Source organism: Clostridioides sp. ZZV14-6153 (assembly GCF_020657855.1).
Taxonomy (GTDB): domain Bacteria; phylum Bacillota; class Clostridia; order Peptostreptococcales; family Peptostreptococcaceae; genus Clostridioides.
In genome coordinates this window covers 115,343-206,449 of record NZ_JAGWCZ010000007.1, presented here as the reverse complement: position 1 = coordinate 206,449, position 91,107 = coordinate 115,343, and the positions used below count along the sequence as shown (strand labels likewise).

Genomic DNA, 91,107 nt, shown 5'->3' with positions numbered 1-91,107 from the left:
TGGAACAAAGAAGATTATCAAAGATGAAGAAGTTCAGTAATAATTGGAATAAGCAAAGAATTAAAGTAGCTAAGATACATGAAAGAATAACTAATCAAAGAAGAGATTACCTACATCAAATATCAACTAAGCTAATTAGAGAAAACCAAATAATTTGTTTAGAAGATTTGAAAGTGAGTAATATGATTAAGAATCATAAATTAGCAGGTGCAATAAGTGAAGTTAGTTGGTATGAATTTAGAAGGTTACTTGAGTATAAAGCTACTTGGTATGGGAGATTAATTTCTGTAATAGGAAATACATATCCATCAAGTCAGTTATGTAGTGTATGTGCTCATAGAAATAAAGATGTAAAAAACTTATCACTTAGAAAGTGGGTTTGTTCAGAGTGCCATACACAGCATGACAGAGATATAAATGCCAGCATAAATATACTAAAAGAAGGATTAAGATTAGTGGGGATGGAACAGCCCTTAGAGCCTATGAATGCTTAGTGCAAAAGTGCTATCGAATAGGAATATCCACCTTCAAACATTACCGAAGGTAATTAAGGTGGAGTAGTTCAAGCTGAAGATTCTGATAGAAAACTAATATATGATATGGCATTTGAGGAAGATGAGATATGGAAGTCAATGTTTGATAATAAAGAGGATTTTGACTGGTCTGACATTCATGATGAAGAATCTTACTTTTTTAGTAGTACTCCTGGTCTTAATAAATACTTGCTTATAGAATATGATAATCAAATTGTGGGGACCATTTCTCATGCATACAATGATGGGAAGATACCTAATATGGAGCTAGATATGTGGTTGCGTTCAATGAAATATACTGGTAAGGGGATTGGTTCAAAAGCTATGAAGTTGTTAATTGACAGCTTGACTAGAGACTATGAGATAGGCACATTTATTATTCGACCATGGATTAAAAATCCTCGTGCTATAAAGGCCTATGAAAAATGTGGTTTTGTGGTAAGTGATTGTTTTAATCCTAAAGATTATTATGGGAAACATTTCGGTAAATGGGGTCAAGGTAATTATCCAGAAGGTGAGAATGTGAATATGGTACTTTCAATAGAGTAGTTAACAATGCTATGAAAAAATACACTTTTGCTATTAGTAGTTCGATGTTTGGAAAATAAGATATTAGAATAAAAATAAATATTATTCGCTAGTTTGTAAGTTTAACAAAGGATATTTATACTCAGTGAAGAAATAAAATGTGAGGTCTAACAAGTTCCTATTAGTTAGGAAGCTTGTCAGACATTCTAGCAAAGTTTGAAAAAACGAAAGAATCTAAAGCCGATTGTAATTGATGGTTATAGCAATTTCTTAGTCATTAATTGGGATGTTTATTCAAAAGTAGTACTTAAAGTATGAATCTATGTTTAAAAGACTTATAAAGAAGTACAACAAGAGCTAGAATACAAATATTACATAAATAAAACATCATTGAAACTTATTTTTTTCTAACTGGAAAGCATACTTCTGTTACCCAATTATCAGAATTACTGTCTTGACCAGGTCCTATATGATAAATATTAAACATAGGGCCATCTACATCATAGTTATTGTCAGATATCCAATTACCAATAGCCTCACAAGCATCTGTAAGTTGATTGAAGTTTCCTTTTACAATAGCAGTTGCAGCAGTTACACTTGGAACAGTTCTAAACTTAACATTTTCAGTATCTTTATAATTTCCAGATACAGCAAGTTGTATCTCAACATCAACATAATTTTCTTTATACCCAACATCATAAAAGACTGCTTTAGAATAGTTAGGAACATCAACTTGTACATTATGCCCTTTTGTTTCTGAGCATAATTGATGCCATAGCATTCCTTCATCTTGATAAGTAGGTATAGTTCTTCTTAAAGTCATCATATATTTTGGAGCAAAGTCTTTTATAGTTACATCATAATTTTTCATAATATCAATCCTTTCAATTCTCTCAATAGTAGTTTCTATTTTTAATAGTTTTTTTTGCGTGTCTTCTAGATGTTCTCTTACTTGAGAATGGTGGATATTTAAATACCTTATCAAGCTTTCTCTATCATTGTATTCCGTCAAAATTTCTTTGATAGAAGATAAGCTAAATCCCATATCTTTTAAGGCATGGATTCTATTTGTAGTGGAAAGTTGATTTGCACTGTAGTATCTATAACCATTAATTTTATTTATATGAGTTGGTATTAAAAGTCCAATTTCATCATAGTGACGTAGCATGCGAATACTAATTTTACTAAGTTTTGAAAAATCGCCTATCTTAAACATATTTATATCTCCTTTATAAAGGTATTATTTTTGAGCTCAATCTCAATATAAACCATATCATAGTGGTAGAGTCAACTAAAAATTATATATTGACATATAATAAAAAAACCATTATACTGAACGTGTTCAGAACAAAAAATGTAAATGTTTTGGAGGTATGTTATGATAAATAAAGAAAAAGATAAAGATGCGAGAGAGCGTATAATTGAAATTACATTAAGGATTTTAGAAGAAGTAGAGGATGTTGATAAGATTACAGTTCGTCAAATTGCTGAACGTGCAGGGGTTGGAGTTGGATTAATAAATTATCATTTTAAGACTAAAGATAATTTATTGAGTATAGCAATAGGAGATACAATGTCAAATATAATAACAGAGTTATCGTATGATAGTGTATATACTCTAGATTCTGTTGAGAACTTAAAGGATTTATTGAAGAGACTGTGTGATATTGGTATACATTATGATAAGGTACTACCTTTTATATTGAATCAATGTATAATCAATGGAAATATGCAGGCACAACTTGCTATCATTCCTATACTTCGTAATATATTTGGGGACGAAAAAGACGAAATGAGTTTAAGAACTATTGCCTTACAAATTATTTTACCTATACAAATGGTGGCTTTATCACCAGAATCATTTCAATTATATAGTGGTACAAATATAAAAGTTAAACATCAGAGAGATAATTTTATTGATATTTTAATAGAAAATATTATCAAAGGGGATGATGTAAAATGAAACTTATAACTATTGGTGCAAGTATTATTACTGCTTTATTTTTTATTTCAACTATGATTTGTGGTTTTTGGATTAGAAATAACAAGGTAACAGATACAAGTTCTATTAAATTTCACATGAATAGTGCTATTTTTACAGGTGTGTTTTTATTGATTACTATAATTCTTTTAATTATGTACATAAAAAAATATTAATCTAACGGGGCAAATATACAAAACGTCAGAAGTAATAAAAGCAAAGGCTTATAAAATTTCTGACGTTTTTATTATTAAATGTTAAGAAGCATTTTCTAATTCAAGAGGGTTCTCTAGACCAAAATAATCGTATAAAGCTGAGCTTATTTCCTCCAAGTTTCCGCTTTCAAAAGGAGATTGTAGATTAACTTTTTCTACTACATCTTTAAATCCTGCATCTGTATTTTGATTTAAAAAATCCATGTATACATCAACAGCTTTTCTATAGTCATCCTGTGATAACTCCCATATTTGAAGAGATACATCAGATGCAAGGCCATAACTTAAATAGTAAAAAGGAACTTGGAAGTTATGAGATACAAGTATCCAAAATGGAGCATTTTTGTCTTTAAGTATCTTATTAGATACTCCATATTCTTCTTCTAAGTCAAAAAATAGTTTATTGATATCATTTAAGCTCATATATGGGTTTTTATATATAATTTCTTGAAACTCATCGTAAAGACAAGCATCAATAATAGTATTTAAAACAATCGATAAGTGTTCCTTTTTTATGGCTTCAGATTGTTTCCCAAAGAATTCATCAAAATACTTGTAAAATAAAATTTCTAAAGATGTAGAATGAACTTCGCATATATCAATACTTGGCTGTATCGTATTATTTAAGTTAATACTGTTGTAGTAATTATAAAAATGACCAAACTCATGGGCAAAGCTAGTAACACCTAAAAAAGAATTGTCCCATGTATTAAATAAAAAGGGTGCTTTGTACTTGTTTATATAAGTAGTATAACCTCCAGGTGATTTGTTCTTTCCAGAAGAATAATCGTATAAGTCATATTTTTTCATGTAATTAAAACACTCTTTTAATTTTGGAGATATATCTTCAAGTACTTTATCAAATTTTCTAAATGAACGATTCTTATATGCCTTAATATAAATAGAAGAGTCAGAAGGTTGTGATGTAACTTTCATATATAATGGAACTATATACTCTTTTACCTCACTTCTAAATTTTCTTGCATCCTCTTGGGAGTAATCTTTATTTAAATTTAAATAAGCATAATCGGTATAATTCTTAAAACCTAGTTTAGTTGCTATCTCAGTTCTCGTCTGCACAAGCTCTAAAAAAATATTACCAAATATAGGGTTGTATTTTTTTAAGTAATCTGAATAAATTTTTACATATTCTTCATAACTAAGATTGGGTTTTGACATAGCTTCTTCAAAATCTATTTCCATTCCATCTACTGATACAGTAGACTTAGATAATAAGTCTTCATATCTAACAACTAAGTCTTGCTCTTTTTTAAGTAGGTTTTCGACTTCTTCTGAATTAAGCTTTCCAATGTTTTTTAAATAATTAAATCCATCTTTTCCAATTTCTTTTTTTAGTTCTTTAGAAAACTTAGAATTTACAAATGTATCCTGAAAATCTTTGTATGCCATGTCAACATCCACAGATTTACTCATAAGGTACTTGTATTCCTTAGAGTAAAATTCATCTGATGAATCTATATTGTTTCTAAGTTTTGCTATAGTAAGTGTACTATAGAAGTCTTGGTAAATCTTATCGACATTATTAAATACGTTCAATTGCTCTTTGGCATTTTTACATGTTAAAAGTTTGTCGTTATATGTGTTAATATTTTCGCATACTGACTTTATATCAGGACGCTTATATTCCATTTTTTCAAAAGGAATAGTTCCTCTAACTGAATCTTTTTTTGAATCATTAGTATAATTTTTTATGTATAATGCAAATATAATAAAAATTACAATTAAAATTAGAGAAATAAATAATCTTTTCTTGGATTTAATCATAGAAATCCTCCAATCATGGATATAGTTATTAGTTATTTTACTATATTAAATATAAAAAATGCATATTAAGAAAATTTAATACAAAAATATGGACAAGATTATAAATAATATAAAAACTTAACTTCAAAAAAGTATATGAAAATTGTATTGGTAAAATGATAAATAAATTTTAAGTACAAAATGCGAAAAACTATTCTAATATTATACTTATTATATGCAAAAAATATAGGAATTTTTGATGTAATTGAAATTAAAAGACATATATAAAAATTTGCAATATTCCAAACAAAAATTATAAAAATTCATATCATTGTCTTTATACAATATTTATACTATAATAGAATAATAATTTAGAGGAAAGCTCTAAAAATAAACAAATTAAAGGTCTTAACAGTAATGATTTTATGTTAAGGAGGTATAAAGAAAGTTGAAAACAATAGTTAGAAGACTTATTCTCTACGCAGATGGAATGCGACCTACTCAAATAATGGTATCTGGGTTTGCAGCAATTATTTTAATTGGAGCCATATTGTTAACACTCCCGATATCGTCACAGAGTAGAGAGAGTATAGGCTTATTAAATGCTCTATTTACAGCTACTTCAGCGGTTTGTGTTACTGGTCTCGTTATGGTAGATACAGCAACTTATTGGAGTTTATTTGGACAGATAGTAATAATAACATTGATACAAATTGGTGGTCTTGGATTTATGACCGTAGCTACAATGTTTTCACTTATGGCACGAAAAAAAATACAACTAAGAGAAAGATTATTGATACAAGAATCATTAAACCAAGCAGATTTATCAGGGCTAGTAAGACTTACAAGATTTGTATTAATAATAACTATAACAATAGAGGGAATAGGTGCACTAGTTTTATCAACTGTCTTTATTCCACAATTTGGTTTATCTAGAGGAATATGGTATAGCATATTTCATGCAATATCAGCGTTTTGTAATGCCGGATTTGACTTAATGGGTAGTGTAAGTGGGCCATTTACATCGCTAAATTCTTATGTAAACAATGTTACAGTATCAATGACTATTTGCGCACTTATAGTGTTAGGTGGATTAGGATTTCCAGTTGTCCTTGATATTGTAAGAAAAAAAAGATTTTCAAAATTAAATGTGCATTCTAAAGTTGTTTTATTTTCAACTGTAATACTTATTTTAGTAGGTGCAATATTTATTTTTCTTATAGAGTTTAACCAAAAGGCCACTATGGCAGAATTACCTGTAAAAGGGAAAATATTATCAGCGATATTTCAATCAGTAACAGCAAGAACGGCTGGTTTTAATACACTTGATTTAGCTACTTTACGAGAAAGTAGTATATTTATAATGATAATTTTGATGTTTATTGGAGCATCACCTGCATCTACTGGTGGAGGTATCAAAACAACAACATTAGCAGTATTAATAATTACAGTTAGAAGTTTTTTATCAGGAAAATCTGATATAGAAGCTTTTGAGAGAAGACTAGCTCCAGCAACTATAAAAAAATCTCTAGGGATATTTGTAATTAGTATATCCGCAGTTATTTTTGGAACTTTGATTATTTCAATAACTCAACCTAAGTTTACGCTAGTTCAATCAGCATTTGAGGTTACTTCAGCACTAGCTACAGTTGGTTCAAGTTTAGCTGGAAGTTCAAACCTAAATGCTTTAGGTAAGGTTATAATAATAATCTTTATGTTTATGGGGAGAGTTGGTTCTCTTACTTTATTTATGGCTATACTTTCTGGAGGGAAAAGAAAGAGTCAGCCAGTTAGATACGCAGAAGGGAAGATTATGGTTGGATAGAGTACCATTTATGAGATAAATTGATTAATAATGATATATAATATAGGAAAATAAACTTAGATGTGATTAATTAAATAAATTAACTAATGATAGTAATAATCTAGGAAATAAATTTAGATATGATTAATCAAATAAAACAAAAATATTAAATATAAAAATTAAATTAATTTATCTATATAAAAGTTAATTTAATAGATATTATACAAATTGTGTGTTAGGGAGGAAGTTTCGAGATGAAGCAATATATAGTCATTGGGTGTGGGAGATTTGGAAGTTCAGTTGCATCTACTATGCATCTTTTAGGACATCAAGTAATGGCAATAGATAAAAATGAAGATTCAGTTCAAAGTATATCTGATAAAGTAACGCATTCACTTATAGTGGATGTTACTGAGGAACAAGCATTAAGATCATTGGGTCTAGGTAACTTTGATGTAGCAGTAGTTGCAATAGGTTCTGATATAAGAGCATCTATAATGGCGACTCTTATAGCCAAAGAAATGGGCGTAGAGTTGATAATATGTAAGGCAAAAGATGAATTACAAGCCAAAGTTCTTTATAAGATTGGTGCAGATAGAGTTGTATTCCCAGAAAGAGATATGGGAGTAAGAGTTGCACATAATTTAGTTTCTGACAATATATTAGACCATATTGAACTTGACCCAGAATATTCAATTGTTGAAATCGTAACTCCAAATGATTGGGTTGGTAAAACACTTGTAGAACTTGAGCTTAGAGCTAGATATGAGATAACTGTGCTTGCCATCAAGACTGGTAAAAATATAAATGTGACACCTTCTCCTGATGAGGAACTTACAGCTGGAAGTATATTGGTTATAATTGGTCAAAATACTAGTATAACAGCTATTACATCTGGAAATAAGGGTATAATTAGAAGAAGATAGTTTATTATTTAAGATATATTTGATTGCAATGAAAGTAGATAGTATCATATAATTATGAATAGTTATATGATACTATTTTTATTTTAATTGAGAATAGAGTTTCAATCGAGAATAGAGTTTTAATCGAAATCAAGATTTTAAAAGTAGGATAAAGAATGATAAGGAGGTTGTGCTAATATTAAGTTAGCATTTAGATAAAATGATTACAACTATAAGCAGTAAGGATAATGAAAAATTAAAATATACTAAAGCACTGTTAAAGTCAAAAAATAGAATAAAAGAGTCAAAGTTCATGATAGAAGGGTACAGAATAGTAGTGCTTGCACTTGAATGTAATGCAAATCTTGATTATGTATTTATCAATGAGGATTTTGAAAATAAAAAGGAACACGTGGAACTATTAGAAAACTTAGATAAAAAAAACACAAATGTATATAAGACTACTAATAAAAATTTTAAAGAACTTGTAGACACAGAAAATACTCAAGGTATAATAGGTGTAGTTTCATTTAAGGAAAAAAATTTAAATGAAAGTATAAATGAAAAAGATAAGTTTGTATTGATTTTAGACAGAATACAAGACCCAGGAAATATGGGGACCATAATAAGGACTGCTGACTCTGCTGGAGTAGATGCAATAATAGCACTAAAGGGATGTGTCGATATATACAATCCAAAGGTAATTAGGTCAACTATGGGTTCTATTTTTGATATGAATATAATTAATGCCCTACAAGATGAGACTGCAGATGTACTTAAATCACAAGGGTTTAATATAGTTTCAAGTTATTTAAATACAGATAATTTTTATGACAAAATAGACTATGGCTCAAAAGTAGCTTTGGTGATAGGAAACGAAGCAAATGGAATAAATGAAGAGCTTGTATCAAAATCTGATATTTTGGTTAAAATACCTATATATGGCAAAGCTGAGTCGTTAAATGCCGCAATAAGCTCTGCTATACTGATGTATGAAATAAAAAAATACTTAATTTAATGTATTGTAATAAATATAATGTCGTGTTATAATTTTGAATTAAATAGTAGAGTGTCAAAAATAGTCAATATATTTTAAAAATGATTGATAAAAATATTATGTGATTGTACTTTAAAATAGTCACAATAAGATAATCACAAAATGTAGATATAAATGATATAATACTAAAATAAACAATATAATATTGTAAATGCAATGAAAGAGGAAAGTATTTTGATTAAACTTAGTAAAGAGATAAACACCGAGGCTGGGAGTGTTTTCTAAGAGGTCAGGAGAAGTTCCCTCTGGAGTAACAAAGCTGAAATTTGATAGTAGGCTTTGACGTGAAAAACGCGTTAAGTTTGTTAGAGGTGGTTTGATGATTTTTAGATTGTTAAACTACTAGGGTGGTACCGCGAAACTATAGCCTTTCGTCCCTAGACAGGGATTGAGGGGCTTTTTTTTATACAAAAAAACGAAAGGGTGATATGTGTGCAAGAAAAATTACTTGCTTTACGTGAAGCAGCTTTAGCTGAAATAAAAGAGGCACAAAGCATAGAAAGTGTAGAAAGTTTAAGAGTTAAGTATTTAGGAAAAAAAGGTGAGATAACTGCCATACTTAAAGAGATGGGTAAATTATCTGCTGAAGAAAGACCAGTAGTTGGAAAAGTTGCCAATGATGTAAGAGAGAATATTGAACTTAGCATAAATTCTAAAAAAGAAGAAATAAATGCTATTGAAAAAGAAAGAAAATTAAGAGAAGAAGTAATAGATGTTACTCAACCTGGAAAAGTATTGAAAGTTGGAAAGAAACATCCAATAACTCAAATTATAGATGAAGTAACAGATATATTTATCGGAATGGGATTCTCTATAGCAGAAGGTCCAGAAGTTGAAACAGTAGAAAATAACTTTGATGCATTAAACGCTCCTAAAGACCATCCATCAAGAGATATGAGTGATACATTCTATATCAATGATGGTGTATTACTTAGAACTCAAACGTCTCCAGTTCAAGTAAGATCTATGAGAAGTCAAGAGTTACCAATTAAAGTAATAGCACCAGGTAGATGCTTTAGATTTGATTCACCAGATGCGACACATTCACCAATGTTCCATCAAATAGAAGGGCTTGTTGTTGGAAAAGATGTTACTATGGCAGAATTTAAAGGAACTATGGATATCTTCGTTGAAAAATTGTTTGGTTCTGATATCAAAACTAAGTTTAGACCTCATAACTTCCCATTTACAGAACCAAGTGCAGAGGTTGATGTTACTTGTTTCAAATGTGGTGGTAAAGGTTGTCCAATGTGTAAGTACGAAGGTTGGATAGAAATATTAGGTTCAGGTATGGTTCATCCAAATGTACTTAGAAATTGTGGAATAGACCCAGAAGTTTACAGTGGATTTGCATTTGGAGTTGGGGTTGAAAGACTTGCAATGCTTAAATATGAAATAGATGATATTAGATTATTATTCGAAAATGATATGAGATTCTTAAATCAATTTTAATTAGGAGGGTGTGTAGATGTTAGTATCTTTAAAATGGCTTAGAGACTATGTTGATATAGACATGGATGTAAAAGAGTTCGCTGATAAAATGACAATGACAGGAACTAAAGTTGAAACAATAGATTATTATGGTGAAGAAGTAGAAAATATATTAGTTGGAAAGATTTTAGAAATAAAACAACATCCAAATGCTGATAAGTTAGTTGTAACTAAAGTAGATGTTGGAGATAAAGTTGTTCAAATAGTTACAGGAGCTACAAATATATCAGAAGGAGATTATATTCCAGTAGCTGTAAATGGTTCTAAATTACCTGGAGGAGTTGAAATTACACAAACTGACTTCAGAGGGGAATTATCAGATGGTATGATGTGTTCAGCAGCTGAATTAGGTATAGATGAACATTATATTGAAGAATACAAAAGAGGTGGTATATATATTTTAGACCACGAAGACTCTTATGAATTAGGAAAAGATGTAAAAGATGTTTTAGGATTAAATGATGCTTTAATAGATTTTGAATTAACTTCAAACAGACCTGACTGCAAATGTATGATGGGTATAGCTAGAGAAGCAGCTGCAACTATAGGAACAAAAGTAAAATATCCTGAAATAGAAGTAAAAGAAAGTGATGAAGAAATAGACTTCAAAGTTGAGATAGATAATCCAGATTTATGTAGAAGATATGTTGCCAGAATGGTGACTGATGTAAAAATAGAACCTTCTCCATACTGGATGCAAAGAAGACTTACAGAAGCAGGTGTAAGACCTATAAGCAACATAGTTGATATAACGAACTTTGTAATGTTAGAGCTTGGTCAACCACTTCATGCTTTTGATATAAACCAAGTAGAAACAGGAAGAATAGTAGTAAGAACTGCTAAAGACGGAGAAAAGCTTGTAACACTAGATGATGTTGAAAGAACATTAGACAAAGATATGTTAGTTATAACAAATGGAGAAAAGTCACTTGGTCTAGCTGGTGTAATGGGTGGTGCAAACTCAGAAATAACTGATAAGACAAAGACTGTACTTTTCGAAAGTGCCAATTTCAAACCAGAAAACATAAGAATGACAGCTAAAAAAGTGGGAATTAGGTCAGAAGCATCTTCAAGAAATGAAAAAGCCTTAGACCCTAATCTTGCAGAAATAGCAGCAAATAGAGCTGTACAACTTGTTGAGATGTTAGGAGCAGGAAAAGTATTAAAAGGAACTGTTGATGTATATCCAAATAAACCAGAACCTAAAAAATTGGTGGTAAATCCTCAAAGAATCAACCATCTTTTAGGTGTAGATGTTTCAATGGAACAGTTTGTAGGAATTTTAGAATCATTAGAATTTAAATGTAATTTAATTGCTGATGATAAGCTAGAAGTAGATGTACCAAGTTTTAGAACAGATATGGAACAAGAAGCTGATGTATGGGAAGAAGTAGCTAGAATTTATGGATTTGAAAATATACCTTCTGTACAATTAGAAGGAAATACAACAGCAGGAGTTAAAACTTCAAAACAAAAATTCATGGAAGCACTAAAAAATAATTCAACTGCTGTAGGATTAAACGAAATATTAACATATTCATTTGTAAGCCCTAAGGGAGTTGACAAGATAAGAGTACCAGAAGGTAATATAAAGAGAAATTTTGTTAAGTTGATGAACCCATTAGGAGAAGAAACTTCTGTAATGAGAACTACTTTAATACCAAATATGTTAGATGTTTTATCAACTAATGTATCTCATAAAATAGAAGAAGTATCAGCATTTGAGTGTGGACATATATTCATACCACAAGATTCAGAACTTCCTATGGAAGCAAATAGAATGTGTGTAGGTATGTATGGTAAAGACGTAGATTTCTTTGCATTAAAAGGAACTATAGAAACTGTACTTATTAATGTAGGATTCAAAGATTATGAAATTGAACCTCAAGATAATAATACTACCTTCCACCCTGGTAGATGTGCTAAAATAGTGTATAATAATAAATATGTAGGTACATTAGGTGAATTGCATCCAGATGTTATAGAAAACTACAATCTAGGTCAAAGAGTTTATGTTGCTGAAATAGATATTGATTTTGTATTTGATAATTCTGATAGAACAAAGAATTATGTGCCATTACCAAAATATCCATCTACATCAAGAGATATAGCTCTTATTGTTAAGGATGATGTATTTGTAAAGCAAATAGAAGATATAATAAAGGAAAATGGTCAAGGATTAGTAGAAAGCTACAAATTATTTGATGTTTACAAAGGTTCTCAAATAGAAGCTGGATATAAATCAATTGCATATTCAATAACTTATAGAAGCAAAGATAAGACTCTAACAGATGAAGAAGTAGCTAAGGTGCATGATAAGATATTAAGTGAATTAAGCGAAAAATTGAATGCTAACTTAAGATCAAATTAACAACTAATGTCGTGGGAGGTTAGGATGAACAAAGTAATGGTGAAAATCCATGGCGTTGAGTATCCAATGGTTGGAGACAAGTCAGAGAAGTTTATGATTAGTATTGCTGATTTTGTTGATAAAGAAATGGATAAGATAACACGTCAAAACCCGAAACTAAGCTTATCAGTTGCTGCAATATTAACTGCATTAAATATATCAGACCTTTTATTTGAATGTTCAGATGAAAATGAGAGGTTGATTAAAGCTAATGAAGAATTGAGCAAGAAGGTTGGTTCATCTAACGAAGAGCTTCAATTAGAAATCAAATCTTTAAAACTTACAATAGCAGAGAAAGAAGCAGAAAATCGTGAAACTGAAGCTAAAATGAAAGAGTTAATTGAGATTATAGAGAATAAAAAGCAAGAAATATTTGAACTTAGTAATACAACAGAAGGCTCTAAAGCCGAGTTAGATGCTTATAAAAACAAGATAGAAGAGTTAACTGCTCAGCTTGAAGAATCAAATGAAAGAGCTACTATAGCTGAAAATTTAGCTTCTGAGTTTCAAAACAAGGCTTATGATTTACAGCTAAAATGTACAGGGTTAAATAATGATGTAAAAAACGTGGAATAAATTAAAAGATTTGCTGTCTCTTGTTTTTTGAGACAGCTTCTTTTAATTTATAAATAATAAATATAAATAACATATAATGTATATATAACTAGTGTATACATTGTATGCAAATATAAAATTTTATTTTAATATTAAAATAAAAAATGATATCTAAAAGAATTTTGATTTGGTATCTATCAGTAGAAAGTGAGATGTTTATATATGACAAAACAGAGCCAGATGTCTGAATCATTCTTCTTATGTGCCTTATTGGCGATAATAGGAGGATTTTTAGATATTTATACTTATGTAGTAAGAGGAAAAGTATTTGCTAATGCACAGACTGGAAACATAGTCTTACTAGGACTTAATATAGCAGAAGGTAATATAAAAAAATCTTTTTATTACTTGATTCCTATTTTGGCATTTATGTTAGGTGTATTTATAGCAGAGAAAATAAGAAAGTACTTTAAAAAGAATTCTAAGATTCATTGGCGTCAAGTTATCGTTATAATTGAAATGATTACAATACTTGTGGTTTCTTTTGTACCTAGAGGGCAATTTAATATGTTTGTAAATATTGCTATTTCTTTTATTTCTTCAATGCAAGTAGAGAGTTTTAGAAAGGTAAATGGAAATAGTTTTGCAACTACAATGTGTACTGGAAATTTAAGAAGTGCGACAGAAACATTATTTCATTATATACAGACTAAGAATATTTTTATGATAAAAAAGAGTTTGCAGTATTATTCTATTATTATATTCTTTATATTTGGAGCTATTTTAGGTACTTTTTTTACAAGAATTTTTGTAGAAAAATCAATCCTAATATGTTTCTTTATTTTGGCAGTAGTCTTTGGAATTATGTTTATCAATAAAGATGATTCATTTAATGAAAATTAACTTAATGTAAATTGATAAAAAAATGGAGTCATTATTTGATATACTTTATATAGTAAATAGTGTATAAATTTAATGTAAATATTTATGTTATAGATATAATTATATTAACCTAATAAGTATAAATAGAGGAGAAAAATATGAAAAAAATAGAATTACTTGCACCAGTTGGCTCTTTTGATTCACTGAAAGCAGCAGTACAAAATGGAGCAAATGCTGTGTACTTAGGTGGAAAAGACTTTAGTGCTAGAGCATCTGCAAATAACTTTGATAGAAATGAACTGATTGAAGCTGTTAAATATTGTCATATAAGAGGAGTACAAGTATTTGTCACTGTAAATACATTGATAAAACAGTATGAGATAGATGATTTTGTCGAGTATGTAAAATTTTTATATGATATAGATATTGATGCATTAATAGTTCAAGATATAGGTATGGCAAGGCTTATAAAAAAATTACTACCTGATTTTGAATTACATGCAAGTACTCAGATGGTAGCTCATTCATTAGAGGATGTAAAATACCTTCAAAGTGTAGGATTTGATAGAGTGGTCTTGGCAAGAGAATTAAATGTTGATGAGATAAAATGGATTTGTGAAAATACAACTGTAGATATAGAAGTATTTGTGCATGGGGCTTTATGTGTATGTTATTCAGGTCAATGTCTTATGAGTAGTATGATAGGAAACAGGTCTGGAAACAGAGGTAGATGTGCACAACCATGTAGACAAAAATATGAGTTAATAGATATAAATACAGGTGAAGTAGTAAATAGTAATGGAGAGTATTTATTAAGTCCTAGAGATTTAAGTACTATAGAAGATTTAGATAAAATAATCGAAGCAGGAGTATTATCTCTAAAAATTGAAGGAAGAATGAAAAAGCCAGAATATGTAGCTACTGTAGTTTCAGGGTATAGAGAAGCGATTAATGAGTTTATAAGTAAGAATAAAATAAATGTTTCTGAGGAAATAATAAATAATTTGTATACTATCTTCAATAGAAAGTTTACTAAAGGATATATATTAGGTGAAGTTGGTAAGGATATAATGAATTCTGATAGACCTAACAATCAAGGTCTATATGTTGGAAAAGTTTTAGACCATAATAGAAAAACAAAGAGACTTAGAGTGATACTAGAGAATACCCTTAAAAAAGGCGATGGAATCAACTTAGGTGGAGGGACTATTGGAAGAGTTATAAAAGATGGAGAGATAACTACAATAGCACACAAAGGAGATTTAATCGAATTAGATTTTATTGGGGAAGCAAAGAGAAATCAACTTATATTCAAGACTTCAGACAGTGAATTAATGGACAAAGTACAGTCTACATTCCAGCAAGATAAAGAACTTATAAAAACTAACATAAGTGCAAAAGTAAGTATTAAATTGGGTGAAAAACCAGTACTTTCTATAAGTGATTTTTGTGGTAATAAAGCAGTTGTAGAGGGTGAAAAGGTAGCTGAAAAAGCTATAAAGGTTGCTTTAAGTGAAGAAAAAATCGAAACACAGATTCAAAAACTTGGAAATACGCCTTATAAATTAAAAAATATAGAAATTGATTTAGATGAAGGTGTAAGTATGCCTATAAGTATATTAAATCAAATGAGAAGAGATTGTATTGAGCTTTTGGATGAAGAAAGAATAAAGATAAAAGATAGAAAATTTAAGGAAAGCAAATTAAAATACAGACCAATTAAAATAAATCGACATAAAGAATTTAATACAACTCCTAAACTTAGAGTTAAAGTTAAGAATTTAGAGCAATTAGAAGCAGTACTAAAATATAATGTAGATTTAATTTATTATGAAGATATAAACACGTTATCTGAAGCTTTGGAAATGGCTTCAAGTGAAGAAACACCTAGTCTTGAAGATAGATTAATCTATTCAGCACCAAGAATTATTAGAAATAGAGAATACAAACAGTTTGAAGTATTAGATAACATAAAAGGGCTTAATAAAATTCAAGTTGGCAATTGGGGTTCTATGGATTATTTTAAAGATAAAAATCTAAATATAGATTGCTATTTGAATACTTTTAATAGTGAAAGTATAAATCACTTTAGGGATGTAGGAGCAAGTACGGTTTGTTTATCACAAGAGTTAAATTTAAGTGAGATTGAACAAACGTTAAAATATACAGATGCAGAAATTGAAGCAGTGATATATGGATATACGCCTATGATGGTCACAGAATACTGTCCTATGGGGGTTGTTGTTAGAGATTGTAAAAAAGATAAGAGAGTAGCTAAATGTAAGGAGAGCAGTTATGCTCTAAGAGATTTTACAGATGCAAGTTATAGGATAACACAAGATATATTCTGTAGAAGCACTATTTACAATTCAAAGGTCACTTGTATGTTGGACAATCTTTATGAATTAGATGAAATTGGAGTAGATATATTTAGAATAGATTTTACAGTGGAAAATAGTGAAATGGTAAAAAAAGTTATTGAAGCCCATATTGAGGTTTTAAACAATAATTATAAACTTGGAGAAAAAGCTACTAATTTATATAAGCAATTGGACGAAATTGGAACAGTTGCAGGACACTACTATAAAGGTGTAGAATAGATATAACATGAAAAATATACATAAATATATAAAAAAACTTGAATTTATGTATATTAATATAAAAAAATATCATATATATGAAAAAACAGGGGGATTTCTGAAAATGAGAGAAGAAGCTTTAGAGATTTTATTTAAGTATTTAGAAACTGATAGAATGAGAAAACATTGCTATGCAGTTGAAGCAGTTATGAAAGATTTAGCCAAAAGACTAGAGCCAGAAAAAGAAGAAAAATGGGCAGTTGCAGGTCTTTTACATGATTTGGATTCAGATATAGTTGGAAGAAAGCCAGGAGAAATCTGTGAAGGTCATGCAACAACGACTGTAGAACTTCTTAAAAAAGAAAATTTTGGTGATGAAGAAATGTATAGAGCAATACTTGGTCATCATGATGGTATGGGAGTTACAAGAACTAGCCTAATGGAAAAAGCTATATATGCAGCAGACCCTATAACTGGATTTATAACTGCAATAGCTTTAGTTTATCCAGATAAAAAACTTACAAGTGTAAAGACAAAATCTGTAATTAAAAGAATGAAAGAAACAAGATTTGCTTCAAATGTAAATAGAGATGCAATGAGAAGTATAGAAGATATAGGTATCCCATTTGATGAATTTGCTGAGCTTTCTCTTAATGCAATGAAGAATATTAGTGATGTACTTGAAAACAATGAAAATGAGTAAATAAAAAATAGAAAAGAGAAAGTAAGGCGAATTATATGAAACTTACGACTATTTGTTATATAGAAAAAGATGGTAAGACTTTAATGTTGTATAGAAATAAGAAGAAAGATGATGTACATGAAGGTAAATATGTAGGTGTTGGTGGAAAGTTTGAGCAGGGAGAAACACCTGAAGAATGTATAATCAGAGAAGTTAAAGAAGAAACAGGTCTTACTATTAAGTCATTAACATATAAAGGATTGATAACTTTTCCAAAATTTAAAGATGAAGAAGATTGGTATATGTTTTTGTATTTTTCAGATGAATTTGAAGGAACTTTATCTAGCAAAGATTTAGATGATTGTAAAGAAGGTAAATTACTTTGGGTTGATAATGATAAAATATTTGACTTAAATATGTGGGAAGGTGACAGGTTATTTTTAGATTGGGCTAAAACAGGCAAAATTTTTAGTGCAAAGATAACATATGATAATGGCAAATTGAAAGATTACAGTGTAAATTTCTTAGATTAATTAAAAAATTAAAGCTTGTATATTGTTAAAAAAATAAAAATTGACTTAGACAACTATTTGATTTATACTAGAGTGAAAATTTTAAAATGGAGGAATAAGCTGGAATGATAGACATAAATTTAGACAAATGTGTAGGATGTGGCATGTGTGAGTCAGACTGCCTTGTAAATGCAATAAGAGTTAAAGAAGATAAAGCAAAGGTGAAAAATATTCTCTGTATTAACTGTGGTCACTGTATGGCGATATGTCCAACAGATGCAATAGAAATGCAGGGATTTGATAAAAATGAAGTATTAGAATTCAATCATGAAAAATTTGATTTAGAGCCTGAAAAATTACTAAACTTCATCAAATTTAGAAGAAGTATAAGAAGCTATAAAGACATAGAGGTAGAAGAAGAAAAAATAAAAAATATAGTAGAAGCAGGAAGATACACACCAACAGGTGGAAATAGACAACCTATAAGATACATATTAGTAAAAGAAAAACTAAAAGAAGTAAAAGAATTAGCAATAGAAGGGCTTTATAACTTGGCATTAAACACTGATGATGAAGACCCTGTACGTTCTATGTATAAAAATACATTTAAGAGAATGTACAAAAGATATAAAGAAGAAGGATATGATTCTCTATTTTATGATGCACCATTACTTATGGTAGTTGTTGGTGACACTTCTTTAGGAGGAAGTGTATATGTAGATGGTGGATTAGCTGCATCTAATATGGAGCTTATGGCTTATTCTCAAGGATTAGGAATGTGTTACAATGGATTTTTCGTTATGGCATCAAATGTAGAGCCAAAGTTAAAGGAATTATTGGGAATGAATGATAATGAAGCAGTTATAACTTCATTTATATTGGGATACCCAAGTGTAAAATATAAGAGAACTGTAAATAGAAATAGTGCTAAATTTGAAATAAGATAGAACTTAAAATGTATTATATACTAGCGATTAATACGAGAGAATGTATATATTTAATATAGCAAATTTATTGTAATAATCAAATAAATCAGTTATAATTTAGATATATTGTATATAAAAGGATATTTAAATTTTTAAGTAAATTTTTATATCCTTTTATATGCTAATCTATTTTTTCATATCTAAAAATTTATATAGTAATTTGCACTGTAAATCTTAATTATATGGAGGAGTGTATAGTGAATTCAAAAAAATTACTTTTATTAATTATTGTAATTGCGTCTATATTCACTTCTGGCATATTTCCTTTTAATGTTAATGCTTTAGGTAGTGATAGTCGTACTATTCGGGTTGCTTATCCTATTCAAAAAGGTCTAACTGAACTAGATAAGCAAGGTAAATACTCTGGATATACATATGAATATTTGTTGGAAATTGCGCAATATACTGGATGGAATTATGAATTTGTTCAAGTATCTGGAGATGAAAATGAAATTCTTACAAAACTAATGAAAATGCTAGAAAAAGGTGAGATTGATATAATGGGAGGCATGTTATACAATGAGCAGATGGAAAAATTGTATAATTATGCAGGTAATAGTTATGGAGTAGTAAATACAGTATTGCAAGTATTATATGAAAATACAGCTATTGATAGTATAAGTTTAGAATCTATGAAAGAAATTCGTATTGCTGTAATAGAGAATTCTAATACTAGGCTTAAAGAATTAAATGAATATTGCAAGATGAATTTAATATCACCTAAATTAGTATATTGTAAGTCACAAGAAGAACAGTTACAAGCACTAAAGAATGGTAAGGCAGATGCACTGCTTAATGTGAGTATGAGTCCAATAGAAGGTGTGCGTACTATAGCTAAATTCTCACCAAAACCATTCTATTTTATTACACCTAAAGGTAATACAGACCTAACTCAAAGGCTCAACTCAGCAATTAACAATATTGAACAGACAGACCCATATTTTTCAACTACTCTATATGAAAAATATTTTACACCAGAAAATAATAAGATGCTTTTGTCTGATGATGAAACTACATATATTAAAGATATAGATACATTAAAAGTTGGGGTACTTTTAAATAAGCCACCATTTCAAAACATAGATGAAAAAACAGGCGAATTAAAAGGGATATCAATAGATTTATTGAATCATATATCTGACAAAACTGGACTGAAATTTGAACTGGTACCTGCAAAGTCCCAAAAAGATTTGGACAAAATGACTGAAAATCATGAAATTGATATTGTAGCAGGAATGATTTATGATTATGAAAATTCTCGTAAACACAATGTAACTATGTCTCGGTCATTCGTTTCTACTCAATACATTATGATGATTAACAATAAATTAAATGAGAATAGTTTGGATGGAAAGCGTCTAGCTCTACCTAAAGGTATCATTTATGATAATTATTTTAAGGGAGATGTTGTATGGTATGATACTTTGGAAGAGTGTATAGAAGCCGTCAACAAGGGAGATGTAGATTATACTTATGGAGAAGGCTATTCTATACAGTACTATATGAATCAACCTAAGTACAAAAATGTACGTTTAGTTCCACAGACTTATGAGCCACAGAGTATTTGCTTTGGTATAGTTAAACCAAGTAAGCAGGAATTATTGGGTATATTTAATAAAGCTATTATAAGTATTCCATCAGAAAAGATGCAATCAATTATTTATCAAAATACTACATATAGACAAGATTTTTCACTGCTTTATATTATGCAACAAAATCCAATTGAAACTGTTTTAATAGTTGCTAGTTTATTACTTTGTATTATTGGAGGTATGGCATGGAGCTTGCATACACGTAAAAGTATGAATCAGAAAATCTCTTTGGAACTTAAAAAGCACTCTGAAGTGTATGAAATGGCAAGTGAATACTTTTTTGAATATGATTATAGACAAGATAAATTGATAGTTTCTATGAAAGGGAAAGGAATTAGTACTTATTATGGTATAAGTAAGAGTGATAATAGTACTATGAGTGAAATTGAAATAGAATATAATAAAAAGTTTTCTGATGTAATCAAATCACAGGAAAATGGGACTACTGAAATGTATTCTCTCTGCTCTGATGGTAATTGTCACTGGATTAGGATTACTTCAAAAATAATTTATAATGAAAAAAATGTACCAGTGTATGTAATTGGAAAAATATCTAATATTGATTCTGAAAAAGAGGAAAAGGATAGGTTACTGGATAAGGCTCAAAAAGATGGTTTAACAAATATTTTTAATGCAGCATATATTAGAAAGTTAACAGCAGAAAGTTTATCGACTTTATCTCCTAACAAAAACGGAGCTTTGCTAATTTTAGATATCGATTATTTTAAGTCTATTAATGACAATTATGGACATTTAGTTGGAGATGAAGTATTAATTGATGTTGCAAAAATGCTTGAAAGAAGTTTTGAAAAAGATGATATTGTAGGTCGCTTGGGTGGAGACGAATTTAGTATCTACATTAGAGATATAATAAATAAGGAAGAACTTGTCGCTAAATGTAATTATGTATATGAACAGATTCACCTTATAAAGTTACCAAATGGAAAAAGTGTATCTATAAGTATGGGTGTAGCGATAACAAAATATGGACAGAAATATGATGAATTATACAAAATGGCAGACGATGCTCTTTATGATTCTAAGAAGCAAGGAAGAAATAAATTTAAAATAGTAGAAGTATAATTTTTAGAAAGATTTACTATAGAAATTAGAAATAAGATATAATTGAACGAGTTTTGTATAATTGTAAATAAAATAGAAATGTTAATTTATATAAGATGAAGTATAAAAATATAATAAATTTCTAAATAGAAAGTATATAATAAATCTTTTTAAAGTGAAAATAATAAAGCCTAATGATGTATGTTATTATCATCATTAGGCTTTATTTCTATAAATTAATGCTAAAATTAAACTTGATGCTAACATTAGTCTTAATTTACAGGGTTAATTTTATATAGATTTACTTAGAATTAAAATCTCTTAAAACTTAGTCTTAATATTGGTTCATAGATTTTAATATTTCAATAACATAATCCCAAACATTAGCAATAGAAGGTATACTAACGTGTTCTTTTGGAGTATGAACATCAAACATATCTGGTCCTATAGAGATAGCTTCAGCATGAGGAAGTTTATCAAGTAATAATCCACACTCAAGACCAGCATGTAGAGCCATAACAGTAGGAACTTTACCAGTTAATTTCTCGTAAGTTTCACTACATATTTTTTCTAATTTAGAACCTTTTTTAAATTCCCAAGCTGGATATTGAGATGTAAGACCATAGTTAGCACCTAAAGCTTGAGCTAAAAGTCTTATTCTATCAGCTATCTCATCTCTAATAGACATAACAGAACTTCTAACAGAAGTTAAGAATTCAATAGTAGATTCTTTAGTTTCAATTATAGCGAAGTTAGTAGAACTTTCAACTAGCCCTTCTATATCAAGACTTACAGATTGAACACCGTGAGGAGTTAAGCTTGACATTTGAATAACTTTTTCTTTGCAGTCTTTAGTAAGAGCTTTAGTTGCAGAAGTTTCAACTACTGAATAAGCCATATCAGGGTCAGAAGTAGTAAACTCATGTTTAAATGCAGTTAAAATATCATTTATTTGTTTTTTAGCAGATTCAACATCAGCTTTATCAACGGCTATTACACACTTAGCTTCACGAGGTATAGCATTATGCTTAGTACCACCATCAACTGAAACCAATTCGTAATCAACATCTAGTACGCTTAATACTCTAGCTATTGCTTTGTTAGCATTTGCTCTTTGTAAAACAATTTCCATACCAGAATGTCCACCTAATAATCCAGTAACTTCAACTAATAAAGCTTGTTTGTCAGCTCCAACTTCTTTGTACTCAACAGGTAGACTAACAACACAAGTTTTACCACCAGCACAACTAACTAACAGGTATCCTTCTTCCTCGGAGTCCATGTTTAAGATATATTGACCTTTGATTAAGCTTGGGTCTAATGCATCAGCACCGTTCATACCATCTTCTTCATTAACAGTAACTAAAACTTCTAATGCTGGATGCTCTAAAGTATTATCTTCTAATATAGCCATACCCATAGCAACAGCGATACCATTGTCAGCTCCAAGAGTAGTTCCAGTAGCGTATATCATATCACCATTAATTCTTAATTTTATAGGGTCTTTAAGAAAATCATGTTCAACATTCTTTTCTTTTTCACAAACCATATCCATATGTCCTTGAAGAACTACTCCTGGACAATTTTCATATCCTTTTGTAGCAGGCTTTCTTATTATTATGTTTAAACTTTCATCTTGGATAGTTTCAAGCCCTAAATTTTTACCAAAGCTAAGTAAATAATCACTTATGCCTTTCTCGTTTCCAGAACCTCTAGGAATTTGAGATATTTTCTCAAAGTTTTTAAAAACATTTTCTGGCTTTAATCCTTCTAATACGTTTCCCATGACTTGTGTTCCTCCTTAATTTATCTATATAAGTAGCTATTTTTATAAAATAAGCTAAAATAAACTCCTTTAAAAAATATTAAAGAAGATTTTTTAACAGATTATATTACAAATAAAGCATGTTTATGTATAATATATAGATAGCTACATACATAGTATAATACAAAATATGTTTAAAATATATCTAAAAGAGAAAAAATATAATAAATTTAGAAATAAAAAAGAAATAAAACTTGCAGTTTTTATTGAAAATGCTTGGAAAGCATACATTTTAGATATTAAAGAAAAAAGTTAAAATATTGAGGATGGTGAATATAGAAAAATGAATGAGAAATCGTTAAGAGTTCTAGAATACAATAAAATAATAGATTTATTAAAGAAGAAAGCCTCATCTTCTTTAGGTCTAAAATATATAGAAAGTTTAGTTCCAAATACTGATTTTGTAGAAGTAAAGTCCATGCTAGAAGAAACTAGTGAAGCTCAATCAATTATTATAAAGAGAGGTTCAGTAGGTTTGGATGGTATTCATGATATAGAAGATAAGGTTAAAAGAGCCTATATAGGTGCATCTCTTGACCCAGGAAGTTTAATTATGATAGCGGATACTTTAAGAGTAGCTAGAAGATTAAAAAATAGTCTGTCTAGCAGTGATGAAGAAGATTTTAATTATCCAATAATACAATCTCTATCAAATTCTCTATATGTATATAAAGATATAGAAGACCAGATATACAATGCGATAATAAGTGAAGTAGAAATATCTGACAATGCTTCAAGTACACTTAGAGATATCAGAAGAAGAATAGCTCAAAAAAATCAATCCATTAGGTCTAAATTAAATTCAATAATAAGTTCAACTACTTATCAAAAATACTTACAAGATGCCATAATTTCTCTAAGAGGTGATAGATTTGTAGTACCTGTAAAATCTGAATATAGGTCGCAAGTAGCTGGTATAGTACATGACCAGTCATCTTCTGGTGCGACACTTTTTATAGAGCCAATGACTATAGTAGAGATGAACAATGAGTTAAGACAGCTAAAATTAGGAGAGCAAGAAGAGATAGAGAGAATTTTATCAGAACTTTCTGCAATGGTTGGAGAAGTAAGTGAAGATTTGATTTCCAATCAAGAGATACTCGGAAGATTAGACTTTGCATTTTCAAAAGGAAAACTTTCTATACAAATGAGAGGTATAGAACCTACATTAAATGAGGATAAATATTTAAATATAAAAAATGGAAGACATCCACTATTAGATAAGAAAAAAGTAGTGGCAAATACTATTTATTTAGGAAGAGACTTCCACACATTGGTAATAACAGGTCCAAATACAGGTGGTAAAACAGTTACAATAAAAACTGTAGGCTTATTTGCGCTTATGACACAAAGTGGACTTCACATACCTGCTGATTATGGAAGTAGTATGTGTGTGTATGATAATGTATTTGCAGATATAGGAGATGAACAAAGTATTGAGCAAAGTTTATCTACATTTTCATCTCACATGACAAATATAGTATCAATACTAAAAAACGTAACAGCAGACTCTTTAGTTATATTTGACGAATTAGGAGCAGGAACAGACCCTGTTGAGGGAGCTGCACTTGCAATAGCAGTATTAGAAGATATAAACTCTGTAGGAGCGAAATGTATAGCAACTACTCACTATAGTGAGCTTAAAAATTATGCTCTTACTAAATCTGGTGTAGAAAACGCAGCAGTTGAATTTGATATAGAAACTTTAAGTCCAACATATAAGTTACTTATAGGTGTTCCTGGAAAATCAAATGCGTTTGAGATTTCCAGAAAGCTTGGACTTAGTGACTATGTAATTTCACGTGCCAAAGAATATATAAATACAGATAACATAGCTTTAGAAGATGTATTACAAAATGTTGAAAAGAATAGAATCAAAGCTATTGAAGATAGAGAAGAAGCTGAAAGACTGAAGGAAGAGATAGAAAGACTAAAAGTAGAATACGACGAAAAACTTGAAAAATTAGTTACTCAAAGAGATAAGATGATTGAAAAGGCTAAATCAGAAGCATTTTCAATAACAAGACAAGCTAAGGAAGAAGTAGACCTTATAATAAAGGAACTTAGAAGTTTAGAACAAGAAAGAGCTTCTAAAGAAAAAAATCGTAAAATAGAAGAACTTAGAAAAGAATTGACTAGTTCTATGGGAAGTCTTCAACCAACAGTAAAAAGTATGATAGTTCCAAAGGTTTCAAGTAAAGAAATAAAAGACCTAAAACCAGGAGAAGAAGTTAAAGTAATAACTTTAAATCAAAAGGGTAGTGTGGTTTCTGTAGACAAAAAGAGAAAAGAAGCAGTAGTGCAAATTGGTATAATGAAGATGACTCTACCTTTTAAATCGTTACAAAAATCTCACAAGGATGTTTCAAAAAATGTTACTAAATCAACAAGAAATATCATAAGGGCAAAATCTGGAAATATAAAAAGTGAAGTTGACCTTAGAGGTTTAAATTTAGAAGAAGCTATAATGGAAGTTGAAAAATATCTAGATGATGCATATGTAGCAGGGCTAGAATCTGTAACAGTAATACATGGAATTGGTACAGGAGTGCTAAAAGCAGGACTACAAGATATTTTAAGAAAAAATAGACATGTAAAATCACAAAGAGGTGGCCAGTATGGAGAAGGTGGAGCAGGAGTAACAATTGTTAAACTAAAATAATTTGTATAGGAGCACATTTTTATGATATTAGTATCTGCATGTTTAATAGGAATAAATTGTAAATATAGTGGCGATAATAATGAAAATAAAGAAGTAAAAGAATACCTAAAAGGTAAAGACTTTATCCTTGTATGTCCAGAACAGTTAGGTGGTCTATCTACACCAAGACCACCTGCTGAGATAGTTGATGGGAAAGTAATCACAAAAGAAGATTATAAAGATGTAACAGAAAACTTTGTAAGAGGTGCTGAAGAAACTCTAAAAATAGCAAAGTTATATGTATGTAGCGAAGCAATACTAAAAGAGGGTAGCCCCTCTTGTGGATGTAATCTAGTGTATGATGGTAGTTTTTCAGGTAAAAAAATACCAGGGAAAGGTATTACAGCAAAGTTACTAGAAGAAGAAGGAATAAAAGTTAAGAGTGAAAAAGACTTATAGAAAGTCAATAATGGTATGGATAAAAACTGTAATTATAGTATTTTTAATAGATACAGAAAACATAATTATTAAAGTGTTTTGCCATGTAATGAAATACTTGAAAAAACACGGAATTTGATTTAACATAAAGAGATAAGCACAATATAAACCAGGAACAATGTAGAGAGGAGCAACAAGATGCAAGATTTCAAGGTAGCAATATCAAATTGCCTTAAAGAGAAAATAGAAGAATTGTCGATAGAAGAGATAGAGGCACTTATAGAAGTTCCACCAAACAAGGACATGGGTGACTATGCTTTTCCATGCTTTAAACTAGCTAAAGTATTTAGAAAAGCTCCAAACATGATAGCAAGTGAATTAGCAGAAAGTATAGAAGCTAGTGGAGAGATAACAAAAGTAATACAACTAGGCGGATATGTGAATTTTTTTGTAAACAAATCTCAATTAGCAGAAACTGTAATCAAAAAAGTATTAGATGAAAAAGAAAATTATGGTTGTAGCGATTTTGGAAAAGATAAAACTGTAATAGTTGAATACTCTTCTCCAAATATAGCAAAACCTTTCCATATAGGGCATATAAGAACTACAGTAATAGGTAATGCTCTATATAAGATATATGAATCACAAGGATACAAAACTATAAGAATAAATCATTTAGGTGACTATGGAACTCAATTTGGTAAGTTAATAGTGGCCTTTAAAAAGTGGGGAGAAAAGGAAGTAGTAGAATCTAATCCAATCCCAGAATTATTGAAATTATATGTAAGATTCCACGAGGAAGCTGAACAACATCCAGAAATGGAAGATGAAGCAAGAGCATGGTTTACTAAATTAGAAAATGGTGATGAAGAAGCAAAAGAATTATGGCAGTGGTTTAGAGATGAAAGTCTAAAAGAATTTAGTAGAGTATATAAACTTTTAGATATAGAATTTGATTCTCTAGCAGGTGAAAGTTTCTATTCTGATAAGATGGACAGAGTGATAGAATTATTAGAAGAAAAAAATCTTTTACAAGAGTCTAAAGGTGCAAGAATCGTTGATTTAGAAGAATATAAGATGCCACCAGCACTTATTACTAAGAATGATGGTTCAACATTATATATGACAAGAGATTTAGCTGCTGCAATATATAGAAAAGAAACTTATGATTTTGATAAGTGTATATATGTAGTTGGTTCTCAACAAAACCTACACTTCCAACAATGGTTTAAAGTAATTGAGCTTATGGGATATGAATGGGCAAAAGACTTGGTGCATGTTGGATTTGGTATGGTAGCTCTTGAAGAAGGGACTATGTCAACTAGAAAAGGAAGAGTTGTATTTTTAGAAGATGCATTAAATCAAGCTATAGATAAAACTAAGGATATTATACTAGCTAAAAATCCAAATGCTAAAAATGTAGATGAAATATCTAAACAAGTAGGTGTTGGGGCTGTAGTATTCCAAGAACTATCTAATAGTAGAATAAAAGACTATACTTTCTCATGGGAAAGAACATTGAGCTTTGATGGAGAGACTGGACCATATGTTCAATATACACATGCTAGATGCTGTGCAGTTTTAAGAAAAGCAGAAGAAAAAATCACTTCTGATATAGATTATAGTCTATTGGCTGACGAAGATAGTGCAGAAGTTCTTAGAGTTATAGAATCATTTAATAAAAATATTTTACTTGCTCTAAAGAAGAATGAGCCACACATAGTTACAAGATTTATGCTAGATTTAGCTCAAGCGTTCAATAAATTTTATCATGACAATCCAATTTTAGTGGAAAATTTAGAGATTAGAAAATCGAGACTTGCCTTGGTGCTAGCTACAAAGCAAACTTTAGAAAATTCTCTGAAACTGTTGGGAATGCACGCTCCAGAAAGAATGTAACACAATAAAATGTTGAAATAAAAAGAATAAAATTGAACTTAGTACGCAATTTGTATAACTGTAGAATATAGGGATGTCGAAAACTGATGCTTTACATATAAAAAAGTAGTATCGTATAATAATATATAGATAGTAGATTACAATGATTTTTGTACACTACTATCCCCCTATATATGACAGCTTCTTAACGGGCTGTCTCTTTTTTTTTAATAGCAGGATATTTAAATTAAGTTTTTGAGAAAGGATATATTTATGAATGACGTATTAATAAAAAAAGTCTACACATCTTCTTTTAATAATGGAAGTAAGGCTCTTAAAGATTTAATTATAATAAATACAAAATCCTTAATAGATGATAAAACTCAAAGATGTGTATATATAGACGAAAAGAGATTGAAAGATGAACTTATTTACTTTAGATTTTATGGAGAAAAAATAGGTAATGTCAATTTTTTAAATATTTTATTACCATTAATTTTATCAAATACTAATATTCAAAAAAGTGAAGATGAGGTTGTTAAACTAATAAAAAAATATGTGAGTTACTTTAAAAAAGAAGAATCTTTATTTGATTATTTATTAAGTTCTGTAGCGTATAATTCTATCATGCACAATCTTATAAATAACAGTAAAATTGAATATGTCGAATTACTACAAAATATTAAAGACAAGATAATAGGTTTTTCTATACAATTAGACAAGTCTGATATTGTAAAGTTTCAGATGGCAAGGATAAGCACAATACAATTAATTGATAAATATATTGATTTAAAATATGAAGATTATGATGAAGAAAGTATTCTACCAAGTGTTTTAAATATTTTATATGATATTTATATAGAAGACAGAAATGTAGAAAATCAAGGAATTAAAAGCATGAAAAAATCTATATTATCTATTTTAGGTGAAGAGACTGAATTAAACGAAGATAATATAGATTTTATTTTTTCTATGTCAGAATATGTTGTTAAGTTGAGAAAATATAAAATTGGGGTTAAAATGTATAATAAAAAAATAGACCCAAGTGGTCTTATAAGCCTTGAAGAAGGCGATACTACAATAGACCCCATATTTAATCAAATAACAGTTATGTCGAAAACCTTTAGTGATAATATATTAAGCATAAAGATAAATTCTAAATCAGGTATTTATATATTAAAGTTTAAAAAGGTTTAGGTTACTAGAGATTACTGTTTTTTTCTAAGTAATCCAAAAAATCTTTTTCTTTAGTGTCAGTTAAGAAACATAATTCTTTTACTATATTATTTCTAAGGTCGATAAAATCACTAATTTGGGTATTTTCATTAGTGTATTCAAGAGACTTTATAATAAGCAGTAAATCTCTTTTTGATAAAGAGTTGATAGATACTTTTTCAATTAATTCCATAAAAAACTTCCTTTCCTCATATTACTTGAAATTAATAATCTAATTATATAAATGTTATATAGACTTTACATATACTATTTTAACCTATAAGGGGTACAAAAAGCAGTATAATATTAAAAAGAGGTGAGAAATATTTGAAAATTTTATTAACAACGTTGAATTCTAAGTTTATTCATACAAATTTAGCTATAAGATACCTAAAAGAATTTGTAAGGGATTTAATAGAAGTTGACATGAAAGAATATACGATAAACAATGACTTAGATTATATTTTAAAAGATATATACAAAAATGAATATGATATAATTTTATTCTCAACATATATCTGGAATATAGGAGATATAGTTAAACTTTGTGACAATCTAAAAAAAATTAGACCAAATACTAAAATAGCTTTGGGCGGTCCAGAAGTGAGTTATGATAGCTATGAGGCAATGAAAAAATACGATTTTGTAGATTATATACTTTATGGAGAAGGAGAATTAATTTTTAGAGATTTAGTGCTTCATCTTAAAGGAAAGAAAGAAATAAAAAATGTAGACGGATTGGTATATAGACAAGGAAGCGAGATAATAGCAAATAAACCTATGGAACTTCTTCAAAATTTGGACGAGATTCCTAGTCCTTATGAAAATTTAAATCCAAAGGAATATGAAAATAGAATAGTATATTATGAGTCGTCAAGAGGTTGTCCGTTTAATTGTCAATACTGCTTATCTTCTACCATTCCTGGTCTGAGATATTTCAGCTTAGATAGAATAAAAAGGGATTTAAAAGCTTTAATAGATGCAAGAGTCTCACAAATTAAATTTATTGATAGAACTTTTAATGCAAATAAAAAAGTGGCTATGGAAATTATGGATTTTCTTATGAAAAATGATAATGGATATACAACCTATCATTTTGAAGTTACAGCATATTTGATAGATGACAAGATGATTGAGTTTTTGGCTGACTGTAAAGAAGGGCTTTTCCAGTTTGAAATAGGAGTACAGTCAACAAATGAAAAAACACTTGATGCAGTAGGAAGAAGAGATGATTTTAAAAAGTTATCTCATGTTGTGCAGACAGTAGCATCTTATAGAAATATACATCAGCACTTAGACTTAATTGCAGGACTTCCTTATGAGGATTATGAAAGCTTTGAGAACTCATTTAATGATGTATTTAATCTAGGGATAGAACACTTACAATTAGGCTTCTTAAAGATGATTAAGGGTACAGGTATGAGAAAGGTAGCAGATGAGCATGGATTTAAATATAAGGATTATGCTCCATATGAGTTTTTATACAATAATTATATAAGCTATGAAGAAACATTGAAATTAAAGGATATAGAAGATATACTTGAGAGATACTACAATTCTAAAAACTTTGTGTTGTCCATGAGATATATTATAGGCAGATTTTACAAACAAAGTCCTTTTAAATTTTTTGAAACTTTTGCTAAGTACTTTGATGAAAATGGGTATTTTGACTTGGCACAGGGGAAAAATCAATTATACAAAATATTACTGGATTTCTATAATGAAAAAATAAATATAGACAATGATGTATTTAATGATATATTAAAATATGACTATATTTCGCTAGGTAAGACATCAAATATACCACAGTTTTTTAATAAGTTAGATGTGGATGACTTTAAGAATAGATGTCATGTATTTTTACAAGATAATGATAACTTATCAACATATCTACCTAATTTTGTTGATAAACCAGCAAAACATATAATAAAATATGTTCATTTTGAACCGTTTAAATTTAATATTGTGGATTTAAAAAATAATATAAATACAGAAATAAGAGAAGAAGAAAACATAGTCTTATTTGAATACGATGATAAAAAAATATTTGAGAAATCTAAAACTCATAAAGTAGAAATTTAAGTATTTAGGAGGAAAAAATGGATTTTAAAATAGAAAAATATTTGCTAAAGAAGGCAGAAGAACTAGCTTTTATAACTATAAAGCATGGTGGAGAATTTAAATTAAAGAGTTATGATGTGCCAAAAGGTGGACTAGATGTACCTATAAAAAATGAGGTGCTAGTAAAAGGAATAAAAGAAAAAACTGCTCAAGATAAGTTAAACTCAATGTCTATAGCAGATGCAATGATATATATAATTGGTATAGATAGTAAATTTAAAAACAATGGAGAATATGAAAAGTTTTTAGATGCTTTGGCTAAGGATATTAACTTAGATTTAAAAGCATATATGGGATACATGTCTAGAAAGTACTTTGAGATTGGTGAACATACAGATTCTTTAATATATATAAAAGCATTTATAACTATGTATCCAGATGATTTAGATGCAATGTATAATTATGCAATTGTGTGCCAAGAGATAGCAAAACAATATCAAAAAGACCTAGATGATAAGGCTATGAATGCATTTTTACTTGAAGCGATGGCCAAACTTGAAAAGATAATAGATATTGATAGTGATTTTGCAGTAGGTTATTATCATTTAGGTTATCATTATTATAATCAAGGTCAATATTTAAAGACTAAACTGACATGGGAAGATGCATTAAGATTAGGTCTAGATGCTGACTTAGTGGCTGAAATACAAGAAAATTTAGGAAAGATGGATTTTAAAGTACAGTATGAAGAAGGATATACACTTATATTCCATGGTAAGTTCAAAGAAGGATTAGAAAAACTACTGCCATTAGAAGAAGAACATATGGATTGGTGGAATTTACTGTTTATGATAGGACTAGGATATAAGGGTATGGGCGAAATAGAGCAGGCTAAAATGTATTTTGAGAAGATATTAGTAATAAAACCTAAGCAAGTAGATGCTATAGTTGAATTAGGGCTTTGTGAAGCTTCTAAAAATAATTTAGATAAAGCCATAGAGTATTTTGAGCAAGCTGCCAAGATAAAAGAAGACCCAGAAATTCTTTGTAATTTAGGTATGGCTTACTTAAACAATGGTGATATTGATGATGCAACTTACTATATAGAAAGAGCTTATGAATTAAATCCACAGGATGAGATTACGATTGCTTGTTTAAGAGAGCTTGGTATAAACAAGTAAGAATGTTGTTAAACTGTATTAGATTCTATTAGGTTTTATTTTATTAGGTTGGATTTGATGTTAGTGAGTTTTATTTGATGTTATTAAATTTTATTAATTAAGAGTGGTAGAACATTTATTATGTTGTACCACTTTTTTATTTACTTCGTTTGGGAGCTTTTTACCTTTATTTACTCTTTGTAATATTATATTTCATAAATATCTTGAACTTGTAATAATTAAATATTAAAGCAGATTTTAGTTATACAAATTTTTTAGAACATAAAAAATAAATTGAGAAAAGATATATCAAATATGGTATTATTTAGTTAAATATATATAAGGGAGGGGTTACTTTTGATAAAGAAATTAGATGATATTTTAGAGCAGCTTAAAGGAGGAGAAAAAATAGTACTTTCTGTAGCAGCAGCTCACGACAAAGAAGTTTTAATGGCGATAAAGGATGCTGTAGAAAGAAATATAATTACTCCTATATTAGTTGGAAATGAAGGAAAGATAAGAGAAATATCAAAAGAAATAGAATTTGATTTGGGTGGAATTAAAATTATTGACAAGGATGATATTAAAGACTGTGCTGAAATAGCAGTTAAATTAGTATCAAGTAAAGAAGCTGATTTTGTAATGAAAGGCTTATTAGATACATCTGTTATATTAAAAGAAGTGTTAAATAAAGATTATGGTCTTAGAACTGATAGTTTATTAAGCCATGTTATGGTATATGAGTTAGAAAAATACCATAAGCTGTTGATAACTACAGATGGAGGAATGAATATAGCTCCTGACTATGAACAAAAGGCAAAAATATTAAAAAATTCTATAAAAGCAGCAAAATCTTTAGGTATGGAAACTGTAAAAGTTGCATGCTTAGCAGCTAAGGAAAAAGTAAATCCTAAAATGCAAGCTACTGTAGATGCAGATATGTTAGCAAAAGCTTGTCAAGCAGGAGAATTTGGAGATAATGTAATTGTAGAAGGTCCTTTAGCTTTTGACTTAGCAGTTTCAAAAGAAGCTAGCGAGATAAAAGGATTTAAGAGTGAAGTATCTGGAGATGTAGATATTATATTGGTTCCAACAATAGAAGTTGGTAATGGAATAGGAAAAGCCTTTACATATATGGCAGATTCTAAATCAGCAGGTATAATTATGGGTGCAAAAGCTCCTATAGTTTTAGTATCAAGAGCTGATTCACATGAATCTAAATTATACTCTATTGCATATGGAGCTATTGTAGCGAAAAGTATGAAATAAAAACATTAAGTGTGTAAAATAGATGCATTAAAAGATAAAAAGTAGTCATAATATCTGAATTAATGCAATATTAAAAAAATTTTATATAAAAAATAATTATAGCTTCAAATGAATATATACAAATGTTCAATTTGAAGCTATAATTAATATTAAAGTAGGAAAAATAAAAAAATTCAAAAAATTAGTCCAAAAAATGCTATTCTAAGAAGTTTTTACTAATTATGGTATAGGGAGTAAAAATCTGTAACAAGTCCAAAAAAGTAGTGAGAAATAACAAACACACAAATAAGATGTAATATCAAAAAATTGACTAGAAATAATTCAAAATTGATTTTAAAAAATCAAAACATAATTTAATTAAACTAAAGTATCAAAAAAGTAGGCTTAAGTATTAAAAAATAGCCAAAAATAAGCAGTTAAATTAACTTAAATTAGGCATTAAAAATAAAATTTTTATGTATTATCTAATTTTGTTAAAAAAATATTTAAATCTAAAGCAAAGTGCTGAAAATTAGTATATAATCAACTTAGAAAGCATTTATTTTATTATTTTATGACATGAAGTCAGTCACCTGGGGGATTTTAAAAATCAAAAAAAGGGGATAGGAATATGGATGAAAAAATGTTAACAATTGATTTAAACAGCCAGAAGATGATAGCAAAAGCTAGAGAAGAAGGCGTAGAAACAATGTATGATAGAAAAGCAGGCTTTAAAGCACAATGTGGTTTTGGTCTTCAAGGGGTTTGCTGTAGAATATGTGGAATGGGACCATGTAGAATAAGTCCTAAAACTCCAAGAGGGTTATGTGGAGCAGATGAGCATACTATAGTAGGTAGAAACTTTGCAAGAATGGTTGCTGGTGGGACAGCTGCCCATTCAGACCATGCTAGAGATATAGCACATACATTAGCATTAGCTGATCCAAATGGAAACTATAAAATAAGAGACGAAGCTAAGTTAATTAATTTAGCTAAAGAATGGGATGTAGAAACAGAAGGTAGAGATATCTATGATGTAGCACATGAAGTGGCAGAAATTGCATTAATGGAATTTGGTAAACCTTTTGGGACATTAAGATTTATAAAAAATGCACCAGAACCAAGACAAAAAATATGGAAAGAATATGCTATAGAACCAAGAGCTATAGATAGAGAAATTGCAACAATAATGCACTCTACTCATATAGGATGTACTGGTGATATAGATAGTTTAATACACATGAGTCTAAGAACTTCTATGGCTGATGGTTGGGGTGGTTCTATGATAGGTACTCGTCTAAGCGATATCTTATTTGGAACTCCAGTACCAAGAAGAACAGAAGCTAACTTAGCAGTATTAGAAGAAAATAAAGTTAATATAATATTACATGGACATGAGCCAGCATTATCAGAAATGATAGTTTTAGCTTCAGAAGAACCAGACTTAGTAGCTTTAGCTAAAGAAGTTGGAGCAGATGGAATAAACTTAGCTGGTATGTGTTGTACAGGTAATGAAATTACAATGAGACATGGTGTAAGAATAGCAGGAGACTTCCATCAACAAGAACTTGCAATAGTAACTGGAGCAGTTGAAGCTGTAATAGTTGACGTTCAATGTATATTCCCTGCACTAGCTAGAGTAGCAGATTGTTACCATACTAAGTTTGTAACAACTTCTCCAAAAGCTAAAATAACAGGTTCAACTTATATTGAATTTAGAGAAGAACAAGCTCTTGATGATGCTAAATCAATAGTTAAAGAAGCTATCTTAAACTTTAAAAATAGAGATAAATCAAAAGTACTTATACCTGAATTAAAATCAGGGGCAACAGTTGGGTATAGTGTAGAAGCAGTAGTAAATCAATTAGACAGAGTTGTAAACTCTCATATAGACCCAGCAGGAACAGTTAAGCCATTAACAGACTGTTTAAAATCTGGAGTATTAAGAGGAGCAGCTGGTGTAGTTGGATGTAACAACGCTAAAGGAGTTTCAAATGAAGCTCATGTAACAATAATGAAAGAGTTAATTAAAAACGACATAATAGTAGTTACTACAGGATGTGGTGCTTCAGCAGCAGCAAAATTTGGTTTAATGGAAACTGATGCAGCAGAAAAATATGCAGGTAAAGGTCTTGCAACTGTCTGTAAATTAGTAGGAATCCCACCAGTACTACATATGGGTTCTTGCGTTGATATAAGCCGTATATTAGATTTAGTTGGAGCAGCAGCTAAATACTTAGATATGGATATGTGTGACCTTCCAGTTGTAGGTATAGCTCCAGAGTGGATGTCAGAAAAAGCAGTTGCTATAGGATGTTATGTTGTAGCTTCTGGTATAGACACTTATCTAGGAATAATGCCTCCAATAGCTGGTTCTTCAAGAGCAGTAGATATATTAACTAGCGAATTAAAAGATAAAGTTGGTGCAACATTTACTGTAAATACAAATCCAAAAGAGTTAGCAGCTACAATAATAGAAGATATAGAAAAGAAACGTGTTCACTTCGAAGCATTAGTTGAAGAAAAAATGGGCGTTGAAGCAGAAGCTTAGAAAATGCCTAAAGTCTTAGAAAAAACGATTTTATATCTAAATAAAGATTTTATGGTTGAATAAAGTCAAATATTAAAGAAAAAAATATCGAAATACAATGAATATACTGAATAAATAAAATATAAACAATATAATGAAGAATACTAAAACTATACATGCTGCTTTGAAAAGCTAGTAGGGTAAATGTAATTGGTTCCTGTAAGGACTAGCTGTAGTTTATTTTTAGTGTTTAAAAAATAGATAACTACACTAAAAAATAAATAAATAAAATAAAAAGCAAATAGTAATAAAGGTGGTAGGGATTATGAAGATAGCAATAACAGGTAAAGGTGGAGTAGGTAAAACGACTTTTTCTTCAATGCTCTCTAGAATGTTTGCTGAAGACGGATACAGAGTTGTTGCTGTTGATGCCGACCCTGATGCTAATTTAGCTTTAGCACTAGGTTTTCCAAAAGAAGTATATGAATCAATAGTACCTATATCAGAAATGAAAAAATTAGTTTCAGATAGAACAGCAGCTTCTGTAGGTTCATTTGGAAAAATGTTTAAGATGAATCCTAAAGTAGACGATATACCTGAAAATTTCTGTAAAGAATACAATGGAGTGAGATTACTTACATTAGGGACAGTAGATTCTGGTGGTACTGGATGTGTATGTCCAGAGCATGTTCTTTTAAAAAGACTCTGTTCTCATTTAATACTACAAAATAAAGATGTAGTTGTTATGGATATGGAAGCTGGAATTGAACACTTAGGAAGAGGAACAGCTCAAGGTGTAGATGCTTTTATAGTAGTTGTAGAGCCAGGTGAAAGAAGTCTACAAACCTATAGAAAAGTTAAAAAACTTGGTCATGATATAGGCGTAAATAAGGTATTTGTTGTAGGTAACAAAATCAGAAATAAAGAAGATGAAGAATTTATAATACAAAACTTAGAAGATGGCGAATCTTTAGGATTTATCTATTACAATCAAGATGTTATAGATTCTGATAGAGCTAATCAATCTCCATATGATTCTAGTGAAACAACAAAAGCACAAATTAAAGAAATAAAAGAGAAATTAATGTCACTTAAAGATAAATAGAAATTTTGATTTATAATTGGTTTGTTGGTTAAAGGTAATAAATAGGTATTAGATAGGTAATGAATGATTAATTAGATAAATGACTAGCTATTAAGTAAAGATATTTTAATAGCTTAGTAGCTAGTTTTTAAGCAATTTTACATGTATAATTATCTTATAAAATATAATTTTTACATATTAATACAATTTATACAAAAATTATATTTTAAATCTATTTAGGTTGTGGGAGGAGATTCAGTTATGGGATTTAAATCTGACATTGAAATAGCTCAAGAAGCTAAGCCTCAAGATATTAGAGAGGTTGCAAAAAAATTAGGACTAGGTGAAGAAGATGTAGAACTATATGGTAAATACAAAGCTAAAGTTGACTACAATCTTCTAAAAAGAGAAACTGGGAAAAAAGCTAAGTTAATATTAACTACAGCTATAAACCCAACTCCAGCAGGTGAAGGAAAAACTACTACTACTATCGGTGTTGCTGATGCATTTGCAAAATTAGATAAAAATGTATTAGTTGCTTTAAGAGAACCATCTCTAGGACCAGTATTTGGTGTTAAAGGTGGGGCAGCTGGTGGAGGATATGCACAAGTTGTTCCTATGGAAGATATAAACTTACACTTCACTGGAGATTTTCATGCTATAGGAGCTGCTAATAACCTTTTAGCTGCTATGCTTGACAATCATATTCACCAAGGAAATGAACTTAGAATAGACCCTAAGAAAATAACTTGGAGAAGATGTGTAGACATGAACGATAGACAACTTAGAAATATCGTTGATGGTATGGGTAAAAAAGGTGATGGAGCAGTTAGACAAGATGGATTTGATATAACTGTTGCTTCTGAAATAATGGCAGCTTTCTGTTTGGCAAGTGATATAGCTGACTTAAAAGAAAGATTAGGAAACATAATAGTTGGATATAGCTACGAAGGTGCACCTGTAACAGCTAGACAATTAAAAGCTAACGGTGCTATGGCTGCATTATTAAAAGATGCTTTAAAACCAAACCTAGTTCAAACTCTTGAAGGAACACCATCATTTGTACATGGTGGACCATTTGCAAATATAGCTCATGGATGTAACTCTGTTATAGCTACAAGAATGGCTATGCACTTTGCAGATTATGTAATAACTGAGGCTGGTTTCGGTGCTGACCTTGGAGCAGAAAAATTCTTAGATATAAAATGTAGAATGGCAAACTTAAAACCAGATGCTGTTATAATAGTTGCTACTGTAAGAGCATTAAAATACAATGGCGGAGTTGCTAAAACAGATTTAAATGAAGAAAATCTAGAAGCTCTTGAAAAAGGACTTCCAAACTTATTAAAACATGTTGAAAACATAACTCAAGTATATGGATTACCAGCAGTTGTTGCAATAAACAGATTCCCACTTGATACTGAAGCTGAACTTAAACTTGTTGAAGACAAGTGTAAAGAATTAGGCGTTAATGTTGCTCTTTCTGAAGTATGGGCAAAAGGTGGAGAAGGTGGAATCGCAGTAGCTAAAGAAGTTTTAAGATTATTAGACGAAGAAGAAAATAATTTTAGATTCTGCTATGAAGATGATTTATCTATAAAAGATAAGATAAATGCTATAGCTACTAAGATTTATGGAGCAGATGGTGTAGATTATACTCCAGAAGCTGATAAAGAAATAGCTAACTTAGAAAAACTTGGATTTACTAAAGTTCCAGTATGTATGGCTAAAACTCAATATTCTTTAACTGATGACCAAACTAAATTAGGTAGACCAACAGGATTTAGAATAACTGTAAGACAAGCATCAATTTCAGCAGGGGCTGGATTTATAGTTGCACTTACTGGAGAAATAATGAAAATGCCAGGATTACCAAAAGTTCCAGCAGCAGAAAAAATAGATGTTGATGAAAATGGAGTAATAGCTGGATTATTCTAAGTGTATTAATTTATAAATAAAGAGTAGGAAATATCTCTAAGATAATTTGAGATATTTTCCTACATCCTTTTAAGGAGGATTATCATGAAAATAGCAGATAAAACTTGTGTTGATTTTGTAGAAGTACTATCTTCTAAAGAAGCAGTACCAGGTGGCGGGGGGGCTGCCGCACTAGTTGGTGCAATTGGTATGGCTTTAGGGAGTATGGTATGTAATCTTACAATAGGAAAGAAAAAGTATGCTGAGTATGAAGAAAGTGTAAAAGATATATTAAGTAAAGCAGGAAAATTAGAAAAAGATTTATTAAAAATGATAGATGATGATGCAGAATGTTTCTTACCATTATCAAAAGCTTATGGGCTTCCTAAAGAAACAGAAGAAGAAAAAAGAATAAAAGCAGAAACAATGGAAAAAGCATTAAAAGTTGCTTGTGAAGTGCCATTAAATATAGTAAGAGTTTGTTATGAAGCTATTAAGTTACATGAAGATTTAGTTGATAAAGGTTCAAGACTTGCTATAAGCGATGTTGGTGTAGGGGTTCAATGTTTAAGAGCTGCTATACTTGGAGGACAATTAAATGTAGTTATAAATATAAATTCTATACAAGATCAAGAATATGTTAGTAAAGTAAAAACAGAAGTAGATAAATTGGTTAAAGATGGCGTTAAAACTTGTGATGAAGTTTATGCTAAAGTTGAAAAAGCTCTTGGAAAATAATTTTTAAATGACGAAAGTAAATACTATGTTATTAATATGTGGTATATAGAATAAATTAATTTAAGTTTGCTTGTAGGGGAGTTGTGAATATATGGAAGTAATGTCAACTAAAGGACAGATTATAAAAGGAAAACCTGTAGCTGATAAGATTAGTGAAGACTTAATAAAAGAAGTCGAGTTACTAGTTAAAGAAGGTATAAATCCTAAGCTAACAATAGTTAGAGTTGGAGCAAGAAGCGATGATTTATCATATGAAAGAGGAGCACTAAAAAGATGTCAAAACATTGGTATAACAACTGAAGTGTTGGAATTAGATGAAAATATAACTCAAGAAGAATATATTGATGTTTTAAAGAAAGCTAATGATGACAAGGATGTTAATGGTATATTATGTTTTAGACCACTTCCAAAACACTTAAATGAAGAAGTTATAAAATATGTCATTGCACCAGAAAAAGATGTAGATTGTTTTAGTCCAATAAACTCTGCTAAAGTCATGGAAGGTGATAAGAGTGGATTCCCACCATGTACTCCTACAGCAGTAGTAGAAATATTAAAACATTATAATGTTGATTTAAAAGGAAGTAAGGTAACAGTTCTTGGAAGATCAATGGTAGTTGGGAAGCCAGTATCAATGCTTTTATTAAGTGAACATGCAACTGTTACAATATGCCATTCAAAGACTAAAAACTTATCAGATGTAGCTGCGGAAGCGGACGTATTGATAGCAGCTATTGGTAGAGCTAAGATGGTAGATGAAAGTTTTGTGAAAGATGGAGCAGTAGTTATAGACGTTGGTATAAATGTTGATGAAGAAGGAAATTTATGTGGAGATGTTGATACAAATGCAGTTTTAAATAAAGTATCGATGATAACTCCAGTTCCAGCGGGGGTTGGTTCAGTTACAACATCTATACTTGCAAAACACGTAGTTAAAGCTTGTAAATTGCAAAATAATAAATAGATAGATATTGTGGAAGGTTTAGGGGGGAAGTAGATATGATAATTTCTGAAAATAAACCATTGGAAGAAGTGCTAGGGTACTTAAAGAATTTTGACAAGCTAGTTTTAGTTGGTTGTAATCAATGTGCAGCGACTTGTAAGAGTGGTGGAGAAGAAGAAGTTCTAAAAATGAAGGAAACTCTTGAAGGTGAGGGCAAAAAAATCTTAGGATATGTAATGCTTGATCCTGCTTGTAACCTTTTAAAGTCTAAAAAGGACTTAAAGGTTCTAAAAGAAGAAACTAAAGAAGCTGATGCAGTTTTATCTTTAGCATGTGGAGATGGGACACAAACAATAGTTAAAAACCTAAAAAATAAACCAGTTTATCCAGCTAACAACACTTTGTTTATAGGGGAAGTACAAAGGGTTGGAGAATATGAAGAAGCTTGTAAAGCTTGTGGAGACTGTGAACTTGGTTGGACAGGTGGAATATGTCCAGTAACTATGTGTGCTAAAGGTCTTATGAATGGGGCTTGTGGTGGAGCTAAAAATGGTAAATGTGAAGTAAATCCAGAAAATGATTGTGCTTGGATAAAAATATATGAAAGATTGGAATCTATAGGGCAATTAGAGAATTTAGCAGAAATAAGACCACCAAAAGACTATTCTAAGCAAAATAATCCAAGAAGCTTAAGTGCAAAGAAAAAGAAAGAAGCAACAGCGAATTCATAAAAGTTTTTTTTAGAAGGTTAAAAGGGGGATTAGAGATGAGCTTATTAAGAGAAACACTAGAGAGTGGAAAATTTGCAGTTACTACTGAGATGGCTCCTCCAAAAGGGACTGACCTTTCACATTTAATTGAATGTGCGAAGCCGTTAGTTGGAAGAGTTCACGCAGCAAATGTAACAGACTTTCAATCAGCAGTTATGAGAGCAACTTCTCTTGCTACATGTAAATTACTAAAAGATGCTGGATTAGAACCAGTGATTCAAATAACGGGGAGAGATAGAAATAGGATAGCTATACAAGGAGAAATGTTGTCAGCAGGTGTATTTGGAATAAACAGCTTGTTGGCATTAACAGGAGACCATACTAGCGTAGGAGACCATCCACAGGCTAAAGGAGTATTTGATTTAGACTCTGTAGGGATACTTCAAACTGCTGAAACTCTAATGGCAGGTACGGATATGGCTGGTAATAAATTAAAAGGTTCTCCAGATTTTTATCTAGGAGCATCAGTAACTCCAGAATATTCTCCAATAGAAGTTCAATTATTAAAAATGCAAAAGAAAATAAAAGCTGGAGCTAAATTTTTCCAAACTCAAGCACTTTATGACATAAATACAATGAGAAAGTTTAGAGAACTAACAAGGGATATGGATTGTAAGGTATTAGCAGGAATAGTACCTTTAAAATCTCCAGGAATGGCTAAATTTATGACTGCAAATGTACCAGGAATATTTGTGCCAGATGAACAAATCGAAAGATTAAGAGCAGCTGGAAAAGAAAACTGGGTAAGTGAAGGAATAAAAATGGCAGGAGAACTTATCAAACAATTAAAAGAAGAAGATTTATGTGATGGTGTTCATATAATGGCAATTGGGGCAGAAGAAAATATACCTGCTATACTAGATGCCGCAGGTTTATAGTATTACAAGATTGTAGATTATAAGGTTTGGGGGAATTAAGGATGAAAATAGTAGTAGTAGGTGGTGGACCAGGAGGATATGTAGCAGCTATAAAAGCTTCTATGCTTGGTGCAGAGGTAACAGTTATTGAAAAAAGAAGAGTTGGAGGAACTTGCTTAAATGCAGGATGTATACCAACTAAAGCACTTCTTGCTTCTTCAGGGGTATTAAATACTGTGAGGGAAGCAAAGGATTTTGGTATAGAGATAGATGGTACAGTTACACCAAATTTCACTGCCATAATGGAAAGAAAAAATAAAGTTGTAAATCAATTAATAAGTGGTATAGAATTCCTATTTGAAAAAAGAGGCGTAAAACTAGTTAATGGTTTTGGAAAATTGATTGATAAAAATACTATAGAAGTAACAAAAGATGATGGAACAGTAGAATCTATAAAAGCGGATAAGATAATACTAGCTAATGGTTCTGTTCCAGTTGTACCAAGAATGTTCCCATATGATGGAAAAATTGTAATAACTAGTGATGAAGTTCTTGGACTTGAAGATATACCTGAGTCTATGTTAATAGTAGGTGGTGGAGTTATAGGATGTGAAATAGGGCAATTCTTTAGAGCCTTAGGAACAGAAGTAACTATAGTTGAAATGGTTGACCAGATACTATTAAATGAAGATAAAGATGTAGCTAAACAACTACTTAGACAATTTAAGAAAGATAAGATTAAAGTTATTACAGGTATTGGAGTACAAACTTGTGAAGTAGTTGATGGTAAAGCTGTTGCAACTCTTTCTAATGGAAAGGTTATAGAAGCACAATATGCATTAGTATGTGTTGGTAGAAGACCTAACCTTGATAATTCTGGAGTAGAAGATATAGGAATTGAAATGGAAAGAGGAAAAGTAGTAGTTAATGAGCATCTTGAAACTAATGTAGAAGGTATATATGCAATAGGTGATATAATAGATACTCCTTTCTTAGCACATGTTGCTTCTAAAGAAGGTATTGTTGCAGTTGAAAATGCTTTAGGAAAAACTAAAGTAGTAGATTATAGAGCAATTCCAAGATGTGTTTATACTGAACCTGAAGTTGCTGGTGTTGGTAAAACTGAAAAACAACTTGAAGCTGAAGGTGTAGAATACAATGTAGGTCAATTTGATTTTAGAGGACTTGGAAAAGCACAGGCTATAGGACATTTCCAAGGATTTGTAAAAATAATAGCTGATAAAGAAACAGATAAAATAATAGGTGCAGCAGTAGTAGGTCCTCATGCTACAGATTTATTAACAGAGTTATCACTTGCTGTTCATCTAGGATTAACTGTAGAACAAGTAGGGGATGCAATACATCCACATCCAAGTTTATCTGAAGGACTAATGGAAGCACTTCATGATGTACATGGAGAATGTGTTCATTCTGTACCTAAATTATAATAAGTAAACAGAGTACATAAGGCTCTGTGGCTAGATTTAAGGGGGAAGTCTTAAAATGGGATACAATATAGCTGTTGCAGGAAAAGGTGGAACTGGTAAAACAAGTCTCACAGGGCTTTTGATTGATTATTTGGTTAAGGACAATAAGGGACCAGTATTGGTTGTAGATGCTGATGCTAATGCTAACATAAATGAAGTATTAGGTATTGAAGTTGAAGCAACAATAGGAGAAATAAGAGAAGAAGTAAATCAAAGAGAAAAGTTAGGCAATGCATTCCCAGGTGGTATGACAAAAGCACAATATCTACAATTTAGATTAAATTCTATAATTGAAGAAGGCGAAGGATATGACTTATTAGTAATGGGGAGATCAGAAGGGGAAGGATGTTACTGTTTTGTAAATGGGATACTTAGAGAACAAGTAAACAAAATATCTGGTCACTACAAATACTTAGTCATGGATAACGAAGCTGGTATGGAACATCTAAGCAGAAAAGTTACTAGACATGTTGATACGCTTTTATTGGTTAGTGATTGCTCAAGACGTAGCATACAAGCTGTTGCTAGAATAAGAGATTTAGCTGAGGAACTAAAATTAAATGTTGGAAGAATACTTCTAATTGTAAATAAGGTTCCAAATGGGGTTATGAATGATGGTGTTAAAGAGGAAATAGAAAAACATAACCTAGAGCTAATCGGTGTTGTACCTATGGATGAATTGATATATGAATATGATTCTACAGGTATTCCTTTAGTTGATTTACCTGAAGATTCAAAATCTAAAGTAGCTATGAAAGAAATTTTTGCTAAATTAGAATTAAAATAGGCTTAAGGGGGAAAAAAATATGGCATTTAAAATGTCTACTCAAAAATATTCTGGAAAAATATCAGAAGTTGAAGTAGGAATAGGGGAAAAAGCAATTAAATTAGGTGGGGAAAATGTATTACCTTTTTATAGTTTTGATGGAGAAGTAGGGAATACTCCAAAAATAGGTATACAAATATCAGATGTTTATCCTGAAAGCTGGACTGATTCATATAAAGAGTTATACAAAGATGTAGCTAATTGTCCAGTAGAATGGGCTAAATATGTTGAAGCTAATACACAAGCAGATTTTATTTGTTTAAAATTTGATGGTTCTGACCCAAATGGATTAGATAAATCAGTTGATGACTGTGCTGAAGTGGCTAAAGCAGTAGTTGAAGCAATAACATTGCCTTTAGTAGTAGCTGGTTCAGGAAATCATGAAAAAGATGGTAAACTGTTTGAAAAATTAGCTCAAACATTGGATGGTCATAACTGTCTATTTATGTCAGCAGTAGAAGATAACTACAAAGGAGTAGGAGCATCAGCTGGAATGGCTTATTCACACAAAGTTGGAGCAGAATCTTCTGTTGATATAAACCTAGCAAAACAATTAAACGTACTGTTAACTCAATTAGGCGTTAAAGGTGAAAATATAGTTATGAATGTTGGATGTTCAGCAGTTGGTTATGGATATGAATATGTTGCATCTACTATGGATAGAATTAGACTTGCAGCATTTGGTCAAAATGATAAGACATTACAAATGCCTATCATAACACCAGTAGCTTTCGAAGTAGGTCATGTTAAAGAAGCTATAGCTCCAGTGGAAGATGAGCCAGATTGGGGTTGTCCAGAAGAAAGAACTATAGCAATGGAAGTTTCAACTGCAGCAAGTGTTTTAGTAGGTGGTTCAAACGCAGTTATACTTCGTCATCCAAAATCAATAGAAACTATAAAAGAATTGGTTAACGCATTAGCTTAATTAAATTGTTAAGGTTAGGGGGAGAAAATAATGGCATTAAAAGCTTTAGATATATTTAAATTAACACCAAAGAAAAACTGTAAGGATTGTGGATTCCCAACTTGTATGGCTTTCTCTATGAAGGTTGCTTCAGGAGCTGTAGAAGTAGGTAAATGCCCACATATGTCTGATGACGCTATAGCGAAACTATCAGAAGCTACTGCACCTTTAATGAAAGCATTAAAAGTTGGTGCTGGAGCATCTGAATATGAACTAGGTGGGGAAACAGTATTATTTAGACATGAAAAAACATTAGTAAGTAGAAATAGATATGCAGTTTCATTCTGTACTTGTATGAGTGATGAAGCAGTAGACGCTAAAATAGCTAACATGAAAAAAGTTGACTATATAAGAATTGGTGAACAAATGAAAGTTGAAATGGTTGTTTTAGAATACTGTGGAGACAAAGATGCATATTTAAAACTAATAGACAAAATAAAAGGTAGTGGATTAGAAGTAGCTTATATTTTAGCTTGTGATGATGCACAAGCAGTAAAAGAAGCTGTTGAAGTATTAAAAGATGCTAGACCAATGGTATATGGAGCAACTAAAGATAACTACAAAGATATGATAGAAGTAGTTAAAGGAGCAAACTTACCATTAGGAGTAAAAGCCGCTAGCTTAGAAGAATTATATGAAACAGTTGAATTAGTTCAATCTGCTGGATATAAAGAATTAGTATTAGATGTAACTGGAGAAAATATAAAAGATACTTACACTAATGCTGTGCAAGTTAGAAGAATAGCTTTAAAAGAACAAGATAGAACATTTGGATATCCTTCAATAGTATTTGCAAATAGATTATCTAACTCAAATCCTATGATGGAAATTGCTTTATCATCAATATTTACTATAAAATATGGTTCTATAATAGTAATAGATGATATTAGTTATGCTAAAGCATTACCATTATTTGCATTAAGACAAAATATATACACTGACCCACAAAGACCAATGAGAGTTGAACCAAAGATTTACCCAATTAATAACCCAGATGAAAATTCTCCAGTATTAGTTACTGTTGACTTTGCATTAACTTATTTCATAGTTGCTGGAGATATAGAAAGATCAAAAGTTCCAGTATGGTTAGTAATACCAGATGCAGGTGGATATTCAGTTCTTACATCTTGGGCTGCTGGTAAATTTGGTGGAAATTCAATATCTGCTTTCATTAAAGAAAGTAAAGTAGATGAAGTAACTAATTGTAAAGACATTATTATTCCAGGAAAAGTTGCAGTACTTAAAGGTGATATAGAAGATAACTTACCAGGATGGAATGTAGTTATAGGACCAGAAGAATCTATGGAATTACCTAAGTTCTTAAAAGGATACCAAGAAAAAGCATGCCAAACAAACTAATAAAATATTAACTAACTATTAATATTAAATTTAAAGGGGGACATTATAAATGGAAAAATTTATGATTATAGGTGAAAGAATACACTGTATCTCACCTTCAATAAGAAAGGCATTAGCAGAAAGAGATCCAGCTCCAATATTAAAAAGAGCAAAAGAACAATTAGAAGCAGGAGCACACTATATAGATTTCAATATAGGACCTGCTGAAAGAGATGGCGAAGAGATAATGACATGGGGAGTTAAGCTACTTCAATCTGAATTTAACAATGTTCCTATAGCATTAGATACAGCTAATAAAAAGGCTATCGAAGCTGGACTTAAAGTTTATGATAGAACTAATGCAAAACCAATAATAAACTCTGCTGATGCTGGTTCAAGATTTGATTTAATAGATATAGCAGCTGAATATGAATCAATGGTTATAGGTTTATGTGCAAAAGAAGGTATCCCAAGAGATAACGATGAACGTATGGCTTACTGCCAAGAAATACTAGAAAAAGGCTTAATGCTAGGAATGGAGCCAACTGATATATTATTTGACCCATTATGCTTAGTTATAAAGGGTATGCAAGAAAAACAAGTAGAAGTTTTAGAAGCTATAAAAATGATGACTGAAATGGGACTTTTAACTACAGGAGGATTATCTAATGTATCTAATGGATGTCCTAAACATGTTAGACCTGTTTTAGATAGCGCATTCTTAGCAATGGCAATGGCTAATGGATTTAGTTCAGCTATAATGAATCCATGTGACCCAGAATTAATGAAAACTGTAAAATCTTGTGACATAATCAACGGGGCATCTTTATATGCAGACTCTTTCTTAGAGTTAAATGAAGGTGGATTTGCTTTCTAGGGTTTTTAGGGTATAGTTAATAAAAAATAGGTGTAAATATTAAAGGGGGAAATAGAATGAATCTATATAATATAATCTTTACAGGGTCAGAACAAGCTTTGGGTGCAGCTCAAGCTATGCTAGCTGAAGCTATAGAAAAAAACGGAAAAGAACATAAAGTAGCTTTCCCTGATACAGCATATTCATTACCTTGTATATATGCTGCAACAGGACAAAAAATGAACACTTTAGGGGACTTAGAAGGTGCTTTAGAAGTAGTAAAATCTTTAATCAATAGAACGCATTTATTAGAACATGCTTTTAATGCTGGTTTAGCTACTGCTTTAGCGGCAGAAGTAATTGAAGCATTAAAATACTCAACTATAGATGCTCCATATAGTGAGCCATGTGCAGGTCATATAACTGACCCTATAATCAGATCACTTGGTGTACCACTAGTTACAGGAGATATACCTGGTGTTGCAGTTGTTCTTGGTGAATGTCCTGATGCTGAATCAGCAGCAAAAGTTATAAAAGATTACCAATCTAAAGGTTTATTAACTTTCTTAGTTGGTAAGGTTATAGACCAAGCTATAGAAGCTGGAGTAAAAATGGGTCTTGAGCTAAGAGTTATACCTCTAGGATATGATGTAACTTCTGTTATCCACGTTGTATCTGTTGCAGTAAGAGCAGCATTAATATTCGGTGGATTAACTCCTGGTGATTTAAACGGATTATTAGAATACACAGCTAATAGAGTTCCTGCATTTGTAAATGCATTTGGACCATTAAGTGAATTAGTTGTATCTGCAGGTGCTGGAGCAATAGCTTTAGGATTCCCAGTTATAACTGACCAAACTGTTCTTGAAGTTCCAATGAACTTATTAACTCAAAAAGATTATGATAAGATAGTAGCTACTTCATTAGAAGCTAGAGGAATAAAAATAAAAGTTACTGAAATACCTATACCAGTTTCATTTGCAGCAGCATTTGAAGGTGAAAGAATTAGAAAGAGCGACATGTTTGCTGAATTTGGTGGAAATAAAACTGAAGCTTGGGAGCTTGTTGTTAAGAAAGAAGCAACTGAAGTTGAAGACCATAAGATAGAAATAATAGGACCAAACATAGATGAAGTTGAAGCTGATGGTGTATTAAGATTACCACTTGCTGTAATAGTTAAGATAGCTGGTAAAAACATGCAAGAAGATTTCGAACCAGTTCTTGAAAGACGTTTCCACTACTTCTTAAACTATATAGAAGGTGTAATGCACGTTGGACAAAGAGATATGGCCTGGGTAAGAATCTCTAAAGATGCATTTGATAAAGGATTTAGACTTGAGCATATAGGAGAAGTTTTATATGCTAAGATGTTAGATGAATTTGAATCAGTTGTTGATAAGTGTGAAATAACTATAATTACAGATGCTGAAAAAGTTTCTGAATTAAAAGGTGAAGCAATAGCTAAGTACAATGCGAGAGATGAGAGATTAGCTTCATTGGTTGATGAAAGTGTAGAGACTTTCTATTCTTGTAACTTATGTCAATCATTTGCACCAGCTCACGTTTGTGTTGTTACTCCTGAAAGACTTGGTCTTTGTGGAGCAGTTAGCTGGTTAGATGCTAAAGCTACTAAAGAATTAGACCCTACAGGTCCTTGTCAACCAATAGAAAAAGGTGAATGTTTAGACGATAGAACAGGTGTATGGAACTCTGTAAATGAAACTGTAAACCAAATATCTCAAGGTGCAGTTGAAGCTGTTACATTATACTCTATATTAGAAGACCCTATGACTTCTTGTGGATGCTTCGAGTGTATCTGTGGTATAATGCCAGAAGCAAATGGATTTGTTGTAGTTAACAGAGAATTCCCAAGCGTTACTCCAGTTGGTATGACTTTCGGAGAACTTGCTTCTATGACAGGTGGAGGAGTTCAAACTCCAGGATTCATGGGACACGGAAGACACTTCATATCTTCTAAAAAATTCGCTTATGCAGAAGGTGGACCAGAAAGAATAGTTTGGATGCCAAAAGAATTAAAAGAGTATGTAGCTGATAAATTAAATGCTACAGTTAAAGAAATGACTGGAATAGAAAACTTCTGTGATATGATTTGTGACGAAACTATAGCTGACGATTCTGAAGGTGTATTAGCTTTCTTAGAAGAAAAAGGTCATCCAGCATTAGCTATGGAAAGTGTAATGTAATTGATGGAAAATTTAAAATAATGTGATATAATATTAATATGATTTAAATAAATTAATCAATAATATAATATTGGGGGTCTATCGAAATGAAATTATTACCAGAATTAAAATACTCTAAAGATCATGAATGGGTAAAAGTAATTGATGGAGATGTTGTATATATAGGTATAACAGATTATGCTCAAGATCAATTAGGAGAAATATTATTTGTTGAAACACCAGAAGTAGAAGATACTGTAACTAAGGGAGTAGATTTTGGAGTAGTTGAATCTTCTAAAGTAGCTTCTGATTTAATATCTCCTGTTAATGGTGAAGTATTAGAAGTTAATGAAAAATTAGAAGATGAGCCAGAATGTATAAATGAAGACCCATACGAAAACTGGATATTAAAAGTAAAACTAGCTGATGTTGCTGAGCTTGATACATTATTAAGTGATAAAGAATATGAGGCTGGATTAGAATAATTAAAGACTAGGGATGTTATTATAATTGGGGAAAGTATAGTAAAATTTGAGTGCACGCAAATTTAGCTATACTTTCCTTTTATAATATATAGAACAAATTGGGAGGGATATCATGATAAAGGTAAATTTTATGCCAAACAATAAAGAAGTTTATTGTAACGAGGGGGATATATTACTAGAAGTAGCAAGAAATGCAGATATATTCATAGATGCTCCTTGTAATGGAAATGTATCTTGTGGTAAATGTAAGGTGAAGTTGTTAAAAGGTAAGGTTGATACAGAAAAAACAAGACATATAACAGATAACGAATGGGAGCAAGGTTATATATTAGCTTGTTGTACAAAAGTAATCTCAGATATAGAAATTGAAGTTCCTTCTAAAGTATCATCTTCTATGCATGGTATGAAGATAGAAGGTAGTAATAAACAAAAAGATAGAGGACTTTTTGAGAGAGCTAAAAAAATAATAGAAAAGCATAACTTACAATTTAAGACAAATATAAAGAAGAAATACATAGAAATGGAAGAACCAAACTTAGATGATAATATAAGTGATGTAGATAGATTAGAAAGACATGTTAGAAATCATCTGGGGTACAATGAAATAGATTTTAGATTAGATATACTTAGAAAGATGCCAACGATATTTAGAAAGAGCGATTTCAAAGTTACAATAACATATGTTCAAAAACAAAAGAAACTTACAATCATAAATATAGAAGAAGGAAATAAGGAAAATTCTCTGTATGGAGTTGCAATAGATATTGGTACAACTTCGGTAGTTGTATGTTTAGTAGACTTATATTCAAAAGAAGTAGTAGATAAAGCATCATCTGGAAATGCTCAGATAAAATATGGAGCAGATGTTATAAATAGAATTATATATTCGGCTAAGAAAAACGGATTAGAAACTTTACACAAAGCTATAGTTGATGAAACTATAAATCCTCTATTAAAAACATTATATGAAAGAAATGGCATAAATAAGGAGGATGTAGTCACTTTAGTAGCTGCTGGAAACACAACTATGACAAGTTTATTTTTAGGAGTGTATACAGACTTTTTAAGACAAGAACCTTATATACCTCCATTTTTAAAATCTCCAAAACTTATGGGTGAAAATGTAGGCCTTTTTGTAAATGACAGTGCATATGTGTACTTAGCTCCATCTGTAGCAAGTTATGTAGGAGGAGACATAACAGCAGGGGTATTATCAGCAGGGATATGGTCAAGTGAAGAAAATGTTTTATTTATAGATTTAGGTACCAATGGAGAGATAGTATTTGGAAATCAAGACTATATGATGAGCTGTGCATGTTCAGCAGGTCCTGCATTTGAAGGTGGAGGCATAAGCTGTGGAATGAGAGCATCAGCAGGAGCAATAGAAAAGGTGGCTATTGATAAAGAAACTTTAGAGCCTACATTAAAAATAATAGATGAATGTGCGCCAGTTGGTATATGTGGTTCTGGTATAATTGATTTAATTTGCCAAATGATTACTAAGGGTGTAATAGATAGAAGAGGTAAGATATACAGAGATTTAAACAATAAGAGAGTTAGATTTAATGAACATGAAATAGGAGAGTATGTATTAGCATTTAAAGAAGAATTTGATTTGGAGAATGATATAGTAGTAAATGAAGTGGACATAGATAATTTCATTAGAGCTAAAGGAGCTATATATTCAGGAGCATATACTCTTGTAGATAGCTTGGGTATGGATTTTAGTATATTAGATAGAGTTTATATAGCAGGTGGTATAGGAAATAACTTAGATATAGAAAATTCAATAATTATAGGATTACTTCCTGATATCGATAGAGAGAAATTTACTTATATAGGAAATAGTTCACTTGTTGGTTCTTACTTGGCTCTTATAAGTAAAGATGCCAAAAATAAACTTGAAGAAATAGGTAGACAAATAACTTATGTTGAACTTAGTGTTTATCCAAGTTACATGGACGAATTTATTTCTGCATGCTTCTTACCACATACAAATATAGAGCAGTTCCCAACTGCAAAACAGCTACTAGAAGAGTAAAATATCAAAATATAAATGCATAGATAGAGGAGTAAAACATAAAAACATTACTGTAGAGGATTAAATTATGTATAAGGATTTGTCTGAAAAAATAAGAACTGCGTTTGACATTAAATTAAGTAATTTCGGAAATGAGATAGAGTTTGCTTATCCTAATCAGACGCTAGCTCTTAGTACGACAAGTAATAAGTGTAGTCTTAAATGTGCTCATTGTAATGGTCACTATTTAGAAAATATGATACCAATTGAGGATTATGAAGAAAAAGTTAAATCAAGAAATATAACTAGTTTTTTATTAAGTGGTGGTTGTAGTTATGAAGGTGATGTCCCAATAAATACTCATATACAGACCATTAAAGAATTAAAGGAACAAGGCTACAGATTAAATGCTCATTTAGGGCTTATGGATAAAGAGAGTATTATAGAATTATGTAAGTATTTAGATATGGTTTCTTTCGACTTGGTGTTTGATAAAGAAACTATAAAAGAAGTTTATAAAATGGATAAAAGCAAAGACGATTATATTAAAACTTACAATACAATAAGAGAAAATACAGAAGTAGCACCACATATATGTATTGGTTTAAAAGGAGGAAAAGTAAAAGGTGAGTATGAGATTATAGAATACTTACAAAAAAATCCTCCTAATAAACTGACATTTATAGTTCTTATTCCCACGAGAGGTACTGAATATGAAAATGTAGAACCTCCTAAGTTGGAAGAAGTAGCAGATGTTTTATGTGAAGCGAGAATTAATTTACCAAATACAGAGATTAACCTAGGTTGTATGAGACCTAGAGGCGTATATAGAAAAGAGTTAGACCAATTAGCTATAATGTGTGGAGTTAATAAAATAGTTCTGCCATCAAAATCTGCTAAGAACAAGGCTATAGATATGAATATGACAATAACTGAATGTAAGGAGTGTTGCGTTTTATGATTAGACTATCATCAGGGACAGCAATAGAACTTGGAATATTAAATAAAAAAAGCGATATACCTCCTACTACAGCATATATAATGATTGGGGAAAAATGTATAAACAAATGTAGTTTTTGTTCTCAATCAATAGAAAGCAGTACTAGAAAAGATAAATTATCAAGAGTAGTTTGGCCAGAGTATTCTAAAGAGGAAATACTGGATGCTTTGAGAGCATATAAGGGAAAAAATATAAAGAGAATATGTATACAATCAATGGCAAGTGAAGAGGCACATAAATCTGTCTTAGATTTTATAAATTATATAAATGGTAAAATAGATATGCCTATTTCATTGTCTGCAAAGTTAGAAAGTGATGAAGAAATAAATAAGTTTTTTTCTGCTGGAGTAGATAAAATAGGAATAGCGATAGATGTAGCAAATAAGGAATTATATGAAAAAATAAAAGGATATAATTATGATGAAAAATTGAATTTTATAACAAAAATGTCAAAGTTATATCCTAATAAAATCAGCACACATATAATTGTTGGTATGGGAGAAAGTCATGAAGATATATACAACTTATATACTTATTTAAAGAAGAACAATATAACTGTTAGTTTATTTGCATTTACTCCAGTTAGAGGAACTAAAATGGAAAAAATAAGTCAACCAAATATAGAAAGTTACAGAAGAGTACAGCTAATGTCCTATATGGTAAATAAAGATTATTCACAAGAATACTTTGAATTTAAAAATGGATACTTAGAGAATATAAAACTCGATGATGAGATTGTATCAGATATAAACAGGGGTTACCCTTTTGAAATAAGAGGCTGTAAGGATTGTAATAGACCGTATTATAATGAAAGACCAGGAAGTACTATATATAATTATTCAAGACCTTTAAATCAAGATGAGATAGATTTGTCTATAAGAGAACTAAATCTGTAAATGATTTCTTGAATATATTTATACTAAAGATTGGGGCGTAATAATCATGAATCAGTGGAGAGTTATACATAATAAATCATATGATGGTGCAATGAATATGGCAATTGATGAAGCTATATTCACTGCATATAAAAAAGGCTGTGTGAAGCCAACACTTAGATTTTACACTTGGAAGCCAGCTTGCTTGAGTGTAGGATATTTTCAAAAACTTGAAGATGAGGTAGATTTGGATAAGTGTAAGTGCATGAATATAGACTGTGTCAGAAGAATCACAGGAGGAAGAGCTGTATTACATGATAATGAGCTAACTTATAGTATAATTATAGGAGAAGATAATCCTTTAATTGATAAAAGTATAAATCTATCTTATAGATATATAAGTGAAGGTTTAGTTAGAGGATTGAATTTAAGTGGTATAGAAACAGATAACTTAAATAGTGGAGAGAGAATAGGTAGAGAAAATTTATCAGCTGCATGCTTTAATGCACATGCATCATATGAAGTTACTATTAATAATAAAAAGGTTATTGGAAGTGCTCAAAGTAGAAAAGATGGTGTTTTGTTACAGCATGGTTCAATAATAATGGATTTTGATGTAGAAAAATTGTTTAAATTAATAAAGACTAAAACACCAGAACTAAAGGAAAGAGCAATGAAATTTACAGCTAAAAAGGCCAGTGGAATAGAGAATGAAATTGGTAAAAAAATAGACATAGATACTCTACAAGCTAATCTAATAAAAGGACTGGCTAGTCAATTTAATGTTGAGTTTGTAGAAGAAGAATTGACTGATTATGAAAAGCAATTAGCTGAAGAATTATATAAAAAATACAAGGATGAAGAGTATAATAAAAAGCGTTAACTTTAATTGACTTTAGGCAAATTAAAGTGATATACTTAAGGTATAATAATATACAAAAATTGAAATCATGAAGGTTTCTTTGGTGTATTGAAATACCTGAGGAAGTCTTTTTTTGATTTTTAATAAAAATCATATTAGGAGGAGATTTATATGTGTGAATCATCAGCTTTCATTTGTAAGAATAACAATGAATTAGAAAAGGTTATGGAAAATGTGGTTAATATAGACCCTTGTGATGGAAAGATTTATTTAACTGATTTATTAGGAGAACAAAAAATAATAGATGGAATAATTAAAGAAATAAGATTGATGGACCATAAGATAATAATACAAGAAAATTAATTAATAGGGGAATTTCATATGATAATAGCAGTGATAGATGGAATGGGTGGAGGTATAGGAGCCCAGATAGTTTCTTCTTTGAGAGAAGAATTACCTACATATGTAGAAATTTATGCACTAGGAACTAATTCTATAGCAACTAGTTCTATGATGAAGGCTCATGCTAATAAAGGAGCTACAGGGGAAAATGCTATAGTAGTATCAGCTAGAAAAGCCAATATAATAGTTGCACCTATTTCTGTAATAATACCTAATTCTATGATGGGGGAAGTCACTTGTAATATAAGTGAAGCTATTGCAGATAGTGAGGCACTTAAGATACTTTTACCTATTATGCCAGAAAATATAGAGTTAGTTGGATTAGAAGGTAAACCATTAGCACTACTTGTAAAAGATTCTGTTAATGTTATAAAAAAAGAATTTAATATAAAATAACAGGGGGAATAACTAATGATGTTTGATAAAGAGATTGTAAGATACCACCATGGGCACCATGACCATGACGACCATTGCCATGAACATACTCATGGAGATATATGTCACGAACATCCACACGACCATACTCATGACCACGACCACGAACATAATCATGAAGAATCATCAGAGTCTAAAGATGAGAAAACTTTAAAAATACTTTTAGTGCATTGGATAAATCACAATGAGACTCATGAAGAAGGATTTAGAGAGTGGGTAGAAAAGGCCAGAGCTATTGGAAAAGAAGAAACTGCAAAGAGTATTGAAAAAGCTATAGAGTGTATGGAAGAAGCAAATAAAATGTTATTAGAGGCTAAAAAACATATGTAAATATGATTGTTAAAATCGCTTATATATTTTGATATAGGCGATTTTTTATGTTTTATTGATATTTAATTATTGAAATTTCTAATGAGCATGTACTATACTTTAATGAGGAAATTTATTATAGACTGAGTTATTTAATATATCTCCGCCTTTAAAAGTTACTGAAGGCAGTTAAGTATACGTAGTTCAATTTAATAAAAGGAGAGCATTAGTTATGAAAGATGGTCATATACATTCACCTTATTGTCCTCATGGAAGTAAGGATGATTTTGAAAAATATATACAAAGGGCAATTGATGTTGGTCTAACAGAAATGACATTTACAGAGCATTTTCCATATCCAGAGGGATTTAAAGACCCTGCACCCGAAAATGATAGTTGCATGAATCTTGAAAATTTATCAAATTACCTTAATGATGTTAAAAATTTTAAGCAAAAATATGAGGGTAAAATTAAGATAAATGTAGGAGCGGAAGTAGATTTTCTTGAAGGTTATGAAGAAGGCATAAAAAACAATTTAGATAAATATGGTGATGAATTAGAGGATTCTCTATTATCAGTACATATAATTAAAATTGATGGTGATTATTGTTGTGTAGACTATAGTGTAGAAGAGTTTCAAAATCTGATTGATAAGCTTGGAAGCATTGAAGCTGTTTATAATAAATATTATGAAGCATTAATAAAAGCTGTAAATGCTGACTTGGGTACATATAAACCAAAGAGAATAGGTCATTTAAATTTAGTTAGAAAGTTTAATCAAGTATTTCCATATGATTATGAAGGAAATAAAGTTCTTGAAGAATTAATAAAGTTAGTTAAAGAAAAAGGATATGAACTTGACTACAATGTTTCTGGAAACAGAAAAAAATACTGTAAAGAGCCTTATGTAGATGGATACTTATTAGAATTAGCAAAAAAATATGATATTCCATTGGTTTTGGGCTCAGATTCTCACTGTGCAGAAGAAATAAATAATTATGATATAGGCTAAAGATGTATATATTATAATCTTAAAGTTATGATAATTTATATTTTTAAAGTATTTATTTAAAAGACTGTAAGTAGATTTATGTAAAATAAATCTACTTACAGTCTTTTTGTTAAATTAGAAAATATCTATAGATTTGTTCAGTATTAGAGTTTCACAATTAATATTTTTTCGTTGATATTAGCCTACTTTTACTTATCTTAACAATCATAAAGATAATTTTAATGTTTAGAAATATTACTGCATAAGTTTATCATTTTCCATTATTATTGGGTCTAGTAATTCTACATCTCCTTCTGACATCTTTAATCTATTGAACATATAATTTTTCACATCTTTTTTACTTTTGAACTTAGTAACTTGGTAAGGGGATGTAGAACCATATTTTTCTATAAATAAAATATCTTTATCAGTCTTGATACATATACCTGTATGACCTATAAATACATTTTTAGTTTCTGGATAACGAAGAAATCCACTTATAATAGACATATTTTTATTATCTTTAAAAGATATTTTTCTTTTTTTCCATTCTTTTTTTATTTGTTCTGCATTTTTATTTATATCATCTGTGTATTGAGTTGGTATTGCAGAAAAAAAGTTAATAAATTTTTCTACGTCCTTTGAGCTAAATTTTGCATCTCTATTATTCATTATAGTATCTAAATCAATACTTAAATCGATAGAATCTCCAGTAAACTTCTCTTTTGAGTTTATGAAATCTTTAAAAAGTCTAAAAGCTGTTATTCTGCAATTTACATCCATATAGTTAGGAAACTTTTCCATCCAGTTATCTTGTAATTTATCTAAATTATATGGAACCTGCTTTGTGTTAATTGAACTATATCCAGACTTAGATATATTTACATTGTCTTGAAGTATTTTAATTTGAAGTTTGTTGTAGCTCCTAACTGATTTAATAAAAATATCAATATTTTTCTTATCTACTCTATTTTCTTCTAATACATTTTTTACTTGATTTTGTGTCTTTTTATCTATCATGTTTGAGTATACTAATCTGTTATTATCTTTAATAGTTGAATATGCAAAGATTGTAAGCATGCTTGATAACACTAAAACAACTGACAATATTGCTATTAGTAAATTTTTTCTCATCTGTTTTTCTCCTTTATAAATTTATTTTGTCGACATATTTATAGTATATAGTACATTTAATTTTAGCTTCAACATGTTTTTAATTACAAAACTGTTGTAAAAAATATAACTTTATTTAAAACTTTTTTTTAATATATAAAAATATATACTAAATAGGGGTATGTATTTTTTGAATTTTCAACTAATTTATTTGGATATTGATTATATGATTTTATAAGTCAAAAATAAGTAAACTATCAATGAAATATATAGTGAGATTAGTTTTTTGAATGTAGTATTTTTAGTAAATAAGTAGGTTTGAGACATATGATAAATTTTATTTTATTAAAAACAAAGTTTATTAAGTTCAATAAATACAATATTAGAGTAATTAAAAAGTTTAAAAATTTTATTTTTTTAATTCAACTATTCCCCAAAAAGGCAGGTTTTAAGGAAGAGTTAAATTAAAAAGTTTGGTTACATAATAGTAATTTTAGTTACAAGAATGAAACTGTAAAAATTAGATTTTTATTTATATAATTTCACTAAGAACATTTAATTTAGGAGGTAAAATATGAAGTTAAAAAAATTAAAAACTGGTATGGTCATGGCATTGACAATAATAGCTATTGGGACGTCATTGATAAATGTATCAGCTATGGAATTAAACAGGAGTGAAGAATTTGAGATTAAGTACAGTGAAATGAAAAAAGAATTTCAAGAAGAGTATGGAAAGGAAGATGAATTCAAAGTCGTATTAGATGATGAATTTACAAAAGAAGAAGTAAATGGAGCTAAAGGGATTATAAAGACAACTAATAAAATGAATAATGAAGTTGTAGTTTTAAATTATTTTGATGAAATGAAATCAGGAATTGAATTTGAATTAAAACCAAAAGCTGAAAAAAATGCAATTTTAAGAGCTGAGTTTCAACAGGGATATGGAAAGGAAGATAAATTTAAAGTTGTACTAGATGATGAATTCACAAAAGAAGAGGTAAATGGAGCTAAAGGGATTATAAAGACAACAGATAAAGAAACAGGTGAAGTCATTGTATATAATTACTTTGATGAGCTTGAAAAGTAATATTTAAAGTATTTAATAAAAAAAGAACTAAATTTAAAAGTATATAGTATTATGTATAGATTTTAAACTTATAATAATCTGTGCATTTAAATAGCCGAATTGTATCAAAAATATAAAAGAATCAAATATAAAAAGAGTTAAATATAAAAAGAATTGTATCAAAATAAATTTTTAATATAGGGGTGAACTTTACATATTAGAGTTCACCCTTATAAAAAAATATAAAACAACATTTGCCTATATTTAATGTTCAAGTATATTTTTGAATATGTTTATATAGAGTGACTATTTATAGATAGTTGTTATTTACAGGCTATAATCTAGTTTAACTTTAGATATTTACATAGTTTTTTTATTTCTGGTCTTTAGATATTTATATGGCCTTTTTAATTTCTAGTTTTGATTTTAAAATATCAAGGAATTTATAACAATCGTCTGGATAAATTTCTCCCATATTTGCAACTTGGAACATATTATCATCTAGAAATTTACCTTTTCCTGGATATACCACATAACCATTTTCTTCTTCTAGTTCTAATATAAATCTATTTATATCGATTTCTTTAGGAAGAAATACAGACGTAACAGTATTAGACATATACTTATCTGGAAGTAAAAATGTTAGACCTAGTTCTTCCATACCATTTCTTAAAATAGCAGAACATTCTTTATATCTTTCTATCTTACTGTCATCTTCTAAAAATTCAGTTAAAGCTTCATTAAGGGCAAATATTAAAGTGACATTAGGTGTATTTGGTGTTTGAGAAGATAATTTTGCAAGCTTATAATGTTTGTAAAGGCTAAGATACACATTTTTACATTGACTTTCTTTAATATTTTGTAAAACGCTTTCTTTAGCACAAAGGTATGCAGAGCCTGGAAATGCTCCAAGGGCTTTACCACCAACACCTGTTATTATATCTATATTAAACTCATCAACATCAATGTATTCACCAGCAGATGCACTTATTGCATCAACAAAAAATATTTTGTTATATTTTTTTGCAAGTTTTCCTAATTCAGGCACAGGATTTATCATTCCTGAACTAGTCTCATGAAATACCATAGCAATTACTTTTATGTCAGGATTTTCAAGTAAGTACTTTTCTAAAATATCTAAGTCTGGATATTCAGCCCATTTAAAGTCTGGCTTGTAGGTTTTAACACTATAAGCAGATAATATTTCTTCTAGCCTTTCTCCAAATACACCATTACTAACTAATAAAGCAGCATCTTCTTTGTCAAATATAGAAGATAATACACATTCATTTACAGATGTTCCAGAGCCAGATACAACTAGAGAATAATAATCATAAGTTGCATTATATAATTTACTGATTTTTTGCTGTGTATCTTTAAATAAATTCATGAATTCATTTCCTCTATGACATATATCATAGTGAAGAAGTGAATTTCTAACCCTATCTGTAACCATTACTGGCCCAGGACTAAATAGATATGTTTTTTTCATTGTAAATCCCCCTTAAAGTTTAATTTAAATTTTAGAATGACTGTTTATGTGTGTATATTAAAACTTTATGTGTTAATTTAACTAGATTATAGAATATAATTAATGATATTGCAACAATATTTTAATTAAAATACTTTAATAATCAAAAAAAGTAAAAAATACAAAAAATATTGTAATAAATATTGTATAAATCCCCAAAATGATATAGAATATAAATAAGTTAAATAGATTTTATATTCAAAAAATAATAAAAAGTCTATTAATTCTGAAAATAAAGGGGGACGTTTAAAGTGAAATATGTATTAGCAATTGATCAAGGAACAACAGGAACAAGAGCAGTATTAATAAATGAAAAATCAGAGTTTGTTTTTAGTGATTATATGGAACATACTCAAATCTATCCACAATCTGGATACGTCGAACATGACCCTATAGAAATTTGGAATAACACAAAAACTGTAAGTAATAATGTACTACAACAAGCTTTTAAAAGTGGAATAGACGAAAGTGATATAAAGGGAATCGGTATAGATAATCAAGGTGAAACAGTAATGCTATGGGATAAAAATACAGGTATGCCACTATACAATGCAATAGTATGGCAGTGCAGAAGAACCTATGATTATGTTGAAAATTTAAAGAACATACCAGGATTGGAAAATAAGATAATAGATAAAACAGGACTAATCATAGACCCTTATTTTTCAGGGACAAAAATTAAGTGGATAATAGATAATGTAAAAGGTGTAAAAGAAAAAATCAAAAGTGGAGAAGTCCTTGCAGGAACATTAGATAGCTGGTTAATTTGGAAAATGACAGGAGGAAAGTCTTTTTTAACTGATGTTTCTACAGCAGCAAGAACCATGCTTTTTAATATAAGAGATATGGATTGGGATAGAGAATTACTTGATATTATAGGAGTTCCTAGAAGTATTTTAGCAGATATAATGCCTACAAGTGGTGATTTTGGGACCACAGATAAAGAGGCATTTTGTGGTGTATCAATAAAAATTACTGCTTCAATGGTTGACCAGCCAGCAGCTCTATTTGGAAATGGATGCTTTGAGCCAGGTATGGTTAAAAATACTTATGGAACAGGATGTTTCTTATATATGAATATAGGTGAAGAGCTGAATATAGCGGGGAATGGTATATTAACAACTGTTGCCTGGAAAATAGGAAACAAAATTACATATGCTTATGATGGTGGAGTATATATAGCAGGTGCTGCAATACAGTGGCTTAGAGATGGAATTGGAGTTATAAAAAATTACTCAGAAACTGATGATATGGCTAACTCAATACCAAGTACTGGTGGTGTATATTTTGTTCCAGCATTTGCAGGGATTGCAGCGCCTTATTGGGACCAATATGCAAGAGGTACAATGGTTGGTATAACAGGAAGTACTAAAAAAGAACATATAGTAAGAGCTACTCTTGAATCTGTTGCACTTCAGGTTAAAGATGTTGTTGACTCTATGAATTTAGCTTCAGGAAAAGATATAAAAATGCTAAGGGTGGATGGCGGAATTACAAAAAACAATTTTACAATGCAGTTTCAATCCGATATATTAGATATACCAATTGAAATTGCAGAAAATCCTGAGACAACAGTGCTGGGAGTAGGATATATGGCAGGTCTTTCCTGTGGTGTTTGGAATAGCATTGATGAAATTAGAAATGAGTTTACAATAAGCAAAAAATACACTCCAAATATGACCAAACAAAAAAGAGAAGAAATTTTGCTTGGATGGAATCAAGCAGTAAAAAGAGCTATGAATTGGGAAAACGATACCAGAAAGATGTGTGCTAATTAAAGTACAACATAGTATTTACATGTATAGGAGGAATTAAATATGCCCTTTGATAAAGTTATATTATATATAATGGCTGTAGGGGTGCTTTTAGGAGCATTAGATAGGATAATTGGAAATAAATTTGGGCTTGGTGAACAATTTGAAGAAGGCTTTAATTCAATGGGTCCACTAGCTTTAGGGATGGTTGGTATAGTATGTCTAGCTCCAGTTATCTCAAATGTATTAGGCCCTGTAATAATACCGATATTCAATTTATGTGGAGCAGACCCATCTATGTTTGCAACTATATTAGCAAATGATATGGGAGGGTATCCATTAGCGATGGAACTTGCACACAATAAAGAAGCAGGGATGCTTGCAGGATTAGTTGTATCGTCAATGCTTGGATGTACACTTGTATTTTCAATCCCAGTAGGATTAGGTCTTATAGAATATGAAGACAGACCATTTTTTGCAAAAGGGTTATTAATAGGATTAATAACAATACCTTTTGGAGGGATTGTAGGAGGAGTGATAGCAGGATTTAATTTATCAATGGTGATTATAAATATGGTGCCAGTAATAATATTAGCAGTACTATTAGCAATAGGTTTGAAAGTAAATTCAACACTTATGATAAAGGGGTCTTTAGTTTTTGGAAAAATTATATCTATATTGATAACGATAGGATTAGGTGCAGCAGCATTTCAAGAAATAACAGGTATAGTACTTATAAAAGGAATGACACCTATAAGAGAAGGTATTCAAGTAATTGGAAGTATTGCAATAGTATTGTTGGGTACTTTTCCTATACTACATTTATTAGTTAAAGTTTTAAATAAACCACTTACAGCAGTAGGTGGAAAATTAGGTATGGATGCAACAAGTGCAGCAGGATTAGTTTTCACTTTAGCTAATAGTATTCCAGTGTATAAAATGATGAAAGACATGAGCCCAAAAGGAAAAGTAGTAAATACTGCATGGTTAGTCTGTGCAACAGCAGCACTAGGTGATCACCTAGGATTTACAGCAGGAGTAGTTCCAGAGATGATTACACCTGTTGTAATTGGAAAGCTAGTTGGTGGGGTATTGGCGATTGCACTTGCTATGGTAATGACAAAAGATTTAACAGCAGAAGAAGAGCAAAGTAGTAAAATGAAAAAAGATATAGTGACATAGCAAAGGCATAGTATAGTTTAGGTACAAATGGAGCTAAATAAATAATTATTTGGCTCCTTAACTTTAATCAATGATATTTTATAAGGAATTAAAAATCAATAATACAAACTAATTATCAGCGATGACTAAAGGTATTCCTTTTTGAGAAAATTCTATAATTATATCGTGGTCTATACTAGCAGATGTAATAATAGTATCTATATGTTCTATAGGAGCAACTGAAGCAAATGAATTTATTCCAAACTTAGGTGGCTCAACAACTACTATTGACTTTCTAGACCTTTCAATCATTTTTTTTCGAACAAGTGATTCTTCTAAATGATAGTCAGAAATACCATTTTCAAGTGTAATACCTCCAGCACCTAAAATTGCCTTATCAACATTAAATTGTTCAATTGCTGCTAATGTAAGTGGTCCAGAAAAAGAACCTTCAGTTTCTCTAAGATATCCACCAAGTACATATACTTTTATATTAGTATTCATAAGTTCATTTGCAACCAAAATTGAGTTAGTTATTACAGTTAAGTTTTTTTTGTCTTTTAAATTTTTTGCAACTTCAAGGACAGTAGTTCCAGTATCCATGAAAATAGTGTCATTTGTGTTTATAAGTTCACTACATTTAAGAGCAATTTGTTTTTTATCATTTGAATTTATCTTTTTTCTTTTAACATAGTTAAGTTCTACGCTACTTGCTATAACTGGTATAGCACCACCATAAACTCTTTTTAAAAGTCCAATACTTTCCATATGTGCTAAGTCTCTTCGAGCTGTTTCTATTGATATATCAAACATTTGGACTATGTCATTTATTTTAATTATATTATCTGATTCGAGAATACTTAAAATTTTCTCATATCTTTCCTGTGGTAACATGGAAAATCCTCCTTGGATTAATATTATTTTAGTTTTAAGCATAACTTATGATGAATTAAGGATTTATGTCTATATGTTAATGTGTGTATATTTAGTAAATAATATTATAAGCGTTATGCAAGATAATTTTACCATATTTCAAACTTACATTTAAGTAAAAAAGTGAAAATAGATATTTAATGACTTAAAATACCTTAAATTTCATAAATTAATTGACTAAAATATAATTTTATTATATAATTTAATTGCATAGAAATACGGAGAAGTACTCAAGTGGCTCAAGAGGATCCCCTGCTAAGGGATTAGGCTGGGTAACCGGTGCGAGGGTTCGAATCCCTCCTTCTCCGCCAATTATCAAAGGCTATTCTTGTTGAAGGTAGTCTTTTTTGTAATGTCTATTAATAAAAACAACCTAGCAGACATGATTAAAGGAAGGAGGGAATATATGACAACTTTAATTTTCTTTATATTGGGAATAGCATCTTTAGTGGTTGCTTTCGTTATTGATGGGGGACACATTGGAGCATTATTTGTATTCTCATCGGCACTTGTTGTTTTTGGTGGAACTATAGGAGCTGTTGGTGCTTCAACACCATTTCCTGTGTTCAAAAAATCCATAAAGATAATGTTGTTAGCCTTTAAAAATAAAAAGCCTAACAATATACAAAATATAGTTTATTTTAAAGAAATTGCAATCAAAGCCAGAAAAGAAGGTCTTCTTAGTATTGATAAAGAAATAAGCGAAAATGATGAATTGGACCCATTTATTAGAAAAGGTCTTGAACTTATGGTAGACGGCGTTGATGCAGCTACAATAAGAAACATATTAGAATCTCAGATACAGATAACATCAAAAAGACATAAAGAAGGAATAGCAATATTCGATTCAGCAGGAGGGTATGCACCTACACTGGGAATCATAGGTACAGTTATGGGATTAGTACATATTTTAGGAAACCTTTCGAGTAATCCAGATGCACTTGGACCTCAGATATCTGTAGCGTTTTTAGCTACTTTATATGGTGTTGGTTCCGCCAATTTAATTTGGTTACCAATAGCATCAAAGCTTAAAGCTATAAATCAACAAGAAACTAATGAAAGACTTTTAGTAATAGAAGCGATACTATCTATACTTGAGGGCGATAATTCTAATTTAATGACAGAAAAATTAAAGATATTTTTAAATTCAAAAGAATTAATTGAACTTGGAGAAGCTGATGGTAGAGTTGAATAATATAAAAGGATGGAATATTTATGTTACATGATGAAGACGAAAAAGAAGAAAATAATGAGCGATGGCTTTTAACTTATTCCGACCTCATAACATTACTTATGATTTTCTTTGTCATAATGTATTCTATGAGTAATGTCGATGCAGAGAAATATAAACAATTATCTCAATCTTTAAGTTCTGCATTTGGTGGTTCTTCTGGAGTTATTGAAGGTGGACAAAGTAAAATAGAACCAGTAGTTGATCCAAACAATAATAATCTAGATAGTTTACAAAATCCTGAGTTTAAAGAAGTTGCTGAAAATATTCAAAATTATTTAAATGAAAGTGGATTGGCAAATTCGGTATCATTAAAAGCTCAAGATAGAGGACTAGTAATAAGTCTTAAAGATACTATCTTATTTGATACGGGAAAAGCTGTTATAATAAATGATTCTAGAGATAAGATTATTCAAATAGGTAAGATGTTAAATGAAATGAATAGTTATATAAGAGTAGAAGGTCATACAGATAACCTATCTATAAAAAATTCTGAATTTAAATCTAATTGGGATTTATCAGTCATGAGAGCAACCAATGTTGTCCAACTTCTTATTGATAGTTCAGGTATTGCACCAAATAAGTTGTCTGCTGTAGGATATGGTGAATTCAGACCAATAGCTGATAATTCATCTCCAGATGGCAGATCAAAAAACAGAAGAGTTGATATAGTCTTGGTTGATAGTAAGTTTGATGATGTAGAAAATGTTGGAGAAAATAAATAGTTAAATAAGCTATCTCAATACAGAATTATTTCTAATAAGGGATAGCTTTTTTATGCGAAAATTAAAAATAGATGGTTAGTAAGTTACCTTTTTGTGAGAATATATGGTATCTTAAATATATAATATTTAAATTATGAAAGGACTCAATTTTAAAATTGATATCAAAGGTGAGTAAATAAATGGGTAATAAGAATAAAAATACAAAATATAAAGATAAAACAAGGGCAAGGTATAATAAAAAGGTTGAAACTTTAAATAAAGAGAAGTTAAAAGAATCTAATAAACAACATAAAAAAGAAGACAAGATTACTGCTATTATTAATAAATCTAGTATTGTATTATGTGTTCTTTTAGTAATATTTTCTTTACTTTATCTGTTTAAGTTAGTTCAGCTTAATATAATAATGACACTTTTAGTAATTACAGTGGCTATTCAACAAGGTTTGGTATCATTTGGTGCATTTAGAGAGAAGAATTATGCTAAAGGTATATTTTCAATATTTGTAATCATTTGTTTTCTAGTTGCTTTTAAATATACTGTTAGTCCTATTTAAATATATCAGTAAATATTTTATAATTAATATAAGTAATTAAGTTACGGTTTTAATGCTATAATAAATCTTATACATTTGAAGGAGTCGATTTTATGAATAGGAGTGGATTTGTAAAATTAATTATCACATCAATGATTGTTTTATTACTTACAGGGTGTGATTTGAAAAAGGAAGAGAGCTATAAACTAGATCCAGAAAATCCGACATCAATAGAAATTTGGCATTATTATAATGGACAGCAAAAAATGGCGTTTGATAAGCTAGTTAAGGAATTTAATGACACTGTAGGTGCTGAAAAAGGAATTATTGTTGAAGCGTTTAGTCAGGGAAATGTAGTTGATTTATCTGAAAAGGTGTTAGATTCTGCTAATAAAAAGGTTGGTTCTGAAGAGGTCCCAAATGTTTTTGCAGCATACTCAGATACTGCATATGAAATGGATAAATTAGAACTATTAGTAGATATTGGCAAGTACATAAGTAAAGATGAATTAAATGAGTATATAGAAGAATATGTAGATGAGGGTAGACTAAATTCTGATAACAAATTTAAGCTTTTTCCGATTGCAAAGTCTACTGAGATTTTGATGTTAAACAAGACAGATTGGGATAAGTTTGCCAAAGCAACAAATTCAAATATAAATGATATACAAACAATTGAAGGATTAGTAGAGACATCAAAGAAATACTATGAATGGACAGATAGTTTAACAAAAGAGCCTAATGATGGTAAAGCATTTTTTGGAAGAGATGCTCTAGCAAATTATATTATTATAGGAAGTAAGCAGTTAGGAGTAGAAATTTTTTCAGTGAAAGATGGAAAAGTTACACTAAATCTTGATGAAAAGGTTATGAAAAAATTATGGGATAATTTTTATGTCCCATATATAAATGGATATTTTGCATCTTATGGTAAATTCCGTTCTGATGATGCAAAAACAGGAGATATACTAGCTCTTGTTGGGTCTAGCTCAGGAGCATCATATTTTCCAGATGAAGTAATGTTAAATGATAATGAGAGTTATAAAATTGAGACGTCTGTATTTCAAGCTCCACGTTTTAAAGATAAAGAAAAATATGCTGTACAACAAGGGGCAGGAATGGCTGTAACAAAATCTACTAAAGAAGAAGAATATGCATCAGTAGAATTTTTAAAATGGTTTACAGATAAAGGGTCTAATATAAAATTCTCTATTGCTTCTGGATACTTACCAGTAAAGAAAAAAACCAATGATTTGAATGTTATAAAGGATGTCATGAATAAAGATGATTTAAAGGTATCAAGTAAAGTTGAAAGTTCAATTGTTTCATCTATTGAACAAATTAATAGTTGTAAGTTGTACACTAATAAAGCATTTGATGGTGGGACAAAAGCTAGACAAATCCTTGAGTATTCAATGATTGATAAGGCCAAAGAAGATTTAAAGAAAATAAATGAATTAATAAAAAATGGAACCTCTAAAGAGAATGCAGTAGCACAATTTAATAATGATGAAAATTTTTCAGAATGGTTTTTGAATTTTAAGACTGAGCTTGAAAATGCTGTAAAAGAGTAGGTGAATTGGCAACGTGTACCAAAATGCACAAAGGTATGGGTGGAATAAATATGGAAAATAATCTAAAAAAGAATAACTCAATAATGAAAAAGATGATATTTCCTCTAATTATTGTTATGCTAATTCAAACAAGTTTATTTTGTGCCACAATTTTATGGGGAGGAACTATTAAAAAACTAAATGACAATTCATTTGACATTTTAAATGAAAGAGTAATTAATCGTAAAAATTATATACAAAATGAGATGTTACAAAGATGGTCAAAGACAAGCGAGACAGAACTAGCTATTAACTCATCTGTAAAAAAGGTTTTAGATGAAAATAATGCCTCAATTAAAGATGTGGGTATCAACGAAGAAATTAATAAAGAAATTATAAAAAATATATCAAAAGATTTAATATATCTTTTGAGAAAAAATTCTGTTACAGGTTCTTTCATAATTTTAAATAACAAAGATATTGAAGATGATTCAATAAATAGTAAAGATGAAATAAGTAGGACAGGATTGTATATAAGAGATTTAGACCCTAAATTTAATCCCAATGATAATTCTGATTTACTAATTGAAAGAGGCTCTTCAGAGATAGCAAGAAATTTTGGAATATCTATGGATAGTTATTGGGCTCCAAAGTTTTCCTTTAAAAGTGAAAATGAGCGAAAAGGAGATAATTTCTTTTATAAACCATTTAGAGCTGCAATTGATAATCCAAATACATCAAGTTCTAATTTAGGATATTGGGGAAGTCAGTTCTTATTAACAAGTGCAGGAGATAGAGTTATAACATATTCAGTTCCTCTTATTTATGAAGATGGAACTGTATATGGAGTACTTGGAATAGATTTAGGTATAAATTATTTAAGAGAGTTACTTCCATATGGGGAGATAAATGAGAATAAAAAAGGTAATTATATTTTAGGTGTAGATAGAAATGATGATTTGGCATTTGAAAATGTTGTTTCAAATGGGTATACATTTAAAGAAAAATTTTGGGATGGTTTACATTCCAACCTTGAGCAAAAAGAATCTTATAAAAATGTATATAAAGTCAAAAATGAAGATGATGGTAAAATTAAAGAAAGTACTTATGCTAGTGTACAATATTTAGATTTATACAATTCCAATACTCCATTTGAAAATGAGCGTTGGGCTCTTTTGGGAATTATTGAAGAAAAAAGTTTATTGTGTTTTTCAAAAAGAGTGGAAACCTTGGTAATAGTGTCTGTTGCAGTTTCCTTAGTGATAGGGCTTATAGGTATTTATATTGCTTCAAGATTGTTTACAAAACCAATTGTTCTTTTGGTTAATAAAGTTAGAAATAGTAATCCATCAAAACCAGTAAATCTTGATAAAATAAACATATCTGAAATAGATGAATTATCTTCAGCTATAGAGCTACTTAGTGCAAATGTTGCAGATTCCTCATCAAAATTATCACAAATTATTGAAATGGCAGATATGCCAATTGGAGCTTTTGAATTATATAAAAATGGAGATAATGTTTTTTGCACAAAAGGATTTTTTAGTATATTTGCTACGGAAGATGAATTTCAAGAATATGGATATATATCGAAAAGTAAATTTTTAAAAAAAATGAAGGAAATGGATACATATTTACAGAAAAATTATAAGACAGAAAATATATACATATATAAATTTGAGTCTAAAGATAAAAAGTCTAAGTGGATAAGATTAAATCTTGTTGAAGACGATTTAAAGATATTAGGTGTTGTTGTTGATGTTACAAAAGAGTTTATTGAGAAAATGAAAATTGAGTATGAAAGAGATTTTGATATTTTAACAAATCTTCTAAACAGGAGAGCTTTTTATTCACAAGTACGAGAAAAATTTGAAAACAAAGAAGAGCTTAAAATAGCTGCATTTATAATGTGGGATTTAGATAATTTAAAATATATTAATGACACCTATGGCCATGATGCTGGTGATGAATATATTAGATGTGCAGCAGATATACTTAAAAAGTTTATATCATGGAATGGCATAGTTTCTAGACTTTCAGGGGATGAGTTTTATGTATTCATATATGGGTATGAAAGTAAAGATAGTATAAGAACTATTATTAACTCTGTTAAGACACAGATGAATAATACCTTATTAAAGCTTCATGATGGAACAGAATTTAAAATAAGAGCATCAGCAGGAATTTCTTGGTATCCTAGCGATTCAACTAACTATGATGAACTAATGAAATATGCAGATTTTGCTATGTATCAAATTAAAAATACAATTAAAGGCGAAGTAAGTGAATTTGATATTAATATATATAATAAAGATTCATTCTTGTTGCATAATAGAGAAGAGTTAAATAAATTAATTGATGGTCAATTGGTTGAATATGCATTTCAGCCTATTGTGGATTGTAAAGGTGAAGTATTTGCATATGAAGCACTTATGAGACCAAAAATGGAAACTTTTAGTTCTCCAATGGATGTTATTAGATTAGCTCGTTCACAGTCTAAATTATATCAAATCGAACGTATCACATGGTTCAAAGCACTTAAATCTTTTAAGAGATATAGGGAAAAATTTGGAGTGTGTAAATTATTCTTAAACTCTATACCAAATAATAATTTATCAAAAGTTGATTTTGAAGAAATAGAAGATTTATATGGTAATTATCTAAATAGGGTAGTGTTAGAAATAACAGAGAATGATAAGATTAGTGAAGATTTTATTGATAAAAAGAAAGTATATATAAATAATTGGAATATAGAAATCGCTTTAGATGATTTTGGAACAGGTTACAATGGTGATGCTGTATTATTGTATATAATGCCAAATTATGTGAAGATTGATATGTCTATTGTAAGAGGTATTGACAAAGATGAAGACAGGAAAAAAATACTAAAAAATCTTATTTCATATTCTAAAGAAAGAAACATTAAAGTTATAGCAGAAGGTGTAGAAACCAAAAGTGAAATGGAGGCATTAGTAGCCATTGGAATAGATTATATTCAAGGATATTACGTTGGTAAACCAGAATTTGTTCCTCAAGATATAAGTGATAAAATTAAACAGGAACTCAAGATATGTTATGAAAATAGAGATGATATAGTTTAATAGAAGAAAAATTAAATGTATTTTAAGGATACTTTTAGTTTATAATTAAAAAAGAAAATAAGATGATTATAAATTAAGGTGGTGGATGTAATAATCACAACAAATATAGATATAAGACAGTTAAATGAAAATCAACTAGAAGCAGTTGAACATATAGATGGGCCTTGCATGATACTTGCAGGGCCTGGTTCAGGTAAGACTAGGGTAATTACATATAGAATAGCTAATATGGTAGTAAACAAAAATATAGCACCAGCAAGAATATTGGCAATAAGTTTTACCAAAGCATCCTCAGTAGAAATGAAAAATAGAGCATTGAGTTTAAGTGATGATATAAGACTCAATAAAGTAACATATGGTACTTTTCATTCTGTATTTTTCAAGATTTTGAGGTATTTTGAAAGATACAATTTAGATAGCATATTTGATGAAAAGTCAAAGAGGATAACAATAAAGGCAATATTAAAAAGTCTAAATATAGAAAATGCAGATGATGATGAAAATATAGGACAAGTTATAAATGAAATATCTTATGTAAAAAATGAACTTATGGATAAGAATGAATTTAGTTCAGAAGTGTTGACAAAAGATGAGTTTTTAAAAGTATATAATTTATATGAAGAGCAAAAATCAAAAGTTAATAAGATTGATTTTGATGATATGCTTATAAAGACTTATTATTTGCTTTTGAATAATAAATCAGCCTTAGAAATGGTTAGAAATGTATATAAATATATATTGATAGATGAATTCCAAGATATAAATAAAGTGCAATTTGAGGTTTTAAAGTTAATTTGTAATCCATTAAACAATATATTTGCGGTTGGAGATGAGGACCAAAGTATATATGGTTTTAGAGGAGCTAGACCAGATTTTTTGCTTGAATTTGAAAAATATTTTAATAATACTAAAAAAATAGTGCTGGATGTAAATTATAGGTCTAAAAGTGAAATAGTAAATACTGCAAACAGGCTTATAGAAAAAAATAGAAATAGATATGAAAAAGTTATTAAATGTAGTCAAGGCAAGGGAGGTATTGTGAGTTATATTTCTCCATATGATTCAGAGGAAGAAGCTTTACATATTGCCAAGGAAATAATTGACGAAATAAAAAAGGATTATGTAGAGTATTCAGATTTTGCAGTAATTTATAGAACTAATATACAATCAAGAGCCTTAGTAGATGTATTTATGGATATGAGAATTCCATTTGTAGTAAAAGACTCAGTAATTACAATATATGACCACTGGGCAAGTCAGGATATACTAGCATATTTAAGAATAGGTATTAATCCAAAATCAAATAAAGATTGGTTAAGAATTATAAATAAGCCATTTAGATATATATCTAAAGATAGTGTAAATATGGTTAAAGATGAAAAAGATTTTGTAACAGCACTAATAAACAAATGTAACCTTCATCCCAAACAAGTCAAAACAATAACAGATTTGGAGATAGACTTGAGTTATTTGAATACTTTAAATCCTAAAAACGCAATATCTTATATTAGAACTAGTCTTGATTATGATAGATATGTTCTGGATTACTGTAGCAATAGAAAGATAAAGACTAATGGGCTTGTAGAGATATTAAATGAGCTTGAGAGTTCTGCTACAAATTTTAACACAGTGACAGAGTTTTTAGAACATATTGAGAGAGTAAAGACAGAGTTAATGGAAAATAACAAGAATAAACAGACTGATGGTGTTATATTTACAACTATGCATAGTGCAAAAGGATTAGAATTTAGGAATGTCTATATTATAGGTGCAAATGAAGGAACAATACCTCATGAAAAATCATATGATATTTGTAAGGAAGAAAAAAAAGAGGAACAATTAGAAGAAGAAAGAAGACTTATGTATGTAGCTATTACAAGAGCTGAAGAAAAATTATGTATAAGTTCTACTTTAAGTAAATATGGTAAAAAAGTTGATAAATCACTGTTTATCGATGATATAAAATCTCCAACTAAAAAAGAAATTGATAGTATTGGTGTTGGTGATAAAGTATACCATAAAAAATTTCACGAAGGCGAAATAATCAAAAAAGATGGAATCATGTTTACTATAAAGTTTAAAGATAGAGAGCGAACTTTAGATTTGAAAACGTGTTTATTGAAGAATATAATCCATACTATTTAACTTAGTATATAAAATTTAGTAAGGATAAGATATATCATTTATAAGTATTTAAGCAATGGAAATGAAGCAGAAAAATATTATTTATAAGTATTTAAGCAATGGAAATAAACAGAAAGATATTATTTATAAATATATGGATAATATCAATAAGCATGTAAGACAATATCTAAATTTTAGAAAATAAAATTATTAAAAAAATAAAAAACTTATTGACAAAAATATTAGAAGGAAGTACAATTGTATTAACAATTTAAGGAAACAAATCCAGTGATAGAGAAAGTAGCATATACGGATTTACAGCGAGTTAGGGGTTGGTGTAAGCCTAGCAATGAAGTCTATGTGAAGAGAGCTCTGGAGGAAATTATCAGAAGTTTTAGTTAGTATGATAATTGGTTTGCCCGCCTTAAGGGATTGAGAGGATAAGTACTTACTTATCAAAAAGAGTGGTAACGCGGATATAATTCGTCTCTTAGCTGTAAAGCTAAGGGACTTTTTTGATTTTAAAATTAAAATATCCCTGTAGCTATAAAAGCTAAAATTCACAAATTTTGAAGGTTGTATAAGTATTTATCAATAAGAGTGGTAACGCGGTAAAGTCGTCTCTTAGTCATTAAAGACTGAGGGACTTTTTTTGTAACTCGAAACATTAAAGTATTAAAAATTTGAGGGAAAATTATAATTAAAAGAGAGGGGTAGTTAAAATGAAAGTATTTAAAAAATTATTAAGTTTAGGATTAGTATTAGGATTAACATTATCACTAGTAGGATGTAGTGGTGGAGAAGAAAAAACAAAATTAGAGCAAATAAAAGAAAGTGGAAAATTGGTTGTAGGTACTAGTGCAGAATTCCCACCATTTGAATTTCATAAAGTAGTAGATGGTAAAGATTCAATAAAAGGATTCGATGTAATGTTGGCTGAAGAATTTGCAAAGGAACTTGGTGTAAAGGTTGAAATTAAAGATATGTCATTTGATGGATTAATAGGTGCTTTAAATGCAGACCAAGTTGATATCGTTCTTGCAGGTATGTCTCCAACACCAGAAAGAGAAAAGAGTGTTGATTTCTCAGAATTATATTATTTAAGTAGAAATGCAGTTATAGTGAAAGATGCAGATATAGACAAAGTAAAAACTGAAGACGATTTGAAAAAACTTAGAGTAGGAGTACAGGCAGGAAGTATTCAAGAAGAATATGTAGTTAATACTCTAAAAATGACAACTACAAAATCTTTAAAAGCAGTACCTGACTTAATTACAGAATTAAAAAATGGAAACATAGATGCAGTTGTTGTTAATGAAGCAGTTTCTTTAATCAATGTTAAGAAATATGATGGAATAAAAATGGCAAACACTGAAGTTGGTAAAGATGTAACAGAAGGTATGGCAGCAGCAATCAAAAAAGCTGATAATAATAAAGAATTTATAGAATTATTAAATAAAAAGATAAAAGAATTACAAGATGGTAAAAAAATAGAAGAATTTTTAAATGAAGCATCTACTGAAGCTGCTTCAAATTAGTAAGAAAGTTATGTGGGAGATGAAATTATGAGTTTAGATTTTAGTTTTTTAAGTAAATTTGGGACTTCTTTTTTGGAAGGAACAGGTGTGACAGTAGCAATTTCTCTTGTAGCATTATTCTTTGGGTTTATGATAGGTATAGTTATATGTATGGCAAGAATATCAAAGAATAAAGTATTGAGAGCAATATCATCAATATATATTGAAATTTTAAGAGGGACACCATTATTAGTACAGATATATATAGTATGGTTTGGATTACCTCAGTTAGGAATAAGATTCCCTATGTTATTTGGTATACCAAGTGAATTTATAGCTAGTGCATTTGCATTGTCAGTAAACTCTGGTGCATATGTAGCAGAGATACTTAGATCAGGTATACAATCAGTTGATAATGGGCAAATGGAAGCAAGTAGATCATTAGGATTGAATTATTGGGCAACTATGAGATATATAATAATACCTCAAGCTATAAAAAATATACTACCTTCATTAGCAAATGAATTTATTACACTTGTAAAAGAATCTTCAATAATATCTGTAATAGGAGTTGTTGAGATAATGCGTACTGCTGATATAGTAAAAAATGCAGCATTTAAAGCACTAGAACCATTAATAGTAGCAGCAGCAATTTACTTTGTTATAACATTTACTCTATCAAGATTAGTTGGATTATTAGAAAAGAAACTATCTGTGTCTAATTAGATGAGAGAATATTTGGCATTTAGAGAAAACATAGAATAGTATAAAAGGAAAGTGATAATATGATTACAATAAAAAATTTAAGTAAATCTTTTGGAGATTTAAATGTATTAAAAAATATAAACTTAGAAATCGCTAAAGGCGAAATAATGGTTATAGTAGGTCCAAGTGGTTCTGGTAAAAGTACACTTCTTAGATGTATGAATCTATTAGAAATACCTACAGGTGGAGATATAATATTTGAAGGAAAAAATTTAGTTGATAAAAAAACTAATATTGATGAAGTTAGACAGAATATAGGTATGGTGTTCCAGAACTTTAATTTATTCCCACATAAGACTATTTTAGATAATATAACATTGGCACCAATTAAATTAAAAAAAATGACTAAGGAAGAAGCAGAAAAGAAAGCAGAAGTTTTATTAAGTAGAGTTGGTCTTTTAGATAAAAAAGATTCATATCCATCACAATTATCTGGAGGGCAAAAGCAAAGAATAGCAATAGCACGAGCTCTTGCTATGGAACCAGATATGATGTTATTTGATGAGCCAACATCTGCTCTTGACCCAGAAATGGTAAATGAAGTTTTGGATGTTATAAAAGAGCTTGCTAAAGAAGGAATGACAATGGTAATTGTAACTCATGAAATGGGATTTGCAAAAGAAGTTGCAGACAGAGTTATTTTTATAGATGGAGGAAGTGTTCTTGAGGATAATACTCCAGAAGAAGTCTTTGGAAATCCAAAACATGAGAGAACAAAATCATTCTTAGCAAAAGTGTTATAATATATAAAAAAAGGATGTATTGATATTAGAAATTCAATACATCCTTTTTTAGTGATAATTAATATAATTTTTAAAATTAAAATTATACTGATATTAACTTTATTTTAACTTGATATTATATTTTTGCAGAAAAAAAAAGAGCTCGGGGTAAGCTCTTTTTTTCCATCGAATTAGTTTCCGATATTAATTCGATTTTTAATAAATATAAAATATATCCTTATGAAAGGGTATTGGGAATAGATATATTAACTAACTAGGGTTACCAGGGGGATAACCTTAATTTATTATAACAAAATGCGACACAAAAATCAATATTTTTTTTGATATAAATTGTAAAAGTTATTTTTATAACAAGTAAGCTTATAAAAATAGACTTTATAGCAAAAATAAGTATATGTATAATATAATATATTTATTTTATATAATATATTATTTTATCATATATTGTATGTTATCACGTATTTTTGTAGGGTATAGTATAAACATATTACATTTTAACATAAAATTTTGTAGTTGAGTGAAAAAACTAGATTTTTATGAAAGAAGATTCTATAAACTTAAGATTATCTTTTTAATAAAGATTAACAAAAAAAATACTGTAATTAATGGTATAATAATTAGAGTTGAAGATTTTAAATAAAGGCAGGTGTAATTAAGTTGGAAATATACTTAGATAATAGTGCGACTACAAAACCTTATCCAGAAGTTATAGATAAAATGGTATATGCACTTAGTACGGATTATGGAAATCCTTCTTCTGTTCATAGAAAAGGTGTGGAAGTTGAAAAAGGTATAAAAGAAGTAAGACAGATTGTAGCTAAATCTCTAGGAGCGAAAGATAAAGAGATTTATTTTACATCAGGTGGTACAGAATGTAATAATACTATAATAAGAGGTATTGCCAATATAAATAAGAAGAGAAGAAATCATATAATATCTACAAATATAGAACATCCTTCTGTTTTAAATACATTAAAAGATTTAGAAGAAGATGGATTCGAAGTAACTTACTTAGAGGTCGGAAAAGATGGAAAGATAAATATAGAAGATTTGAAAAATACTATAAAATCAACTACATGTTTAGTAAGTATGATGCATGTTAACAATGAAATAGGAACTATACAGCCAATAGATGAAGTTGGAAAATATCTGAAGTCTTTAAAAGAGAAGATATATTTTCATGTAGATGCTATTCAATCATATGGGAAAATAAACTTTAGGCCATCTAAATACAATATAGATTTTATGAGTGTAAGTGCACATAAATTTCATGGTCCAAAGGGAATTGGATTTATGTATATTAAGGAAAACAATCGTTTAAAGCCTATGCTAACAGGAGGAGGACAAGAAATTGGAATTAGGTCTGGAACAGAAAATGTACCTGGAATATATGGGCTTGGAGAAGCTGTAAGTATATTAAGTAAAGATTTAGATGCTGTTATTTTGAAGATAAATAACTTAAAAAACATATTTAGAAATAAAATAGTTGAGAATATAGAAGATATAAAAATTAATTCTCCAGAAGATGGCGTATGTCATATATTAAATGTATCATTTATAGGTACAAAAGGAGAAGTTTTACTTCATTACCTAGAGCAAAAAGGAATTTATGTGTCCACTGGTTCTGCATGCTCTTCCAAGAAAAAAGGTAGTCATGTTTTAAATGCCATAGGTCTTACAAATGAAGAAATCAATGGAACAATAAGGTTTAGTCTATCTGATATGAATACAGAAGATGAAATATCTGAAGCTGTGAAAGTATTAAAAGAATCAATTTGTGATTTAAGGTCAATAATGAGAAAGAAATAAAGAATACTGTATAAATAATAAGAGGAAAGTAGTTTACGAGGTGAAATGGTGTATAATATATTAATAGTAAAGTATGGAGAAATTGGAGTAAAAGGAAAAAATAGATATATATTTGAGAATAGACTTATAAGAAATATAAGAAATATGTTAAAGCCAATTGGCAAATTTAATGTATATAAAGAGTATGGAAGAATATATGTTGATTTAGAAGATTATGATTATGAAGAAGTAATTGAAGAAGTTAGAAAAGTATTTGGTATAGTAGGTGTATGTCCTGGAGTAAGAGCTAAAAAAGATTATGATACATTAAAAGAAATAGCTTTAAAGATGTTAGAAGAAAAAATAGATGCTGGATATAAAACTTTTAAGGTAGAGTCAAGAAGAGGAGATAAGTCTTTTAGATTAACTTCTCAAGAAATGAGTATGGATATAGGTGGATACTTATTATCAAAGGTAGGAGATAGAATTGATGTTGATGTAAGAAATCCAGAAGTTAAAATAAAATGTGAATACAGAGAATTTCATACTATGGTTTATAGTGATACTATACCTGGATATGGTGGTTTGCCACTTGGAACTAATGGTAGAGCGATGTCTCTTTTATCAGGTGGTATAGATAGTCCAGTAGCAACATGGATGGTTGCAAAAAGAGGTATGGAAGTAGAAGCAGTACATTTTCATAGCTATCCATTCACAAGTGAAAGGTCACAAGAAAAAGTTAAAGATTTAGCTAAGATATTAGCTAAATATTGTGGTAGAGTAAGACTTCATAAAGTAAATATACTAGAAATACAAAAAGCAATTGGTGAGAATTGTAATGAAGAAGAAGCTACTATTCTTTCAAGAAGATTTATGATGAGAATAGCACAAAGACTTTCTGAAAAAAGACATTGTGATGCTTTGATTACAGGTGAAAGTATTGGTCAAGTTGCATCTCAAACTATACAAGGGCTTACTTGCACTAATGCTGTTGTAAATTTACCAGTATTTAGACCACTTATAGCTATGGATAAATCAGACATAGTTGATATAGCTAAGAAAATAGGGACTTTTGAAACATCTATAATACCTGAAGAAGATTGCTGTAGCGTGTTTTCTCCTAGAAAACCTGTCACTAAGCCTAGACTAGAGAAAATAGAAAAATCTGAACTGTCACTTGATATAGAAAAATTAGTACAGGATGCAATTGACGGAATAGAGGTTGAAGACATAGAATTTTAATATGTAAGTGATTTAGTTATTTGGGGTAGGTGTTACATGTGATTCAAGTATTATATGTTGGTATTGGTGGATTTTTGGGAGCTATATTAAGATATTTAATATCTCTAAAGTTTGTAGGAACTAAGTTTCCATTTGGGACTTTAGTGGTCAATATTATGGGTGGAATTTTAATTGGTTTTGTGATGGAAATGAGTATAAGAACAAATTCTATTTCTAATAATTTGAAATTGTTTTTGACAACTGGTTTAATGGGAGGACTAACTACATTTTCTACTTTTGGCTTTGAAACTGTAAAGTTTTTTGATAGCGGGAATTATATATTATTTGGACTAAACATATTTTTTAACTTGACATTAAGTATTTTGGGAGTTTTTGTTGGAAGAGCTTTATGTAGACACTTTGTTGCTATATAGCATGTTAAAGTAAATACTATAATTTTATTTAATGGGAATGATTATTATGAATAAAAAGGGTTTTACACTAATTGAATTATTGGTAGTTATATCTATAATAGGAATTTTGGTTATAGTTGCACTACCAGCACTTTTTAAAAATATAGAAAAAAGTAAAGCAGTAACATGTCTTTCTAATAGAGAAAATATAAAGACTCAAATTGTTATTGCTGTAGCTGAGGAACCTAGTAAAGATAAAAAAGAGGTTATAAAAGATGTATTAAAAAATACAGATGGTAAGTATTTTGAAACAGAGCCAAAGTGTAAGTCAGGTGGAACATATTCAGCAGAGTTTGACGATGGTTATGATGGAATAACTGGAGAAGAAAGTATTGCAAGAGTTTATGTTACTTGTACAGAACATCCAGATGGTGTTGAGATGGCTAGAGATGTACATCAAAGTATGAAAGATTTAATTGCATCTTTTGCAGTAGACCCTTCTGTAATACCAGGGCCTTCAAAAGGGAATGATGCTTTTAGAAATTATTTACTAGATAATAAATATAAAAATGGCTGGCCTACAATTCCAGATGAATTTAAGAAGAAATATAATTTAAGTAAGGCAACATTATATATACAACCATATGCATATAATCCTACTAAATCTGATGCTACTGTAGTTGTATTTGCAAATGATAAGACTGGAGGTAATTGGTACACATCTTTAGTTTATGATTACGATGAAGGTAGATGGTATAAAGGTAACAATGGTATTTCTGTTGCAGGTAGGTCATGGGATGTTGATTCAGCTGATGGTAAGACTAAATCTGTAAAAACAGAGATTCATACCAAAACTGGTTGGGGCCCTTTAAATTAATATAGTATATTTTATCAACTTTACTGGTATTAATCGTTCTGTAGAAAAATGATATTTTCTATAGTTGAGTGATACCAGTTTTTTATTGAAGATTATTTGTAGAGTAGATATATTGATGTTTTGATATTATAAAAGCTTCACATGTAAGCTAAAAATAATTATAATAAGAATATAAAGAAACTTAATTATAAAATTAATTTTCTAAAGATTTGGTATTTAAGATAACAAATACATAAAAGGGGGAATAGATATAATGAATAATTTACAATACAATCAAACAATAAATTTAATACAAGGGCGTAGAAGTATACGAAAATTTACAACAGAGCAAATTACAGATGAACAATTAGATACATTATTACATTGTGCATTTGCAGCACCTTCAGGGTGTAATAAACAGCCATGGCACATAACTGTTGTACAAGACCAAAAACTTTTAAAAGAGATTAGTGATGATACTCTTTCTAGAATTCATGAAGTTAGTAACGTTGAAATAAATAAAAATTTTAAATTATTTTATGGTGCACCAACTGTTTTATTTATTTCTTATGACGAAGAGAGTTCATGGGCTCCATATGACGCGGGAATACTTACAGGAAACATAACAACAGCTGCACAAGCTTTAGGACTTGGGAGTTGCATAATAGGAATGGTTAGGGGACTATTTACACCTGTTGAACAAGGTGATATTGTGGGTCTTGTGAGTGTTCTAGATAAAGATGATGTAAAAGAATCAGAATCGATAACGATGAAGTTTGATACAAATAAAAAATACAGAGAATTATTAAATATACCAGAAGGATATTGTGTACCATTTGGTATTGCTGTTGGTGTTCCAGATGGGAAATTACCACAAGCTAGAAATGTAGTTTATAAAGTCTCTAGAGTTTAGAATATTTGATTATTTGTATTGTGAGATACAGTTATAAAATTTATCAAAGATAGGCAAAATACTCCATCCTCAACGTAAGTAGGGTGGAGATGTAAGCATGAAATATACTTATCAAGAGTGCAATACACAACATGACAGAGATATAAATGCCAGTGTAAATATATTAAAAGAAGGATTAAGATTAGTGGGGATGGAACAGCCCTTAGAGCCTATGAATGCTTAGTATAAAAGTACTATCAAATAAGAATTTCCACCTTCAAACGTTACCTAAGGTAGTTAAGGTGGAGTAATTCAAGTAATTGAAAATAGAAGGGTGAAGGTTTAAAATAAAAAATTATTTGTTTTAGTCTTGTTTTTTGTTATTTTATATTTGTAGAATAATAAAATGAGTTTAATTAATTTAAGCATTATGTATAAAAAATATAAAGTCGAAAAAGATAAAAAAATAATAATAATATTTTGGGAAAAAGTAGTATAAGATTGAAATAAATAAAAAAGCATGATACAATAAATGTAAAATAAAGGAAAAAGTGACCCTTAGTTATAAAAGGGTTTTTTTTTATGTAAAAAAAACTATAAGGATATTATAAAAAATGTATATCAAAGCCATTCAAAATTTTTTCCCACTTCTAATAATTGATTATCAGTAAAAGTATATAACATTTGTTTTCAAGATAAAGAAATAATTATAATTTTAATAGTATAGACATATAAATTTTTTTAAAAAATGTATATAAATGTAAAAAAAACTATTAATTATATAAATAGTGACTTTTTTATAACAAATGGAAACTATAATAACCAGAATTAAAATAATTATTTTAATTAAAACAATTATTTTAATTAAAAAATTTTTGATACTCTGAACATATATCACAACTAATTTTCATGAAATTGAAAACAATTAAAGTTAATTACTTTAAGTAATATAAATATATAAAATATCTTACTCTATTGTTTTTTTAGACTGTTTAATTCTACAAAAATAAAATCAAAATATCTAGTCTATAGAGTATTAATATCTTTGTGTAAAAATTAAATATATTTTTTATTTAATAAAAAAGATTTCAAGTAAAAATTAAATAAACTATAAAAACTTCACTTTTAAGATAGACTTCATAATAGATTAATTAGACTTTAAATAAATAGTTTTGATAAAGACTATGCAAAATAAAGTATGAAAAATCTGTTTGAAATAAAAAATATTGGAGGGGGATTTTTAATGAAACACAGATTAAGTAAACTAACATCTTTTGTGGCAACCTTAGCTTTAGTTGTTGGTGTAGGAGTACCATCATATGCACAAACTTTACCAGATAAAGTTAATAATGAAGTACTACAAAATACAGAACGAAGATATGATATTAATGGAAGATATCAAGTTGACCTTCGTGCAAATATGGGAAATGGATATGTAACATTTTTCTCATTATTTGTTCCATGTGGTGGGAACTCATTAAATGTAAAATATGTATGGGGGACTGATCCAAAAGGAGGTTCTCAAGAAGGTTGGGTATTACAAATTAATGGGGAAAAAGTTTCAACTATTTATGGAACAAGCTATGGATTCCCTAATGGCATACCATCTGCAGGGATAACAGGAAGTCAAATGACAGGAATTTATTCTTTTGTGACAAATCGAGACATGTCTGGAGTAAATTGGAGCTATACATCACCTAATACAGGGAATGGAAACGTTACAAGAACATCATATGCATCTACTGAAATTTCAAATGCAAAACTTTCTATTAAGGTCAATTATAAAAATAAAGAAACAGGAGCTATAGTTGGGTCATATACAGCTCGAGTTCCAGCTAAGTATGGAAATAGCACAGTTACACCTGATGCTACACAAATTCCTTCTGGATACAAATTAGATCCAGCAAGTCAATCTAAAGTGGTAAATCTTGCTCAAAATGGAGTTAATCCAAATGAAGTTAATTTTACAGTAATTCCTGATAAGGCTGGAGTGCCAGAAGAAAATCGTGTTCTTATAGTTGGATTTAAGGATAAAGATGGAAGTAATGTTGGAAGTACTTATATAGAAGAAATTCCAGATATACTAGGCTCACATGATGTAACACCAAACACATCAAAAGTTCCTAATGGTTATAAGCTTGATCCTTCTAATCAAACTCAGACTGTTAATTTACAACCAACAGGGCTTGACAAGAGTATTGTTTACTTTACAGTAAGTCCTGATATTCCACTTGTAAATCGTATAGTTACAGTTAACTTTAAAGATAAAGATAGTGGAGCAATAATTGGAGACCCATATACAGTTACACTACCAGCTGAATATGGAAATCATAGAGTGGAATCTGATTCTACAAAGGTACCAAATGGATATGTACTTAATCCAGACAACCAATTTGAAATGGTAAATCTTAGTACAAGTGGTCTTGTACCAGATATAATTTACTTTACAGTAAGTAAGATGCCTTCAGAAGCAGAACGTACTTTAACAATTGGTTTTAAAGATAAGGATGGTAATATAGTTGGAGATACGTACACAGAGATTGTTAATGCTGTACTTGGAGACCATACAATAACTCCAGACTCTACAAAGGTTCCTGCTGGATACAACTTAGACCCAGTAAGTCAATCTCAAATAGTTGCACTTGATTCTTCTGGAATTAATCCAAATACAATATATTTTACTGTAGCTGAAAAAACTTATAGGGTAGCTTATAGTGCAAACTTCCCTTCAGGAGTAACTGTTTCAGGTATGGCTCCTGTTGATACAACAGAATATAAAAAAGGAGATACTGTGACTGTTTTAGGAAATGTTAATGGGCTTAATGCTGATACTTATACATTTGTAGGATGGAGTACAGTTAGAAATGACTCATCAACAATAGTATCAGGTACAATCACTATGGACGAAAGAAACATTATATTATATGCAGTGTGGCAAAAAAATTAATAATATAAGTTGTTTATTATTGTAATTTATAATCTAAAATCGTATTTAATATTTATATAAGAATAAGATTTTAATAATTATAAGAAATACTGATATAGATTTTATCAGTATTTCTTTATTTTACAAATTACAAAATGAAAAATAAAATTAATTTTTATATAAAGGGGAGGGTTTTGATGAATAAAAAGTTAAAAAAGTTAACTATATGCATACTTACATTTGCTATAATTCCTTTAAATTATTCAAATGTTTTTGCTGATTATGATTTAAATAAGATATTTAATAAGCAGATTCAAGATAAAAGCTTAAGGCGAGTTAATAATATTACAATAACTTATGATGATAATGGGGCTACTGGAGGAACGATAAATGAAGCTATATTTAATGGGGGAAATGTTATTCCTGGACCAGTAATAACAGGTCCAAAAGTATATGACCTTGATAAGTTTGATTCTTATTTAGCGTTCAGTAATAATCTTACAAGAGCAAACTATCATACTGATGCTTGGAGTGTCTCAAGGGACCATTTGGCAAGTGGTACTCAACCATATGGAAGCGGAGAAATTCTAATAGGAACAGATATCGATAGAGATACAACACTTTATGCCATTTGGATTCCAGACTTTTTACAAGTAAGATATAACGGAAATGGAAATACTTCAGGTAATGTTCCATCAGATTCAAATAAGTATCATCAGAATGCTACTTTGCAAATTAAAGGAAATGAAGGTGACCTTAAAAAAACAAATTATAAACTTACAAAATGGAATACAAAAGCTGATGGTACAGGAACATCTTATAATTTAGGCTCAAGTTTTGAGGTATTATTAAGGGATTATGACAATTTTAACGTAGATCTTTATGCACAATGGGAGTATGATTTACAACTTGATGGTAATGGAGGCTCAGGTACACTGCCAGACTTACCAAAGCCAGGAGAGGCTGACAAATTCCCAGGGTCAGGTGGACTTATCAATGGTGATGAAGAATTCATAGGGTGGAATACAGAAGCAGATGGAAGTGGAACATCTTTCAAAGAAGGTGACACTATTCCGCCAAATATCGCAGGAGATACGATATATGCACAATGGGGATATAAATTAGATTATAACTTAAATGGAGGAACAGGAAGTATATCAGAAGAAAAACATAAAAAAGGCGCTGAAGTAACTGTTACAAGTCAGATACCATCTAAATCTGGAGCAATATTTATGGGATGGAATACAAAAAATAATGGTGAAGGGACTTCATACAGAGATGGTGACAAATTTAACCTTACAAAAAATACAACTTTATTTGCACAATGGAAAGAAGAATGTAGAGTAACATATGATAAAAATGGAAGTACAGGTACAGCGCCAATAGATAATAATATATATGGAAAAGGAGATGAAGTTACTATACTTGGTGATAATGGTTTAGTAGCACCTTCTGGTAGAGGAGGAAATTTTTATTGGAGTACAAAAGCAGATGATACAGGCAGTAGGTATAAAGCAGGAGAAAAGTTTAACATAAAAGATACAAATACAACTCTTTATGCATTTTGGACAGATAAATACAGAGTTAAATATGAAAATAATGGTGGACAAGGAGATGTACCTGAAGATGAACTGCATGATGGAAATACAAATACAAGTGTAAAAGCGAATACAGGAAATCTTACAAAAGAAGGGTACAAATTTATTGGATGGAATACAAAACCAGATGGTAGTGGAACTCCATATAAAGGTGATGGAAGTGATATAATTAATGTTGATGATAATATAGTACTTTATGCGCAATGGGAGAAGATACCTGATAACCAAGGAGATAATGATAATTCAGGTGGAAATAGTGGTGGAAACAGCGGAGGAAGTAGTGGAGGTTCATCCACTAATACAACTAGTCCATCAGAAGAAAATTTAACAGGTGATGATAGATACAAAACTGCTATAAAAATAAGTAAAAGAGGTTTTGAATCAGCTGAAAATGTGATACTAGTAAATAGTACATCAATACCAGATGCTCTATCAGCAACTCCATTTTCATCTACTAAAAATGCACCTATTTTATTAACTGAAAAAGATAAATTAAATGCAAATACAGAAGAAGAGATAAAAAGATTAAAAGCAAAAAATATTTATATAATAGGTGGAGAAAATACATTAAGCTCTGATTTAGAAAAAGAATTAAAATTAAAAGGGCTTACTATTATAAGAATAGGTGGAGTAGATAGATATTCAACTTCTCTAAGACTTGCTAAAGAAATAGATAAAATAATAGATGTAGAAAAAGTATCTGTAGTCAATGGACATGACGGATTAGCAGATGCAATAAGTGTTGGTGGCATTTCAGCACAAAATAAAACTCCAATAATTCTTACAAATGTAAAAAATGAGATAACATCTATTAAAAAATTTATAGATGAAGAAGAAATATCAAAATCTTATATTATAGGAGGAGAAACTTCTTTGCCAAAATCTATAGAAAAACAGTTTCCAAATCCAAAGAGAATAGGTGGAGAAGATAGAAATAAAACAAATTCAAAAGTAATAGAAGAGTTTTATAAGGATAAAGAACTAAGAAATCTTTATGTAACAAAAAATGGGATGTTAAGAGAAAATGATTTAATAGATGCTTTAACAGTAGGTGTTTTAGCAGGTAAAAATAAATCACCAGTAATGATTGTAGAAAAATCACTTGATGAGTCTCAAAAAACTTTAGTTAAAAGTAAGAAATTTGATAAGATAACTAAGGTAGGAGGAAATGGAAATGAAGATGCATTTGATGAGATAAAAAGATTAGTAAAATAGTATAATCTAAATAAGAATATTTTGTTGATTAAACTACACCAATAGTAATAAATTATAACCCTACTTTATTTTTATTATAAGTAGGGTTATAATCTTACTATATTACTTATATTGTAGGGGGAAAAGATGAGAGAAGAATCGAACTCTTTAAATTTAGATCATATAGAAATTTTCTTTGAACTTTTGTCTCAAAGCACAGAAGATTATATATTTTTTTGGGATATAAATAGGAATAAATTTAAAATTTCTTCAGCAATTTTTGATGAATTTAACTTAAGTAAAGATATGGATTCTGATGTAGTCAATTGTTGGAGTAAAATTGTTTATCCAGATGATGTCAAAGTATGGAAAGATGATATACAAGCGTTGGTAGATGGAAAAAAAGATGAACATAATTTAGAATATAGATTAATTAATAAATATGAAGAAGTAGTATGGATTTCTTGTAGAGGTAAGGCTTATGTATCAGATGACCAAAAAACTATAATTATAGTTGGTAGAATAAAAAATATAGGTGAAAAGAATAAATTTGATTCTATCACAGGAACATGGAATAGAGAACAATTTGAATACAGAATGAATTGTATTATAAAAGAGAAAATCTATACAAGTGGAGCTATATTTATCATGGATATTGATAATTTTAAAAATATAAATGAGAAATATGGGCACTCTTATGGTGATAAGGTTTTGCGTGCAATTGCTACAGAAGTTTTAGAATATTTACCTAAGGATGTTAGATTGTACAGATTAGATGGAGATGAATTTGCATTTTTTTACCCTATGTGCAATAAAGAAACGATAGAGAACTTATATGAAAAAATACAATTGTATACAAATACTCAGCATGAAATCGAATCAAATAAATATTATTGTACAGTAACTGCGGGGGTTGCTATGTATCCAGAAGATGGAGATAATTATTTGGACTTATTTAAACATGCTGACATTGCGCTAGATATCGCAAAAATGGGTGGTAAAAATAGAATGAAGTTTTTTTCAAAAGAACTCTATGAAAATAAGTTGAAAGTAATTTCAATGCAACAGAAATTGAGAGAGTGTATTGAAAATGATTTTAATGACCTTGAGTTATTTTTCCAGCCACAGGTAGATGCATCTACCAAAAACGTTATAGGAGCAGAGGCACTTTTGAGATGGCATTCAAATACTTATGGAGAAGTATCTCCTGTTGAATTTATACCAATACTAGAACAAAGTAATCTGATTATACCAGTAGGAAAATGGATTATAAAAGAGGCCGTAAAACAGTGTAAAGAATGGCATAAAGTAAATCCAGCTTTCAAAATATCTGTAAATGTATCGTATATTCAATTAAAAGAGGATTTTTTTAGAGATTTTATAATAGAATGTTTGATAGAATATCAATTAAAACCTGAATTTTTGATTTTAGAACTAACAGAGAATTGTTGGATACCAGATATAAATTTATTGAATGACAAGTTTATCAGTTTAAAAAGTATTGGAGTACATATTGCAATTGATGATTTTGGTACTGGGTATTCATCTTTAAATTATCTTAAAGAGTTATCTGTTAATATAATAAAGATTGAAAGAAGTTTTGTTAAGAATATTACATATAATAGTTATGAACATACCTTTCTAGAATATATTATTAAATTAGCTCATATTATCAATTTGAAAGTTTGTGTTGAGGGTATTGAGTCTTATGAAGAATACAATATAGTGAAGAGTTTAGGTGTAGATATTATTCAAGGTTTTTTATTTGGTAGACCTGTAAGTGCATCTGAGTTTTATAGACTTAAATTATCAAATTGATGAGTGTAGATAAAGTATATTAAAAATAAGGTAAAATATAAGGTTTTTTAAATCGTATATTTTACCTTATTTTATTGTGATAGTTATTAATCTCAAGGAGTATTAGCTATTATATACTTTTGCTCCAAACTTAGAGATTATTTCACTAGCTTTTTTAATATCTTCTTTGGTAGCATCAGGAACATCTTTTAACTCATAATCGATGCCTAAATTTTCCCATTTGTGTATTCCCATAGAATGATATGGTAGCAATTCCAATCTCTCTACATTTTTTAATGTAGCAACGAATCTACCTAATCTTTCTAAGTTATCTATATCATCAGTAATCCCAGGAACTAAAACATGTCTTATCCATACTGGAATATTTCTTGATTCTAAGTGTTTAGCAAGTTTTAAAGCTTTATCCATACCCACGCCAGTCAAATCAATAGACTTTTCTTCAACCATATGTTTTAAATCAAGCAAAACTAAGTCAGTATTATCTAAAACTGAGTCTATAGTTTCTATATCTACAAATCCAGATGTATCTAGACAAGTGTGTATGTTATTTTCTTTAGCTTTTTTAAATAGTTCACTTAAAAACTCTGGTTGAAGAGTAGACTCGCCACCAGAAGCAGTAATACCTCCACCAGAAAACTTCATAAAAGAAGTATACTTAAGAGCATCAGTTATTAT

73 protein-coding genes, 1 tRNA gene, 1 pseudogene and 2 other annotated features (1 of these 77 running past the window's edge) are annotated in these 91,107 nt (G+C 29.7%); of the genes and pseudogenes, 67 read left to right on the top strand and 8 right to left on the bottom strand.

The features are described from left to right. Positions 1–494: transposase (locus tag KGF46_RS11190; protein WP_227861980.1), on the top strand; the 494-nt coding region annotated here is incomplete at its 5' end. Between the two features lie 90 nt (positions 495–584). After that, positions 585–1,082 (top strand): annotated as a pseudogene (locus tag KGF46_RS11185) (GNAT family N-acetyltransferase); the annotation flags it as partial. Between the two features lie 376 nt (positions 1,083–1,458). Here KGF46_RS11185 and KGF46_RS11180 read toward each other — a convergent pair. After that, positions 1,459–2,277, bottom strand: a complete 819-nt coding sequence (locus KGF46_RS11180) for a MerR family transcriptional regulator (protein ID WP_227829442.1) — start codon at positions 2,275–2,277, stop codon at positions 1,459–1,461. 162 nt (positions 2,278–2,439) lie between these two features. Here KGF46_RS11180 and KGF46_RS11175 point away from each other — a divergent pair, with 162 nt between their 5' ends. Together KGF46_RS11175 and KGF46_RS11170 are read left to right on the top strand one after the other, a co-directional pair. Then, positions 2,440–3,024 (top strand): TetR/AcrR family transcriptional regulator, encoded by a 585-nt coding sequence (locus KGF46_RS11175; RefSeq protein WP_227856674.1) that lies wholly within the window; start codon positions 2,440–2,442, stop codon positions 3,022–3,024. Then, positions 3,021–3,218, top strand: a complete 198-nt coding sequence (locus KGF46_RS11170; RefSeq protein ID WP_227829444.1) for a hypothetical protein — start codon at positions 3,021–3,023, stop codon at positions 3,216–3,218. Before KGF46_RS11175 ends, KGF46_RS11170 begins: the two co-directional genes overlap by 4 nt. Positions 3,219–3,299: 81 nt before the next feature. Here KGF46_RS11170 and KGF46_RS11165 read toward each other — a convergent pair whose 3' ends face one another. Then, positions 3,300–5,042 carry a peptidase M3 gene (locus KGF46_RS11165; protein ID WP_227842772.1) on the bottom strand — a complete coding sequence of 581 codons (1,743 nt, stop codon included), beginning with the start codon at positions 5,040–5,042 and terminating at the stop codon, positions 3,300–3,302. Between the two features lie 427 nt (positions 5,043–5,469). Here KGF46_RS11165 and KGF46_RS11160 point away from each other — a divergent pair, with 427 nt between their 5' ends. From KGF46_RS11160 to KGF46_RS11105, 12 genes are all read left to right on the top strand, one after another. Then, positions 5,470–6,846 carry a TrkH family potassium uptake protein gene (locus tag KGF46_RS11160; protein WP_227829446.1) on the top strand — a complete coding sequence of 459 codons (1,377 nt, stop codon included), beginning with the start codon at positions 5,470–5,472 and terminating at the stop codon, positions 6,844–6,846. Positions 6,847–7,079: 233 nt separating this feature from the next. Further along, on the top strand, positions 7,080–7,751 hold the full coding sequence (locus tag KGF46_RS11155; protein ID WP_227829447.1) for a potassium channel family protein: 672 nt from the start codon (positions 7,080–7,082) through the stop codon (positions 7,749–7,751). Between the two features lie 199 nt (positions 7,752–7,950). After that, positions 7,951–8,748: a TrmH family RNA methyltransferase gene (locus KGF46_RS11150; RefSeq protein WP_227861979.1), complete on the top strand. Its 798-nt coding sequence runs from the start codon at positions 7,951–7,953 to the stop codon at positions 8,746–8,748. Between the two features lie 186 nt (positions 8,749–8,934). Continuing rightward, positions 8,935–9,169, top strand: a binding site (T-box leader). A gap of 50 nt (positions 9,170–9,219) precedes the next feature. Further along, positions 9,220–10,239, top strand: a complete 1,020-nt coding sequence (pheS, locus tag KGF46_RS11145) for a phenylalanine--tRNA ligase subunit alpha (protein WP_227829449.1) — start codon at positions 9,220–9,222, stop codon at positions 10,237–10,239. Positions 10,240–10,255: 16 nt separating this feature from the next. Beyond that, complete coding sequence (gene pheT / locus KGF46_RS11140) at positions 10,256–12,649, top strand: phenylalanine--tRNA ligase subunit beta (RefSeq protein WP_227861978.1); 2,394 nt, start codon at positions 10,256–10,258, stop codon at positions 12,647–12,649. A 24-nt stretch (positions 12,650–12,673) separates the two neighbouring features. Next, positions 12,674–13,264: a cell division protein ZapA gene (gene zapA / locus KGF46_RS11135; protein WP_227829451.1), complete on the top strand. Its 591-nt coding sequence runs from the start codon at positions 12,674–12,676 to the stop codon at positions 13,262–13,264. A gap of 201 nt (positions 13,265–13,465) precedes the next feature. Continuing rightward, a complete protein-coding gene (locus KGF46_RS11130) occupies positions 13,466–14,146 on the top strand; it encodes a YoaK family protein (RefSeq protein WP_227829452.1) in 681 nt (226 codons plus the stop codon). A 137-nt stretch (positions 14,147–14,283) separates the two neighbouring features. Continuing rightward, positions 14,284–16,725 (top strand): U32 family peptidase, encoded by a 2,442-nt coding sequence (locus tag KGF46_RS11125; protein WP_227861977.1) that lies wholly within the window; start codon positions 14,284–14,286, stop codon positions 16,723–16,725. Positions 16,726–16,828: 103 nt separating this feature from the next. Beyond that, entirely contained in the window at positions 16,829–17,407 is a 579-nt protein-coding gene (locus KGF46_RS11120) for an HD domain-containing protein (protein ID WP_227829454.1), read from the top strand. Positions 17,408–17,442: 35 nt separating this feature from the next. Beyond that, positions 17,443–17,919 carry an 8-oxo-dGTP diphosphatase gene (locus KGF46_RS11115; RefSeq protein WP_227829455.1) on the top strand — a complete coding sequence of 159 codons (477 nt, stop codon included), beginning with the start codon at positions 17,443–17,445 and terminating at the stop codon, positions 17,917–17,919. Between the two features lie 104 nt (positions 17,920–18,023). Continuing rightward, a complete protein-coding gene (locus KGF46_RS11110; RefSeq protein WP_227842774.1) occupies positions 18,024–18,845 on the top strand; it encodes a nitroreductase family protein in 822 nt (273 codons plus the stop codon). Positions 18,846–19,066: 221 nt separating this feature from the next. Then, the gene (locus KGF46_RS11105) at positions 19,067–21,559 is read left to right on the top strand and encodes a diguanylate cyclase domain-containing protein (protein WP_255611385.1); all 2,493 of its coding nucleotides are present in this window, start codon (positions 19,067–19,069) and stop codon (positions 21,557–21,559) included. A gap of 313 nt (positions 21,560–21,872) precedes the next feature. On the opposite strand, the gene KGF46_RS11100 is transcribed toward KGF46_RS11105, so the two are convergent. Continuing rightward, on the bottom strand, positions 21,873–23,324 hold the full coding sequence (locus KGF46_RS11100) for an aminoacyl-histidine dipeptidase (RefSeq protein ID WP_227829458.1): 1,452 nt from the start codon (positions 23,322–23,324) through the stop codon (positions 21,873–21,875). Between the two features lie 322 nt (positions 23,325–23,646). Between KGF46_RS11100 and KGF46_RS11095 the strand changes: the two genes are divergently transcribed. The 4 genes from KGF46_RS11095 (at position 23,647) to KGF46_RS11080 (ending at position 29,517) form a co-directional block, all read left to right on the top strand. Beyond that, complete coding sequence (locus KGF46_RS11095; RefSeq protein WP_227861976.1) at positions 23,647–26,025, top strand: endonuclease MutS2; 2,379 nt, start codon at positions 23,647–23,649, stop codon at positions 26,023–26,025. 21 nt (positions 26,026–26,046) lie between these two features. Beyond that, the gene (locus tag KGF46_RS11090; RefSeq protein ID WP_227829460.1) at positions 26,047–26,463 is read left to right on the top strand and encodes a DUF523 domain-containing protein; all 417 of its coding nucleotides are present in this window, start codon (positions 26,047–26,049) and stop codon (positions 26,461–26,463) included. Between the two features lie 177 nt (positions 26,464–26,640). Continuing rightward, a complete protein-coding gene (gene argS, locus KGF46_RS11085) occupies positions 26,641–28,341 on the top strand; it encodes an arginine--tRNA ligase (protein ID WP_227856669.1) in 1,701 nt (566 codons plus the stop codon). 252 nt (positions 28,342–28,593) lie between these two features. Further along, positions 28,594–29,517, top strand: coding sequence for a hypothetical protein (locus tag KGF46_RS11080; protein WP_227842776.1), 924 nt, complete (start codon positions 28,594–28,596; stop codon positions 29,515–29,517). A 4-nt stretch (positions 29,518–29,521) separates the two neighbouring features. Here the strand turns inward: KGF46_RS11080 and KGF46_RS11075 are convergent, their stop codons facing one another. Then, the gene (locus KGF46_RS11075) at positions 29,522–29,728 is read right to left on the bottom strand and encodes a hypothetical protein (RefSeq protein ID WP_227433457.1); all 207 of its coding nucleotides are present in this window, start codon (positions 29,726–29,728) and stop codon (positions 29,522–29,524) included. 134 nt (positions 29,729–29,862) lie between these two features. Between KGF46_RS11075 and KGF46_RS11070 the strand changes: the two genes are divergently transcribed. The 25 genes from KGF46_RS11070 (at position 29,863) to hisJ (ending at position 57,897) form a co-directional block, all read left to right on the top strand. Continuing rightward, positions 29,863–31,617: a B12-binding domain-containing radical SAM protein gene (locus KGF46_RS11070; protein WP_227829463.1), complete on the top strand. Its 1,755-nt coding sequence runs from the start codon at positions 29,863–29,865 to the stop codon at positions 31,615–31,617. A gap of 17 nt (positions 31,618–31,634) precedes the next feature. After that, a complete protein-coding gene (locus tag KGF46_RS11065; protein ID WP_227829464.1) occupies positions 31,635–32,777 on the top strand; it encodes a tetratricopeptide repeat protein in 1,143 nt (380 codons plus the stop codon). Between the two features lie 336 nt (positions 32,778–33,113). Continuing rightward, on the top strand, positions 33,114–34,025 hold the full coding sequence (locus KGF46_RS11060; protein WP_227829465.1) for a bifunctional enoyl-CoA hydratase/phosphate acetyltransferase: 912 nt from the start codon (positions 33,114–33,116) through the stop codon (positions 34,023–34,025). Between the two features lie 610 nt (positions 34,026–34,635). Continuing rightward, positions 34,636–36,555, top strand: a complete 1,920-nt coding sequence (cooS, locus tag KGF46_RS11055; RefSeq protein WP_227842777.1) for an anaerobic carbon-monoxide dehydrogenase catalytic subunit — start codon at positions 34,636–34,638, stop codon at positions 36,553–36,555. A gap of 304 nt (positions 36,556–36,859) precedes the next feature. Further along, positions 36,860–37,639 (top strand): AAA family ATPase, encoded by a 780-nt coding sequence (locus KGF46_RS11050; RefSeq protein ID WP_227433452.1) that lies wholly within the window; start codon positions 36,860–36,862, stop codon positions 37,637–37,639. A gap of 240 nt (positions 37,640–37,879) precedes the next feature. After that, positions 37,880–39,556, top strand: coding sequence for a formate--tetrahydrofolate ligase (locus tag KGF46_RS11045; RefSeq protein WP_227829467.1), 1,677 nt, complete (start codon positions 37,880–37,882; stop codon positions 39,554–39,556). A gap of 84 nt (positions 39,557–39,640) precedes the next feature. Beyond that, positions 39,641–40,273 (top strand): cyclodeaminase/cyclohydrolase family protein, encoded by a 633-nt coding sequence (locus KGF46_RS11040; RefSeq protein WP_227842778.1) that lies wholly within the window; start codon positions 39,641–39,643, stop codon positions 40,271–40,273. A gap of 91 nt (positions 40,274–40,364) precedes the next feature. Then, complete coding sequence (locus tag KGF46_RS11035) at positions 40,365–41,237, top strand: bifunctional 5,10-methylenetetrahydrofolate dehydrogenase/5,10-methenyltetrahydrofolate cyclohydrolase (protein ID WP_227842779.1); 873 nt, start codon at positions 40,365–40,367, stop codon at positions 41,235–41,237. Positions 41,238–41,272: 35 nt separating this feature from the next. Further along, a complete protein-coding gene (locus KGF46_RS11030; protein WP_227854703.1) occupies positions 41,273–41,947 on the top strand; it encodes a methylenetetrahydrofolate reductase C-terminal domain-containing protein in 675 nt (224 codons plus the stop codon). Between the two features lie 35 nt (positions 41,948–41,982). Next, on the top strand, positions 41,983–42,864 hold the full coding sequence (locus KGF46_RS11025) for a methylenetetrahydrofolate reductase (RefSeq protein WP_227829471.1): 882 nt from the start codon (positions 41,983–41,985) through the stop codon (positions 42,862–42,864). 41 nt (positions 42,865–42,905) lie between these two features. Further along, positions 42,906–44,291: a dihydrolipoyl dehydrogenase gene (gene lpdA, locus KGF46_RS11020; protein ID WP_227829472.1), complete on the top strand. Its 1,386-nt coding sequence runs from the start codon at positions 42,906–42,908 to the stop codon at positions 44,289–44,291. Positions 44,292–44,346: 55 nt separating this feature from the next. Then, positions 44,347–45,117, top strand: a complete 771-nt coding sequence (locus tag KGF46_RS11015; protein ID WP_227829473.1) for a carbon monoxide dehydrogenase accessory protein CooC — start codon at positions 44,347–44,349, stop codon at positions 45,115–45,117. Positions 45,118–45,136: 19 nt separating this feature from the next. Beyond that, on the top strand, positions 45,137–46,081 hold the full coding sequence (gene acsD / locus KGF46_RS11010; protein ID WP_227829474.1) for an acetyl-CoA decarbonylase/synthase complex subunit delta: 945 nt from the start codon (positions 45,137–45,139) through the stop codon (positions 46,079–46,081). A 30-nt stretch (positions 46,082–46,111) separates the two neighbouring features. Then, positions 46,112–47,479 (top strand): acetyl-CoA decarbonylase/synthase complex subunit gamma, encoded by a 1,368-nt coding sequence (acsC, locus tag KGF46_RS11005; RefSeq protein ID WP_227842780.1) that lies wholly within the window; start codon positions 46,112–46,114, stop codon positions 47,477–47,479. Between the two features lie 49 nt (positions 47,480–47,528). Next, positions 47,529–48,335, top strand: a complete 807-nt coding sequence (gene acsE, locus KGF46_RS11000) for a carbon monoxide dehydrogenase/acetyl-CoA synthase methytransferase subunit (RefSeq protein WP_227433444.1) — start codon at positions 47,529–47,531, stop codon at positions 48,333–48,335. Between the two features lie 56 nt (positions 48,336–48,391). Next, positions 48,392–50,518 (top strand): acetyl-CoA decarbonylase/synthase complex subunit alpha/beta, encoded by a 2,127-nt coding sequence (gene acsB / locus KGF46_RS10995; protein WP_227856666.1) that lies wholly within the window; start codon positions 48,392–48,394, stop codon positions 50,516–50,518. Positions 50,519–50,604: 86 nt separating this feature from the next. Then, positions 50,605–50,982: a glycine cleavage system protein GcvH gene (gene gcvH, locus KGF46_RS10990; protein ID WP_003418363.1), complete on the top strand. Its 378-nt coding sequence runs from the start codon at positions 50,605–50,607 to the stop codon at positions 50,980–50,982. Between the two features lie 112 nt (positions 50,983–51,094). Then, positions 51,095–53,023, top strand: a complete 1,929-nt coding sequence (gene acsV / locus KGF46_RS10985) for a corrinoid activation/regeneration protein AcsV (RefSeq protein WP_227829477.1) — start codon at positions 51,095–51,097, stop codon at positions 53,021–53,023. Between the two features lie 67 nt (positions 53,024–53,090). Then, positions 53,091–53,963 carry a radical SAM protein gene (locus KGF46_RS10980; RefSeq protein WP_227829478.1) on the top strand — a complete coding sequence of 291 codons (873 nt, stop codon included), beginning with the start codon at positions 53,091–53,093 and terminating at the stop codon, positions 53,961–53,963. Continuing rightward, positions 53,960–54,898, top strand: a complete 939-nt coding sequence (locus KGF46_RS10975) for a radical SAM protein (protein ID WP_227861975.1) — start codon at positions 53,960–53,962, stop codon at positions 54,896–54,898. The genes KGF46_RS10980 and KGF46_RS10975 overlap by 4 nt, the downstream gene beginning before the upstream one ends. A gap of 46 nt (positions 54,899–54,944) precedes the next feature. Continuing rightward, positions 54,945–55,760 carry a lipoate--protein ligase family protein gene (locus KGF46_RS10970; RefSeq protein WP_227829480.1) on the top strand — a complete coding sequence of 272 codons (816 nt, stop codon included), beginning with the start codon at positions 54,945–54,947 and terminating at the stop codon, positions 55,758–55,760. A gap of 150 nt (positions 55,761–55,910) precedes the next feature. After that, positions 55,911–56,102 carry a CooT family nickel-binding protein gene (locus KGF46_RS10965; RefSeq protein WP_227433438.1) on the top strand — a complete coding sequence of 64 codons (192 nt, stop codon included), beginning with the start codon at positions 55,911–55,913 and terminating at the stop codon, positions 56,100–56,102. A gap of 18 nt (positions 56,103–56,120) precedes the next feature. Continuing rightward, on the top strand, positions 56,121–56,537 hold the full coding sequence (locus KGF46_RS10960; RefSeq protein ID WP_227433437.1) for a DUF3842 family protein: 417 nt from the start codon (positions 56,121–56,123) through the stop codon (positions 56,535–56,537). A gap of 15 nt (positions 56,538–56,552) precedes the next feature. Continuing rightward, on the top strand, positions 56,553–56,906 hold the full coding sequence (locus KGF46_RS10955) for a zinc transporter (protein WP_227842781.1): 354 nt from the start codon (positions 56,553–56,555) through the stop codon (positions 56,904–56,906). A 211-nt stretch (positions 56,907–57,117) separates the two neighbouring features. After that, positions 57,118–57,897 carry a histidinol-phosphatase HisJ gene (gene hisJ / locus KGF46_RS10950; protein ID WP_227829482.1) on the top strand — a complete coding sequence of 260 codons (780 nt, stop codon included), beginning with the start codon at positions 57,118–57,120 and terminating at the stop codon, positions 57,895–57,897. Between the two features lie 234 nt (positions 57,898–58,131). Here the strand turns inward: hisJ and KGF46_RS10945 are convergent, their stop codons facing one another. Beyond that, positions 58,132–59,010, bottom strand: coding sequence for a DUF4300 family protein (locus tag KGF46_RS10945; RefSeq protein ID WP_227829483.1), 879 nt, complete (start codon positions 59,008–59,010; stop codon positions 58,132–58,134). Between the two features lie 553 nt (positions 59,011–59,563). Here KGF46_RS10945 and KGF46_RS10940 point away from each other — a divergent pair. Then, a complete protein-coding gene (locus KGF46_RS10940) occupies positions 59,564–60,076 on the top strand; it encodes a hypothetical protein (protein ID WP_227829484.1) in 513 nt (170 codons plus the stop codon). 373 nt (positions 60,077–60,449) lie between these two features. On the opposite strand, the gene KGF46_RS10935 is transcribed toward KGF46_RS10940, so the two are convergent. After that, complete coding sequence (locus tag KGF46_RS10935) at positions 60,450–61,547, bottom strand: pyridoxal-phosphate-dependent aminotransferase family protein (protein ID WP_227829485.1); 1,098 nt, start codon at positions 61,545–61,547, stop codon at positions 60,450–60,452. 290 nt (positions 61,548–61,837) lie between these two features. On the opposite strand from KGF46_RS10935, the gene glpK reads away from it, so the two are divergent. Together glpK and KGF46_RS10925 are read left to right on the top strand one after the other, a co-directional pair. Beyond that, a complete protein-coding gene (gene glpK / locus KGF46_RS10930) occupies positions 61,838–63,364 on the top strand; it encodes a glycerol kinase GlpK (protein WP_227854705.1) in 1,527 nt (508 codons plus the stop codon). Between the two features lie 39 nt (positions 63,365–63,403). Beyond that, on the top strand, positions 63,404–64,522 hold the full coding sequence (locus KGF46_RS10925) for an ethanolamine utilization protein EutH (protein ID WP_227829487.1): 1,119 nt from the start codon (positions 63,404–63,406) through the stop codon (positions 64,520–64,522). A 108-nt stretch (positions 64,523–64,630) separates the two neighbouring features. Here the strand turns inward: KGF46_RS10925 and KGF46_RS10920 are convergent, their stop codons facing one another. Continuing rightward, complete coding sequence (locus KGF46_RS10920; protein WP_227829488.1) at positions 64,631–65,395, bottom strand: DeoR/GlpR family DNA-binding transcription regulator; 765 nt, start codon at positions 65,393–65,395, stop codon at positions 64,631–64,633. A gap of 259 nt (positions 65,396–65,654) precedes the next feature. Between KGF46_RS10920 and KGF46_RS10915 the strand changes: the two genes are divergently transcribed. The 19 genes from KGF46_RS10915 (at position 65,655) to KGF46_RS10825 (ending at position 90,432) form a co-directional block, all read left to right on the top strand. Next, positions 65,655–65,745 (top strand) — tRNA-Ser (locus tag KGF46_RS10915). A 95-nt stretch (positions 65,746–65,840) separates the two neighbouring features. Continuing rightward, complete coding sequence (locus tag KGF46_RS10910) at positions 65,841–66,629, top strand: flagellar motor protein (protein ID WP_227861974.1); 789 nt, start codon at positions 65,841–65,843, stop codon at positions 66,627–66,629. A gap of 20 nt (positions 66,630–66,649) precedes the next feature. Further along, on the top strand, positions 66,650–67,390 hold the full coding sequence (locus KGF46_RS10905) for a flagellar motor protein MotB (protein ID WP_227842783.1): 741 nt from the start codon (positions 66,650–66,652) through the stop codon (positions 67,388–67,390). Positions 67,391–67,569: 179 nt separating this feature from the next. Beyond that, entirely contained in the window at positions 67,570–67,944 is a 375-nt protein-coding gene (locus KGF46_RS10900; protein ID WP_227829491.1) for a hypothetical protein, read from the top strand. Between the two features lie 92 nt (positions 67,945–68,036). Then, positions 68,037–69,497 (top strand): extracellular solute-binding protein, encoded by a 1,461-nt coding sequence (locus KGF46_RS10895; protein ID WP_227861973.1) that lies wholly within the window; start codon positions 68,037–68,039, stop codon positions 69,495–69,497. 50 nt (positions 69,498–69,547) lie between these two features. Continuing rightward, positions 69,548–72,577 carry an EAL domain-containing protein gene (locus KGF46_RS10890; protein ID WP_227854706.1) on the top strand — a complete coding sequence of 1,010 codons (3,030 nt, stop codon included), beginning with the start codon at positions 69,548–69,550 and terminating at the stop codon, positions 72,575–72,577. A 78-nt stretch (positions 72,578–72,655) separates the two neighbouring features. Next, a complete protein-coding gene (locus KGF46_RS10885; protein ID WP_227861972.1) occupies positions 72,656–74,722 on the top strand; it encodes an ATP-dependent helicase in 2,067 nt (688 codons plus the stop codon). A 258-nt stretch (positions 74,723–74,980) separates the two neighbouring features. Next, positions 74,981–75,195, top strand: a binding site (T-box leader). Positions 75,196–75,423: 228 nt separating this feature from the next. Next, positions 75,424–76,239 carry a transporter substrate-binding domain-containing protein gene (locus KGF46_RS10880; RefSeq protein WP_227829495.1) on the top strand — a complete coding sequence of 272 codons (816 nt, stop codon included), beginning with the start codon at positions 75,424–75,426 and terminating at the stop codon, positions 76,237–76,239. Between the two features lie 27 nt (positions 76,240–76,266). Beyond that, positions 76,267–76,944, top strand: a complete 678-nt coding sequence (locus tag KGF46_RS10875; protein ID WP_227829496.1) for an amino acid ABC transporter permease — start codon at positions 76,267–76,269, stop codon at positions 76,942–76,944. A 59-nt stretch (positions 76,945–77,003) separates the two neighbouring features. Further along, positions 77,004–77,726, top strand: a complete 723-nt coding sequence (locus KGF46_RS10870) for an amino acid ABC transporter ATP-binding protein (protein ID WP_227854708.1) — start codon at positions 77,004–77,006, stop codon at positions 77,724–77,726. Positions 77,727–78,383: 657 nt separating this feature from the next. Then, positions 78,384–79,535 carry a cysteine desulfurase family protein gene (locus KGF46_RS10865; RefSeq protein WP_227829498.1) on the top strand — a complete coding sequence of 384 codons (1,152 nt, stop codon included), beginning with the start codon at positions 78,384–78,386 and terminating at the stop codon, positions 79,533–79,535. A gap of 45 nt (positions 79,536–79,580) precedes the next feature. Further along, entirely contained in the window at positions 79,581–80,756 is a 1,176-nt protein-coding gene (gene thiI, locus KGF46_RS10860) for a tRNA uracil 4-sulfurtransferase ThiI (protein WP_227829499.1), read from the top strand. A gap of 38 nt (positions 80,757–80,794) precedes the next feature. Further along, entirely contained in the window at positions 80,795–81,169 is a 375-nt protein-coding gene (gene crcB, locus KGF46_RS10855; RefSeq protein ID WP_227829500.1) for a fluoride efflux transporter CrcB, read from the top strand. A 46-nt stretch (positions 81,170–81,215) separates the two neighbouring features. Next, positions 81,216–82,025 (top strand): prepilin-type N-terminal cleavage/methylation domain-containing protein, encoded by an 810-nt coding sequence (locus KGF46_RS20225; RefSeq protein ID WP_285891648.1) that lies wholly within the window; start codon positions 81,216–81,218, stop codon positions 82,023–82,025. Positions 82,026–82,278: 253 nt separating this feature from the next. Continuing rightward, positions 82,279–82,917, top strand: coding sequence for a nitroreductase (locus KGF46_RS10840; protein WP_227861971.1), 639 nt, complete (start codon positions 82,279–82,281; stop codon positions 82,915–82,917). Between the two features lie 97 nt (positions 82,918–83,014). Next, the gene (locus tag KGF46_RS20060) at positions 83,015–83,140 is read left to right on the top strand and encodes a hypothetical protein (protein ID WP_255287812.1); all 126 of its coding nucleotides are present in this window, start codon (positions 83,015–83,017) and stop codon (positions 83,138–83,140) included. Positions 83,141–84,139: 999 nt separating this feature from the next. After that, positions 84,140–85,843: an InlB B-repeat-containing protein gene (locus KGF46_RS10835; RefSeq protein WP_227829689.1), complete on the top strand. Its 1,704-nt coding sequence runs from the start codon at positions 84,140–84,142 to the stop codon at positions 85,841–85,843. A 176-nt stretch (positions 85,844–86,019) separates the two neighbouring features. Then, positions 86,020–88,635: a cell wall-binding repeat-containing protein gene (locus KGF46_RS10830; protein WP_227829688.1), complete on the top strand. Its 2,616-nt coding sequence runs from the start codon at positions 86,020–86,022 to the stop codon at positions 88,633–88,635. Between the two features lie 126 nt (positions 88,636–88,761). Beyond that, entirely contained in the window at positions 88,762–90,432 is a 1,671-nt protein-coding gene (locus KGF46_RS10825) for a GGDEF and EAL domain-containing protein (protein ID WP_227829687.1), read from the top strand. Between the two features lie 102 nt (positions 90,433–90,534). Here the strand turns inward: KGF46_RS10825 and pflA are convergent, their stop codons facing one another. Continuing rightward, positions 90,535–91,107, bottom strand: partial view of a pyruvate formate-lyase-activating protein gene (gene pflA, locus KGF46_RS10820; RefSeq protein ID WP_227829686.1) — the 3' portion only. It continues 162 nt past the right edge of the window; the window shows 573 of its 735 coding nt (coding positions 163–735); its start codon lies beyond the right edge, outside the window; it ends in the stop codon at positions 90,535–90,537.

Excerpts from the sequence above, each read along its gene's own strand:
- acsC (WP_227842780.1), top strand. The coding sequence starts at position 46,112 with ATGGCATTAAAAGCTTTAGATATATTTAAATTAACACCAAAGAAAAAC.
- KGF46_RS11065 (WP_227829464.1), top strand. The coding sequence starts at position 31,635 with ATGGATTTTAAAATAGAAAAATATTTGCTAAAGAAGGCAGAAGAACTA.
- KGF46_RS10830 (WP_227829688.1), top strand. The coding sequence starts at position 86,020 with ATGAATAAAAAGTTAAAAAAGTTAACTATATGCATACTTACATTTGCT.
- KGF46_RS10880 (WP_227829495.1), top strand. The coding sequence starts at position 75,424 with ATGAAAGTATTTAAAAAATTATTAAGTTTAGGATTAGTATTAGGATTA.
- KGF46_RS11180 (WP_227829442.1), bottom strand. The coding sequence starts at position 2,277 with ATGTTTAAGATAGGCGATTTTTCAAAACTTAGTAAAATTAGTATTCGC.
- KGF46_RS10955 (WP_227842781.1), top strand. The coding sequence starts at position 56,553 with ATGATGTTTGATAAAGAGATTGTAAGATACCACCATGGGCACCATGAC.
- KGF46_RS11040 (WP_227842778.1), top strand. The coding sequence starts at position 39,641 with ATGAAAATAGCAGATAAAACTTGTGTTGATTTTGTAGAAGTACTATCT.
- acsB (WP_227856666.1), top strand. The coding sequence starts at position 48,392 with ATGAATCTATATAATATAATCTTTACAGGGTCAGAACAAGCTTTGGGT.
- KGF46_RS10875 (WP_227829496.1), top strand. The coding sequence starts at position 76,267 with ATGAGTTTAGATTTTAGTTTTTTAAGTAAATTTGGGACTTCTTTTTTG.
- KGF46_RS10900 (WP_227829491.1), top strand. The coding sequence starts at position 67,570 with ATGGGTAATAAGAATAAAAATACAAAATATAAAGATAAAACAAGGGCA.
- KGF46_RS11045 (WP_227829467.1), top strand. The coding sequence starts at position 37,880 with ATGGGATTTAAATCTGACATTGAAATAGCTCAAGAAGCTAAGCCTCAA.
- KGF46_RS11120 (WP_227829454.1), top strand. The coding sequence starts at position 16,829 with ATGAGAGAAGAAGCTTTAGAGATTTTATTTAAGTATTTAGAAACTGAT.
- KGF46_RS10935 (WP_227829485.1), bottom strand. The coding sequence starts at position 61,547 with ATGAAAAAAACATATCTATTTAGTCCTGGGCCAGTAATGGTTACAGAT.
- KGF46_RS11090 (WP_227829460.1), top strand. The coding sequence starts at position 26,047 with ATGATATTAGTATCTGCATGTTTAATAGGAATAAATTGTAAATATAGT.
- KGF46_RS10960 (WP_227433437.1), top strand. The coding sequence starts at position 56,121 with ATGATAATAGCAGTGATAGATGGAATGGGTGGAGGTATAGGAGCCCAG.
- KGF46_RS10835 (WP_227829689.1), top strand. The coding sequence starts at position 84,140 with ATGAAACACAGATTAAGTAAACTAACATCTTTTGTGGCAACCTTAGCT.
- KGF46_RS11025 (WP_227829471.1), top strand. The coding sequence starts at position 41,983 with ATGAGCTTATTAAGAGAAACACTAGAGAGTGGAAAATTTGCAGTTACT.
- KGF46_RS11100 (WP_227829458.1), bottom strand. The coding sequence starts at position 23,324 with ATGGGAAACGTATTAGAAGGATTAAAGCCAGAAAATGTTTTTAAAAAC.
- KGF46_RS11015 (WP_227829473.1), top strand. The coding sequence starts at position 44,347 with ATGGGATACAATATAGCTGTTGCAGGAAAAGGTGGAACTGGTAAAACA.
- KGF46_RS10905 (WP_227842783.1), top strand. The coding sequence starts at position 66,650 with ATGTTACATGATGAAGACGAAAAAGAAGAAAATAATGAGCGATGGCTT.
- KGF46_RS11035 (WP_227842779.1), top strand. The coding sequence starts at position 40,365 with ATGGAAGTAATGTCAACTAAAGGACAGATTATAAAAGGAAAACCTGTA.
- lpdA (WP_227829472.1), top strand. The coding sequence starts at position 42,906 with ATGAAAATAGTAGTAGTAGGTGGTGGACCAGGAGGATATGTAGCAGCT.
- KGF46_RS10890 (WP_227854706.1), top strand. The coding sequence starts at position 69,548 with ATGGAAAATAATCTAAAAAAGAATAACTCAATAATGAAAAAGATGATA.
- KGF46_RS20060 (WP_255287812.1), top strand. The coding sequence starts at position 83,015 with ATGAAATATACTTATCAAGAGTGCAATACACAACATGACAGAGATATA.
- KGF46_RS11115 (WP_227829455.1), top strand. The coding sequence starts at position 17,443 with ATGAAACTTACGACTATTTGTTATATAGAAAAAGATGGTAAGACTTTA.
- KGF46_RS11095 (WP_227861976.1), top strand. The coding sequence starts at position 23,647 with ATGAATGAGAAATCGTTAAGAGTTCTAGAATACAATAAAATAATAGAT.
- KGF46_RS11130 (WP_227829452.1), top strand. The coding sequence starts at position 13,466 with ATGACAAAACAGAGCCAGATGTCTGAATCATTCTTCTTATGTGCCTTA.
- KGF46_RS10920 (WP_227829488.1), bottom strand. The coding sequence starts at position 65,395 with ATGTTACCACAGGAAAGATATGAGAAAATTTTAAGTATTCTCGAATCA.
- KGF46_RS10940 (WP_227829484.1), top strand. The coding sequence starts at position 59,564 with ATGAAGTTAAAAAAATTAAAAACTGGTATGGTCATGGCATTGACAATA.
- KGF46_RS10895 (WP_227861973.1), top strand. The coding sequence starts at position 68,037 with ATGAATAGGAGTGGATTTGTAAAATTAATTATCACATCAATGATTGTT.
- KGF46_RS11150 (WP_227861979.1), top strand. The coding sequence starts at position 7,951 with ATGATTACAACTATAAGCAGTAAGGATAATGAAAAATTAAAATATACT.
- cooS (WP_227842777.1), top strand. The coding sequence starts at position 34,636 with ATGGATGAAAAAATGTTAACAATTGATTTAAACAGCCAGAAGATGATA.
- KGF46_RS20225 (WP_285891648.1), top strand. The coding sequence starts at position 81,216 with ATGAATAAAAAGGGTTTTACACTAATTGAATTATTGGTAGTTATATCT.
- gcvH (WP_003418363.1), top strand. The coding sequence starts at position 50,605 with ATGAAATTATTACCAGAATTAAAATACTCTAAAGATCATGAATGGGTA.
- KGF46_RS10975 (WP_227861975.1), top strand. The coding sequence starts at position 53,960 with ATGATTAGACTATCATCAGGGACAGCAATAGAACTTGGAATATTAAAT.
- KGF46_RS11080 (WP_227842776.1), top strand. The coding sequence starts at position 28,594 with ATGAATGACGTATTAATAAAAAAAGTCTACACATCTTCTTTTAATAAT.
- KGF46_RS10980 (WP_227829478.1), top strand. The coding sequence starts at position 53,091 with ATGTATAAGGATTTGTCTGAAAAAATAAGAACTGCGTTTGACATTAAA.
- KGF46_RS10825 (WP_227829687.1), top strand. The coding sequence starts at position 88,762 with ATGAGAGAAGAATCGAACTCTTTAAATTTAGATCATATAGAAATTTTC.
- KGF46_RS11165 (WP_227842772.1), bottom strand. The coding sequence starts at position 5,042 with ATGATTAAATCCAAGAAAAGATTATTTATTTCTCTAATTTTAATTGTA.
- KGF46_RS11170 (WP_227829444.1), top strand. The coding sequence starts at position 3,021 with ATGAAACTTATAACTATTGGTGCAAGTATTATTACTGCTTTATTTTTT.
- acsD (WP_227829474.1), top strand. The coding sequence starts at position 45,137 with ATGGCATTTAAAATGTCTACTCAAAAATATTCTGGAAAAATATCAGAA.
- zapA (WP_227829451.1), top strand. The coding sequence starts at position 12,674 with ATGAACAAAGTAATGGTGAAAATCCATGGCGTTGAGTATCCAATGGTT.
- KGF46_RS11155 (WP_227829447.1), top strand. The coding sequence starts at position 7,080 with ATGAAGCAATATATAGTCATTGGGTGTGGGAGATTTGGAAGTTCAGTT.
- thiI (WP_227829499.1), top strand. The coding sequence starts at position 79,581 with ATGGTGTATAATATATTAATAGTAAAGTATGGAGAAATTGGAGTAAAA.
- acsE (WP_227433444.1), top strand. The coding sequence starts at position 47,529 with ATGGAAAAATTTATGATTATAGGTGAAAGAATACACTGTATCTCACCT.
- KGF46_RS10925 (WP_227829487.1), top strand. The coding sequence starts at position 63,404 with ATGCCCTTTGATAAAGTTATATTATATATAATGGCTGTAGGGGTGCTT.
- KGF46_RS11075 (WP_227433457.1), bottom strand. The coding sequence starts at position 29,728 with ATGGAATTAATTGAAAAAGTATCTATCAACTCTTTATCAAAAAGAGAT.
- acsV (WP_227829477.1), top strand. The coding sequence starts at position 51,095 with ATGATAAAGGTAAATTTTATGCCAAACAATAAAGAAGTTTATTGTAAC.
- KGF46_RS10840 (WP_227861971.1), top strand. The coding sequence starts at position 82,279 with ATGAATAATTTACAATACAATCAAACAATAAATTTAATACAAGGGCGT.
- KGF46_RS10945 (WP_227829483.1), bottom strand. The coding sequence starts at position 59,010 with ATGAGAAAAAATTTACTAATAGCAATATTGTCAGTTGTTTTAGTGTTA.
- KGF46_RS10970 (WP_227829480.1), top strand. The coding sequence starts at position 54,945 with ATGAATCAGTGGAGAGTTATACATAATAAATCATATGATGGTGCAATG.
- KGF46_RS11125 (WP_227861977.1), top strand. The coding sequence starts at position 14,284 with ATGAAAAAAATAGAATTACTTGCACCAGTTGGCTCTTTTGATTCACTG.
- KGF46_RS11105 (WP_255611385.1), top strand. The coding sequence starts at position 19,067 with ATGGAGGAGTGTATAGTGAATTCAAAAAAATTACTTTTATTAATTATT.
- KGF46_RS11110 (WP_227842774.1), top strand. The coding sequence starts at position 18,024 with ATGATAGACATAAATTTAGACAAATGTGTAGGATGTGGCATGTGTGAG.
- KGF46_RS10870 (WP_227854708.1), top strand. The coding sequence starts at position 77,004 with ATGATTACAATAAAAAATTTAAGTAAATCTTTTGGAGATTTAAATGTA.
- KGF46_RS11030 (WP_227854703.1), top strand. The coding sequence starts at position 41,273 with ATGATAATTTCTGAAAATAAACCATTGGAAGAAGTGCTAGGGTACTTA.
- hisJ (WP_227829482.1), top strand. The coding sequence starts at position 57,118 with ATGAAAGATGGTCATATACATTCACCTTATTGTCCTCATGGAAGTAAG.
- argS (WP_227856669.1), top strand. The coding sequence starts at position 26,641 with ATGCAAGATTTCAAGGTAGCAATATCAAATTGCCTTAAAGAGAAAATA.
- KGF46_RS11050 (WP_227433452.1), top strand. The coding sequence starts at position 36,860 with ATGAAGATAGCAATAACAGGTAAAGGTGGAGTAGGTAAAACGACTTTT.
- pheT (WP_227861978.1), top strand. The coding sequence starts at position 10,256 with ATGTTAGTATCTTTAAAATGGCTTAGAGACTATGTTGATATAGACATG.
- KGF46_RS10965 (WP_227433438.1), top strand. The coding sequence starts at position 55,911 with ATGTGTGAATCATCAGCTTTCATTTGTAAGAATAACAATGAATTAGAA.
- KGF46_RS11175 (WP_227856674.1), top strand. The coding sequence starts at position 2,440 with ATGATAAATAAAGAAAAAGATAAAGATGCGAGAGAGCGTATAATTGAA.
- KGF46_RS10910 (WP_227861974.1), top strand. The coding sequence starts at position 65,841 with ATGACAACTTTAATTTTCTTTATATTGGGAATAGCATCTTTAGTGGTT.